General features: G+C 65.4%; 99 protein-coding genes, 1 other RNA gene and 1 pseudogene (1 of these 101 only partly in view). 62 read left to right on the top strand and 39 right to left on the bottom strand.

The annotated features are described in order from the left end of the window. Positions 1-1,031: the 5' portion of a glyoxylate carboligase gene (gcl, locus tag PTT45_RS13610; protein ID WP_273813863.1), read on the bottom strand. 745 nt of this gene lie to the left of the window's left edge; the window shows 1,031 of its 1,776 coding nt (coding positions 1-1,031); its start codon is at positions 1,029-1,031; its stop codon lies beyond the left edge, outside the window. 244 nt (positions 1,032-1,275) lie between these two features. On the opposite strand from gcl, the gene PTT45_RS13605 reads away from it, so the two are divergent. Continuing rightward, positions 1,276-1,713 carry a GlcG/HbpS family heme-binding protein gene (locus PTT45_RS13605; RefSeq protein ID WP_043310525.1) on the top strand — a complete coding sequence of 146 codons (438 nt, stop codon included), beginning with the start codon at positions 1,276-1,278 and terminating at the stop codon, positions 1,711-1,713. Between the two features lie 8 nt (positions 1,714-1,721). Here the strand turns inward: PTT45_RS13605 and PTT45_RS13600 are convergent, their stop codons facing one another. Next, complete coding sequence (locus tag PTT45_RS13600) at positions 1,722-2,339, bottom strand: TetR/AcrR family transcriptional regulator (RefSeq protein ID WP_273813860.1); 618 nt, start codon at positions 2,337-2,339, stop codon at positions 1,722-1,724. 197 nt (positions 2,340-2,536) lie between these two features. Here PTT45_RS13600 and moaA point away from each other — a divergent pair, with 197 nt between their 5' ends. The 5 genes from moaA (at position 2,537) to PTT45_RS13575 (ending at position 8,904) form a co-directional block, all read left to right on the top strand. After that, positions 2,537-3,532, top strand: coding sequence for a GTP 3',8-cyclase MoaA (gene moaA / locus PTT45_RS13595; protein WP_273813859.1), 996 nt, complete (start codon positions 2,537-2,539; stop codon positions 3,530-3,532). A gap of 157 nt (positions 3,533-3,689) precedes the next feature. Next, entirely contained in the window at positions 3,690-5,048 is a 1,359-nt protein-coding gene (locus PTT45_RS13590; protein WP_273813858.1) for an 8-oxoguanine deaminase, read from the top strand. A 78-nt stretch (positions 5,049-5,126) separates the two neighbouring features. Further along, the gene (locus tag PTT45_RS13585; RefSeq protein WP_273813857.1) at positions 5,127-5,951 is read left to right on the top strand and encodes a substrate-binding periplasmic protein; all 825 of its coding nucleotides are present in this window, start codon (positions 5,127-5,129) and stop codon (positions 5,949-5,951) included. Positions 5,952-6,451: 500 nt separating this feature from the next. Continuing rightward, positions 6,452-7,261 (top strand): outer membrane protein OmpK, encoded by an 810-nt coding sequence (locus tag PTT45_RS13580; RefSeq protein ID WP_273813855.1) that lies wholly within the window; start codon positions 6,452-6,454, stop codon positions 7,259-7,261. A gap of 131 nt (positions 7,262-7,392) precedes the next feature. After that, on the top strand, positions 7,393-8,904 hold the full coding sequence (locus PTT45_RS13575) for a nucleobase:cation symporter-2 family protein (protein WP_273813854.1): 1,512 nt from the start codon (positions 7,393-7,395) through the stop codon (positions 8,902-8,904). Between the two features lie 70 nt (positions 8,905-8,974). On the opposite strand, the gene PTT45_RS13570 is transcribed toward PTT45_RS13575, so the two are convergent. Then, positions 8,975-10,306, bottom strand: coding sequence for an aminotransferase-like domain-containing protein (locus PTT45_RS13570; protein ID WP_273813852.1), 1,332 nt, complete (start codon positions 10,304-10,306; stop codon positions 8,975-8,977). 82 nt (positions 10,307-10,388) lie between these two features. Here PTT45_RS13570 and PTT45_RS13565 point away from each other — a divergent pair, with 82 nt between their 5' ends. Next, entirely contained in the window at positions 10,389-11,285 is an 897-nt protein-coding gene (locus PTT45_RS13565) for a DMT family transporter (protein WP_273813851.1), read from the top strand. A 315-nt stretch (positions 11,286-11,600) separates the two neighbouring features. Continuing rightward, complete coding sequence (locus PTT45_RS13560; RefSeq protein ID WP_273813850.1) at positions 11,601-11,966, top strand: hypothetical protein; 366 nt, start codon at positions 11,601-11,603, stop codon at positions 11,964-11,966. 39 nt (positions 11,967-12,005) lie between these two features. Here the strand turns inward: PTT45_RS13560 and PTT45_RS13555 are convergent, their stop codons facing one another. Beyond that, positions 12,006-14,588: a PAS domain S-box protein gene (locus PTT45_RS13555; protein WP_273813849.1), complete on the bottom strand. Its 2,583-nt coding sequence runs from the start codon at positions 14,586-14,588 to the stop codon at positions 12,006-12,008. Between the two features lie 304 nt (positions 14,589-14,892). Here PTT45_RS13555 and katE point away from each other — a divergent pair, with 304 nt between their 5' ends. Continuing rightward, positions 14,893-17,019: a catalase HPII gene (gene katE, locus PTT45_RS13550; RefSeq protein ID WP_273813848.1), complete on the top strand. Its 2,127-nt coding sequence runs from the start codon at positions 14,893-14,895 to the stop codon at positions 17,017-17,019. Between the two features lie 216 nt (positions 17,020-17,235). Next, positions 17,236-18,093, top strand: a complete 858-nt coding sequence (locus tag PTT45_RS13545) for an SDR family oxidoreductase (RefSeq protein WP_273813846.1) — start codon at positions 17,236-17,238, stop codon at positions 18,091-18,093. 52 nt (positions 18,094-18,145) lie between these two features. On the opposite strand, the gene PTT45_RS13540 is transcribed toward PTT45_RS13545, so the two are convergent. Then, entirely contained in the window at positions 18,146-19,411 is a 1,266-nt protein-coding gene (locus PTT45_RS13540; protein WP_273813845.1) for a zinc-dependent alcohol dehydrogenase, read from the bottom strand. 31 nt (positions 19,412-19,442) lie between these two features. Further along, positions 19,443-19,856 carry a CBS domain-containing protein gene (locus PTT45_RS13535; RefSeq protein WP_273813844.1) on the bottom strand — a complete coding sequence of 138 codons (414 nt, stop codon included), beginning with the start codon at positions 19,854-19,856 and terminating at the stop codon, positions 19,443-19,445. 262 nt (positions 19,857-20,118) lie between these two features. Between PTT45_RS13535 and PTT45_RS13530 the strand changes: the two genes are divergently transcribed. The 4 genes from PTT45_RS13530 to PTT45_RS13515 all read left to right on the top strand — a co-directional run bounded on the left by PTT45_RS13530 (position 20,119) and on the right by PTT45_RS13515 (position 27,998). Continuing rightward, positions 20,119-20,670, top strand: a complete 552-nt coding sequence (locus tag PTT45_RS13530; protein WP_273813843.1) for a GNAT family N-acetyltransferase — start codon at positions 20,119-20,121, stop codon at positions 20,668-20,670. 150 nt (positions 20,671-20,820) lie between these two features. Beyond that, positions 20,821-21,978, top strand: a complete 1,158-nt coding sequence (locus tag PTT45_RS13525; protein ID WP_273813841.1) for an HD-GYP domain-containing protein — start codon at positions 20,821-20,823, stop codon at positions 21,976-21,978. A 43-nt stretch (positions 21,979-22,021) separates the two neighbouring features. After that, complete coding sequence (locus tag PTT45_RS13520; RefSeq protein WP_273813840.1) at positions 22,022-26,416, top strand: response regulator; 4,395 nt, start codon at positions 22,022-22,024, stop codon at positions 26,414-26,416. Between the two features lie 49 nt (positions 26,417-26,465). Next, complete coding sequence (locus tag PTT45_RS13515) at positions 26,466-27,998, top strand: hybrid sensor histidine kinase/response regulator (RefSeq protein WP_273813839.1); 1,533 nt, start codon at positions 26,466-26,468, stop codon at positions 27,996-27,998. A gap of 54 nt (positions 27,999-28,052) precedes the next feature. Here the strand turns inward: PTT45_RS13515 and PTT45_RS13510 are convergent, their stop codons facing one another. From PTT45_RS13510 to puuE, 5 genes are all read right to left on the bottom strand, one after another. Continuing rightward, the gene (locus PTT45_RS13510; protein WP_273813838.1) at positions 28,053-28,748 is read right to left on the bottom strand and encodes a tRNA (adenine(22)-N(1))-methyltransferase; all 696 of its coding nucleotides are present in this window, start codon (positions 28,746-28,748) and stop codon (positions 28,053-28,055) included. Between the two features lie 317 nt (positions 28,749-29,065). Beyond that, on the bottom strand, positions 29,066-30,421 hold the full coding sequence (locus tag PTT45_RS13505) for a urate hydroxylase PuuD (protein WP_273813836.1): 1,356 nt from the start codon (positions 30,419-30,421) through the stop codon (positions 29,066-29,068). Between the two features lie 48 nt (positions 30,422-30,469). Beyond that, positions 30,470-30,973 (bottom strand): ureidoglycolate lyase, encoded by a 504-nt coding sequence (locus tag PTT45_RS13500; RefSeq protein WP_273813835.1) that lies wholly within the window; start codon positions 30,971-30,973, stop codon positions 30,470-30,472. A gap of 47 nt (positions 30,974-31,020) precedes the next feature. Then, positions 31,021-31,536, bottom strand: a complete 516-nt coding sequence (gene uraD / locus PTT45_RS13495; RefSeq protein ID WP_273813833.1) for a 2-oxo-4-hydroxy-4-carboxy-5-ureidoimidazoline decarboxylase — start codon at positions 31,534-31,536, stop codon at positions 31,021-31,023. Then, positions 31,533-32,465, bottom strand: coding sequence for an allantoinase PuuE (puuE, locus tag PTT45_RS13490; protein ID WP_273813832.1), 933 nt, complete (start codon positions 32,463-32,465; stop codon positions 31,533-31,535). Before puuE ends, uraD begins: the two co-directional genes overlap by 4 nt. A 319-nt stretch (positions 32,466-32,784) precedes the next feature. Between puuE and uraH the strand changes: the two genes are divergently transcribed. Then, a complete protein-coding gene (gene uraH / locus PTT45_RS13485) occupies positions 32,785-33,138 on the top strand; it encodes a hydroxyisourate hydrolase (RefSeq protein ID WP_273813831.1) in 354 nt (117 codons plus the stop codon). Positions 33,139-33,401: 263 nt separating this feature from the next. On the opposite strand, the gene PTT45_RS13480 is transcribed toward uraH, so the two are convergent. Continuing rightward, positions 33,402-34,751: an NCS2 family permease gene (locus tag PTT45_RS13480; RefSeq protein WP_273813830.1), complete on the bottom strand. Its 1,350-nt coding sequence runs from the start codon at positions 34,749-34,751 to the stop codon at positions 33,402-33,404. Positions 34,752-35,155: 404 nt separating this feature from the next. Here PTT45_RS13480 and PTT45_RS13475 point away from each other — a divergent pair, with 404 nt between their 5' ends. After that, positions 35,156-35,923 carry a GntR family transcriptional regulator gene (locus PTT45_RS13475; RefSeq protein WP_273813828.1) on the top strand — a complete coding sequence of 256 codons (768 nt, stop codon included), beginning with the start codon at positions 35,156-35,158 and terminating at the stop codon, positions 35,921-35,923. Positions 35,924-35,982: 59 nt separating this feature from the next. On the opposite strand, the gene guaD is transcribed toward PTT45_RS13475, so the two are convergent. From guaD to xdhA, 4 genes are all read right to left on the bottom strand, one after another. Beyond that, the gene (gene guaD / locus PTT45_RS13470; RefSeq protein ID WP_273813826.1) at positions 35,983-37,284 is read right to left on the bottom strand and encodes a guanine deaminase; all 1,302 of its coding nucleotides are present in this window, start codon (positions 37,282-37,284) and stop codon (positions 35,983-35,985) included. A 36-nt stretch (positions 37,285-37,320) separates the two neighbouring features. Next, entirely contained in the window at positions 37,321-38,163 is an 843-nt protein-coding gene (gene xdhC, locus PTT45_RS13465; protein ID WP_273813825.1) for a xanthine dehydrogenase accessory protein XdhC, read from the bottom strand. 190 nt (positions 38,164-38,353) lie between these two features. Further along, entirely contained in the window at positions 38,354-40,750 is a 2,397-nt protein-coding gene (gene xdhB, locus PTT45_RS13460; RefSeq protein ID WP_273813823.1) for a xanthine dehydrogenase molybdopterin binding subunit, read from the bottom strand. Beyond that, the gene (gene xdhA / locus PTT45_RS13455) at positions 40,743-42,182 is read right to left on the bottom strand and encodes a xanthine dehydrogenase small subunit (RefSeq protein ID WP_273813822.1); all 1,440 of its coding nucleotides are present in this window, start codon (positions 42,180-42,182) and stop codon (positions 40,743-40,745) included. The genes xdhB and xdhA overlap by 8 nt, the downstream gene beginning before the upstream one ends. Before the next feature lie 275 nt (positions 42,183-42,457). On the opposite strand from xdhA, the gene smc reads away from it, so the two are divergent. The 3 genes from smc to ligA all read left to right on the top strand — a co-directional run bounded on the left by smc (position 42,458) and on the right by ligA (position 49,376). Further along, positions 42,458-45,946 carry a chromosome segregation protein SMC gene (smc, locus tag PTT45_RS13450; RefSeq protein ID WP_273813821.1) on the top strand — a complete coding sequence of 1,163 codons (3,489 nt, stop codon included), beginning with the start codon at positions 42,458-42,460 and terminating at the stop codon, positions 45,944-45,946. A 191-nt stretch (positions 45,947-46,137) separates the two neighbouring features. Beyond that, positions 46,138-46,950: a cell division protein ZipA gene (zipA, locus tag PTT45_RS13445; protein ID WP_273813820.1), complete on the top strand. Its 813-nt coding sequence runs from the start codon at positions 46,138-46,140 to the stop codon at positions 46,948-46,950. 68 nt (positions 46,951-47,018) lie between these two features. Further along, positions 47,019-49,376 (top strand): NAD-dependent DNA ligase LigA, encoded by a 2,358-nt coding sequence (gene ligA, locus PTT45_RS13440; RefSeq protein WP_273813818.1) that lies wholly within the window; start codon positions 47,019-47,021, stop codon positions 49,374-49,376. Positions 49,377-49,411: 35 nt separating this feature from the next. Here the strand turns inward: ligA and PTT45_RS13435 are convergent, their stop codons facing one another. Both PTT45_RS13435 and PTT45_RS13430 read right to left on the bottom strand, forming a co-directional pair. Next, entirely contained in the window at positions 49,412-49,720 is a 309-nt protein-coding gene (locus PTT45_RS13435) for a TRL-like family protein (RefSeq protein ID WP_273813817.1), read from the bottom strand. A 130-nt stretch (positions 49,721-49,850) separates the two neighbouring features. Then, the gene (locus PTT45_RS13430) at positions 49,851-50,726 is read right to left on the bottom strand and encodes a response regulator transcription factor (RefSeq protein ID WP_273813816.1); all 876 of its coding nucleotides are present in this window, start codon (positions 50,724-50,726) and stop codon (positions 49,851-49,853) included. Between the two features lie 408 nt (positions 50,727-51,134). Between PTT45_RS13430 and PTT45_RS13425 the strand changes: the two genes are divergently transcribed. Genes PTT45_RS13425 through PTT45_RS13360 form a run of 14 tightly spaced genes read left to right on the top strand, consistent with a single transcriptional unit; the run spans position 51,135 to position 63,896 of the window. Further along, a complete protein-coding gene (locus PTT45_RS13425) occupies positions 51,135-51,344 on the top strand; it encodes a Flp family type IVb pilin (protein WP_273813814.1) in 210 nt (69 codons plus the stop codon). A 21-nt stretch (positions 51,345-51,365) separates the two neighbouring features. Then, a complete protein-coding gene (locus PTT45_RS13420) occupies positions 51,366-51,911 on the top strand; it encodes an A24 family peptidase (protein ID WP_273813813.1) in 546 nt (181 codons plus the stop codon). Between the two features lie 12 nt (positions 51,912-51,923). Beyond that, a complete protein-coding gene (locus tag PTT45_RS13415; RefSeq protein WP_273813811.1) occupies positions 51,924-53,243 on the top strand; it encodes an AAA family ATPase in 1,320 nt (439 codons plus the stop codon). A gap of 12 nt (positions 53,244-53,255) precedes the next feature. After that, positions 53,256-54,053 carry a Flp pilus assembly protein CpaB gene (gene cpaB / locus PTT45_RS13410; RefSeq protein ID WP_273813809.1) on the top strand — a complete coding sequence of 266 codons (798 nt, stop codon included), beginning with the start codon at positions 53,256-53,258 and terminating at the stop codon, positions 54,051-54,053. A gap of 35 nt (positions 54,054-54,088) precedes the next feature. Then, positions 54,089-55,564, top strand: a complete 1,476-nt coding sequence (locus PTT45_RS13405; RefSeq protein ID WP_273813807.1) for a type II and III secretion system protein family protein — start codon at positions 54,089-54,091, stop codon at positions 55,562-55,564. A 13-nt stretch (positions 55,565-55,577) separates the two neighbouring features. Beyond that, positions 55,578-55,847 (top strand): hypothetical protein, encoded by a 270-nt coding sequence (locus PTT45_RS13400; protein ID WP_273813806.1) that lies wholly within the window; start codon positions 55,578-55,580, stop codon positions 55,845-55,847. 11 nt (positions 55,848-55,858) lie between these two features. Then, entirely contained in the window at positions 55,859-57,241 is a 1,383-nt protein-coding gene (locus PTT45_RS13395) for a TadE/TadG family type IV pilus assembly protein (RefSeq protein ID WP_273813804.1), read from the top strand. Positions 57,242-57,251: 10 nt separating this feature from the next. Then, a complete protein-coding gene (locus PTT45_RS13390) occupies positions 57,252-57,752 on the top strand; it encodes a TadE/TadG family type IV pilus assembly protein (RefSeq protein WP_273814253.1) in 501 nt (166 codons plus the stop codon). Then, positions 57,749-58,264, top strand: a complete 516-nt coding sequence (locus tag PTT45_RS13385) for a TadE/TadG family type IV pilus assembly protein (protein WP_273813802.1) — start codon at positions 57,749-57,751, stop codon at positions 58,262-58,264. The genes PTT45_RS13390 and PTT45_RS13385 overlap by 4 nt, the downstream gene beginning before the upstream one ends. Further along, positions 58,258-59,472 carry an AAA family ATPase gene (locus PTT45_RS13380; protein ID WP_273813800.1) on the top strand — a complete coding sequence of 405 codons (1,215 nt, stop codon included), beginning with the start codon at positions 58,258-58,260 and terminating at the stop codon, positions 59,470-59,472. The genes PTT45_RS13385 and PTT45_RS13380 overlap by 7 nt, the downstream gene beginning before the upstream one ends. A gap of 2 nt (positions 59,473-59,474) precedes the next feature. Further along, on the top strand, positions 59,475-60,899 hold the full coding sequence (locus tag PTT45_RS13375; RefSeq protein ID WP_273813799.1) for a CpaF family protein: 1,425 nt from the start codon (positions 59,475-59,477) through the stop codon (positions 60,897-60,899). Further along, positions 60,896-61,882 carry a type II secretion system F family protein gene (locus tag PTT45_RS13370; RefSeq protein WP_137972897.1) on the top strand — a complete coding sequence of 329 codons (987 nt, stop codon included), beginning with the start codon at positions 60,896-60,898 and terminating at the stop codon, positions 61,880-61,882. The genes PTT45_RS13375 and PTT45_RS13370 overlap by 4 nt, the downstream gene beginning before the upstream one ends. Positions 61,883-61,891: 9 nt before the next feature. Beyond that, on the top strand, positions 61,892-62,860 hold the full coding sequence (locus tag PTT45_RS13365) for a type II secretion system F family protein (protein ID WP_273813795.1): 969 nt from the start codon (positions 61,892-61,894) through the stop codon (positions 62,858-62,860). 1 nt (position 62,861) lies between these two features. Next, the gene (locus tag PTT45_RS13360) at positions 62,862-63,896 is read left to right on the top strand and encodes a tetratricopeptide repeat protein (RefSeq protein WP_273813794.1); all 1,035 of its coding nucleotides are present in this window, start codon (positions 62,862-62,864) and stop codon (positions 63,894-63,896) included. 18 nt (positions 63,897-63,914) lie between these two features. Here the strand turns inward: PTT45_RS13360 and PTT45_RS13355 are convergent, their stop codons facing one another. Beyond that, positions 63,915-64,199, bottom strand: coding sequence for an HU family DNA-binding protein (locus PTT45_RS13355; RefSeq protein WP_273813792.1), 285 nt, complete (start codon positions 64,197-64,199; stop codon positions 63,915-63,917). 149 nt (positions 64,200-64,348) lie between these two features. Here PTT45_RS13355 and PTT45_RS22380 point away from each other — a divergent pair. From PTT45_RS22380 to PTT45_RS13295, 13 genes and pseudogenes are all read left to right on the top strand, one after another. After that, positions 64,349-65,167: pseudogene (locus tag PTT45_RS22380) on the top strand (MCP four helix bundle domain-containing protein); the annotation flags it as partial. A 78-nt stretch (positions 65,168-65,245) separates the two neighbouring features. After that, positions 65,246-66,025: a methyl-accepting chemotaxis protein gene (locus PTT45_RS22375; protein ID WP_443218194.1), complete on the top strand. Its 780-nt coding sequence runs from the start codon at positions 65,246-65,248 to the stop codon at positions 66,023-66,025. A gap of 81 nt (positions 66,026-66,106) precedes the next feature. Next, positions 66,107-66,203: signal recognition particle sRNA small type (ffs, locus tag PTT45_RS13345), an RNA gene on the top strand. 254 nt (positions 66,204-66,457) lie between these two features. After that, positions 66,458-68,284: a phosphogluconate dehydratase gene (gene edd / locus PTT45_RS13340; protein WP_273813790.1), complete on the top strand. Its 1,827-nt coding sequence runs from the start codon at positions 66,458-66,460 to the stop codon at positions 68,282-68,284. After that, positions 68,281-69,234: a glucokinase gene (locus tag PTT45_RS13335; RefSeq protein WP_273813789.1), complete on the top strand. Its 954-nt coding sequence runs from the start codon at positions 68,281-68,283 to the stop codon at positions 69,232-69,234. The genes edd and PTT45_RS13335 overlap by 4 nt, the downstream gene beginning before the upstream one ends. Positions 69,235-69,288: 54 nt before the next feature. Further along, positions 69,289-70,026, top strand: coding sequence for a response regulator (locus PTT45_RS13330; protein ID WP_273813787.1), 738 nt, complete (start codon positions 69,289-69,291; stop codon positions 70,024-70,026). A 19-nt stretch (positions 70,027-70,045) separates the two neighbouring features. Next, a complete protein-coding gene (locus tag PTT45_RS13325; RefSeq protein WP_273814251.1) occupies positions 70,046-71,464 on the top strand; it encodes an ATP-binding protein in 1,419 nt (472 codons plus the stop codon). 262 nt (positions 71,465-71,726) lie between these two features. Next, the gene (locus PTT45_RS13320) at positions 71,727-72,980 is read left to right on the top strand and encodes an ABC transporter substrate-binding protein (RefSeq protein WP_273813785.1); all 1,254 of its coding nucleotides are present in this window, start codon (positions 71,727-71,729) and stop codon (positions 72,978-72,980) included. 224 nt (positions 72,981-73,204) lie between these two features. Further along, entirely contained in the window at positions 73,205-74,113 is a 909-nt protein-coding gene (locus tag PTT45_RS13315; RefSeq protein WP_273813783.1) for a carbohydrate ABC transporter permease, read from the top strand. Beyond that, positions 74,106-74,951 carry a carbohydrate ABC transporter permease gene (locus PTT45_RS13310; protein ID WP_273813782.1) on the top strand — a complete coding sequence of 282 codons (846 nt, stop codon included), beginning with the start codon at positions 74,106-74,108 and terminating at the stop codon, positions 74,949-74,951. Before PTT45_RS13315 ends, PTT45_RS13310 begins: the two co-directional genes overlap by 8 nt. Positions 74,952-74,962: 11 nt before the next feature. After that, positions 74,963-76,117, top strand: a complete 1,155-nt coding sequence (locus PTT45_RS13305; protein ID WP_273813780.1) for an ABC transporter ATP-binding protein — start codon at positions 74,963-74,965, stop codon at positions 76,115-76,117. A gap of 87 nt (positions 76,118-76,204) precedes the next feature. Then, the gene (locus PTT45_RS13300) at positions 76,205-77,446 is read left to right on the top strand and encodes a maltoporin (RefSeq protein WP_273813778.1); all 1,242 of its coding nucleotides are present in this window, start codon (positions 76,205-76,207) and stop codon (positions 77,444-77,446) included. 63 nt (positions 77,447-77,509) lie between these two features. Next, a complete protein-coding gene (locus tag PTT45_RS13295; protein WP_443218193.1) occupies positions 77,510-78,364 on the top strand; it encodes a D-hexose-6-phosphate mutarotase in 855 nt (284 codons plus the stop codon). 57 nt (positions 78,365-78,421) lie between these two features. Here the strand turns inward: PTT45_RS13295 and PTT45_RS13290 are convergent, their stop codons facing one another. Continuing rightward, positions 78,422-79,282, bottom strand: a complete 861-nt coding sequence (locus tag PTT45_RS13290; RefSeq protein WP_273814247.1) for a MurR/RpiR family transcriptional regulator — start codon at positions 79,280-79,282, stop codon at positions 78,422-78,424. A 204-nt stretch (positions 79,283-79,486) separates the two neighbouring features. Between PTT45_RS13290 and zwf the strand changes: the two genes are divergently transcribed. From zwf to PTT45_RS13265, 5 genes are all read left to right on the top strand, one after another. Continuing rightward, positions 79,487-80,956 (top strand): glucose-6-phosphate dehydrogenase, encoded by a 1,470-nt coding sequence (zwf, locus tag PTT45_RS13285; RefSeq protein ID WP_273813776.1) that lies wholly within the window; start codon positions 79,487-79,489, stop codon positions 80,954-80,956. Next, entirely contained in the window at positions 80,943-81,659 is a 717-nt protein-coding gene (pgl, locus tag PTT45_RS13280; protein ID WP_273813775.1) for a 6-phosphogluconolactonase, read from the top strand. Before zwf ends, pgl begins: the two co-directional genes overlap by 14 nt. 67 nt (positions 81,660-81,726) lie before the next feature. Continuing rightward, positions 81,727-82,365, top strand: coding sequence for a bifunctional 4-hydroxy-2-oxoglutarate aldolase/2-dehydro-3-deoxy-phosphogluconate aldolase (locus PTT45_RS13275; RefSeq protein ID WP_443218192.1), 639 nt, complete (start codon positions 81,727-81,729; stop codon positions 82,363-82,365). Positions 82,366-82,408: 43 nt separating this feature from the next. After that, positions 82,409-82,573, top strand: coding sequence for a hypothetical protein (locus PTT45_RS13270; RefSeq protein WP_273813772.1), 165 nt, complete (start codon positions 82,409-82,411; stop codon positions 82,571-82,573). 28 nt (positions 82,574-82,601) lie between these two features. Then, positions 82,602-84,227: an NADP-dependent glyceraldehyde-3-phosphate dehydrogenase gene (locus PTT45_RS13265; RefSeq protein ID WP_273813770.1), complete on the top strand. Its 1,626-nt coding sequence runs from the start codon at positions 82,602-82,604 to the stop codon at positions 84,225-84,227. A gap of 18 nt (positions 84,228-84,245) precedes the next feature. Here the strand turns inward: PTT45_RS13265 and PTT45_RS13260 are convergent, their stop codons facing one another. From PTT45_RS13260 to imuA, 3 genes are read right to left on the bottom strand one after another with little or no spacing between them, the layout of a single operon-like run. Beyond that, on the bottom strand, positions 84,246-87,338 hold the full coding sequence (locus PTT45_RS13260; protein ID WP_273813769.1) for an error-prone DNA polymerase: 3,093 nt from the start codon (positions 87,336-87,338) through the stop codon (positions 84,246-84,248). Next, positions 87,314-88,720: a Y-family DNA polymerase gene (locus tag PTT45_RS13255; RefSeq protein WP_273813768.1), complete on the bottom strand. Its 1,407-nt coding sequence runs from the start codon at positions 88,718-88,720 to the stop codon at positions 87,314-87,316. Before PTT45_RS13255 ends, PTT45_RS13260 begins: the two co-directional genes overlap by 25 nt. A 7-nt stretch (positions 88,721-88,727) precedes the next feature. Next, a complete protein-coding gene (gene imuA / locus PTT45_RS13250) occupies positions 88,728-89,333 on the bottom strand; it encodes a translesion DNA synthesis-associated protein ImuA (protein WP_273813767.1) in 606 nt (201 codons plus the stop codon). A gap of 187 nt (positions 89,334-89,520) precedes the next feature. Between imuA and dnaX the strand changes: the two genes are divergently transcribed. The 7 genes from dnaX to PTT45_RS13215 all read left to right on the top strand — a co-directional run bounded on the left by dnaX (position 89,521) and on the right by PTT45_RS13215 (position 98,175). Then, the gene (gene dnaX, locus PTT45_RS13245) at positions 89,521-91,638 is read left to right on the top strand and encodes a DNA polymerase III subunit gamma/tau (RefSeq protein ID WP_273813765.1); all 2,118 of its coding nucleotides are present in this window, start codon (positions 89,521-89,523) and stop codon (positions 91,636-91,638) included. A 24-nt stretch (positions 91,639-91,662) separates the two neighbouring features. After that, the gene (locus tag PTT45_RS13240; RefSeq protein ID WP_003460931.1) at positions 91,663-91,989 is read left to right on the top strand and encodes a YbaB/EbfC family nucleoid-associated protein; all 327 of its coding nucleotides are present in this window, start codon (positions 91,663-91,665) and stop codon (positions 91,987-91,989) included. A gap of 171 nt (positions 91,990-92,160) precedes the next feature. After that, positions 92,161-92,760, top strand: coding sequence for a recombination mediator RecR (gene recR / locus PTT45_RS13235; protein WP_273813752.1), 600 nt, complete (start codon positions 92,161-92,163; stop codon positions 92,758-92,760). A 98-nt stretch (positions 92,761-92,858) separates the two neighbouring features. Continuing rightward, complete coding sequence (locus PTT45_RS13230) at positions 92,859-93,374, top strand: sigma-70 family RNA polymerase sigma factor (protein ID WP_273813751.1); 516 nt, start codon at positions 92,859-92,861, stop codon at positions 93,372-93,374. Between the two features lie 3 nt (positions 93,375-93,377). Then, positions 93,378-94,322 (top strand): FecR domain-containing protein, encoded by a 945-nt coding sequence (locus PTT45_RS13225; RefSeq protein WP_273813750.1) that lies wholly within the window; start codon positions 93,378-93,380, stop codon positions 94,320-94,322. Positions 94,323-94,432: 110 nt separating this feature from the next. Then, positions 94,433-96,916, top strand: coding sequence for a TonB-dependent siderophore receptor (locus PTT45_RS13220; protein ID WP_273813749.1), 2,484 nt, complete (start codon positions 94,433-94,435; stop codon positions 96,914-96,916). 65 nt (positions 96,917-96,981) lie between these two features. Then, a complete protein-coding gene (locus tag PTT45_RS13215) occupies positions 96,982-98,175 on the top strand; it encodes a PepSY-associated TM helix domain-containing protein (protein WP_273813748.1) in 1,194 nt (397 codons plus the stop codon). On the opposite strand, the gene PTT45_RS13210 is transcribed toward PTT45_RS13215, so the two are convergent. Further along, a complete protein-coding gene (locus PTT45_RS13210) occupies positions 98,159-98,563 on the bottom strand; it encodes a hypothetical protein (protein ID WP_273813747.1) in 405 nt (134 codons plus the stop codon). The two genes, PTT45_RS13215 and PTT45_RS13210, sit on opposite strands and share 17 nt — an antisense overlap. Before the next feature lie 121 nt (positions 98,564-98,684). Here PTT45_RS13210 and PTT45_RS13205 point away from each other — a divergent pair, with 121 nt between their 5' ends. From PTT45_RS13205 to PTT45_RS13195, 3 genes are all read left to right on the top strand, one after another. After that, positions 98,685-99,266, top strand: coding sequence for an eCIS core domain-containing protein (locus tag PTT45_RS13205; protein WP_273813746.1), 582 nt, complete (start codon positions 98,685-98,687; stop codon positions 99,264-99,266). A gap of 59 nt (positions 99,267-99,325) precedes the next feature. Next, positions 99,326-100,474: an acyl-CoA dehydrogenase family protein gene (locus PTT45_RS13200; protein ID WP_273813745.1), complete on the top strand. Its 1,149-nt coding sequence runs from the start codon at positions 99,326-99,328 to the stop codon at positions 100,472-100,474. A 109-nt stretch (positions 100,475-100,583) separates the two neighbouring features. Continuing rightward, positions 100,584-100,931 carry a hypothetical protein gene (locus PTT45_RS13195; RefSeq protein WP_273813744.1) on the top strand — a complete coding sequence of 116 codons (348 nt, stop codon included), beginning with the start codon at positions 100,584-100,586 and terminating at the stop codon, positions 100,929-100,931. Positions 100,932-100,970: 39 nt separating this feature from the next. On the opposite strand, the gene PTT45_RS13190 is transcribed toward PTT45_RS13195, so the two are convergent. After that, positions 100,971-101,519, bottom strand: a complete 549-nt coding sequence (locus PTT45_RS13190; protein ID WP_273813743.1) for an adenine phosphoribosyltransferase — start codon at positions 101,517-101,519, stop codon at positions 100,971-100,973. 11 nt (positions 101,520-101,530) lie between these two features. Beyond that, the gene (gene fnr / locus PTT45_RS13185) at positions 101,531-102,265 is read right to left on the bottom strand and encodes a fumarate/nitrate reduction transcriptional regulator Fnr (RefSeq protein WP_043307547.1); all 735 of its coding nucleotides are present in this window, start codon (positions 102,263-102,265) and stop codon (positions 101,531-101,533) included. Between the two features lie 158 nt (positions 102,266-102,423). On the opposite strand from fnr, the gene PTT45_RS13180 reads away from it, so the two are divergent. After that, positions 102,424-102,873 (top strand): hypothetical protein, encoded by a 450-nt coding sequence (locus PTT45_RS13180; RefSeq protein WP_273813742.1) that lies wholly within the window; start codon positions 102,424-102,426, stop codon positions 102,871-102,873. A gap of 18 nt (positions 102,874-102,891) precedes the next feature. Here PTT45_RS13180 and hemN read toward each other — a convergent pair whose 3' ends face one another. The 13 genes from hemN to PTT45_RS13115 form a co-directional block, all read right to left on the bottom strand. Then, the gene (gene hemN, locus PTT45_RS13175) at positions 102,892-104,274 is read right to left on the bottom strand and encodes an oxygen-independent coproporphyrinogen III oxidase (protein ID WP_273813741.1); all 1,383 of its coding nucleotides are present in this window, start codon (positions 104,272-104,274) and stop codon (positions 102,892-102,894) included. A 68-nt stretch (positions 104,275-104,342) separates the two neighbouring features. After that, complete coding sequence (locus PTT45_RS13170; RefSeq protein ID WP_273813740.1) at positions 104,343-105,026, bottom strand: sulfite exporter TauE/SafE family protein; 684 nt, start codon at positions 105,024-105,026, stop codon at positions 104,343-104,345. Further along, the gene (gene ccoS, locus PTT45_RS13165) at positions 105,019-105,228 is read right to left on the bottom strand and encodes a cbb3-type cytochrome oxidase assembly protein CcoS (protein ID WP_273813739.1); all 210 of its coding nucleotides are present in this window, start codon (positions 105,226-105,228) and stop codon (positions 105,019-105,021) included. Before ccoS ends, PTT45_RS13170 begins: the two co-directional genes overlap by 8 nt. Positions 105,229-105,268: 40 nt before the next feature. Further along, the gene (locus PTT45_RS13160; protein ID WP_273813738.1) at positions 105,269-107,674 is read right to left on the bottom strand and encodes a heavy metal translocating P-type ATPase; all 2,406 of its coding nucleotides are present in this window, start codon (positions 107,672-107,674) and stop codon (positions 105,269-105,271) included. A gap of 10 nt (positions 107,675-107,684) precedes the next feature. Continuing rightward, a complete protein-coding gene (locus PTT45_RS13155; RefSeq protein WP_273813737.1) occupies positions 107,685-108,188 on the bottom strand; it encodes a FixH family protein in 504 nt (167 codons plus the stop codon). Between the two features lie 13 nt (positions 108,189-108,201). Then, positions 108,202-109,617 (bottom strand): cytochrome c oxidase accessory protein CcoG, encoded by a 1,416-nt coding sequence (gene ccoG, locus PTT45_RS13150; RefSeq protein WP_273813736.1) that lies wholly within the window; start codon positions 109,615-109,617, stop codon positions 108,202-108,204. Between the two features lie 134 nt (positions 109,618-109,751). Further along, complete coding sequence (ccoP, locus tag PTT45_RS13145; protein ID WP_273813735.1) at positions 109,752-110,729, bottom strand: cytochrome-c oxidase, cbb3-type subunit III; 978 nt, start codon at positions 110,727-110,729, stop codon at positions 109,752-109,754. Next, complete coding sequence (locus PTT45_RS13140; protein ID WP_273813734.1) at positions 110,726-110,911, bottom strand: cbb3-type cytochrome oxidase subunit 3; 186 nt, start codon at positions 110,909-110,911, stop codon at positions 110,726-110,728. The genes ccoP (PTT45_RS13145) and PTT45_RS13140 overlap by 4 nt, the downstream gene beginning before the upstream one ends. Before the next feature lie 6 nt (positions 110,912-110,917). After that, positions 110,918-111,535 (bottom strand): cytochrome-c oxidase, cbb3-type subunit II, encoded by a 618-nt coding sequence (gene ccoO / locus PTT45_RS13135; RefSeq protein ID WP_273813733.1) that lies wholly within the window; start codon positions 111,533-111,535, stop codon positions 110,918-110,920. Then, positions 111,535-112,977 (bottom strand): cytochrome-c oxidase, cbb3-type subunit I, encoded by a 1,443-nt coding sequence (ccoN, locus tag PTT45_RS13130; protein ID WP_273813732.1) that lies wholly within the window; start codon positions 112,975-112,977, stop codon positions 111,535-111,537. The genes ccoO (PTT45_RS13135) and ccoN overlap by 1 nt, the downstream gene beginning before the upstream one ends. 329 nt (positions 112,978-113,306) lie before the next feature. After that, positions 113,307-114,257: a cytochrome-c oxidase, cbb3-type subunit III gene (gene ccoP / locus PTT45_RS13125; RefSeq protein WP_273813731.1), complete on the bottom strand. Its 951-nt coding sequence runs from the start codon at positions 114,255-114,257 to the stop codon at positions 113,307-113,309. A 6-nt stretch (positions 114,258-114,263) separates the two neighbouring features. Next, positions 114,264-114,878: a cytochrome-c oxidase, cbb3-type subunit II gene (ccoO, locus tag PTT45_RS13120; RefSeq protein ID WP_273813730.1), complete on the bottom strand. Its 615-nt coding sequence runs from the start codon at positions 114,876-114,878 to the stop codon at positions 114,264-114,266. Beyond that, the coding region (locus PTT45_RS13115; RefSeq protein ID WP_273813729.1) for a cbb3-type cytochrome c oxidase subunit I at positions 114,878-115,343 on the bottom strand (466 nt) is incomplete at its 5' end. The genes ccoO (PTT45_RS13120) and PTT45_RS13115, both read right to left, overlap by 1 nt.

Genomic DNA, 115,343 nt, shown 5'->3' with positions numbered 1-115,343 from the left:
TCCTTCAGCTTGCCGGCGGCTTTCCATTCGCGGGCGACTTCGAGGAAGGCATCCAGCGCGGCGCCGGCGTCGGAGACGATGCCCAGGTCCGGGTTGAACACGCGGCCGATCTGGGTCGGTTCGATGTCCACGTGGATGAACTTGCGGCCCTCGGTGTAGACCTCGACCGAGCCGGTGTGGCGGTTGGCCCAGCGGTTGCCGATGCCGAACACCAGGTCGGACTCGAGCAGGGTGGCGTTGCCGTAGCGGTGCGAGGTCTGCAGGCCGCACATGCCGGCCATCAGGCGGTGATCATCGGGGATGGTGCCCCAGCCCATCAGGGTCGGGATCACCGGCACGCCGGTCAGCTCGGCGAACTCCACCAGCTTGTCGGAGGCATCGGCGTTGATGATGCCGCCGCCGGCGACCAGCAGCGGGCGCTCGGCCTCGTTGAGCATGCTCAGGGCTTTCTCGGCCTGAACGCGAGTGGCGCTCGGCTTGGCCAGCGGCAGCGGCTCGTAGCTGTCGATGTCGAACTCGATCTCGGCCATCTGCACGTCGAACGGCAGGTCGATCAGTACCGGGCCGGGGCGGCCACTGCGCATTTCATAGAAGGCCTTCTGGAAGGCGCGCGGCACCTGGCCTGGCTCCATCACGGTGGTGGCCCACTTGGTCACTGGGCCGACGATGCTGGTGATGTCGACGGCCTGGAAATCTTCCTTGTGCATGCGTGCACGCGGCGCCTGGCCAGTGATGCAGAGGATCGGGATGGAGTCGGCGGAGGCCGAGTACAGGCCGGTAACCATGTCGGTGCCGGCCGGGCCGGAAGTGCCGATGCACACGCCGATGTTGCCCGGGTTGGTGCGGGTGTAGCCCTCGGCCATGTGCGAGGCGCCTTCGACGTGACGAGCCAGAACGTGGTCGATACCGCCGACCTTCTTCAGCGCTGCGTAGAAGGGGTTGATCGCCGCGCCAGGGATGCCGAACGCGGTGTCTACGCCTTCACGGCGCAGTACCAGCACTGCGGCTTCGATTGCTCTCATTCTGGCCATTTATTGTTCCTCTATACCAGTAAAAGTGTATACAAAACGTTGTGCGGCAGATTCTATTCACGGCTCTCGACGAGGGTCAAGCGCTGCTGGTGAGGAAAGCATTTTGTTTTGAAACGGCCGTTTCAATTGAGGTGTGGCGTGTTTGTGATTTATCTGCTCGTATAAATGTATACAAAATACAGATTAAATGTGTGTAATCGATGGCGCCGCGTTCCGCCTCGCCGTCCTACAAGGAGCTTCGACCATGCCTCAACTGAACCTGGAAACCGCCCTGGGCATCGCCAGCCAGGCGTTCACCACCGCGCGCGAGCTGCGCACGGCGCCGCTGACCGTGGCTGTGCTGGACGCGGGCGGGCATCTGATCTGTCTGCAGCGTGAAGATGGCGCGAGCATGCTGCGCCCGCAGATCGCCATCGGTAAGGCGTGGGGCGCGATCGCCCTGGGCAAGGGCTCGCGCCTGATCGCGGCCGACGCCCAGCAGCGGCCGGCCTTCATCGGCGCGGCCAATACCCTGGCGGGCGGCAACCTGGTGCCGGCGCCGGGTGGCGTGCTGATTCGCGATCAGCTAGGCGAGGTGATTGGTGCGGTGGGAATCAGCGGCGATGCGTCGGATGTCGACGAGCGCTGCGCGGTGGTCGCGCTGGAGGCCATGCGCCTGCAGGCCGACCCCGGGGTGGCTTGAGTCTAGGTTCAGCCGGCGATGGGCTGCACTTCGCAGCCCTTGAGCACCAGGCGGGTGATGGTCTCGGCGGCGGCCTCGTAGTCGGCGGCGCTGAGGCTGGTCTTGCCGGTGACGATGGAGATCTGCCAGTCGAAGTCGGCATAGGTCTGGGTTGCGGCCCAGATGCTGAACAGCAGGTGACTGGCATCGACCTTGGCCATCAGGCCCTGGTCGATCCAGCGCTCGATGCAGCCGATGATGAACCGCGCCTGGGCGTTGAGCTGCTCGGTGCGCTCGGCGGAGAGGTGCGGTGCACCATGCATGATCTCGCTGGCGAATACCTTGGAGGCATAGGGCAGGTCGCGGGAAATGGCGATCTTGGTGCGGATGTAGTCGCGCAGGACGCGCTCGGGGTGACCGTCTTCGTCGAACGGCTGGGAAGCCTCGAGGAGTCGCTCGATCACGCTCTCGAGCACCTCGCGGTAGAGGTTTTCCTTGGACTTGAAGTAGTAGTAGACGTTGGGTTTGGGCAGGCCGGCCTTGTCGGCGATGTCGTTGGTCTTGGCGGCGGCGAAGCCCTTGTCGGCGAATTCCTGGCTCGCGGCTTGCAGGATCAGTGCCTTGTTGCGCTCGCGAATACTACTCACATGGTCTCCTTGAATGACTCGTCCATGGCCCAGGAAGGCCGCCCGGCGAGGGTTTGGCATGGTAGCACCGGCCTCGCGGGGCTCTCAAGCAAGGTGCTGGATGAATTTCCTGTATACAAAAACAATAACTTCTGTTTCCATTCTTCGGCGCCTACGACAGCGGTAATCGCCACTGCGTATTGCGACAGGCTCAAGCCATGCAAGACCCACAGCTGATCGACCCATTCGGGCGCCGGATCACCTACCTGCGATTGTCGGTCACCGACCGCTGCGACTTTCGCTGCACCTACTGCATGAGCGAGGACATGGTCTTCGCTCCTCGTGCGCAGATCCTCACCCTGGAAGAACTGCATGCCGTGGCCGATGCCTTCATCGGTCTGGGGGTGAAGCGCATCCGCATCACCGGCGGTGAGCCGCTGGTACGCAAGAACCTGCTCTCGCTGCTGACGCGCCTCGGTGCGCGCGACGAGCTGGAAGACCTGGCCATCACCACCAACGGCTCGCAGCTGGCGCATATGGCGCCGGCCCTGCGCGAGGCGGGGGTGAATCGCCTGAACATCAGCCTGGATTCCCTGCAGCGCGAGCGCTTCGCCGCCTTCACCCGGCGCGACAGCCTCGACCAGGTGCTGCAGGGCATCGAGGTCGCCCGTGCTGCCGGCTTCCGCCGCATCAAGCTCAACACGGTGGTGCAGAAGGGCCGCAACGACGACGAGGTCGAGGACCTGGTGGCCTTCGCCGTGGCCCGCGGCCTGGATATCAGCTTCATCGAGGAGATGCCGCTCGGCAGCATCTCCAGTCACGAGCGCAAGGTCACCCTGTGTACCTCCGATGAGGTGCGCGAACGTGTCGCCAGCCGCTTCCAGCTGCTGCCCAGCAGCCACCGCAGCGGCGGCCCGTCGCGCTACTGGCAGGTGCTCGGCAGTGACACCCGGGTCGGCTTCATCTCGCCGCACAGCCGCAACTTCTGCGGCGAGTGCAACCGCGTGCGGGTCACCGCCGAGGGCAAGCTGGTGCTGTGCCTCGGCCATGAGGGCGCGCTCGATCTCAAGGCGCTGCTGCGTCGCCATCCCGGCGATAGCGAGCGGCTGCGCGCGGCGCTGATCGATGCGCTGCGGCTCAAGCCCGAGCGCCATTACTTCGAGGCGGACCAGCAAGTGCAGGTAGTCCGCTTCATGAGCATGACCGGCGGCTGACCGACGCCCTCGGAGCCGCTCTGGCGGCGTTGCGTCATCTCGCCGTACTACTCGTACTGTCTTCGATGACGCGCCTTGCCATAGCAGCCCCGATGACGCCGGTCCCGCCTTCCCATCGTAGAAATTTGTTCGCCCAAAGGGGCCAAGGAACGCACACATGCCCAAGACACTACTGGTAAAGAACGCCGAACTGCTGGTGACCATGGATGGCTCGCGCCGCGAGATCAAGCGTGGTGGCCTGTACATCGAGGACAACCTGATCAAGCAGGTCGGCCCCTCGGATGAGCTGCCGCAGAGCGCCGACGTGGTGCTGGACATGACTGGCAAGGTGGTCATCCCCGGCCTGGTCAACACCCACCACCACATGTACCAGAGCCTGACCCGCGTGGTGCCGGCGGCGCAGGACGGCGAGCTGTTCAACTGGCTGACCAACCTCTACCCGATCTGGGCGCGGCTGACCCCGGAGATGATCTCGGTGTCGACCCAGACGGCCATGGCCGAGCTGATCCTCTCCGGCTGCACCACCTCCAGCGACCATCTGTACATCTACCCCAACGGTTGCAAGCTGGACGACAGCATCCACGCCGCCGGCGAGATCGGCATGCGCTTCCACGCCGCGCGCGGCAGCATGAGTGTCGGCCGCAGCCAGGGCGGCCTGCCGCCGGATTCGGTGGTGGAGAAGGAGGCCGACATCCTCAAGGAGTCGCAGCGCCTGATCGAGGACTATCACGATGCCTCACACGGCTCGATGCTGCGTGTGGTGGTGGCGCCGTGCTCGCCGTTCTCGGTGAGCCGCGACCTGATGCGCGAAGCGGCGGTGCTGGCGCGCAGCTACGGCGTGTCGCTGCACACCCACCTGGCGGAGAACGTCAACGACATCGCCTACAGCCGCGAGAAGTTCGGCATGACCCCGGCCGAGTACGCCGAGGACCTGGGCTGGGTCGGCCATGACGTGTGGCATGCCCACTGCGTGCAGCTGGACCAGCATGGCATCGAGCTGTTCGCCCGCACCGGCACCGGCGTTGCCCACTGCCCGTGCTCGAACATGCGCCTGGCCTCGGGCATCGCGCCGATCCGCAAGATGCGTGACCACGGCGTGCCGGTCGGCCTGGGTGTCGACGGCTCCGCCTCCAACGACGGTGCCAGCATGATCGGCGAGGTACGCCAGGCGCTGCTGCTGCAGCGCGTCGGCTTCGGCCCGGATGCGATGACTGCCCGCGAGGCGTTGGAGATCGCCACCCTGGGTGGCGCCAAGGTACTCAACCGCAACGATATCGGCGCCCTGGCGCCGGGCATGGCCGCGGACTTCGTGGCCTTCGACCTCGGTCACGTGGCCTACGCCGGCGCCCACCATGACCCGCTGGCGGCCCTGGTGTTCTGCACCCCGACCCATGTCGACACCAGCGTGATCAACGGCCGCGTGGTGGTCAGTGGCGGGCGGGTCACCACCGTCGACCTGCCGCGGGTGCTGGAGCGCCACAACCAGCTGGCGCGGCAACTGGTCACCGGCGAATAACCCTGTGCGCATGCGCCGTGGGCTTCTGGCTCGCGGGGCATGCGCACGCCTACCCGAAACGAAAACAAGGAGAAGGTCATGAAACCTCGGGTATTCGGCTGGCTTGCCGCCAGTCTGTTGTGCGCCGACGGCGCACTGGCGCAGACCTATGTGGTCGGCGTCGAGCAACAATCCTTTCAACCGCATTACTGGCAGGACGAGAAGGGCGAGTACCGCGGCTTCGCCCGCGAAGTACTGGACCTGTTCGCTCGCGAGGCTGGCATCGAGCTGCGCTACCAGGCGTTTCCGGTCAGCCAGCTGACGCAGCAGTTGCTCGATGGCAACGTCGACTTCAAGTACCCGGACAGCCCGCGCTGGGCGCTGGGCGCCAAGCAGGGTTCCGGCGTCGCCTACAGCCAGCCGGTGGTCGGCTATGTGGACGGCGTGCTGGTCGCGCCGCAAAAGCTGGGGCAGGGCGTGGAGCACTTGCAGCGCCTGGCGCTGGTCGAGGGCTGGACGCCAGGCGACTACCAGGAGCGCATAGCCGCGGGTAAGACCCAGCTGGTTCGCGCCGCCGATCTCAAGCAGATGCTGCGCCTGGCCATGCGCGATGAGGCGGAGGGCGCTTACTACAACGTGGTGGTGGCGACCTACTACCTGGACAACATCCGCACCCGGCCGGGCGCGTTGGTGTTCGACCCGGCGTTGCCGCACAGCCGCGGCAGCTTCCATCTTTCCAGCGTGCGGCAGCCGCAGCTGCTGAAGCGCTTCGACCAGTTCCTGGCAGCCAAGGCCAGCGAGATCGTGGCGCTCAAGGAGCGTTATGGCGTGGAAACCGGCCTGAATTCCGAGTATCTCGGCCTGGAACAATGGAAGGTCGACTTCCTCAAGCGCCAGAAAGAAAAGCAGGCGCAGAGCAAGTAAACAGCTGTTTGGATAAATGTATACATTCCTGTATCAAAATATTGTTTGAGCTGTTTACAGGGTGTATAACAGTTAAAAGCTGAATTTGAAGTCAAGCTTTACCGATGACGTAACGCATGGGTGTCCGTGAAACACCCAACTAAGCCCACGACCGAAAAAAACAATAGGCAGGCTTTACCCATGAGTTCATCCGTCTTTCACGGAGCTAGCTCCGTTTCCCGCCAGGGGCCGGCCGCCCAGCCAGGCCTCGTCCCGATCCTGTTCCCTGCCGTTGTCAGCGCCACGCTGAGCCCATTGCCAGGCTTGCTGCGCAGGCTGCCCGTGCCTGGTGCAATGCTGCGCCGCACACCTCGCCAGGTCGCACCAATGCGGTGCCAACAAGCCAGCCAGCAGGCCGGCTGAGCCGCCCCATTTCCCTATCACCTGTCTGCCAGCCGCTCGCCGTGGAGGTCGGATCGTGGACGGGACAACTGCAACCTCAAAACAATAAGGACATCACCATGCAACTGCGCTATCTGCCCCATTCCCTGGCGCTCGCCGCCACCTGTCTGGCCGCCGCCCCGGCATCGGCCGAGGACCTGCTGCACTGGCAGAGCAACAGCCTGACCTACCTCTACGGCCAGAGTTACAAGGTCAACCCGAACATCCAGCAGACCCTGACCTTCGAGCATGCCGATGGCTGGAAGTACGGCGACAACTTCTTCTTCTTCGACAAGATCTTCTACAACGGCGAAGACGACGCGCAGGCCGGCAGCAACACCTACTACGGCGAGTTCCAGCCGCGCCTGTCGATGGGCAAGATCTTCGACCAGAAGCTCCAGTTCGGCCCCGTCACCGACGTGCTGCTGGCCATGACCTACGAGTTCGGCGAGGGCGACACCGAGTCCTACCTGATCGGCCCGGGCTTCGACCTGGCCATCCCCGGCTTCGACTTCTTCCAGCTCAACTTCTACAACCGCACCACCGACGGCAGCCGCGCCGGCGACGACGTCTGGCAGATCACTCCGGCCTGGAGCTACACCATCCCGGTGGGCGACTCCGACGTGGTCATCGACGGCTTCATGGACTGGGTCGTGGACAACGACGAGAACAGCCGCGGCACCTACCACGCCAACCTGCACTTCAACCCGCAGATCAAGTACGACCTGGGCAAGGCCATGGGGTGGGGCGCGAAGCAGCTCTACGTCGGTATCGAGTACGACTACTGGAAGAACAAGTACGGCATCGACAACGACAGCTTCCTGGGTGACGAGATTCTCGGCGGCACCGACCAGAACACCTTCAGCTGGATCGCCAAGGTGTTCTTCTAAGGCTGCTGGCTGTAGCGCCACGTGCATTCGTTGGGATGCACGTGGCATGGAATGTGTATACAGAAATGATCTGATTGTGCGCCAGTACGTGTTGTGAGACGCGCCAGAACAACAAACGCGAGCAACTGAACATGACTTCTTCCGCTTCCCCTCGTCCAGAAGACGAAAACCTCGGCATCGGAGCCAACCTGGCCTACGGGCTTCAGCATGTGCTCACCATGTACGGCGGTATCGTCGCCGTCCCGCTGATCGTCGGCCAGGCCGCCGGTCTCTCTTCCGCCGACATCGGCCTGCTGATCGCGGCATCGCTGTTCGCCGGTGGCCTCGCCACCTTGCTGCAAACCCTGGGGCTGCCGTTCTTCGGCTGCCGACTGCCGCTGGTTCAGGGTGTGTCCTTCGCCGGCGTGGCAACCATGATCGCCATCATCGGCAGTAACGGCGCGGGCGGTTTCCCCGCGGTGTTCGGCGCGGTGATCGCCGCCTCGCTGATCGGCCTGCTGATCACGCCGGTGTTCTCACGCATCACTAAGTTCTTCCCGCCGCTGGTGACCGGGATCGTCATCACCACCATCGGCCTGACGCTGATGCCGGTGGCGGCGCGCTGGGCCATGGGTGGCAACAGCTCGGCGCCGGACTTCGGCAGCACGGCCAACATCGGCCTGGCCGCGTTCACCCTGGCCACCGTGCTGCTGCTCAGCAAGCTGGGCAGCGCGAGCATCTCGCGCCTGTCGATCCTGCTGGCCATGGTCATCGGCACCCTGGTCGCCGCCGGCTTCGGCATGACCGACTTCTCCCAGGTGCTCGAAGGCTCGCTGATAGCACTGCCGCAACCGCTGCACTTCGGCCCGCCCGAGTTCCAGGTCGCGGCCATCCTGTCGATGCTGATCGTGATCATCGTGACCATGGTCGAGACCTCGGCGGACATCCTCGCCGTCGGCGAGATCATCGAGACCAAGGTCGACTCCAAGCGCCTGGGCGACGGCCTGCGTGCGGACATGATCTCCAGCGCCCTGGCGCCGCTGTTCGGCTCCTTCACCCAGAGCGCCTTCGCGCAGAACGTCGGCCTGGTGGCCGTGACGGGCGTGAAGAGCCGCTACGTGGTGGCTACCGCCGGCCTGATCCTGGTCACCCTCGGCCTGCTGCCGGTGATGGGCCGCCTGATCGCGGCGGTGCCTACCTCTGTGCTCGGCGGCGCCGGCGTGGTGCTGTTCGGTACCGTCGCGGCCAGCGGCATCCGCACCCTGGCCCAGGTGGACTACCGCAACAACATGAACCTGATCATCGTCGCCACCTCGATCGGCTTCGGCATGATCCCGATTGCCGCGCCGACCTTCTACCACCACTTCCCGGCCTGGTTCGAGACCATCTTCCACTCGGGCATCAGCTCGGCTGCGATCATGGCGATCCTGCTCAACCTGCTGTTCAACCACCTGCGTGCCGGCAACTCCGACCAGCAGTCGGTGTTCGTCGCTGCCAGCGAGCGCACCCTGCGCTATCAGGACGTGGCCGCCCTCAACGAGGGTGACTACTTCCGTGACGGCAAGCTGTTCGATTGCGATGGCAAGGAAGTGCCAATCCTGGAAGGCGGCGAGGGAGAGCACGCATCCCGGACCCGCAAGCGACAGGCCGAGCACGCTCATTGATGAGCCTTGGCTAAAAAAGAGCGGCGCAGATGCGCCGCTTTTTCATGGGCGACTGCTTTTCACCACAGCGTCATGAGTGGAAGCGGACCACCGACGCCACCCGCTGCAGGGCGGGCTCCAGCGCCGGCATGTCGACCGAGCCGAGTGCCAGCCGAATCGCATGGGGCACATGCAGCGACGTAGCGAACGGCTCTGCCGTGGAGACGGATATCTGCTCCTGCATCAGCGCCATCGTGATCCGGTCGGCGCGTGCTTCTTCGGCCAAGGGCAGCCACAGGAAGTAGGAGCTCGGATGGCTCACATAGCGGATGCCTTCGAGTGCCTTCGCCGCCAGCGTCTGGCGCGCCTGCGCATCCCGACGCTTTTCCACTTCGAGCCTGGCCACCGTGCCGTCATCCAGCCACGCCGTGGTGATGGCGGTGAGGATGCCGGGTGTATTCCAGGTGGTGGCGCGAATCGCCCGCTCCAGGCTCGCGATCAGCCGGGCTGGAGCCGCGATGAAGCCAACCCGCAGCCCCGTCGCGACGCTCTTCGAGAAGCCTGAGACGTACACCGTGCGCTCCGGGGCGAGCTGAGCGACAGGCGGCGGGGCAGCCTCGACCAGATAGGCATAGGCCGCATCCTCGATGATCGTCAGGTCATGTTTTCTGGCGATGGACACCAGGCGCTCCCGCTCGCCCAGCGGCATCACCCAGCCAAGCGGGTTGTGCAGGGTCGGCATGCTGTAGATCGCGCGAACGGGCCTGCTGGTGCAGAGGCGTGCCAGTGCGTCGAGGTCGGGGCCGTTTGCCGATGAAGGCAGCGCGACCACCTCCAAGTGCAGGGTGTCGGCAAGGACCTTGAAGCCCGGATAGGTCAATGCGTCGGCGGCGATGACGTCACCCGGCCGCAGCAAGCCCATCAACGTCACCGCCAGGCCATGCTGGGCACCATTCACCAGCAGGACACGGGATGGCTCGGTGATAAGGCCGCGATCCAGCAGGTGGCGAGCCACCGCGGAACGCTCATGCAGCCGGCCGCCGTGGGGCTGATAGCGCAGCAGGGCTTCGAGGTCGCCCGACAGCGCCAGTTGCCGCAGCGCCGTGCGCAGCAGCTCGGCCTGGCCGGGCAGGGCGGGGTAGTTGAAGTTGAGGTCGATCATCCCGGCGGCGACATCCTGCTGATCGATGCCGTGGCCCTGCGGCAGGGACGTTTCGCGAACGAAGGTACCGCGCCCGGTCTCGCCACTCACCAGTCCCATCTGCTCAAGCTCCGCGTAGATACGGCTGGCGGTGACCAGCGCGATGCCTTGCGTCTTCGCCAGCTCGCGGTGGGTGGGCAGGCGAGAGCCGGGCGGAAGTTTGCCGGCGCGGATGTCGGCGGCAAGGGTGTCGACGACGGCTTTGTAGCGCGACCGTGGCATGGGAGCGTATCCAGTACAATTTTTTGATTGTATCGCTGGCCGGATCCTACGCTGCTTTCACCCCAGCAGCGAGGTACGCACCGTGAGCGGCACAAGCAACTTATCCGGTCAGGTCGGTGACAAGAGCGCCAGTGGCTGGCTCAACGGACTCATCGGCGTGCTGATCTTCAGTGGTTCGCTGCCGGCTACCCGAGTCGCGGTCATGGAGTTCGATCCGCTCTTCCTGACGGTCGCGCGCGCGACCATTGCCGGCCTGCTGGGGCTGGCTCTGCTCCTGCTGTTCAGAGAGAAACGCCCGACCCATGGCCAGATCATTCCGTTGGCCGTGGTGGCGCTGGGGGTGGTGGTCGGTTTCCCGCTGCTAACGGCGATGGCACTGCAGTACGTAACCTCCGCCCACTCCATCGTCTTCCTCGGCCTGCTGCCTCTCGCCACCGCGGCTTTTGGTGTACTGCGCGGTGGTGAGCGGCCGCGTCTGGCCTTCTGGATTTTCTCCATCCTCGGCAGCCTGCTGGTCGTCGGCTTTGCCGTCTCTCAGGGCCTGACGGCATCGCCCCAGGGCGATGTGCTGATGCTGCTGGCGATAGTGGTTTGCGGGCTGGGGTACGCCGAGGGGGCCAAGCTGTCGAAGGTGCTTGGCGGCTGGCAGGTGATTTCCTGGGCTCTGGTGCTGTCGCTGCCGGCCATGGCTGCGCTGGCGCTGTACCAGATGCCGGCAAGCTTCTCGGGCATCTCGGCCCCTGCCTGGCTCGGCCTGGCATACGTCTCCTTGTTCAGCATGCTGATCGGCTTCGTGTTCTGGTACCGCGGCCTGGTCCAGGGCGGCATTGCTGCGGTGGGGCAACTGCAGCTGCTGCAGCCGTTCTTCGGCCTCGCGCTGGCCGCGACCCTGCTGCACGAGAGCGTGAGCAGCGGGATGCTGGGCGTGACGGTCGGCGTGATCCTTTGCGTCGTCGGGGCGAAGAAGTTCTCGCAGTGACGAATGGTCGAAAGGCGCAGCGGCTGTGTGGGCGAGGCGGCATCTGTACTGATCTGGCGGCAGGCTGGGAGCCGTCTCGCTGCGCGCTGCAGACCGCAGGTTTCAGCAGATGTTCATGGACGGAGGCGCCATTGGGGCGTACAACCTGAAGGGGAAGGCTAGACTCATGCCAGTCGCTTCCACATTCCCGCCCAGTTTCTAGATTGTTCAGCTAGCACAGCAACGTCGCTCTCCAGCTGAAGACCTGACTAAGAACGTGGTTCACCCACCGGAGCAGCCCAACGAAGGGTCGCTCGCACTTAGAACGGTATTCCCATGAAATCGCTCACCCGCGAGCGGTACGAGGTTCCGCTCGTACAGCCGGAGCTTTCGCTTTTTCTGGATGTGCTGCTGCATCAGCGCAGGATTCTGCTAGTCAACGTGATCCTCAACGAGACCACTCAGGCCGTGTACTACCCATCGCCCGAAATCGACATGCTGCCCAACGAGGCGGAGCGGGCATGCCGGATGGCGCTGGGGCATTTCAGGTCGAAGTCGTACCTCTACACCCAGGACCGGCGCAGCATTCTGCGGCGCAGCGTGCTTCTGCTGAATCCCCTGGGGCCGCTGTATGAGGGAGTTCTGCTCAAACTCCTGGCGGGGGCGCCGAGCGAGGCCGCGACGGTGCTGAGCGAGCGCTAAGCTGCCCGGCCAGGCAATGCGCCGAAGGGCAAGCGCCGCTCAGCCCGCGTTGCGCAGAAGCTCCAGGAGGCGTGCGGCGATTTCGGCCCGGCGGAAGGGCTTGGCCAGCATGTCGAAGTCATGCATCTGCGCCGGTGAGAGATTCGAATAACCCGTGGTGACCAGTATCGGAAGGCCAGGCATGCGTTGGCGCAGTTCGTGGGCCAGCTGGATGCCGCTCTTCTCCGGCATGATGTGATCGGTGACCAGCACATCCGGCACCAGGCCATCGTCGAGCATCTGCAGCGCGGCGGCGGCCGAGGCCGCTTCGCTGACCAGGTAGCCGAGGTCCTGCAGCTGCAGGGCGGTGGTGCGGCGCACTATCTCTTCGTCATCGACCAGCAAGACCAGGGCAGGGCGCGGCGCCTGCGGCACGTCGTCGGGCTCGGCCCCTTCGTTCTGCGCATGCTCTTCGGTAATGGGTAGCCAGATGCTCACCTGGGTGCCGCGGCCCACCTCGGAGGTGATGCCCAGGCCACCGCCGGACTGCGCGGCCAGGCCCTGCGCCATGGACAGGCCCAAACCTGTGCCTTTGCCAACACCCTTGGTGGAGAAGAACGGCTCAGCGCAGCGCTGCAGGGTGTCCTCGTCCATGCCGTGGCCGTTGTCATCGACGATGAGGCACACATAGCGCCCGGCGCTCAGCCCCTTCACCCGCCCGGTGGGCACCACATCCACCGCTGCGCTGATCTTCAGCCGGCCGCCATCGCTCATGGCATCGCGGGCATTGAGGGCCAGGTTGAGCACGGCCAGTTCCAGCTGGTGGGCGTCGACGATCACCGCCGGCAGCCGGCCGGGAATGCTGATCACCACTTCTATCGTCGGTCCCAGCGAGCGGCTGATCAGCTCTTGCATGTCATTGACCAGCGTCTCCAGGGTCACCGCCGAGGGCTTCAGGGTTTGCCGCCGGGCGAAGGTCAGCAGCCGGCCGACCAGGATGCGGGCCCTGTCGGCGGTTTGCAGCGCGCCGTCGACCAGGTTCCTCGAGCGCTCGTCATCCAGGCGCCGGCGAATCAGATCCAGGGTGCCCATGATCGGCGTCAGCAGGTTGTTGAAGTCGTGGGCGATGCCGCCGGTGAGCTGGCCGATGGTCTCCATCTTGCGCGCCTCGTGCAGCTGCGCCACGGCGGCCTCGCGCTGGGCGACTATCGCGGTGACGCGCTCTTCCAGGCTCTCGTTCAGCTCGCGCAGCTCCGCCTCGGCGCGCATGCGGGCGCTGATGTCCATGCACACGCAGAGCGTGCTGGTGCTGTCGCCCTGGGCGTCCATCAGCGGGGTGATCTGCTCCTGCACCCAGACCGGCGAGCCATCGGGGCGGGCGTAGCGCTGGGTGATCTCCAGCGGCACCAGGTCTGCGTGGCTGCGCTCGGCGGCGGGCTGGTGGGCATGCCTGTCATCGGGATGGAGAATGTCGCGCATGCGCAGCCCGAGGAGTGCCTCGCGTGTGCGGCCGACTATCTCGCAGTAGCGGTCGTTGACCCGGGTGAAGCGTCCGCCGCTGTCGCACACGGCGATGCCGGCGCTGGTCTGGTCGAACATGGCTGACATCTGCGCGGAATTGGCGCGCAGGGCCGCCTCGGCGCGGGCGTGGCTGATGGTGCCCCAGATCAGCTTGGCGGCCTCCTGGGCCAGGCGCAGCTCGCAGTCGGTGAAGGCGTGGGCCTGCTGGTAATGGATGGCCAGCATCGCCTCGAGGGCGCCATGGCGGACCACCGGGACGTACAGCGTCGCGGCCAGGTCGAGGTCGGCGCACAGTGTGGCCTCGGCAATGCTCAATCCGGATTCATTGGCAAGATCGCTGCGGCTGATGCTCTGCCCGGCCTGCAGCGAGGCCAGCAGGCCGTCGCCGAAGTCCCGGTAGCGATGCACCCCGACGGCCGAGCGCAGGCCCGGCGAATGATCCTGATACACGCTGAAGCTGACGCCGTCGGCGTTGTCCTCGCCGAAGAAGACCCGCGAGGCGCCCAGCACGTCGGCGAGGCGGTACACCGCCGTGGCTTCGATTGCGTCCGGCTCGACGATGCTGGGCAGGGCCTGGCCGAGTTCCAGCAGGAAGGCCTGGCGGCGCTCGAACTGCACGCGCTCGGTGGTCTCGGTGACGATGCACAGTACGCCGCCGACTGCGCCGTCCACCTCGCGTACCGCCGAATAGGAAATGTCGAAATAGGCGGTCTCGCCCAGGCCGTGGCGCTCGATGTAGAAGGGCCGGTCCTTGGCCGAGAAGGTCTGGCCGCTCTCGTACACGCCGCGCAGCAGCGGCTCGAGGTCATCCCACAGCTCGCTCCAGTTCTCGATGGCCGGTCGGCCGAACGCCCTGGGGTGCTTGGTGCCAATGGTGGGTGTGTAGGCGTCGTTGTACAGGGCGACGAACTGCGGCCCCCAGAACAGCACGATCTGCGCCTGGGTGGGCAGTACCGTAGCCATCAGTGTTTTGAGGGCGACCGACCAATCGGCAGGGTGGCCAAGGGGGGAAGTAGTCCAGTCGAGGTGATGCAAGAGATCGTCGACGCTACATCTCGCCTGCCCTGAGTCGGGACGGTCGAGAGGGGCTCGGTCGGATTCGATATCGAACAGCAGGTCCATGTCTTCGCTCAGATGACGGCGCTGAAAATCCTAGGTCACCCGATAGGAAAGCGCAGGAGTGCCTTGCGTTCCATCGAAATGATGATGTGCCGCCTGGATTGAGCTATCGGCCATTGCGGCAGCAGGCTCGCCAACCAGAGGAAGTTTCACATATTCGCGAGTCGTTGAAGGCGTTCGGAGCCGCTGCGCATGGGCCTTGTAGCGCGGTTTCGCTGCAGCGCAACGCTGGCGAAAATCGCTAGAACCTCCGCCGCACACCCTCCTCAGAACTAGGTAGCCAGTTCAGCCATGAGGAGAAAAAACCATGTCAGCCAAGCAGCGCCCCAGCCAGGCAGCGGGCACCGATACCACCGATCGCGGCAACAGCAATGCCAAGCTGGAGCAGCTCGAAACCTGGCGCCAAGACGCCACCGATGAGGCCCTGACTTCCAACACCGGGGTCAGGGTCGCGGACAACCAGAACACGCTGAAGGCCGGCGAGCGGGGCCCCTCGCTGCTGGAAGACTTCCTGATGCGCGAGAAGATCACCCACTTCGACCACGAGCGTATTCCCGAGCGTGTGGTACACGCCCGCGGCGCGGCGGCCCACGGCTATTTCCAGGTCTACGAGCCCTTGAGCGAGATCACCAAGGCCGACTTCCTCAACCACCCCGAGAAACAGACGCCGGTGTTCGTGCGCTTTTCCACCGTGCAGGGCCCGCGCGGCTCAGCGGACACGGTGCGCGATGTGCGCGGCTTCGCCACCAAGTTCTATACCGACGAGGGCAACTTCGACCTGGTCGGCAACAACATGCCGGTGTTCTTCATCCAGGACGCGATCAAGTTCCCCGACTTCGTCCATGCGGTGAAGCCCGAGCCGCACAACGAGATCCCCACCGGCGGATCCGCCCACGACACCTTCTGGGACTTCGTCTCGCTGCAGCCGGAGTCTGCGCACATGGTGCAGTGGGCCATGTCCGATCGCGGCATCCCGGTGGCCTACCGGGCCATGCAGGGTTTCGGCGTACATACCTTCCGCCTGATCAACGCCGAGGGGCGCAGCGTGTTCGTCAAATTCCATTGGCGGCCGCTGTCCGGCACCTACTCGCTGGTGTGGGACGAGGCGCAGAAGCTGGCCGGCAAGGACCCGGACTTCAACCGCCGGCAGCTGTGGGAGGACATCGAGAGCGGCGACTACCCGGAGTGGGAGCTGGGCCTGCAGGTGATCCCCGAGGAGGACGAGCACAAGTTCGACTTCGACCTGCTCGACCCGACCAAGCTGGTACCCGAGGAGCTGGTGCCGGTGCAGCTTGTCGGCAAGATGGTGCTCAACCGCAACCCGGACAACTTCTTCGCCGAGACCGAGCAGGCCGCCTTCCACATCGGCCATGTAGTGCCCGGCATCGACTTCAGCAACGACCCGCTGTTGCAGGGCCGGCTGTTCTCCTACACCGACACCCAGCTGTTGCGCCTGGGCGGGCCGAACTTCAACGAGCTGCCGATCAACCGGCCGCTATGCCCGTTCCACAACAACCAGCGCGACGCACCGCACCGGCAGACCATCAACAAGGGCAGGGCGGCCTACGAGCCCAACTCCATCGATGGCGGCTGGCCCAGGGAGACGCCGGAGGCCGCCAGCGGCGGAGGCTTCGCCTCGTATCCGGAGCCGATGAGCGGGGTGAAGCTGCGCAAGCGTGCCGACTCCTTCGCCGATCACTTCTCCCAGGCGCGGCTGTTCTGGAACAGCATGGCGGCGCACGAGCAGGAACACATGATCGCCGCCTACAGCTTCGAGCTGGGCAAGGTGGAGAGTCGCGAGATCCGCGAGCGCGAGCTCAACCAGATACTCGCCAATATCGACCTGACGCTGGCCTCGCGAGTGGCGGAGAACCTCGGCTTGCCGGCACCGAGCGCCGGTACCGTTGCGCCCGCGCAGAGCTCGTTGCAGGCGTCGCCGGCGCTGAGCCAGGCCAATCTGCTGTCGGGCAACATCCGCTCGCGCAAGGTGGCGATCCTGCTGGCCGAGGGCGCTAATGCCGACGACATCAGCCACATCATCGGCGTGCTCACCGGCGAGGGCGCGACCACCAAGCTGATCGGCCCGACCTCTGCGGCGGTGAAGACCAGCGACGGCAACACCCTGCTGCCGGATGCCACCTTCGACGGCCTGCCTTCCATCGCCCTGGACGCGGTGTTCGTACCGGGCGGAGTGGCCAAGGCCCTGCAGGCAAACGGCGCCGCGCTGCATTACCTGCTGGAGGCCTACAAGCACCTCAAGGCCATCGCCCTGTGCGGTGATGCGGGCGACCTGGCCAAGCTGCTGCGGCTGGAGGCGGACGAGGGGTTGCTTACGGCGGCCAAGGCGTCCGACCTGTGCAGCAAGCTGGTCAAGGCCATGGCCCAGCACCGGGTCTGGGCGCGTGAGCCTAAGGCCAAGGCCATTCCGGCCTGATCGAGCCTGCCCGCGCCTGCGCGGCGCGGGCGGCATCTACCGGCCGGCGACCGAGTAAAACCTTCTGCGCCGGGTGGCGGTCGACTGACTGATAAGGCGCTCGACGCAGCGCATCGCTTCCTCACCAGTGAAGAGGCGCCTGGACAGGCCAGCCGGCAACGCGAAACCCGCCCGGCATGGCGCCGTACTCCCTTGAGCCATTTGGAGAAACACCAGATGAACGACAGACAGACGCTGCCACCGCAGCACCAGGACATTCCCCACGGCAGCGAGGAGCAGATGGAGCCGCCGCCGATCTACATCAACGCGCACTACCGCGCCGCCGGGAAGCTGGAAGGCAAGGTGGCGATCATCAGCGGTGCCGACAGTGGCATCGGTCGGGCGGTTGCTGTGCACTTCGCCGAGGAGGGCTGCGACATCGTCCTGCTCTACCTCGACCGCCATGAGGACGCCCGCCACACCCAGGCGGAAATCGAGAAACGCGGCCGCCAGGTTCTGCTGCTGGCCGGCGACGTGGCCGACGCGGGGTATTGCCGGCGCATCATCGACGAGACGATTGCCCGCTGGGGGCATATCGACATCCTGGTCAACAACGCCGGTGAGCAGCACCCGCAGCCGGAGCTGGAAGACATCAGCGAGGCGCAGTGGGAGCAGACCTTCCGCACCAACATCTTCGCCATGTTCCAGCTGACCAAGGTCGCGCTGCCGTACCTGAAGCAGGGGGCGTCGATCATCAACACCACCTCGATCACCGCCTACAAGGGCAACGCCATGCTGCTGGACTATTCGTCCACCAAGGGGGCGGTGACCACCTTCACCCGCTCGCTGGCGCTGAACCTGGCCAAGCGGGGCATCCGTGTGAATGCCGTGGCGCCCGGCCCCATCTGGACGCCGCTGATCGCCTCGACCTTCCCGGCGAAGAAGGTTGCCACCTTCGGCTCGGAAACTCCGATGCAGCGCCCCGGCCAGCCGGCAGAGGTAGCGCCGGCATTCGTCTACCTGGCCAGCAACGACGCCTCCTATGTCAGCGGCCAGGTGCTCCACGTGAATGGTGGCTCGGTGGTGAACGGCTGAAGGAGGGCAGCCAGCCCGCTGAAGGGCTGGCCTGCGTTTCAGGAACGGGGATTCAGGACTTGCCGAGCGCTTGGTCGAGGCGCTCTTCCTCGATGCGCTCCTCGCTGCCCACGCCAAGGTGCATCTGCGGGTGCAGCTCGACCTTGATCCAGCCCTGGTCGCGGCGATCGAAGGCCTTGAACGCCTCGATGGCGTCGTTCATCGGCTTGATCTGGGTAAGGATCTTCGCCGGGTCGATGCGCCGTTCCAGTACCAGGTCGATCAGCCGCGGGATGTACTTGCGGTGGTGGCAATTGCCCATGTTGATGGTCAGGTTCTTGCCCATGGCAGTGCCGATGGGGAAGTGCCGCGCCTGCACCGGATACACGCCGATGATCGACAGCGTGCCGGCCTTGTCCAGCGCCTCTACCGCCCACTGCAGCGCCTGACTCGGCGCCGTGCCGGGGTGCCAGTTGGCGCCGTCCGGATGAGTCTTGGGCGCGACGGCCGCCATCTCCTCGCGGAACGCGCTGACCTGCTGCGCGCTGGCGTGGCAGGAACATTCGGCGTCTACGCCGACGGCATCGATGGCGCGGTCCACGCCTATGCCATTGGTCAGGCGGCGCAGGGTCTGCACCGGGTCTTCCTGATCGAAATCGATCACTTCCGCGCCTTGCTGGCGGGCCATGCGCAGGCGGTCTTCGAGGTGGTCGATGGCGAACACCCGCGCCGCGCCCAGCAGTTTGGCGCTGGCGATGGCGAACTGGCCGACCGGGCCGCAGCCGAACACCGCCACGGTATCGCCCGGGGTTATCTCGGCCATCTCGGCGCCGAAGTAGCCGGTGGGGAAGATGTCCGACAGCAGGATCGCCTGGTCGTCGCTGATCTCGCTGGGCAGCTTCACCAGGCCGATATGGGCGAAGGGAATGCGCGCTTTCTCCGCCTGCAGCCCGTGGAACGGGCCGGTGGCCGAGGGGCCGCCATAGAAGGCCGTGCCGGCCTCCTTGCCGTTGGGATTGGCGTCGTCGCATTGGGCGTAGTAGCCGGCGCGGCAGTAGGAGCAGTTGCCGCAGGCGATGGTCGAGGGGATCACCACCCGGTCGCCGACCTGCAGGTTGCGCACGTCTTCACCCAGGGCTTCGATGATGCCGACGCCCTCGTGGCCGAGGATGGTGCCACTGGCCATGCCGCTGACGGTGCCACGCACGAAGTGCAGGTCGGTGCCGCAGATGGCCGAGGCGGTCAGGCGCACGATGGCGTCGGTAGGGGCTTGCAGGGTGGGTTCGGGCACGTCGTCGAGGCGGATGTCGCCCACGTCATGGAATACCACGGCTTTCATATCGTTCTCCGTCTCGCGGGTGCCCGCGGGCTCAATGGGCCTGGGCGACGCCACGCAGCAGGGTGCCGCTGCTCTTGTCGCTGCGGGCACTGGCGATGTTGCCGAGGGACACCACGCCGATCAGGCGCTTCTCGCGGCTGAGCACCGGCAGGCGGCGCTTCTGGATGTCGGCCATGTTCTGCGCCACGTGCTGGACGTCCTCGTCCTCGAAGCAGTAGCAGACGTTGCCGCTCATGATCTGGTGTACCGGCGTGTCGTTGCCGAGGCCCTGGGCCACGGCGCGCAGGGCGATGTCGCGGTCGGTGAGCATGCCCACCAGGCGGTCGTTTTCCTCCACCAGCAGCGCACCGCTGTCGATTCGCGCCATCAGCGCGGCAGCCTCGAGAATGCTCACGTCGGGGCGCACGGTCTGCACGTTGCGCGTCATGATTTCGTTGATCTTCATGCCGTCCTCCTGTGTCGAAAGTGCTGGCGCCGCGATTGCGGCGCCTACCCAGGATGGGACTGGAGGGGTAGGGGGCGGTTCAGGTTTTTGGGCCGTCTATCCGAGCCGCTGCGCTGGGTTTGAAGGTGCTAGCCGCCGGGATATTTGTGCCGCAATCGGTACGCTTTGTTTGCGTGGCGTCTCGCTGTCAAAAGCAGGCTATTGCTCACCGCACCTGACTGGAGGAGCCTTGCGCTGACCCTGGCAACCGGCAGCGCGCTTCATGCAGACATACTCGATAGAGTCCATCTCGCCGTCTGGCTTCAACGCGTTCATCACCTATCTGAATGACCATCTCGGCGAGAACGGGACGCCGGAGGTTGGCTATTTCCAGCCGCTCTCACGCGGCACCTCGTCTTTCCCGGAGGAGCGCAAGGCGGCATTTCTCGCCGGCTTGGCGATCCCGGTTGGCGAGCAAGGCTGGCGCCGAGCCTGGGTCGCGCGAGGGTTGGAAGGGCAGATCCTCGGGCATATCGATCTGCGTGGGCACAGCGAACGCCATGCGCAGCATCGCTGCCTGTTGGGCATGGGCGTACATCGCAGCGTGCGTCGGCAGGGGCTGGGCGCTGCGCTGATCAAGCATGCCGAGCTGTGGGCGGCCTCCACGCGCTTGCTGGAGTGGATCGATCTGCAGGTACTCGGCGCCAATCAGGCTGCCGTCGCGCTCTATGGGCAGGCGGGATTCACCCGGGTGGGCGAGGTCCCGGACATGTTCAGGATCGATGGGCACAGCTTCTCGTACCTGACGATGACACTGCCCTGTGCCTGCCGGTAGCTGCCTTCTGCTGACCCCGCCCGCTGCCGTCGTTCCCGGCTTCATTTAGTCGCCAGAAACGGCCGGCGACTGGAGATTTTCCTAGCTACGCTTGCAGCAACGGAGCGGCACAGGTGAGGCCCTCCTTGATTGGCAGGGGAGCCGGCATCCATGGATAGCGCGCACAGCATTCCGCCACCCAGCACCGTTCTGGTGGTCGACGACACCGTCGACAACCTGATGCTGATGGCCGATCTGCTCAAGGATCACTACCGGGTCAAGGCCGCCAACAGCGGCGAGAAGGCCCTGCGCATCCTCCAGGGCGATCCACTGCCGGACCTGATCCTGCTGGACATCATGATGCCGGGCCTGTCCGGCTACGAAGTGGCCGAGCAGCTCAAGCAGGACGTGCGTACCCGCGACATCCCGATCATCTTCCTCACCGCCATGGCGGCCACCGAGGACGAGATCCACGGCCTGGAGCTGGGCGCCGCCGACTACATCACCAAGCCGATCAGCCCGCCGGTGGTGCTGGCCCGGGTCGAGACCCAGCTCAAGGTCAAGGCGGCGGCGGATTTCCTGCGTGACCAGAACGACTATCTGGAGCAGGAGGTGCAGCGCCGGACCCGCGAGGTCATGGCCATCCAGGATGTCACCATCCACGCCATGGCCTCGCTGGCCGAGACCCGCGACAACGAGACCGGCAACCACATCCGCCGCACCCAGCACTACGTGCGGCTGCTGGCCGAGTTGCTGCGCGAGCATCCGCGCTTCCGCCACTTCCTCGACGAGGAAACCATCAAGCTGCTGTACAAGTCGGCGCCGCTGCACGACATCGGCAAGATCGGCATTCCCGACCGCATCCTGCTCAAGCCGGGGCGCTTTACGCCGGAAGAGTTCGAGATCATGAAGACCCACACCACCCTGGGGCGCGACGCCATCCAGCACGCCGAGGACCAGTTGGGGGTGGGCGTCGACTTCCTGCGCTTCGCCAAGGAGATCGCCTACGGCCACCAGGAAAAGTGGGACGGCAGCGGCTATCCGGAGGGGCTGGCGGCCGACGACATCCCGATCAGCGCCCGCCTGATGGCCGTGGCAGACGTCTACGACGCACTGATCAGCCGGCGGGTGTACAAGCCCGGCATGCCGCACGAGCAGGCGGTGGGCATCATCCGCGACGGCCGCGGCTCGCACTTCGACCCGGACATCTGCGACGCCTTCCTGGCCAATGCCGAGCGTTTCCGCGAGATCGCCGAGCGCTTCGCCGATACCGACAAGGACATGGCCAAGCAAGCGGCTGCCCTCGAACACATAGTCCAGGCCCCCTGAGCCACAGGCGCTGGTGCGGCGATAGCCAAGGAGTGCTGCCCCGATGAATCTGTCCGCTCTGCTCGAGCGTCTGCCGCTGCGCCGCAAGCTGGTGCTCGGCTTTGCCGTGCTACTGGCGCTGTCGCTGGTGCTCGGCATGCACAGCCTGCGCATCCAGTCGGAGTTGAAGCGCGATTTGCAGCAGCTCTACAACCGGGACCTGATCGGTGCCAACCACCTGCACGAGGTGCGGGTACAGCTGCCACAGATCATCCAGGCGCTGCAGCGCTCCGTGGCCACCAGCAGCGCGGATACGCGCATCGCCGCGCTGCGCCAGCTGGAGACGGCCAAGCAGAGGCTGCAGGAGTCCCTGGCGCTGGCCAAGCCGACGGTGTTCCGCTCCGACAACCTGGAGCGGCTGGCCGAGTTCGAACTGCTGCTCGAGCGCATCCTGCATGCCGGCAACGAGGCGATGGAGCTGGCCGGGCAGGGGCGCCAGGGTCAGGCTCTGCTGTTGCTCAACGGCGATGAATTCCAGCAGCTCGACGATCGCGCCGATGCGGTGCTTGATGACATAGCCGAGGTCAAACAAAAGGCGTTGTACGACCTGGTTACCGAGATCACCGGCAATGCCGAGCGCAGCAGCCTGCTCACCTACATCCTGCTGCTCGGCGGCCTGGCGCTCGCGATCATGCTCGCCTGGCTGGTCAGCCAATCCATCCGCAAGCCGCTGGAGCGGGTGCGCAACGCGGTGGACCAGCTCACTGCCGGCCATCTCGACCAACCCATCCCGCATACCGACCTGGCCAACGAGACCGGCGACCTGGCCCGCGCCATCGCCAAGCTGCAGATCGAGTCGCGCCAGCTGGAGCGCCAGCGCTGGATCAAGGCCCAGGTGTCGCTGGTGCAGATCGACATCCAGGCGGCGGAGACGCCGGAGCAGCTCGGCCGCTTCTTCCTGCAGCGTATGGTGCCGATGTTGGGCGCCTGTCAGGGTGTGCTCTACGTGCTGTTCGAAGGCGCCAGCCACCTGCAGCTGCTGGGTGGCTATGCGCTGGATGGTGAGTTTCCCCCGGCGCAGCGGGTGGCTCTCGGCGAGGGCCTTTTGGGCCAGTGCGCGCTTGACCGCGAACCGATCCAGCTGACCGATATGCCCGGCGCGTTCTGGCGCATCCGCTCACAGCTCGGCGAGGCGCCGGCCAGTCATCTGCTGGTGCAGCCGGTGATGCGTGGTGAGCGCCTGCTCGGTGTGCTGGAGGTGGCGGGCTTGCGAGCGCCTTCGGAGCTTGAGGTGGCGCTGCTGCAGGAGGTGCTGCCGAGGCTGGCTGGTGCCATGGCCATCATGGAACGCAGCGAAGCCGCGCAGACGTTGCTGGCGGAAACGCGCCGTCAGGCCGACGAAATGGCGGCCCAGACCCTGCTGCTGGAAGCCCAGGCGACCGAGCTGGAAGCCCAGCAGGCGGCACTGCGCGCCACCGAGGCCTGGTATCGCGGCATCATCGAGGCATCCCCGGATGGCATGCTGGTGCTGGGCGCCGATGGCAGCATTCTGATGACCAACCCGCAACTGGATGCGCTGTTCGGCTATGGCCCGGGCGAGCTGATCGGTGCGAGCGTCGAGCGCCTGGTACCTCAGGCGGCGCGTGAGCGGCATGTAGGCTTGCGCAATGGCTTCATCGCCCACGGCACCACCCGCCAGATGGGCACCAACCTCGACGACCTGCGTGGTGTGCGCAAGGACGGCAGCCTGTTCTCCGTGGAGATCGGCCTGTCCCACCTGCCCAGCCTGGAGGGGCGCGGTGTCTGCGTGTGCGCCTCGGTGCGCGACGTCAGCGAGCGGCGGGCGATGGAGAGCCGGCTGCGCACGGCCAGCGACCGTCTGAGCCTGGCGCAGGAAGCGGGCGACATCGGCCTGTTCGACGTCGACTTCGTCAGCGGCCATGACTACTGGACGCCGCAACTGGAGAAGATGTTCGGCCTCGAGCCGGGCGGCTTCGGCGGGACCATGGCGGCGTGGAAAGCCTTGCTGCATCCCGATGACGCGGATGACGCGGACAAGTCCTTCGCCGCGGCGGTAGACAGCGGCGCCGATCGCTATGACTTCGAGTTCCGCATCGTGCGGCAGAACGATGGCATGGTGCGCACCTTCCGCTCGCTGAGCCGCTTCACCCGCGCCGCCGACGGCACGCCGCTGCGCGCCACCGGGGTCAACATCGACGTCACCGAATTGGTCGAGGCCCGTGCGGCGGCCGAGGAGGCGACCCGGGCCAAGAGCGACTTCCTCGCCAACATGAGCCACGAGATCCGTACGCCGATGAACGCCATCATCGGCATGAGCCACCTGGCGCTGCGTACCGAGCTGGACAACAAGCAGCGCAACTACATCGAGAAGGTGCACCGCTCGGCGGAAAACCTGCTGGGCATCATCAACGACATCCTCGACTTCTCAAAAATCGAAGCGGGCAAGATGAGTCTGGAGCAGGTGCCCTTCCGCCTGGAGGACGTGCTCGACAGCTTCGCCAGCATGATTGGCCTGAAGGCCGAGGACAAAGGCCTGGAGCTGCTGTTCCAGACCCAGCCCGAGCTGCCCACGGCATTGATCGGCGACGCGCTGCGCCTGGGTCAGGTGCTGATCAACCTGGGCAACAACGCCGCCAAGTTCACCGAGTGCGGTGAGATCGTGGTCGGCGTGCAGGAGGTCAGCACAACCGGCGAGCAGGTGGAGCTGCACTTCTGGGTGCGTGACACTGGCATCGGCATAACGGCCGAACAATGCGCGCGCATGTTCCAGTCCTTCAGCCAGGCCGACAGCTCGACCACCCGCAAGTACGGCGGCACCGGGCTGGGCCTGTCCATCTCGAAGAAGCTGGTGGAACTGATGGGCGGGCGCATCTGGGTCGAAAGCACGCCGGGGCAAGGCTCCACCTTCCACTTCCAGGTGCGCCTGGGCGTTCAGCAGGGCGTGCAGCCGCGGCGCATGTTCAAGGCCGACGAGCTGCTGGGCATGCGCGTGCTGGTGGTGGACGACAACGCCAGTGCCCGCGAGATTCTCTCCGGCATGGCGCGCAGCTTCGGCCTGGAAGTGGACGTCGCGGAGAGCGGCGGCATGGCCCTGCGCCTGCTGGCCGACGCCGAGGTCAGGGCGCTGCCCTATGACCTGGTGCTGATGGACTGGCGCATGCCGGGGATGGACGGCATGGAGACGGTGAGCCGGATGCATTCCGGCAGCCTGAGCCATACGCCATCGGTGATCATGGTGACCGCCTTCGGCCGTGACGAGGCCCACGAGGAGGCCGCGCGCCAGGGCATCGAGCTGCCGGTGGTGCTGACCAAGCCGGTGACGCCGTCGTCGCTGCTCGAAGCCATCGGTATGGTGATGGGGCGGGTGCCCCAGGGCGAGACCCGCGCCACCGAGCGCTCCGAGCACAGCGCCAGCACCCTGGCCGGCCTGCGCGGCGCGCGGCTGCTGCTGGTGGAAGACAACGAGCTGAACCAGGAACTGGCGCGTGAGCTGCTGGAGAGCGCCGGAGTGCAGCTGCGCCTGGCCTGGCACGGCCAGGAGGCACTCGACATCCTCGCCGCCGATGATGATTTCGATGGCGTGCTGATGGACTGCCAGATGCCGGTGATGGACGGCTACACCGCCACCCGCAAGATTCGCGAGCAGCCGCGCTTCGCCGAACTGCCGGTACTCGCCATGACCGCCAATGCCATGGAGGGGGATCGCGAGCGAGCCCTGGCCTGCGGCATGAACGACCACATTTCCAAGCCGCTGAACGTCGACGGCATGTTCGCCACTCTAGCCAGATGGGTCACGCCGAAGGCCGCCCGCGCGGAGGCTGCTCCGCCGCCAGCGGAACCGGTGAGTGACGGCCTGCCGGACAGCCTGGAGGGCATCGACATGGTCGCCGGGCTGGCCACCTGCATGGGCCGGCGCGATCTCTACCTGCGCCTGCTGGGCAAGTTCTGCGATGCCCAAAGCGGCTTTGGCGAGCAGTTCCAGAATGCGCTGGCCGACCCTGATGACAGCGCCGCACAGCGTTTGGCTCACAGCCTGCGGGGCACTGCCGGCAACATCGGCGCCAAGGCCGTGGCCCAGGCCGCTGCGGCGCTGGAGCGCGCCTGCGAGACGGGTGAGACGGATACCGTCATCCAGGGCCTGGTGGCAGAGGTGCAGCGCTGCCTGACCCCGACCCTGGCAGCGCTGGCCGGGTTAGGCGCTGGTGCTGTCGTCACGACCAGCGAAGCGCCGCGCAACGACGCGGAGGTGGCGCGGCAGCTGACCCGTCTCAAGCGCCTGCTGAACGAGAGCGACACGGCGGCCATGGGCACGCTCGAGGAACTGCGCAGGCAACCGCTCGAGCCGCGCATGGCCAAGCGACTGGCGCAGGTCGCCCAGCAGATCGAGCTGTTCGATTTCGACCGTGCCTTGGAGCTGCTGCAGGGCGAACCACAATGAAACGGCTGGCCGGCGCGGCACCATCCTTCCACTCGGAGTACCAGGCGTCATGATCACTGCGGATACCGTGTTTCTCGTCGTCGACGACGCCGACACCATGCGCAAGGTCAACAGCAGCCAGCTCGAGCGCCTGGGCGCCCGGCATATCCTGACGGCCGCCAACGGTGCAGAGGCGCTCGCGGTGCTGCGGGCGCGCAAGGTCAACGTGATCCTCTCCGACTGGAGCATGCCGGTCATGGATGGCCTGACCTTGCTGCGCGAGGTGCGCGGCAATCCGCGCCTGGCGGCGTTGCCGTTCATCATGGTCACTGCGGAGAGCTCCCGGGCGCAGATCACCGAGGCCATCGCCGCCGGGGTCAGCAGCATCCTGATCAAACCCTACACCGCCAACGACCTGTCGCAGCGGATCATCCGCGCCATGCGGCATCGACCGCGGGCGCCGGTTGTTGCCGTGGCCGAGGAGCCCGCCCATGAGAGCGAGCCGCCGGCGGAGCGCAAACCGACCCTGCTGGTGGTGGATGATGTGCCGGACAACCTGGCGCTGATTGCCGGGCTGTTCCAGGACGACTACCGGGTGCTGGCGGCGCGTGATGGGCACGGCGCGTTGGCCATCTGTACCTCGGACGCGCCGCCGGACCTGATCCTGCTGGACGTGATGATGCCGAACATGGATGGCTTCGAACTGGCCCAGCACCTGCGCAGCCACCCGAGCGCCAGCCAGATTCCGGTGATCTTCATCACCGCCATGAGCGATCCGGCGGCGCAGCTGCGCGGACTGGAGCTGGGCGCGGTGGACTTCGTCAGCAAGCCGGTGGACCCGAAGTCGCTGCACCTGCGGGTGGTCAACCTGCTGCGCCTGGTCGAGCAGCGCAACGCGCTGCAGCAGGAGTACGACACCATGCTGGAGCTGGAGCGCCTGCGCGAAGAGGCGAGCAGCCTGTCGCGCCACGACCTCAAGGCGCCGCTGTGCAATATCCTCGGCCTGGCGCGTGGCCTGCTCGAAGGGGGCAACTTGCTGCCGCGCCAGCAGCAGATGCTGCATAGCCTGGAAAGCGACTGCCAGAGCCTGCTGGGCATGGTCGACCTGGCCAACGACCTGCACAAGATCGAGACCGGGCGCTTCGTGCTGCGCCCGGCTGCGGTCGATCTGCTGGCGATGGTACGGCGCCTGTGCGACTCGGCCAGGCTGACCTATCAGGCCAAGGGCCTGACCATCGAGGTGGTGACGCAGGACGCCAGCGAGTCGACTCCGCTGCAGGCCAGCGGCGACGAGCTGCTGTGCTTCTCGCTGCTCAACAACCTGCTGAAGAACGCCTGCGAGGCGGCACCCGACAAGAGCCGCGTGCGCGTGACGCTGGCGCACACGGACTGCATCGAACTGCTCATGGAGAACCACCCGGCGGTACCGCCGGCGTTCCGGCCGCGCTTCTTCGAGAAGTACGCGAGCGATGGCAAGGCCGGTGGTACCGGGCTCGGCACCTACTCGGCCAAGCTGCTGGCCGAGGCCCAGCACGGCAGCCTGGAGCTGGAAGTGGACGACGCGGAAAACCTCACGCGCTTGCGCCTGAGGCTTCCCGTTTAGCTGCAGCAGGCATCTGCAGGGGCATGGCGCTGACCAAGAGGCGCAGTCGCCGGCTCATCCCAGCAGTTCGCTGATCCACCGAACCTGCCGGGTAAGCTCCTGCACCCTGTCCTCGGGCACGGCCTGTCGCGCCTGGGCGAAGTCGGCGAGGGTCTTTTGTTTCAGGCGCAGGAGGCGTTGCCACTTGGCCAGGAACGCCGGGCTGCGCGCCTGCATCTGCAGCGGGCCGAAGTACAGTTGCTCGGCGGTGTAGGGCACCGGACCGGAACGTTCGGCAACGATGATTTCGTAGTCGAAGCGGTTCTCCCACAACACTTCCTCGCAGAGGATGCGGTAGCCGTTCTCCATCAGCCATTGGCGCAGCGGCTGCTCGCCACCGTTGGGCTGCATGATCAGGCGTTCCTGGCCGCTCAGACGTGCCTTGCCGGCTTCGAGGATGTCGCGGATCGTCTCGCCGCCCATGCCGCATAGACTGATGGCCGTTATCGCGTCCTGCGGCTCGATGGCCGCCAGGCCATTGGCCAGACGCACGCTGATCTGCTGGCTCAGGCCGCTCTCGCGCACGCTGCGCTCGGCCGCGCGATAGGGCGTCTGCGCCACCTCTCCGGCGATTGCCGAGACGATCACGCCACGGCTCACCAGCGCCACCGGCAGGTAGCCGTGGTCCGAGCCGATATCGGCCAGGCGCGCGCCAGCCGGTACATGCGTAGCCACGCGCTCCAGGCGCATGGACAGGGTCTGTTCGCTCAACGGCAACTCCTCTCGCCAGGGTGTTCAGCACCCAGGGCCGAATCGGGGCGAGATTCTGGCGAGCGCCGTCGCGCATGGCAAATTCCGCGCAGCCACTGCTCGACGAGTGGCGCGTAGAGTGGATTGCCGCAAGGCAGCGGATAAAAAGAACCCGCCAATTGGCGGGTCGGGAAATCCCCGGGCGTGTGCAGTCGGACTTCTGGGGTTAGCCAGATAAATCGAGATGCCCGGAGTCGGGGGGATAAAAAGGCCTGTCTTGCGACAGGCACGAAGCGAAGGGCCGCCAGGGAGGCAGATGGGCGGCCCGTCGTGGTAGATCAGTCGATGCGTGCGCCCTGGGCGATCCACGCGCCGATCAGGTCGCGCTCTTCCTGGGTCATCTGGGTCATGTTGCCCAGCGGCATGATCTGCGAGGCAACGCTCTGGGCCTGGATGCGCGGCGCGTTGGCCTGCATTTCCTGGGCGGTATCGAGCATCACGCCGGCGGGCGCTGCGCTGAACATCGGGCTGGTGGGCTTGGCCGAGTGGCACACGGTGCAACGCTCATGGATCACGCTGACCACCTTTTTCACGTTCGGCGCGCCAGCCGCTGCGGCAGGTGCCGCTGGTGCGGTGGCGGCTTGCGCCGGTGCCTGCGTTGCTGCGGCCGGCTTGGCCTCAGGCACTTCTTCCACCTTGTTCACCTGCACCGGCTCAGTGGCTTCGGCCTTGGGCACGGCGGCCACGCTTTCCTCGTGGGGAGTGGGGGTGACGTTGGCGATCGGCGCGCTGGCGGCCTTGTAGTTCGGCGAGGTGATGAAGGCCAGGCAGATCATGCCGAGGGCGCCGGCCGGCAGGGTCCAGGCGAACTTGTTGCTGTCGTGGCGGGTGTTGAAGTAGTGACGGATCAACACGGCGACGATGGCAATGCCGGCCAGGATCAGCCAGTTGTACTGGCTGCCGTAGGTGCTCGGGAAGTGGTTGCTGATCATTATGAACAGCACCGGCAGGGTGAAGTAGTTGTTGTGGCGCGAGCGCAGCAGGCCCTTGGCCGGCAGGCGTGGGTCGGGTGTGGTGTTGTTCTCGATGGCCTTAACCAGCGCACGCTGGGCCGGCATGATGATGCGGAACACGTTGCCGACCATGATGGTGCCGATCAGCGCACCGACGTGGATGTAGGCGCCACGGCCGCTGAACACCTGGGAGAAGCCCCAGGCCGCGCCGATGACCAGCACGAACAGCACCAGGCCGAGGAGGGCGGGGGTCTTGCCCAGCGGCGAATCGCACAGCAGGTCATAGACGAACCAGCCGACCACCAGGGAGCCGGCGCCAATGGCGATGGCCATCGCGGGGGCCAGTTCCACGCCGGGCTTGATCAGATACAGGCTGGGGTTGAGGTAGTAGACCACCATCAACAGCGCCACGCCGGACATCCAGGTGAAGTAGGCCTCCCATTTGAACCAGTGCAGGTTCTCCGGCATTTTCGGCGGGGCCAGTTTGTATTTTTCCAGGTGGTAGATACCGCCGCCGTGGATGGCCCAGAGGTCACCCGCCAGCCCTTCGCGGGGGTTGCTGCGGTTGAGGTTGTTTTCCAGCCAGACGAAATAGAAGGATGCGCCGATCCAGGCGATGCCGGTGATCATGTGAACCCAGCGGATGCCCAGGTTCAGCCATTCGGTCAGATGTGCTTCCACAATCGTTACCTCTTTCCCGCGGGCTACACGCAGCCCGTCAGGCTTCTCTTATTGGTGGGGGTCGAGGAGCAGTTGCTCGTCCTCGGTGAAGTAATGCTCATCGCAGTTGTTGCCAGAACCACTGCGATCAACCACCAGGAAGTCATCCCGCTTTTCGATCGTCAGCACCGGGTGGTGCCAAACGCCGCGATGGTAATTGACGCCCTGCCTGCCATTGGTGAGGAAGGCACGGACCAGACCCGGTACAGGTACATCGCCAAGTGGCGCGACCACGACCAGAAATTGATTGCCGAGCAGCGGAATGAAGGCCTGGCTGCCCAGCGGATGGCGTTCCAGCATGCGGATGCGCAGCGGCATCTCGAGCGACTCGGCACTGAAGATGCTGATGATCGCCCGATCTTCGGGCTGCGCGGTCTCTACCGTGGCCAGCTTGTGGTAGCGGCGGGTGGAGCCGTTGTTGATCATGAAGTGGTCGCTGCCGTCGGTTTCGATGACATCACCGAAAGGGGCGAAGGCTTCCTTGGTCAACGCTTCGATCTTCAGAGTGCGCATGCTGGTTCTACTTATTCATCAGGTTAATGTGGCGGAGCCGTCTGCAGTCAGAGTGGCTGCAGTCGGAACAGCGCGATCTTGTTGATCTCGGCCAGGGCCGTGGCGAATTCCTGCTCCGGGGAGTTGTGAATGCGCTCCTCGAAGGCCGCCAGGATCTGGTGCCGGTTGCTGCCTTTCACCGCCTTGATGAAGGGAAAGCCGAACTTGGCCTTGTAGGCATCGTTAAGTTCGGTGAAACGGGCGAATTCCTCGGCAGTGCACTCGTGGATGCCCGCACCGGCCTGCTCCGAGGTGGAGGAGGCGGTGAGCTCGCCACGGACGGCTGCCTTGCCGGCCAGATCCGGGTGAGCGTTGATCAGCGCCAGCTGCTGGTCGCGGCTGGCACTGAGCAGGATGTCGGCCATGCGCTGATGCAGGCCGTCGATATCGTCGACGCCGGCATCGAGGCCGAGGTCGTAGGCTTTTTTGGCAACCCAGGGCGAGTGCTCGTAGATGTCGGCGAAGGCGGCAACGAATGCCTCGCGGGTCAGGCTCGACGGGGTCAGGGTCTGGAAGCGGCTCATTTCACGCTCTCTTGCTTGAACGGGTGGGTGGCGTGCCAGTGGCGCGCGATGTCGACACGGCGGGCGAACCAGACCTTGTCGTGGCTCTTCACGTAGTCGATGAAGCGGGCCAGCGCGGCAATGCGCGCCGGGCGGCCGAGCAGACGGCAGTGCATGCCGATCGACAGCATCTTCGGCGCACCGGCTTCGCCTTCGGCGTAGAGGGTGTCGAAGGCGTCCTGCAGGTAGTTGTAGAAGTCGTCGCCGCAGTTGAAGCCCTGCACCTGGGTGAAGCGCATGTCGTTGGTGTCCAGGGTGTAGGGGATCACCAGGTGCGGCTTGTCGGCGCTGCTGGCCGGGTCCCAGTAGGGCAGGTCGTCATCGTAGGTGTCGCTGTCGTAGAGGAAGCCGCCTTCCTCGCGCACGATGCGGCGAGTGTTCGGGCCGGTGCGGCCGGTGTACCAGCCCAGTGGGCGCTCGCCGGTGAGCTCGGTGAGGATGCGGATGGCCTCGAGCATGTGCTCGCGCTCCTGGGCCTCGTCCATGTACTGGTAGTCGATCCAGCGGTAGCCGTGGCTGCAGATCTCGTGGCCGGCCTCGACCATGGCGCGGATCGCGTCCGGGTGGCGTTGGGCGGCCATGGCCACGGCGAAGATGGTCATCGGGATGTTGTGGCGCTGAAACAGCTTGAGCAGGCGCCAGACGCCGGCACGGCTACCGTATTCGTAGAGCGACTCCATGCTCATGTTGCGCTCGCCCTTGAGCGGTTGCGCGGCGACCATTTCGGAGAGGAAGGCCTCGGATTCGCCATCGCCATGCAGGACGCAGCGTTCGCCGCCTTCCTCGTAGTTGAGTACGAACGAGATGGCGATGCGAGCGTCACCCGGCCAGTGCGGGTGGGGGATGTTGCTGCCGTAGCCGATCAGGTCACGAGGATAGTCAGCGCTCACGTGAGGGTTCCTTCATCGAGTGGATGCCGTTCCGGAAATTACCGGATGAGTTGGCTTGAGCAATTGTATACAAAAACTATGACAGCCTGTAAATCACTATTTCTATAATTGTGCCGCGTATTTATCGCTTCCTGCTGCACCTTCTTGAAGCACTGGCGCGCTGCATAAGGGATTCGGTGTGGAGTTTTGGTGCGTAAAAATTGTGTACAAAAACATGGCTATGCTGTTCTATATGTTCAGCCCAGATCCCCGCTGAGCGGCGGATCGCTACGACAACCTTTAGCAGAGGAGCTGAGGCGCCGCTGGCGCCCTGAACGACATGGGACGATTGACCACGCATGTACTGGATGCTGCCCACGGCAGCCCTGGCCGCGACATCACCATCGAGCTGTACCGCGTCGAGGCGGGTGGCCTGGAGCTGGTAGCCAAGACGCTGACCAATGCCGACGGCCGTTGCGACGCACCGCTGCTGCAGGGCGATGACTATCGCTCGGGCGTTTACCAGCTGCATTTCCATGCCGGCGACTACTACCGTGCGCGTGGCGTACAGCTGGCCGAACCGGCCTTCCTCGACGTGGTGGTGCTGCGCTTCGGCATCAACGAGCAGCAGGAGCATTACCACGTGCCGCTGCTGATCTCGCCCTACAGCTACTCGACTTACCGCGGCAGCTAGCCGCCCGCAGGTTCCTTTGGTGTATTGCAGCCCGCCTTGTGCGGGCTTTTTTATGGCGCGCGAGAAGTGGGTGCGCGTGATCCGGCAGTGGGCACGGCAGGTTGCCAGCTGGGTGTTGAGGTTGCAGTGGGGGAGTCGGTGAGGCTGGGCAGCTCGAAGCGTGCCTCGCCTCCGGATGCCGGGCGTCTGCTCTGGCTCGGCTGAAGTGCTGTGAATGCAAAAGGCCCTGTCGCGAAACGGCAGGGCCTTTGCGGTAGAGCGGCTTAGAGGAAGATGAACTTGGCGATGAAGATCGCGCAGAGTGCATACAGGCTCACCGAGACGTCTTTGTGGCGGCCGGTGCAGGTCTTCATCGCCACATAGGTCACGAAGCCCAGAGCGATGCCGTCGGCGACCGAGAAGGTCAGCGGCATCATGATCACGGTGACGATCGCCGGGATGGTTTCGGTGTGCTCGTCCCAGTCGATGTGGGCCATACCGCCCATCATCAGCATGGCCACGTAGATCAGGGCGCCGGCGGTGGCGTAGGCGGGGATCATGCCAGCCAGAGGGGCGAAGAACATGGCGGCAATGAACAGGATGCCCACGGTCACGGCGGTCAGTCCGGTACGGCCACCTGCGGCCACGCCCGCGGCACTTTCCACGTAGCTAGTCACCGGCGGTACGCCGAGCACGCCACCGAACACGCTGGAGGCGCTGTCAGCTTTCATGGCGCGGGACAGGTTCTCGATGCGGCCGTCTTCCTTCACCAGGTGCGCACGCTGGGCGACGCCCATCAGGGTGCCGGCGGTGTCGAACATGTGCACGAAGAGGAAGGCCAGGATCACGCTGACCATGGTCACGTTGAACGCGCCGGCGATGTCCATCGCCATGAAGGTCGGCGCCAGGCTCGGTGGCATGGAGAACACGCCGCCGAACTTGACGATGCCCAGGCCAACGCCGATCAGGGTGACGGTGAGGATGCTGATCAGGATGCCGCCGAACACGCGACGATATTCCAGCACCGCGATCATCAGGAAGCAGATGGCCGCCAGCAGCGGGCCGGGGGAGGTGAGGTCACCGATGTGCACCAGGGTGGCTGGATGAGCCACGACGATGCCGGCGGTCTTCAGGCCGATCAGGCCGAGGAACAGGCCGACCCCCGCGCCCATGGCGAAGCGCAAGCTGGGTGGGATGCTGTTGAGCAGCCATTCGCGTATGCGTGAGAAGGTCAGGACCATGAACAGCACGCCGGAGAGGAAGACGGCGCCGAGGGCGATCTGCCAGCTGTAGCCCATGGTGTTGACCACGGTGTAGGTGAAGAAGGCGTTGAGGCCCATGCCCGGCGCCAGGCCCACTGGCCAGTTGGCGTAGAGGCCCATGAGCAGGCAGCCGAAGGCGGCGGCCAGGCAGGTGGCGACGAAGGCGGCGCCATGGTCGATGCCGGCGTCCGCCATGATGTTCGGGTTGACGAAGATGATGTAGGCCATGGTGATGAAGGTGGTCAGACCGGCGGCCAGCTCGGTTCTGATGGTGGTCCCGTGCTGGGTTAGCTTGAACATCCTGTCCAGCAGACCTCGGGTGGGAGGGGAGGCAACGTAGTTGTCTTGTTCTTGTTGTTTAGCGCTTTCCACAGCAGGTACCTCTCAGGTGTTGTTGTGAGTCTCTCGTCCGGCTGGTTTACCTGGGTCCCTTGCGCGGCGGATCGACTTTGAGGTGCTTTGCCTCACGGGGCGGTGCCTGTTTCTGACTTTTGGGTCAGAAAGTGTGCGATTGGATTATCTTTTTGTGTACAAAAAAGTCAATTAGTGTTTTGAAGTATGCGCACTAAAAAACCGCTAAAAAGCTTCTTAGACTGCTTTCCAGCGCAGAGAAATCGGGCGCAAGCCGCATGCCTGCTGGTGTGCATGGTTATGGCGTGAATTTTGTGTACAATGCTGTCGATCAGGCGACTTGCACGATCAGATACTGGCCAACGGCCCTCTCTTCGGCGTAGTGTCGCGTCAGCGAGATTCCCTATTCCTCTCACGTGAGCCACATGAACGAAGCAGTGCAATCTCTGAGCAAGACTCCCCGGCCCGCCAAGGCCGTGCGCGCAGGCACCCAGGATGAGGTGGTCTATGCCCACATCTTCGAGGCCATCCTCGAACAGCGCCTGGCACCGGGTACCAAGCTGAGCGAAGAAGCGCTCGGCGAGATCTTCGGCGTGAGCCGCACCATCATTCGTCGCGCCCTGTCGCGCCTGGCCCACGAAGGCGTGGTGTCGCTGCGCCCCAACCGCGGCGCCGTTGTCGCCAGCCCTGGTGCAGACGAAGCCCGGCAGATCTTCTATGCGCGCCGCATGATCGAGCGCGCCATCACCGAGCTGGCCTGCAGCCACGCCACTCCGGCGCAGATCGCCGCCCTGCGCCAGATGGTGCAGGAGGAGCGCGCCTGCTTCGCTCGTGGTGACCGCGCCAAGGGCATCCGCCTCTCCGGTGAGTTCCACATCAAGCTGGCCGAGGCCGGTGGCAACCTGACTCTGGTTGGCTTCCTGCGCAGCCTGGTGTCGCAGACTTCGCTGATCATCGCCCTGTACGAGAGCAGCAGCCGCACGCACTGCTCGGACGACGAGCACGACCAGGTCATCGATGCCATCGAGGCGCGTGACGTGGAGCGCGCGGTGGGCCTGATGATGCGCCACATGGACAGCGTCGACGCCAAGCTCAACCTGGAAGACGACAGCGCCACCGATGACCTGCACGCGGTGTTCTCGCACCTGCTGCAGGACAAGAAGAAGTCCGGGCGCGTCTCGCGTAGCGCCTGATCTCTGGCGTAATGCAAAAGGCCCCGCTAGTGCGGGGCCTTTTCGTTGGTACGGAGCGCTCAGTCGCGCTGGTGCACCGAACGGCCGGCGGCGAAGGTTTCCTTCACGGTGCGGTCGTCGCCGAGGATGGTCAGGGCGAACAGACGCTCCTCCAGGCTGCGTGCCTGCTGCATGCGGTAGCCGAGCAGCGGCGTGGCGTTGTAGTCGAGCACAATGAAGTCGGCGTCCTTGCCGGCCTGGAAGTTGCCGATGCGGTCGTCCAGATAAAGTGCGCGGGCGCCGCCCAGAGTGGCGAGGTACAGCGACTTCATCGGGCTGAGCTTCTTGCTCTGCAGCTGCATGATCTTGTACGCCTCGTTGAGCGATTGCAGCTGGCTGAAGCTGGTGCCGCCGCCAACGTCGGTACCCAGGCCGACGCGCACGCCGTGCTGCTCCATCTTCTCCAGGTCGAACAGGCCGCTGCCGAGGAACAGGTTGGAGGTCGGGCAGAAGGACAGCGCCGAGCCGGTTTCGGCCAGGCGCTTGCACTCGTCGTCGCACAGGTGCACGCCGTGGGCGAACACCGCGCGCGGGCCGGTCAGCTTGTGGTGGTCGTAGACGTCCAGGTAGCCCTTGCGCGCCGGGAACAGCTCCTTGACCCAGGCGATCTCGGCCTTGTTCTCCGACAGGTGGGTGTGCATGTACAGGTCGGGGTATTCGCCGAACAGCTTGCCGGCCAGTTCCAGTTGCGCGTCGCTGCTGGTCGGGGCGAAGCGCGGGGTCACTGCGTAATGCAGGCGGCCCTTGCCGTGCCAGCGCTCGATCAGCTCCTTGCTGTCGGCATAGCCGCTTTCCGGGGTGTCGGTGAGGAAGTCCGGCGCGTTGCGATCCATCAGCACCTTGCCGGCGATCATGCGCAGGTCGAGGGCCTGGGCGGCCTCGAAGAAGGCGTCGACCGACTGCTTGTGCACGGTGCCGAACACCAGTGCGGTGGTGGTGCCGTTGCGCAGCAGTTCCTTGAGGAAGATGCCGGCCACGTCGGCGGCATGCGCCTTGTCGGCGAAGGCGCCCTCGGCCGGGAAGGTGTAGGTGTTCAGCCAGTCCAGCAGTTGCTCGCCGTAGGAGGCGATGATGCCGGTCTGCGGGTAGTGGATATGGGTGTCGATGAAGCCGGGGGTGATCAGCGCATCGCGGTACTCGCGGACTTCGACGCCCTGCAGTCTGGGCAACAATTCGCTGGCTGCGCCGACTTCCAGCACCTGGCCGTTCTCGACCAGCAGGATGCCGTCCTCGAAGTACTGGTAGGAGGCCTCGATGCCCACCTCGGCCGGGTCGGCGAGGCTGTGCAGGATGGCGGAGCGGTAGGCGGTTTTTTGGCTCATGACGAATCTCGGTAGGGCCGCAGGCGGCCGATTGAATCAGGAATGGGTGTGGGTGCGGCGCGAGTCGGGCAGCAGGCGGCTGACGGTGGACTCGCCCTTGCGGGTGTCCTGGCCGAAGTGCGCGTTGTACTGTGCGACGATCTCGCCGGCGATGGAGATGGCAATCTCCGCCGGCAACTTGCCCTTCACTTCGGGCAGGCCCATGGGGCAGCGCATGCGCTGCATTTGCTCGGCGGAGAAGCCACGCTCGCGCAGGCGGTGTTCGAACTTGACGCGCTTGGTCTTGGAGCCGATCAGGCCGTAGTAGGCGAAATCATCGCGCGCCAGGATGGCCTGGGTCAGTTCCAGGTCGAGCTGGTGGTTGTGGGTCATGACGATGAAGTAGCTGCCGGCCGGCATCTCGTCGACTTCGTCGACCACTTCGTCGCTGAGTACCTTCTCCACGTTGGACGGGATGTAGGCCGGGAACTCGGCGTCGCGCGAGTCGACCCAGCGCACCTTGAGCGGCAGGCTGGCGAGCAGCGGGATCAGCGCTCGGCCGACATGGCCGGCGCCGAACAGGGCGATGTGCGCCTGCGGCTGGCCCATCGGTTCGAACAGCAGCACTGTAGCGCCGCCGCAGCACTGGCCGAGGCTGGCACCGAGGCTGAAACGCTCCAGGCGGGTCTGCTGGGTGCGGCTGGTCAGCATCTCGCGAGCCAGTTCCATGGCCTTGTATTCCAGGTGGCCGCCGCCGATGGTCTCGAAGATGCGCTCGGCGGTGACGACCATCTTCGAGCCGGAATTGCGCGGCGTGGAGCCTTGCTCCTCGATGATGGTAACCAGCACGCAGGGCTCACCCTGTTGCTGCAGTTCGGCGAGGGCGCTGATCCAGCTCATTTGCTCAGCCTCCAGCTTGGCGAGGTCTGCCCCGGGCGTGGCAGGCGCCAGTTGCTCAGGGACGGTTCCAGCAACGGCACTGGTAGCGGCCGTTGTGGTTGGGTTTTGCCTTCGGTGTGCTGTGTCATTGTTCTACACCTGTGGAGTTCTTGGCGTGGCCCGGACGAGCGTGCGTCCGGGCCTCAACGCCTCAGGCCGGCTCGGCCGTGCTGGCAGCTACGGCCGGGGCCTGCTGCTTGAGCTGGCGCAGTTGCTCGACGCCCCAGAGCACGCGCTCGGGGGTGGCCGGCGCATCGATCTGTGGCTGCACCTTGTAGTCGGCCAGGCTGGCCACGGCGTCCTTGATCGCACAGAAGGCCGCGATGCCGAGCATGAATGGCGGCTCGCCCACGGCCTTGGAGTGGAACACGGTCTGCTCCGGGTTCTTGCGGTTCTCCACCAGCTTCACGCGCAGGTCGATGGGCATGTCGGCAATGGCCGGGATCTTGTAGCTGGCCGGGCCGTTGGTCATCAGCTTGCCCTTGGCGTTCCACACCAGTTCCTCGGTGGTCAGCCAGCCCATGCCCTGGACGAAGGCGCCTTCGACCTGGCCGATGTCGATGGCCGGGTTCAGCGAGTCGCCGACGTCATGCAGGATGTCGCTGCGCAGCATCTTGTACTCGCCGGTCAGGGTGTCGACCAGTACTTCGCAGCAGGCCACGCCGTAGGCGAAGTAGTAGAAGGGGCGGCCGGCTGCCTTGTTGCGGTCGTAGTAGATCTTCGGTGTGCGGTAGAAACCGGTGGAGGACAGCGACACCTGGCCGAAGTAGGCCTTCTGGATCAGCTCCTCGAACGACAGGAAGTGACCGCGCACGCGCACCTGGCTGTTGCGGAACTCGACGTCTTCCGGGGTGACCTTGTACTCGTGCACCAGGAAGTCGACCAGGCGCTGCTTGATGGTCTCGGCGGCGTTCTTCGCCGCCATACCGTTGAGGTCGGCTCCAGAGGAGGCGGCAGTCGGCGAGGTGTTCGGTACCTTGTCGGTGTTGGTGGCGGTGATCTGGATGCGCTCGATCTCGACCTGGAACACCTCGGCCACCACCTGGGCGACCTTGGTGTTGAGGCCCTGGCCCATCTCGGTGCCACCGTGGTTCAGGTGGATCGAACCGTCGGTGTAGATGTGGATCAGCGCGCCGGCCTGGTTGAGGAAGGTGGCGGTGAAGCTGATGCCGAATTTCACCGGGGTCATCGCCAGGCCTTTCTTCAGCACCGGGCTCTTGGCGTTGAAGGCGCGGATTTCCTCGCGGCGCTTGGCGTAGTCGCTGCTTTCCTCCAGCTCGGCGGTCATCTCGTGGATGACGTTGTGCTCGACCGTCTGGTGGTAGTGGGTGACGTTGCGGTCTTCCTTGCCGTAGTAGTTGTGCTTGCGCACTTCCAGCGGGTCCTTGCCGAGGTGGCGGGCGACCGCATCCATCACCTCCTCGATGGCGACCATGCCCTGCGGACCGCCGAAGCCGCGGTAGGCGGTGTTGGAGGCGAGGTTGGTCTTGCAACGATGGCCGTTGATGGTGGCGTTGCCGAGGAAGTAGGCGTTGTCCGAGTGGAACATGGCGCGGTCGACGATGGAGCCGGACAGGTCCGGCGAGTAGCCGCAGTTGCCCGCCAGTTCCATCTGGATGCCGCTGAGCAGGCCGTCGTCATCGAAGCCCACTTCGTACTCGACGTAGAAGGGGTGACGCTTGCCGGTCATGGTCATGTCTTCCATGCGTGGCAGGCGCATCTTGGTCGGGCGCTTGGTCAGGTGCGCGATCACCGCGCACAGGCAGGCCGGGCTGGCGGCCTGGGTTTCCTTGCCGCCGAAGCCGCCACCCATGCGGCGCATGTCGACGACGATCTTGTGCATCGGCACACCAAGCACTTCGGCGACCAGCTTCTGCACCTCGGTGGGGTTCTGCGTCGAGGTGTAGACGATCATGCCGCCGTCTTCGGTGGGCATCACCGAGGAGATCTGTGTCTCCAGGTAGAAGTGCTCCTGGCCGCCAATGTGCAGGGTGCCGGTGATGCGGTTCTTGGCGCGGGCCAGCGCGGCGGCGGAATCACCGATGCGGTGCTGGTGGCTGTCCAGCACGAAGTGCTTCTTGCGCAGGGCGTCGACCACGTCGAGCACCGGCTCCAGGTCCTCGTACTCGACGATGGCGGCCATGGCTGCCTTGCGTGCGTTCTCCAGGCTGTCGGCGGCAACCGCCAGCACGACCTGGCCGAGGTACTCGACCTTGCCGTCGGCCAGCAGCGGGTCGCCGGCGACTACCGGGCCGATGTCGAGCTGGCCGGGCACGTCCTTGGCGGTGATGGCGATGGCCACGCCGGGGAAGTTATAGCAGGGCGTGACGTCCAGCTTGGTGATGCGCGCATGGGCGCGGTCGCTCATGCGGGCATAGACGTGCAGCTGGTTGGGGAACTCCAGGCGGTCGTCGATATACACCGCCTCGCCGCTGACGTGCTTGTCCGCGCTCTCGTGCTTGACGCCGCGGCCGACGCCGGTGGCGATGCCCGAGCGGAACAGTTCGGCCAGTTCTTCCTGGGACTTGGAGACGTGATGGTTAGACATAGGCGGTCACCCGGGTTTCGACTTCAGGGGAGTGCGTCTCGAGGAAGAAGCGGCGCAGCAGGTTCTGCGCGGTTAGAAGGCGGTATTCCTTGCTGGCGCGGAAGTCGGAGAGCGGCGTGAAGTCCTCGGTCAGGGCCTGGCAGGCGCGCTCGACGCAGCCCGGGTACCAGGAGGCACCGATCAGCGCGTTCTCGCAGGCGGTGGCGCGCTTCGGCACGCCGGCCATGCCGCCGAAGGCGATGCGCGCTTCACGCACCACGCTGTCGACGATGGTCAGGTTGATGGCGGCGCACACGGCGGAGATGTCGTCGTCCAGGCGCTTGGACACCTTGTAGGCGCGGAACGCCTGGTTGGCCTTGGCGCGCGGCACGATGATGCGCTCGATGAACTCAGCTTCCTGGCGGGCGGTGACCTTGTAGTCGATGAAGAACTCGTCCAGCGGCAGGGTGCGGGTCTCGCCGCCCTTGCGCAGCACGATGCTCGCGCCGAGGGCGATCAGCAGGGGCGGGGCATCGCCGATCGGCGAGGCGTTGCCGATGTTGCCTCCGAGGGTGCCCTGGTTGCGGATCTGCAGCGAGGCGAAGCGGTGCAGCAGCTCGCCGAAGTCCGGGTACTCGCGCGACAGCACGTTGTAGCAGTCGGACAGCGGGGTGGCGGCGCCGATCTCGATGGTGTCCGCCTTGACCTCGATGCGCTTCATTTCGGCGACATGGCCGACGTAGATCATCACCGGCAGTTCGCGGTGGAACTGGGTGACTTCCAGGGCCAGGTCGGTACCACCGGCGAGCAGGCGCGCCTGCGGGTTGGCGGCATAGATGTCGGCCAGGTCGGCCACGGTCAGCGGCAGCAGGCAGCGCTTGTCGCCGCTGTTGAGTTCGGCGGTCTCGCGCGGGGCGATAGCCTGCAGTTTGGCGATGGTCTCGGCCTCGGCGGCGTCGAACTGGTCCGGCTTGCGGTTGCAGCAGGATTGTTCGGCGGCGTCGATGATCGGGCGGTAGCCGGTGCAGCGGCACAGGTTGCCGGCCAGGGCTTCCATGGTCTGGCCCTTGTCGTAGCCATCGGTGTTCTTCTGCAGGGCGAACAGGCTCATGACGAAGCCGGGCGTGCAGAAGCCGCACTGCGAACCATGGCAGTCGACCATGGCCTGTTGCACTTCATGCAGCTTGCCCTGGTAGCGCAGGTCTTCCACGGTGATCAGCTGCTTGCCGTGCAGCGCGGAGACGAAGGTCAGGCAGGAGTTGAGGGTGCGGTAGCGAATGCGGCCGCCCTCCAGTTCGCCGACCACCACGGTGCAGGCGCCGCAGTCACCGGAGCCGCAGCCCTCTTTGGTGCCGGGCTTGGCCACGTGTTCACGCAGGTAATTGAGGACGGTGACGTTGGGATCGAGCTGGCGCTCGCTGCGCAACTCACCGTTGAGTAGGAACTGGATCAAGACGACCTCCAGGCTTTGTAGTTGTTGTCACGGGGGCTGTGATGAGGCCAATCTAAGTTTTTCTGACTTTTGGGTCAACAAAATTTGACTGTAAGGTCAGCTGCTCGACCAAAGGCCTTGGAATCGGGTGTGCGGGGTGCAGGATTGGCATGCCAAATGCCTGTGTTAAACTCGCCCGCGCCCGAATTTCCCCACTCTCGATAACAGGAACAGCATGAGCTTCCAGGCCCCGCAGTGCCTCCGTGAACGACACATGCCAGGAGTGGATGCATAAGATGCGCCTGAAATGCATCAAGCTGGCCGGCTTCAAATCCTTCGTCGATCCGACGACCGTCAGCTTCCCCAGCAACATGGCCGCGGTGGTTGGGCCAAACGGCTGCGGTAAGTCCAACATCATCGATGCCGTGCGCTGGGTGATGGGCGAGAGTTCGGCGAAGAACCTGCGCGGCGAGTCGATGACCGACGTCATCTTCAACGGCTCCAACACGCGCAAGCCGGTGACCCAGGCCTCCATCGAACTGATCTTCGATAACTCGGACGGTAGCCTGGTCGGCGAGTACGCCGCCTTCGCCGAGATATCCATCCGTCGCCGGGTGACCCGCGACGGGCAGAACACCTACTTCCTCAACGGCACCAAGTGCCGTCGCCGCGACATCACCGACATCTTCCTCGGCACCGGCCTGGGCCCGCGCAGCTACTCGATCATCGAGCAGGGCATGATCTCCAAGCTGATCGAGGCCAAGCCCGAGGATCTGCGGAATTTCATCGAGGAAGCCGCCGGCATCTCCAAGTACAAGGAGCGCCGCCGCGAGACCGAGAGCCGCATTCGTCGTACCCAGGAAAACCTGGCGCGCCTGACCGACCTGCGCGAGGAGCAGGAGCGCCAGCTCGAGCGTCTGCACCGCCAGGCCCAGGCCGCCGAGAAGTACCAGGAATACAAGGCCGAGGAGCGTCAGCTCAAGGCCCAGCTTGCCGCCCTCAAATGGCAGGCGCTGAACGAGCAGGTCGGTGCCCGCGAGAAAGTCATCGGCGACCAGGAAGTGTCCTTCGAGGCCCTGGTGGCCGAGCAGCGCAGCGCCGATGCCAGCATCGAGCGCCTGCGCGATGGGCACCATGAACTGTCCGAGCGCTTCAATCAGGTGCAGGGGCGCTTCTATTCGGTGGGTGGTGACATCGCCAGGGTCGAGCAGAGCATCCAGCACGGCCAGCAGCGCCTGCGCCAGTTGCAGGACGATCTCAACGAGGCCGAGCGCTCGCGCCTGGAGACCGAGTCCCACCTGGGCCACGACCGCACGCTGTTGGCGACCCTGGGCGAGGAGCTGGACATGCTCGCGCCCGAGCAGGAGCTGACTGCTGCCGCCGCCGAGGAGTCGGCCGCCTCTCTGGAGGAAGCCGAGAGCGCCATGCATGGCTGGCAGGAGCAGTGGGAAGGCTTCAACCAGAGCAGCGCCGAGCCGCGCCGCCAGGCCGAGGTGCAGCAGGCGCGCATTGCCCAGCTGGAACAGAGTCTGGAGCGCCTGGCCGAGCGTCAGCGCCGCCTGAGTGATGAGCTGGCGCAGCTGGCCGCCGATCCCGAAGACGCCGCCATCCTCGAGCTGGCCGAGCAACTGGCCGTCAGTGACATGCAGCTGGACGAGCTGCACGCCGCCGAAGAAGGCCAGGCCGAACGTCTGGAGCAACTGCGCGGTGAGCTGCAGCAGGCCACCCAGGCGCAGCAGCAGGCTCAGGGCGAGTTGCAGCGCCTGAACGGCCGTATTGCCTCGCTGGAGGCCTTGCAGCAAGCTGCGCTGAATCCCGGCAAGGGCGCCGCCGAATGGCTGCGTGAGCAGCAACTGAACAGCCGTCCACGCCTGGCCGAAGGCCTGCGCGTGGAGAGTGGCTGGGAGCTGGCGGTGGAGACGGTGCTGGGCGCCGATCTGCAGGCCGTGCTGCTGGACGATTTCAATGGCCTGAATCTGGGTGGCCTCGATCAGGGCGAGCTACGCCTGGTCAACCCTCAGAGCGGCGGTGCACGCATCGCCGGCAGCCTGCTGGACAAGGTCGAGGCCAGCATCGATCTGGCTCCCTGGCTGGGCAAGGTGCGTCCGGTGGAAAGCCTGGATCAGGCCCTGGCCCAGCGCCTGCAGCTGGGCGATGGCGAGAGCCTGATCAGCCGTGATGGCTACTGGGTCGGTCGGCATTTCCTCCGCGTGCGCCGCGCCAGCGAGGCCGAGAGCGGCGTGCTGGCGCGTGGCCAGGAGCTGGAGCGGCTGCAGGCCGAGCGCGATGAACGCGAGGCATCTCTGGCCGATCTGGATGAGCGCCTGCATAGCCTGCAGGCCGCGCAGCGTCAGCAGGAAGAGGCGCGTGAACAGCAACGCCGTCTGGTGCAGGACGAGTCCCGTCGCCAGGGTGAATTGAAGGCCAAGCTCTCCGCCGGCCAGGCCAAGGCCGAGCAGCTGGCGCTGCGCCGCCGGCGCCTGGAAGAAGAGCAGGGCGAGGCTGCCGAGCAGCGTGAGTTGGAGCAGGAACAGCTGGGTGAGTCGCGCTTGGTGCTACAAGACGCGCTGGACGCCATGGCCGTCGACACCGAGCAACGTGAGACCCTGCTGGCCAGTCGCGACCAGCTGCGCGAGCGCCTCGATCGCGTGCGCCAGGAGGCGCGCCAGCACAAGGATCACGCACACCAGCTGGCTGTGCGCCTGGGCTCGATCCGTGCCCAGCACGAATCCACTCGCCAGGCTCTGGAGCGCCTGGAGCTGCAGTTCGAGCGCGCCATCGAGCGCCGCGAGCAGCTCAACCTCAACCTGGAAGAGGGCGCCGCGCCGCTGGAAGAGCTGCGCATGAAGCTCGAAGAGCTGCTGGAACGGCGCATGGGCGTGGAGGATGAGCTCAAGCTCGCCCGCCTGGCCCTGGAAGATGCCGACCGCGAGTTGCGCGACGCCGAGAAGCGTCGCAGCCAGGCCGAGCAGCAGTCGCAGTTGCTGCGTGGCCAGCTGGAACAGCAGCGCATGGACTGGCAAGGGCTCAACGTGCGACGTAAGGCGCTGCAGGAGCAGCTGCTGGAGGAGGGCTACGACCTGCATGGCGTGCTCGCCACTCTGCCAGCCGACGCCAGCGAGACGGCCTGGGAGCAGCAGCTGGAGCAGCTGGCGGCGCGTATCGGTCGCCTGGGTGCGATCAACCTGGCAGCCATCGACGAGTATCAGCAGCAGTCCGAGCGCAAGCGCTACCTGGACGCACAGAACGCCGACCTGGTGGAGGCGCTGGATACCCTGGAGAACGTCATCCGCAAGATCGACAAGGAAACCCGCAATCGCTTCAAGGAGACCTTCGATCAGATCAACGCCGGCCTGCAGGCGCTGTTCCCCAAGGTCTTCGGTGGCGGCCACGCCTACCTGGAGCTGACCGGCGAGGACCTGCTGGATACCGGCGTGGCGATCATGGCGCGCCCGCCAGGCAAGAAGAACAGCACCATTCATCTGCTGTCCGGTGGCGAAAAGGCGCTGACCGCCCTGGCACTGGTGTTCGCGATATTCAAGTTGAACCCCGCGCCGTTCTGCATGCTCGATGAGGTGGACGCGCCGCTCGACGATGCCAACGTCGGCCGCTATGCGCGGCTGGTCAAGGAGATGTCGGAGACGGTGCAGTTCATCTACATCACCCACAACAAGATCGCCATGGAGATGGCCGACCAGTTGATGGGGGTGACCATGCACGAGCCGGGATGCTCGCGTCTGGTGGCGGTGGATGTGGAAGAGGCGATGACCCTGGTAGAGAGTTGAGCCAGGCATTAAACGCGGCTAAATGCCTTGCAACGGTGCACATTTACCGTTCGTCGTGCTAGCTTAGGCCTCACTTTTGTTACACGCCCGGAACGACTGTTGATACATACAGTTTCGAGCGTTTCAAAGGGGCAGGAAGCCCTTATTTTCATTACATATTCATCTTCATCGTTCAGGGGTTTGGGAGTTTCATGGAGCTGCGCTATTGGCTGATCGTCATCGGTGTCATCGTTATCGTCGGCATTCTGTTTGACGGTTGGCGAAGGATGCGGGGCGGCAGTGGCAAGCTGAAATTCAAGCTGGACCACAGCTTCAGCAATCTGCCCGACGATGACACCGATCCCGACCTGCTCGGCCCGTCGCGGATCATCGATCGCAAGCGCGAACCCGAATTCAACGAAGAAGATATCCCCACCATGAGCGCCAGCGAACTCAATCGCCGGCGCAGCATCGAACCGAAGCAGGGCGACCTGGCGCTGGACGCCGACGAGCCGGTGCCAACCCTGCTGACCCCGGTCGAAGAAGACGACATTCCCTCCAGCACCAAGTCTGGCCAGGACCTGCCTCCGGTCGAGGAAGTGCTGGTGATCAACGTGATCGCTCGCGATGCCGATGGTTTCAAGGGCCCGGCGCTGCTGCAGAACATTCTGGAAAGCGGCCTGCGCTTCGGCGAGATGGACATCTTCCACCGTCACGAGAGCATGGCCGGCAACGGCGAGGTGCTGTTCTCCATGGCCAACGGCGTCAAGCCGGGCACCTTCGATCTGGATGACTTCGAGCTGTTCTACACCCCGGCTGTGAGCTTCTTCCTCGGCCTGCCGGGCCCGCGTCATCCGAAGCAGGCCTTCGATGTGATGATCGCCGCCGCCCGCAAGCTGGCCCACGAGCTGAACGGCGAGCTGAAGGACGACCAGCGCAGCGTGATGACCGCGCAGACCATCGAGCACTACCGTCAGCGCATTGTCGAGTTCGAGCGCAAGAGGCAGCTCGCCGGCAAACGCTGATCGCTCCACCGCATGCAATCCCAAGAGCAGCCTAGGCTGCTCTTGTCGTTTTCAAGGACACACGCACCATGACCGACGCCGCCCAACGCGTTACCGAGCTCCGTGCTGAGCTGGATGAGCACAATTACCGCTACTACGTGCTGGACGAGCCGAGTGTGCCGGACGCCGAGTACGACCGTCTGTTCCGCGAACTGCAGGCGTTGGAGGCGGAGCATCCCGAACTGGTGACGCCGGAATCGCCGACCCAGCGCGTGGGCGGCGAGGCGCTGAGCGCCTTCGGTGAGGTGCGCCACGAAGTACCCATGCTCAGTCTGGGCAATGCCTTCGAGGAGGAGGACCTGCGTGCCTTCGACCGCAGCGTGCAGAGCGGCCTCGGTATTTCTGGCGGAGACCTGTTCGGCGGCGGCGCCGAGGTGGAATACAGTTGCGAGCCCAAGCTCGACGGCCTGGCCGTCAGCCTGCTGTACCGCGACGGCCAGTTGGTGCGCGGCGCCACCCGTGGCGACGGCAGCACGGGCGAAGATATCAGCGCCAACGTGCGCACCATCCGCAACGTGCCGCTCAAACTGCAGGGCTCGGGTTGGCCGGCGGTACTGGAAGTGCGTGGTGAGGTGTACATGCCCAAGGCTGGCTTCGACGAGCTCAATGCGCGTCAGGCCGAGAGCGGTGGCAAGACCTTCGCCAACCCGCGCAACGCCGCCGCCGGCAGCCTGCGCCAGCTCGATCCGCGTATCACCGCCAGCCGCCCACTGGAGTTCTGCTGCTACGGCGTTGGCCAGGTCAGCGGCGAGCTGCCGGCCACCCAGGTCGGCATGCTGCAGCAGCTCAAGGCCTGGGGCGTGCCCATCAGTCGCGAGCTGAAGCTGGCCAAGGGCGTGGAAGCTTGCCTGGACTATTACCGCGACATCGGCGAGCGGCGCATGGACCTGGCCTATGACATCGACGGCGTGGTGTTCAAGGTCAACAACATCGAGGACCAGCAGCAGCTGGGCTTCCGTGCGCGTACTCCGCACTGGGCACTGGCCCACAAGTTCCCGGCCCAGGAAGAGCTCACCGAGCTGCTGGACGTGGAGTTTCAGGTTGGTCGCACCGGTGCCGTCACTCCGGTGGCGCGCCTCAGGCCGGTCAAGGTGGCCGGGGTCACCGTGGCCAATGCCACGTTGCACAATATGGACGAGGTGGCGCGTCTGGGCCTGATGATTGGTGACACGGTGATCATTCGCCGCGCCGGCGACGTGATTCCCCAGGTGATGCAGGTAGTGGCCGAGCGTCGACCTGCCGATGCGCGGCCGGTTCATGTGCCGGAGCAATGCCCGGTATGTGGCTCTGCCGTCGAGCGCACCCAACTGGTCAAGCGCGGCAAGGGCAAGGAAACCACCAGCGAAGGCTCGGTCTACCGCTGCGTCGGTCGTCTGGCCTGCGGCGCCCAGCTCAAGCAGGCGATCATCCACTTCGCCTCGCGTCGTGCGCTGGACATCGAGGGGCTGGGCGACAAGATCGTCGAACAGCTGGTGGACACCGGCCTGGTGGCCTCGCCGGCCGACCTGTTTACCCTGACCTACGAGCAGGTGGTGGTGCTGGAGGGCTTCGCCGACCTGTCGACCCGCAACCTGCTGGCGGCGATCAAGGCTAGCGCCAAGCCGACCCTGGCGCGCTTCATCTACGCCCTGGGTATTCCGGATGTGGGCGAGGAGACCGCTAAGCTGCTGGCCCGTGCCCTCGGTTCCCTGGCACGTATCCGTGTGGCGCTGCCGGAGGTGCTGACCTACCTGCCGGACGTGGGCTTGGAGGTGGCGTTCGAGATCCACAACTTCTTCGGCGACTCGCACAACCTCAAGGTCATCGACGACCTGCTGGCGCGAGGTGTCGAGCTGCAGGAGGAGGGCGATCTCAGCCCCGAGTTCTCTGCCTGCGCCACGCTGCCGGGCTTTATCGACAAGCTCAACATCCCCTTCATCGCCGCCACCGGCGCGGAGAAGCTGGCGGCGAAATTCGGCTCTCTGGAAGGCGTGATCAAGGCCGACTGGCTGGACCTGCGCCAGGTCGAGCGTCTCAACGAGAAGGCTGCCAAGTCCCTGCGCGACTTCTTCGACGTGCCCGCCAACGCCGCGCGTGCAGCGCTTATCGAGGCGCAGCTGCGTGACTTCGGCATGCACTGGGCGAGCGAGAAGAAGGTCGTCGAGGGTTTGCCGCTGGCAGGACAGACCTGGGTGCTGACCGGCACGCTGGAGGCGATGAGCCGTGATGCCGGTAAGGAGAAGCTGGAAGGGCTGGGCGCCAAAGTGGCCGGCTCGGTGTCGGCCAAGACTGCCTGCGTGGTGGCGGGGCCGGGGGCCGGCTCCAAGCTGACCAAGGCCAACGAGCTGGGTGTGAAGGTGATGGACGAGGCGGAGTTTCTGCAGCTGCTGGCCGGTTACGGCCTCTGAGCGGGAAGCCCCGGCGAGTGCCGGGGCTCGGACCATTACTGGCCGGTCACGTTGACGCAGGTCTTGCCGTAGAAGGGATAGAAGCCCTTGGTGTGATAGTCGGCGCTGGCAACGGTGGAGATGTTGCCGTTGGCCTTGGCGGCTTCGATGGAGGCGTCGCCTTTGTTGACCAAACCGATGATGGTGGTGGCGCAGGAGGTGCCCTGCTTGCCGCCTTGGGCGGTGGTGGCGGTGATCGGGCCCTTCACGTCGGTGATCAGGCCAACGCCTACCGGCGACAGACCGTTGGCGCAGCCACTCAGCAGGGTGGCGAATGCGGTGGCAGTCAGAATGCGTTTCAGCATGATGTAGCGTCCTTGTCTTTTTAGTACAACCCGGCCCAATACCGGGCTCGCGGCGACCTTAACCAAGGAGGCGCTGCGGAGCAAACATGCTTGTCCGCAGCGCTGACTGGTTCAAATTCCTCGCATCGTTCTAGGGGTGGGCGCGCAGCACCTGATGGTCTTCGTGCAGCGAGGCGCTCGCCAGTTGTGGTAGCGAGGGGCGCCCGGCGTCGCGGTATTCGCTCGGCGTGCAACCCAGGCACTGCTTGAAGGCACGTGCGAAGTAGGAGGGGTCCTTGAAGCCGGCCTCGTAACCGATGCTGGTGACCGGCATCTGGCTGTTGTTCAGCAGCTCTTTGGCCAGGTCCATGCGCTTGCGCAGCACATACTCCATGAAGCCCAGGCCGTAGGCCTCCTTGAACAGGCGGGAGAAGCGGAAAGGCGTCATGCCGCAACGCTGGGCCAGGTCCTTCTGGTCGATGCCTTCGCGGTAATGCTGGTCGATGTAGCTCATGGCCTTGTGCAGCGCCTGGTGCTTCTGGTGTTCCTTGGTCAGACGGATGCTGTCAGGGAGGTTGCCGCAGCGCTCGACCTGTGGCTTGCGTGCATGGATGTCCTCCTGCCAGCGCAACTGGCAAAGATGCTGCAGCGACTGCAGGTAGCGGCTCTGCTCCCGGCTGCCCAGCGGCAGTACCAGATACTCCCAGACGCCAGAGCGCATGGCCCACACGGCCAGTTCCTCGGAATGCTGCACGGTGAACATTGTGATAGGGATTGACGGCGCGGTGCGCTTGACCTCCAGCAGCAGGTTGAGACCCAGGGCGTCGGGGCGATCGAAGTGCATGCAGAGCATGTCCGGCTGCGGCCCGGCATCGCGTGCCGGCAGTCCGGACTCCTTGGCCAGGCGGCAATCGCAGGTCAGGCGGAACTGTTCCATGAGCTCCTCGGCGGAGCGGTCATGGGTAAGGTCCAGCCAGAGCAGCACGGGCTTGCGCTGGTTGTTGTTAGTGGCCGAGTTAGACTTCATTCACTTAGCTCTGCACATTATTTTTTGGCCCCCAATGTGAGGAGTATTGTCAATGTGCCATCAGTACAAATACTGAATCGGAATATCGTTCAGAGGCTTAGTTCAGTTGTGTTTTAAGCTTTGCAAGTAATTGAATATTAATGGCTTGCAATTAAAAACCTGACCGTTTCCTACGGTGCTTTCGCGCTCCGCTTGTCGCTTGCGAATCGTTTACAGAACCGTCTAAGAGAGGTTCTTCTTATTCGCCTGACTCGCCTTTTTCCACAGCGTAGCCGGGATGCAAAAAAGTCCTAGCGATGCGCAAAAAACTCCTAACGGCAAAATTTCACCTCCACTAGCGTCAACCTCAGGCCGGCAATTCGCTGCTCGGCTGCCGGGTTGGCGCAACCATTGAGTGAGGTGGCAAAAATGAAACTGGAAAGCATCAAGTCCGCGATCGGTAAGTTCCTGCAGGACGAAGAAGGTCTGACCATCGTCGAGTATGCGGTGGCCGGCGGCCTGGTGACCCTGGGAGTCGTCACTGTGTTCATCGCTTTGGGCAACAACGTCTGTGGCGTCATTACCAGCCTGAAAGACGCCGTACTCGGTACTAACACCCCCGTCGCCGCCTGCAGCTGATCTACGCGGGTATCGGCAGCCATGGCCAGGGAGCAGATGCTCACCGCAGCGTTGCTGCTGGGGTTGCTGGCGATTGCGGTGGTGAGCGATGTACGCCGCCACCGCATTCCCAACCAACTGATCCTGGCGGGGCTGGCGGTGGCGCTGGCGCTGCAGCTGCTGGCCGGTGGCGTGGCAGGGCTCGGCAACCTGGTGCTCGGCATGCTGGTCGGCTTCGGCCTGTTTATCCCTCTCTATGCGCTGGGCGGCATGGCCGCCGGCGACGTAAAGCTGATGGCCATGGCCGGCGCCTTCCTGACGCCAACCCATGCGGTGTGGATGGCCTTCTTCAGTCTTATCGCCGGCTCGCTCTGCGGTCTGCTGATCATCCTCGTTCGCGGCCAGTTGGGTATGACCCTATCGCGCTACTGGCTGATTCTGTTGTCGCGCACTCACGTCGCGCCTGCTGCGGATGAGGTGGCTGGCAAACCCTTTCCCTATTCGGTCGCCATTCTCTTCGGCGTGCTGCTTGCCTTGGTCTGGCGGCCCTTCGATCCCTGGTTGATCCTCGGATACGCCTTTGGCTGAGGAGGGCACGTCATGTATGCGATCAGCGACAGCGGCTCCTACCCCAGCGAACGCGAGGCCGTGCAGCGCCTGGCGCCACAGCCGAAAAACATCGGCGAAACTGGCCTCAACGAGAACTTCCTCGGTGATCTGCTGTGCAAGCATCTGCACGACGCCGGTGTGCTCGATCTGCCGCGCCTGGTCGAGCGTCTTGCGCTGACCGGAGCGGTGGTCGAGGAGATCCTGCAGTTCCTGCGCAAGCAGGGGCGGGTCGAGGTGCTCGGCCAGGCCGGAGGCCTGGCCCTGCGCTATGGCCTGACCGAGCGTGGCCGCGTGGCCGCCCGCGATGCCTTCGAACGCAGCGGCTACCTGGGCGCCGCGCCGTTCCCGGTGAGCGCCTACCGCTCCCTGCTCAAGGTGCAGACCATCCACCACGGCCGCATCACCGCACGCGACATGCGTAATGCCTTCAGTGGCGTGGTGCTTACCGACGGCATGCTCGACCAGCTCGGCGTGGCCATGAATTCCGGCCGCGCCATCATGATCTATGGCCCGGCGGGCACCGGTAAGACCTATATCAGCACCCGCCTGATCCGACTGTTTGCCGAGGCCATCTGGGTGCCCTATGCCATTGCCATCAACGAGTCGGTGGTGGAGGTCTATGACCCCCAGGTGCACCAGAGCCTGGAGGACACCCAGCAGAACCCGCTGATGCTCGACGAGGGTATCGATCGCCGCCTGCTGTGCTGCAAGCGGCCGATCGTGATCACCGGCGGCGAGCTGAGTATGGAGCAGCTGGACATCCGCTATGACCCCTACAGCCGCCAGTACCAGGCACCGCTGCAGCTGAAGGCCAGCAACGGCCTGTTCATCATCGACGACATGGGCCGCCAGCGCGTGGCGCCGGCCGAGTTGCTCAACCGCTGGATAGTGCCGATGGAGGAGAAGCGCGACTTCCTCAACCTCGGCGGCGGGCGCCACTGCGAGCTGCCGTTCGACCTGGTGCTGGTGTTCTCCACCAACCTCAATCCGCTGGAGCTGGCCGACGAGGCCTTCCTCCGGCGCATTGGCTACAAGCTGCACTTCAACTACCTCAAGCCCGAGGACTACGAGCGTATCTGGCACCAGGAGTGCGATCGCCTCGGCGTGGTGTTTGACCCCCTGTTGCTGCGCTATGTGCTGCAGGGCCTTTATGAGGCGGAGGGCATGCCGCTGGTGCCCTGTCATCCGCGCGACCTGCTGAGTATGGCGCTGGATCGCCAGCGTTACCTGGACGGCTCCGGCCCGCTCTCGCCACGGGAGCTGGAGTGGGCCTGGCACAACTATTTCGTGCAGCTGGATTTTCTCGGCTGAGGAGATGCAGAGATGAGTACTCGTACTCTCACGCTGGTGGTCCTGTCCCTGCTCATGGGGCTGGGTGCTGCCTGGATGGCCAACAACTGGTTGAGCAACCGGCTCAGCGCCGGCCCTGACGACGACATGCAGAGCGTCATGGTGGCGGCGGTGGAAATTCCCTTCGGCACCATGCTCGAGGCCCAGCACGTGTCGCAGGTGCGCATGCCCAAGGGCACCGCCCCGGACGATTCCTTCGACAGCCCGGAGAAGGCCATTGGCAAGATCGCTACCTTCTCCATGCTGCGTGGCGACATCCTGCGCAGCGCGAGGCTGGCCGAGCACCTAGGCGGCAGCACCCTGGCCTCGCTGATCGAGTCCGACAAGCGCGCGATCTCGGTGCGGGTGGACGACGTGGTCGGCGTGGCCGGCTTCCTCCTGCCGGGCAACCGGGTCGATGTGCTCGCCACCAAGAAGTCCAGCAACGCCAATGCCCAGTCCGAAACCATCCTCGAGGACCTGCGGGTGCTGGCCGTCGACCAGACCTCCAGCACCGACAAGACCCAGCCAGTGGTGGTGCGTGCGGTAACCCTGGAAATGACTCCCGAAGAAGCCGAGGTGCTGGTCAAGGCCATGGCCGAGGGGCGCCTGCAGCTGGCCCTGCGCAACCCGCTGGACAACCAGAAGCGGCCGGAGCCGCCGCCGGTGGCAGAGAAAACCGCACCGACTCCTGTTCCGGTGCCGGTCAAGCCGGTGGTCAAGCGCAGCAACGGCGGGGCCGGGGTGACCATCATCCGCGGCACTGCGGTAAACGTGGCCAAGGTGCACTAGCCCGCATGGCGGGCGACCTCTAGAAGGAGAGGGACATGCAAAGCATTCGATTGATGAGCGCGCTGCTGATCTGCCTGGCGGCAGGCCTGCTGACGCCGCCCGCGGCGGCCGCCGAGCCGCAGCCGGAGGTCAGCGTGATGCCGGCCGCCAATACCGGCAGCATCCAGGTGCCGATCTACAAGTCGCGGGTGTTGAGCACCCGGGCCGCGGTGAAGCGCATCTCGGTGGGCAACCCGGAGATCGCCGACATCCTCATCACCAGCCCGCGCCAGCTGTATCTGCTGGGCCGCTCGCTGGGCAGCACCAACGTGCTGCTGTGGGACGGCAACAACAAGCTGATCGACAGCCTGGACCTAGACGTGGTGCATGACCTGGGCGGCCTCAAGAGCAAGCTGCACCAGCTGCTGCCCAGCGAAAATATCGAGGTGTTCAGCGCCCAGGGCGCCCTGGTCCTGCGTGGCCAGGTGAGCAGTGCTGCTGCGATGGACTCGGCGATGAAGATCGCCAAGAGCTACGCCGCCCAGAGCACCAGCATCGCCCAGGGCGAAGGCGAGAAGGCCGAGGCCGGTCCCAGCGATTCGCTGGAGGTGGTCAACCTGATGACGGTCGGCGGTGGCCAGCAGGTGATGCTCGAGGTCAAGGTGGCCGAGATGCAGCGCAATCTGGTCAAGCGCCTGGGCGTGAACTTCCTGGCCCTCGGCTCGGCCGGCAACTGGGATATCGGCTCCTTCAACGGTGGCTCCTCCATTGCCGACAACGGCCTGCTGCGAGACAGCAAGGGCTTCCTGGCGCAGTTCGCCTCCGGTAGCTTTCTCTTTGACGTGGTGCTGGAGGCGGCCAAGGACAATGGTTCGGCCAAGGTGTTGGCCGAACCCACCCTGGTGACCCTCACCGGGCAGCAGGCCGAGTTTATCTCCGGCGGCGAGTTCCCGGTGCCGATCACCGAGGACGACGGCATCACCATCGAATACAAGGAGTTCGGCGTCGGCGTGCGCTTCCTGCCGGTGGTGCTGGATGCCGGGCGCATCAACCTGAACCTCAACGTCGAGGTCAGCGAGATCTCCAACGCCAATGCGCTGGTGCTGGACACCGGCCTGGAGACCCCGCTGGGTGACGGCGTGGGCCAGGTCATTCCGTCGCTGACCAAGCGCAGCGCGCAATCGACCGTGGAACTGGGCGACGGCCAGACCATCGCCATCGCCGGCCTGATCAACGAGAGCACCCGCGACCTGGTTAGCCGCTTCCCCGGACTGGGCGACATCGCGGTGATCGGTCACCTGTTCCGCAGCCAGGAGTTCATCAAGGGCGAGACCGAACTGGTGATCCTGGTCACCCCGCACATCGCCAAGCCGGTGGACGCCAAGCTGGTGCGCCTGCCCACCGAACGCTTCGTCGAGCCGGGCGACATGGACTTCTACCTGCTGGGCAAGACCAAGGGCGACCAGCCCGCTCGCGCGGTGCCGGTCAGCCTGGGCGTGACTGGTAGCAGCTTCGGCCATGACCTCAAGTAATGGAGGCGAGACGATGAAGACGCTGATGATGCTGATACCGCTGGCGCTGCTGCCGGCCGGCTGTATGACCTATGACGAGGGCCGGGTCGGTGAGCTGGGCGATACGGTGTACGCCACCCACTACGAGCAGATCGCCGACAAGCAGCGGGCCGCCAATCCCGGCACCGAACCCGCTGCCACCGGCACCGACGGACCGCTGACCGAGAAGGTGCTGGAGGGCTATCGCGGCAAGACCAGCGATGCCCGCCAGGTCGACCAGCCAATCCAGATCAACATCGAGTAGAGGCGCCGACCATGATCCCCCGCACGCCGCGCCATCACGCGCTGCCGCAACGCCAGCGGGGCGCGGTACTGGTACTGATCGTCATCGCCCTGGTGTCGATTTTGATGATGGCTGCCCTGGCCCTGGATGGCAGCCACATGCTGGTCAACAAGACCCGCCTGCAGAACGCCGTCGATGCCGCCGCGCTGAGCGGTGCCCGGACCCTCAGCGAAATGTCCGGTGGCAACATGAACGTGGCGGCCGATGCGGCGCGCACCGAGGCCTTGCGGGTGCTCGACCTGAACGCCGCAGCGCCCGGCAACGGCGAGCTGGACGGCGTCAGCGGCCTGGCCCTGGTGCAGTTCGCCGACAGCGTGTACGGCCCCTTCGACTCGCTGGCCTCGGCCGATGCCCGTTACGTGCGGGTAACGGTGGCAGACATGCCACTGGCAGGCTTCTTCTGGGGTGTGCTGCAGGCCTTCGGCAACGATATCGAGAAGGCCGTCGCGGCCATCGCCACCGCTGGTCCAAGCCCGACCAATCCTTGCGACCTGGCGCCAGTGATGGTCTGTGGCCAGTCTGTACCCGGAACCTTCTTCGGCTTCACCTTCGGCCAGCTGCAGGTGCTCAAGTCGGCCTCCCACCAGAACGCCGGCATTGGCCCGGGCAACTTCCAGCTGCTGGACTTCGGCTCTGGTGGCAAGACGGTACGTCAGCTAATGGCCGGCGGCGGTGCCATCTGCCCGGAGGTGGGTGACAACGTGCAGACCAAACCGGGCAGCACCGTCGGGCCCGCCCTGCAGGGCCTGGACATGCGCTTCGGCGAGCAGTCGGGCGGCAACCTGGATGCCAGCCAGTATCCGCCGGACCTGGTGACGACCTACAACAAGACGGCCAACAAGGGCTCCCTCAGCCTCAATTCCGGCGGCAGCATCGTCTATGGCGCTACCGGTAATGGCAACGGTAATGGCGGTGGGGGCAAGGGCAACGGCGGAGGTAATACCGGCAGCGGTGGCGAAGCGGTTTTTGCCGATGCTGACGGCTACATCACCACGGCCAGCGGCATCGACGTGTTCGATTACAACGACTGGCGGCAGGACACCGCAGACTGTCTGTCCGGTGGTGGCGGCTGCCAGGATAACGGCGTGGCCGAGCGGCGCATCCTGCGGGTAGTGATCGGCCAGTGCTCGGGCACCGACAGCGGCACCAGCCAGATCCCGGTGCTGGGCTTCGGCTGCTACTTCGTGCTGCAGCCCACCGGCAACGGCAACAACGCCAACATCTTCGGCCAGTTCGTCCGCGAGTGCGCCAGCGACGGCGTACCCGGTCCCGATCCAGCCGGTTCCTACGGCCCGCAAATCATCCAGTTGTACAAGACCTATCTCGACAGCGGCGATCCGAGCACGGACTCCTGAGGGCATGGCCATGATCCAGGCGATGGTGAACAGCAGCAGGCAGGGCGGTGTGGCAATGGTCGAGTTCGCCGTGGCCCTGCCGTTGCTGGTTCTTCTGCTGCTCGGCATCGGCGAGTTCGGGCGCATGCTGTTCCAGTACAACAGCCTGCTGCAAGCCAGTCGCGATGCCGGGCGTTACGCCGCGAGCCAGGCCTACGACGCCACGCTGGGCAGGTTGGAGCTGGGGAGCACGCTGCAGAGCGAGATCAAGAACGTCGCCGTGTACGGCGTGCCCTCGTCCACGGCTGGCTTCGGCGTGCTGGTGCCGTGCCTCACCGTCGACGACGTGGCCGTCACTGCGCCGGACAGCGAGCACGTACAGGTCAGCATCACCTTCGCCTTCCGCTCGATCCTCGGCAACCTCGGTGGTAGTGGCTGCACCGCCGCCGCGGCGAGCCTGCCGAACCTGTTCGGCGATCCGATTCCACTGGCGCTGACGTTGACCAGCTCCGTCGTGATGAGGGCCCTGTGATGAAACGCCAGATGCGCGGGGTCTACGTGGTCGAGTTCGCCATCATCGGCGTGCTGTTGTTCGTGATGCTGTTCGGCGTGCTGGAGATGGGACGCCTGTACTTCACCGTCAACACCCTCAACGAGACGGTGCGTCGTGGCGCGCGCCTGGCCGCGGTGTGCGACCCGACCCAGCCCGCCGAGGTGGAGAAGATCCTGCGTCGGGCGATCTTCAACGACATCACCGACAGCGGCGCCAGCAACCTGGTCGCGGGCCTGGAAACCGCCGACCTGACCCTGACCTATCTGGATGCCGCTGGTGCGCAGGTGCTCTCGCCCAGCGACACCACCGGCAGCAACGGTTTCCGCGCCATTCGCTACGTGCAGCTGCGGGTGGACAACTTTCCCTTCGACCTGTTGATCCCCGTGTTCGGCCAGTCGCTGACCCTGCCTGGCTTTCGCGCGATCCTGCCGCGCGAGAGTCTGGGGCGCCACGCCGAGGATGGGGTTTCGCCGGAGATCACGCCATGTTGAAGCACAGTGATAGCCGCCCCACGCTCGGTACCGGTCACGGCCCGCGACTGCTGATCAGCAGCCGTGATGCCCGTGCGCTGGCCCGCATGCAGGAGATCAGCCAGCGCCTGCCGGGCTTGCAGGTGGTCACCCGGCTGGTCAGCAACGGCCATACCGACCCGCTCTACGGGCTGGAGGAGATGCCGGACTTCCTCCTGCTCTGGGTCAGCCACCTGTGGCGCGAGGAGCTGGATGCGTTGCTGCAACGGCCGGTACATGAGCGGCCGCCGCTGGTGATCTGCGGTGCGCTGGAGGAGCGCGAGGGCATGCGCATGGCGATGCAGGCCGGCGCGCGTGACTACCTGGCCGATGCCGTGGTCGAGACCGAGTTGCTCGGCGCCCTGCAGCGCATGCTGCGCGAGAGCCATGTCAGCTCGGGCTCCGGCGGCAAGCTGATTGCGGTGATGAATGCCAAGGGCGGCTCGGGCGCCACCATGCTGGCCTGCAACCTGGCCCACCAGCTGAGCGCCAGCGGTGCCAGCACGTTGCTGCTCGATCTCGACCTGCAGTTCGGTAGCGTGGCGCACAGCCTGGACATCGCCCCGACCCACAGCCACGTGGAAGTGATGCAGCAGGTCGACGGCCTCGACAGCGTGGCCCTGCGCGGCTTCTGCGGCCACTTCAGCCCGACTCTGCACGTGCTCGGGGGGCGTTCCAGCGACCTGTGCCTGACTCAGGACGTCCATCTGGAACACCTGGAAGCGCTGCTGCAGCTGGCGCGCAGCAGCTACGACTGGGTGGTGGTGGACCTGCCGCGGCAGATCGACCACCTCACCGGTGTCACCCTGGAGCAGGCCGACCACTGCTACATCCTGCTGCAGCAGAGCCTCAGCCATCTGAAGGACGCCAGCCGGCTGATGCAGATCCTGCGCAACGACCTGGGCGTGCAGGGCAACCGCCTGCACGTGGTGGTCAACCGCTACAACAAGACCGCGCCCATCACCCTGCAGGACATCGGCGAGGCATTGCGCTGCCCGGACCTGCAGAAGCTGCCGAACGACTTCGCCGCCGTCAGCGAGAGCCAGAACAGCGGCATTCCGCTCGAACTGCATGCCCCGCGTGCGCCGATCACCCTGGCCCTGCGCAGCCTCAAGCAGGAACTGGCGGGTAACGAGGTCGACGAGCAGGGCCTGTTCAAACGCACCTTCAGCCGTCTGTTCCGGGGGTAGCCATGCTCAGCGAATTCCGCAATCGCCTGCGCCAGCAGGCCAAGCCCAAGGATGCCGGAAACGCAGAGGGCGAGGGCGCTCCGGTGGTCATGGGCTGGGAAGTGGCGGCGCCGGCCGAGTTGTACGAGACCCGCACCCAGCTCAACCCGGTGGAGACCGAGTGGCGCGAGAAGATCTACCAGCAGCTGCTCAAGGTCATGGACCTGTCGCTGCTCGACTCGCTGGAGCCGGCCGAGGCGGCCCGGCAGATCCGCGAGATCTGCCAGCGCCTGCTCGACGAGCACTCGGCGCCGGTTTCCACCACCAGCCGCCAGCTGATCATCAAGCAGATCGGTGACGAGGTTCTCGGCCTCGGGCCGCTGGAGCCGCTGCTGGCCGATCACAGCGTGTCGGACATCCTGGTCAACGGTCATGCCTCGGTCTATGTCGAGCGCTTCGGCAAGCTGCAGCGCACCGACGTGCGCTTCCGCGACGATCACCACCTGCTCAACATCATCGACCGTATCGTCTCCAGCCTGGGTCGGCGCATCGACGAGTCCTCGCCGCTGGTGGACGCACGCCTGAAGGACGGTTCGCGGGTTAACGCGATCATCCCGCCGCTGGCCATCGATGGTCCCAGTCTGTCGATCCGCCGCTTCGCCGTGGACCTGTTGAATGCCGAGAGTCTGGTGCAGATGGGCACCATCACCCCGGCCATCGCCCTGATGCTCAAGGCCATCGTCCGCGGCCGCCTCAACGTGCTGGTGTCCGGCGGTACCGGCACCGGCAAGACCACCATGCTCAACGTGCTGTCCAGCTTCATCCCGGACAACGAGCGCATCGTCACCATCGAGGACTCCGCCGAGCTGCAGCTGCAGCAGCCGCACGTGGTGCGCCTGGAGACCCGGCCGTCGAACATCGAGGGCCGCGGCGAGGTGAACCAGCGCGAGCTGGTGCGCAACAGCCTGCGCATGCGCCCGGACCGCATCGTCATCGGCGAGGTGCGCGGTGCCGAGGCGATGGACATGCTGACGGCGATGAATACCGGCCACGACGGCTCGCTGACCACCATCCACGCCAACACTCCGCGCGATGCCCTGGGGCGCATCGAGAACATGGTCTCCATGACCGGCGCGACCTTCCCGATGAAGGCGCTGCGCCAGCAGATCGCCTCGGCCATCGACGTGGTCGTGCAGCTGGAACGCCAGGAGGACGGCAAGCGCCGCCTGGTCAGCGTGCAGGAGATCAACGGCATGGAGGGCGAGGTGGTGACCATGACCGAGATCTTCGCCTTCGAGCGCCGCGGCATGGGTGAGCACGGCGAGGTACTCGGTGAGTTTCGCCCCAGCGGCATGGTGCCGGCCTTCCGCGATGCGCTGGCCAAGCGCGGCATCGAGTTGCCGCTGGGCCTGTTCCGTCCCGACTGGATGGAGACACTGCAGTCATGAACCAGATCCCCACCGAGTACGTCTTCGCCTTCCTCGGCATGGTGTTCACCGCTGCCTTCCTGCTCAGCCAGGGTGTGGTGGTGCCGGTGTTCGGCGAGGCCGGGCGCATGCGCAAACGCATCCGCTCGCGCCTGCACCTGCTGGAAAGCGCCAACCATCTGCCGAACATGCAGACCGTGCTGCGGCAGAAGTACCTCAAGCGCCTGTCGCCGCTGGAAGCCGGGCTGGAGCAGCTGCCCTGGTTCGAGAAGCTGGCGCAGATGATCGAGCAGGCCGGGCACGACTACCGCGCCTATCGCGTCGTGCTGCTGGCGCTGCTGCTCGGGCTGCTGGTCGCCGGCGGCACCTGGCTGGCGCTGAAGCTGTGGTGGGCCGCGCTGATCCTGGGTTGCATGGCCGCTTGCGTGCCATTCCTGAAGATTGCCAGCGACCGTGCCCAGCGCTTCTCCGCCTTCGAGGAGGGGCTACCGGATGCTCTGGACGCCATGTGCCGTGCGCTGCGCGCAGGCCACCCGTTCAACGAGACCCTGCGTCTGGTGGCCGAGGAGCACAAGGGGCCGGTGGCGCAGGAGTTCGGCCTGACCTTCGCCGACATCAACTACGGCAATGATGTGCGCCGCGCCATGCTAGGCCTGCTCGAACGCATGCCGAGCATGACCGTGATGATGCTGGTCACCACCATCCTCATTCACCGCGAGAGCGGCGGCAATCTGACCGAGGTTCTGGAGCGCATCAGCGCGCTGATCCGCGGTCGCTTCCGCTTCCAGCGCAAGGTCAAGACGCTGTCAGCCGAGGGGCGCATGTCGGCCTGGGTGCTGGTGGCCATTCCCTTCGTGCTGGCCGGCGCCATCGCCGCTACCACGCCGCAATACATGCCGTTGCTGGTCAAGGACGAGTTCGGCCAGAAACTGGTGATCGCGGCGTTCATCGCCATGCTGCTGGGCATCCTGTGGATTCGCAGGATCATCCGTATCGACGTGTAGGAGACCGCCATGGACTACCTGCTGGGGTTGATCAATCAGCTGGTCGGTGATCAGGCCCTGGCCCGACTGCTATTCATCGGCGGCATCGGGCTCAGCGCGGTGCTGCTGGCGATCACCCTGGCGCTGCTGCTGCTCGGCCTGCAGGACCCGGTGCAGCGGCGTCTCGGCATGATCAAGCGTGGCCACGGCGGGCGCACGGCCGAGATGGCCGCGCCGGGCAACCTGCAGCTACTGCTGGAGAGCGTCGGCCAGCGCTTCGTGGCCGACGACCGCCACCGCGATTCGCCGACCCGCCAGTTGCTGACCCACGCCGGCTACCGTTCGGGCTCCGCCGTGCAGGTCTACTGGGCCATCCGCCTGCTGTTGCCGTCGATGATGCTGATCGCCGTGCTGTTGGCGCTGCCGATGCTCTCCAAGCTGTCGCTCAGCGTCGGCTTCATGCTAGCTGGCGGGGCGGTGGCTGCTGGGTGGCTGGCGCCGGCCATCTATGTGGACAAGCGAAAGACCGGGCGCATGCACCGCCTGCGCGTGGCCTTTCCGGACGCCCTGGACCTGATGGTGGTGTGCGTGGAGTCCGGCCTGGCCTTGCCTCAGGCCATGGAGCGGGTGGCCGAGGAAATGCTGGTCAGCCAGCCGGAGCTGGCCGAGGAACTGGCCCTGGTCAATGCCGAGATCCGTGCTGGTGTGCCCAATACCCAGGCGCTCAAGCACCTGGCCGAGCGCACCGGGCTGGAGGATGTACAAGGGCTGGTCAGCCTGCTGGCGCAGAGCATCCGCTTCGGTACCAGCGTGGCGGACACCCTGCGCGTTTATGCGGAGGAGTTCCGCGATCGCCGTACCCAGGCGGCGGAGGAGCAGGCGGCGAAGATCGGCACCAAGCTGGTCTTCCCGTTGATTCTCTGCCTCTGGCCGAGCTTTTTCCTCGTTGCAATAGGCCCCGTGATCATCGGGATTCTGAGAACTTTCGGGAAGCTATGAGATGAACAGGAACATTCTGCTGTTGGCCATCATGGCCGCGCTGACCGGTTGCCAGAGCACGGGGCCGATCCTGAGCAACGACAACTCCATCTACAGCGGCAGCAACTCGGTGCTCTACCAGGTGCAGGACCAGGCCAGCTCGCCGGAGCAGGCCATGCACATGGGGGCCATGGCCTACCGTGCCGGCGCCTTCGACCAGGCGCTGTACCAGTACCTGCGCGCCATCGAGCTGGATCCGAACAGCTACGACGCGCTGGTCTGGGTCGGGAGAATCCATCGCGAGCGTGGCAATGAGCACCTGGCCGAGCTGGCCTTCTCCGATGTGCTGCGCAGCGATCCCGACAACGCGATGGCGCTGGCCGAGATGGGGCTGCTGCAGCTGGCCATGCGCCGCCCGGGCGATGCCCGCGAGATGCTCGACAAGGCGCTGGCCGCCGACCAGAAACGCCTGGGCGGCTCCGCTGCGCAGGCGCCGAGCGGGCTCAAGGTGGACGGCTCGTCGCCGCTGCGGGTGTATAACGGTCTGGGTGTACTGGCCGATCTGGACAACGACTTCGCCCGTGCGGCGCAGTACTACGGCCTGGCCCGGCAGATCGAGCCGCGTTCGCCGCTGGTGGCCAACAGCCAGGCGTACTCGGCGTATCTCGCCGGCAACTGGGCCGAGGCGGAAACCCTGTACCGGCAAGGCATCAGCTTCGATGGGCGCTACGAGCCGCTGTGGCGCAACTATGGCCTGCTGCTGGCGCGCATGGGCCGTTACGAGCAGGCGCTGTCGACCTTCGAGCAGGTCGAAGGGCGTGCCGAGGCGAGCAATGACGTGGGTTTTATCTGCTTGATTGAAGGCAAACTGGATGTCGCCGAGCAATTCTTCCGCAGCGCCATCGACCAGTCGCCGGCGCACTTCGAGATGGCCTGGGAGAACCTGCGGCGCGTGGAGCAGATCCGCCGCCTGCGCCAGGACGGGGTAGGGCAGGATGGTGCTGCGGTCGAGACCTTCGCCGTGGTGCCGAGCGGGAAGCTGCAGGCTACTCCCTGAGCAGCCTGCAGGATCGGGTCAGGCCTGGTTGAGGCTGTCGACCAGGGCCTTGGCCGGGACCAGCTTGATAGCTTTCTTTGCGGCGATCTGGATTGCCTTGCCAGTGGACGGGTTGCGGCCGGTGCGCGCCGGACGCTCGTTGACCTTGAGCTTGCCGATGCCCGGCAGGCTGATCTCGCCGTCGTTCTCCAGTGCGTCCGCCACGATCTCGCCGAGCTGGTCGATCAGTGCGCGCACGTCGCTCTTCTGCAGGTCGGTGGCTTCGGCGAGGTCGGAAATCAGCTGGTCTTTGGTGATGGCCATGAGGCACTCCGGTAGGTGGATTCGGCGGGCAAGCTAGCACAAACCATGGTCCGGCGGATGGTTCGCGACAGATGTGCGGTCATTCGGCCTGTAGTGTCGGGCAGTGCCGGGTCTAGACGCGCCGGGCGCCAGTATTGCGACCAGTGACTATGCTAGATGGCACAACAATAGCGTTTCGTCTGGAGTACACCATGCTGCGCCTATTCGCCGATCTCGGATTTCGCTGGAAGATCGCTCTGCCGATTCTGCTGCTCGCCATCCTGCTCATGACCATGGGCGTGCTCGGGGTAAAGGGCATTGGCCAGGTGGCTGACTCCAGCACGCGCCTGACCAACCGTTACCTGCCGGCCATCAGCCTGCTGCTGAATGCCGACCGTGACCTCTACCAGGCCTTCATCGCCGAGCGCAGCCTGCTCGACGAGGGGGCGGGAGACCACATAGATGCTTTGCGCACGGCTCATGCGGAGAACGTCCAGCAGGCTTACGACCGGGTGCACAAATTCGCCGAAATGCAGCCGGGCGCCGAGGCCATGGCTCTGGTGGCCAAGTTCGACAGTGGCTTTGCCCAGTGGAAAGCCACTTCCAACAAAGTGCTGGAGCTGACGGTCAGCGATCCGGACGCCGCCTCGGTGCTGAGCTTTGGCACCAGCGAGGCTCAGTTCGAGGCCATGCGCGATGCCATCGATAAGCTGGGCGAACTGGAGGACGCCGAGGCCAATGCCGAGGGCCAGGCGGCCATCGCCCTGGGTGAGGAGCTCAGCTGGCAGCAGGGCGGCATCATCGCCTTCGGCCTGCTGGTGTGCGCCGTGCTGGTGTTTGGCTTCCCCATGCTGGTCACTCGGCCGCTGCATAACCTGCTGCATCGCATCGAGCAGATCGCCGATGGCGACGGCGACCTGCGTGTGCGCCTGGATGTGCTCTCGCGCGATGAACTGGGCAAGCTCAGTGATGCCTTCAACCGCTTCCTCGACAAGCTGCAGCCGCTGATCCGCGAGGTGGGGCGCGTCACTGGCGAGGTGGCCGACTCGGCCCAGTCTCTGGCCGGCATGGCGGCGGCCAATGATCGCCTGATCAGCAGCGAGCACGCGGCCGTCGACCAGGTCAGCACCGCCGCTACCGAGATGAGCGCCGCCGTGCACGAGGTGGCGCGCAACGCGCAGAACGCCGCCGACGCCGCGCGCAGTGCCGAGGTGCAGTCGCGCGAAGGCGCACAAGTGGTCGGCGCAACCATCCACGCGATTCGCCAGTTGGCCCATGAGGTGGAGAGCGCGTCCGACACCATCCAGACCCTGGAGCAGGAAACCGCCAACATCGGCGCCGTACTGGCGGTGATCAAGGGCATCGCCGAGCAGACCAACCTCCTTGCGCTCAATGCTGCCATCGAGGCGGCTCGTGCGGGTGAGCAAGGCCGTGGCTTCGCCGTGGTGGCCGACGAGGTGCGGGCCCTGGCGGCACGCACTCAGGACTCCACCAAGGACATCCAGGAAATGATCGAGCGGCTGCAGATCGGCGTGCAGAACGCGGTCAAGGCCATGCATTCCGGCAGCGCCAAGGCGCGCGACAGCGTGGAGCGTGCGGCAGGCGTGGACGGCGCGTTGTCGGCCACGGGTGACTCGGTGGCGCGGATCAACGACATGGCTGCACAGATCGCCACCGCCTGCGAGGAGCAGAGCAGCGTCACCGAGGAGATCGCCCGCAACATCAGCGATATCCGCGACCTCTCCAACGAGGCTGCACAGACCTCCGAGCAGAGCACACAGGCCAGCGCCCGGTTGTCCGAACTGTCCTCCGGCCTGGCCCAGCTGGTCGGTCGCTTCCGTGTGTAAGTGATTGAAGCGGTTGTAACTTCTCGGTTTGTCAGTACAATGGCGCGGCCCGTCGTTCGACGGGCTTCGTTATGGTGGTCCCATCGGTCCCCCCGCAACGATTACCCGTTAACCTGGTCAGGTCCGGAAGGAAGCAGCCACAGCGGGAACATCGTGTGCCGGGGTGTGGCTGGTGGGGCCGCCTCCATAATCCGCTCGGATTGTGTACATCTTCCTGCTCCCCTTCCTTCCATATGTGCCTGCCTGCATGGCGGTGATGACGTGCGCGCCTGGTGTGGTTACACCATCTGGGTCGTTTAAGCAGGTCCAACAAGGCTTGAAATCGAATTATGTTGTTTTAATAACAAAATAAATCTGTTTTTACTGGCTTTGTCTTTGTTGTAGTCTGCTTCGGTTTTTATAAAAACAAGAAATTCAACCGGAGTCGATTCCATGCATCCGCGTGTTCTTGAGGTCACCGAACGTCTGATCGAGCGCAGCCGCGCCACCCGCGAGCGTTACCTGGCGATGATCCATGCGGCCGCCAGCGAAGGACCTGTGCGTGGCAAGCTGCAGTGCGCCAACTTCGCCCATGGTGTTGCCGGTTGCGGCAGCGGCGACAAGCAGCGCCTGCGCCTGATGGACTCTGCCAACGTTGCCATCGTCACCGCTTACAACGACATGCTCTCGGCCCATCAGCCTTATGAGGTGTACCCCGAGCAGATCCGTCAGGCGCTGCGTGATATCGGTTCGGTCGGCCAGGTCGCCGGTGGCGTGCCGGCCATGTGCGATGGCGTGACCCAGGGCGAGCCGGGCATGGAGATCGGTATCGCCAGCCGCGAAGTGATCGCCATGTCTACGGCGGTGGCGCTGTCGCACAACATGTTCGACGCCGCTGTGTTTCTCGGCGTCTGCGACAAGATCGTTCCCGGCCTGCTGATGGGCGCTCTGCGTTTCGGCCATCTGCCGTCGCTGTTCATTCCTGCCGGGCCGATGCCTTCGGGGCTGTCGAACAAGGAGAAGGCCGATGTGCGCGAGCGCTACGCCGAGGGCAAGGCGACCCGCGATGAGTTGCTCGAGTCGGAGATGAAGGCCTATCACGCACCGGGCACCTGCACCTTCTACGGCACGGCCAACACCAACCAGATGCTGATGGAGATGATGGGCCTGCACCTGCCGGGTTCGTCCTTCGTCAACCCGGACACACCGCTGCGCGACGCCCTGACCGTCGAGGCAGCGCGCCAGGTTACCCGCCTGACCAAGCAGGGCAGGGCTTTCCTGCCGCTGGGCGAGCTCATCGACGAGCGCGTGCTGGTCAACTCCATCGTCGCCCTGCACGCCACCGGCGGTTCGACCAACCATACCCTGCACATGCCGGCGATTGCCCAGGCGGCCGGTATCCAGCTGACCTGGCAGGACATGGCCGATCTCTCCGAAGTGGTGCCGACCCTGGCCCACGTCTATCCCAACGGCAAGGCCGACATCAATCATTTCCATGCCGCCGGCGGTGTGGCGTTCATGGTTCGCCAGCTGCTGGATGCCGGGCTGCTGCATGAAGACGTCAACACCGTGATGGGGCGCGGCCTGCGCCGCTACACCCAGGAGCCGTTCCTCGAGGACGGCCAGTTGGTGTGGCGGGAAGGGCGCAGCGAGAGCCTGGACGAGAGCATCCTGCGTCCGCTGGAGCGGCCGTTCTCGGCCGAGGGCGGCCTGCGCGTGATGGTCGGCAACCTCGGGCGCGGAGTGATGAAGGTCTCCGCCTTGGCGCGCGAGCACCAGGTGGTCGAGGCGCCGGCGCGGGTGTTCCAGGACCAGCAGGAACTGGCCGACGCCTTCAAGGCCGGCGAGCTCGAGCAGGATCTGGTTGCGGTCATGCGCTTCCAAGGGCCGCGCTTCAATGGCATGCCCGAGCTGCACAAGATGACGCCGTTCCTGGCAGTGCTGCAGGATCGCGGCTTCAAGGTGGCGCTGGTCACCGATGGGCGCATGTCCGGCGCCTCGGGCAAGGTGCCGGCGGCGATCCATGTCTGCCCCGAGGCCTATGATGGCGGCCCGTTGGCGCGCGTGCGCGACGGTGACATGATTCGCGTCGATGGCGAGGCGGGCACCCTGCAGGTGCTGGTCGATCCCGTCGAGCTGGCCGCGCGCGAGTTAGCTACTCCGCCCAGCGGGCAGGGCGTGGGCTGCGGCCGCGAGCTGTTCGCCTTCATGCGCGCCTCGTTCAGTTCAGCCGAACAGGGCGCCAGTGCATTCACTTCGAATCTGGAGACGCTGCGTTGAAACTGGCTTTGGTGGGGGATATCGGCGGGACCAATGCGCGCTTCGCCTTGTGGCGTGACGAGCAGCTGGCCTCGGTGCGGGTGCTGGCGACTGCCGACTTCGCCACGCCGGAACAGGCGATCAGCCGCTACCTCGATGACCTCGGTCTGGCGCCGGGCAGCATCGGCGCGGTGTGCCTGGCGGTGGCTGGGCCGGTGGGCGGCGAGCATTTCCGCTTCACCAACAATCACTGGCGCCTGAGCCGCAGTGCATTCTGCGAAGCGCTGCAGGTAGATGAGCTGCTGCTGGTCAACGACTTCACCGCCATGGCTCTGGGCATGACCCGCGTGGCCGAGCACGAGCGCATACAGATCTGCCCCGGCGTGGCCGAGCCGGGCAGCCCGGCCGTAGTGATCGGTCCGGGCACCGGCCTGGGCGTCGGCACGCTGTTGCCGCAGGGCGAAGGCCGCTGGCAGGCGTTGCCGGGCGAGGGCGGGCATGTTGATCTGCCTATCGGTAGTCCCCGCGAGGCGCAGCTGTGGCAGCAGTTGTTCAATCAGCTGGGTCATGTGCGCGCCGAGGATGTGCTCAGCGGCAACGGCCTGCTGCAACTCTATCTGGCCATGTGCACGGTGGACGGCCATACGCCGTTGCTGAGTTCTCCGGCGCAGGTCACTGGCGCGGCCCTGGCCGGCGAGCCCCTGGCGGTGCAGGTGCTGGACCAGTTCTGTGCCTGGCTGGGCCGGGTGGCCGGCAACAATGTGCTGACCCTCGGCGCCCGTGGCGGCGTGTACATTGTCGGTGGTGTGGTGCCGCGTTTCGCTGCGTTCTTCCAGGGCAGTGGTTTCCAGCGAGCGCTGTCCAGCAAGGGTTGCATGAGCGGATACTTCGAGGGTGTTCCGGTATGGCTGGTAACGGCCGAGTATCCTGGCCTGGAAGGTGCTGGCGTAGCATTGCAGCAACACAGGTAAGATCGGCACTGCCCGGGCTGCCTGGGCGACCCAACAAGAACAAGGACGGCCGACGTGAGCCAAGCCGGAAAATCCATCCTCCTGGTCGATGACGACGAGGAAATCCGTGACCTGCTACAGGTCTATCTCAGTCGTGCCGGTTTCCAGGTGCGTGCCGTGGCCGATGGCGCGGCGTTCCGCCAGGCCCTGGGCGAAGCCATGGCCGACCTGGTGATCCTCGACGTGATGCTGCCCGACGAGGATGGTTTCAGCCTGTGCCGCTGGATGCGCCAGCACCAGCGCTTCGCTCAGGTGCCGATCATCATGCTCACCGCCAGCTCTGACGAGGCCGACCGGGTCATCGGCCTGGAGCTGGGCGCCGACGACTACCTGGGCAAACCCTTCAGTCCGCGCGAGCTGCAGGCGCGGATCAAGGCGCTGCTGCGCCGTGCCGGTTTCGGCCAGGAGCGCGGCGCGGTCGAGGTGCTGGCCTTCGACGAGTGGCGCCTGGACATGGTCAGCCATCGCCTGTTCCATTTCGATGGCGAGGAAGTGATTCTCTCCGGCGCCGACTTCGCTCTGCTCAAGTTGTTTCTCGATCACCCGCAACAGATCCTCGACCGCGACACCATCGCCAACGCCACCCGTGGCCGTGAGGTGATGCCGCTGGAGCGCATTGTCGATATGGCGGTCAGTCGCCTGCGCCAGCGCCTGCGCGATACCGGCAAGGCGCCACGGCTGATCCGCACCGTGCGGGGTTCCGGCTACCTGCTCGCGGCCAGTGTCACTGCGCATGCCGGCGTTGCTCTCTAGGTTGCGCCGGCTGTTGCCGGTGCCGCGCTCGTTGCTCGGGCGCATGCTGCTGCTGACCCTGCTGGTGGTGCTGGTGGCGCAGGCGCTGTCGAGCCTTATCTGGGTCTCGCAATTGCGCGCCAGCCAGATGGAGGGACTGCTGACCAGTACACGTAGCCTGGCCCACTCCATGTCTGCCAGCGTCAGCTACTTCCGCTCGTTGCCGCTGGGTTTTCGGCCGATGGTGCTGGACCAGTTGCGCAGCATGGGCGGTACGCGCTTCTTTGTGTCGCTCAACGACAAGCCGCTGGACATGCAGGTGCTGCCGGAAACCCCGCGCAAGCACGCGGTACTCGCCGAGGTCGACAGCGTGTTGCGGCAGAACCTGGGGCGCAATGTCGACCTGCTGGTGCAGTTCGTCAGCCCCGAGGACCTGCGCATCTTCAATGGCGAACTGAAGCTCGACGAGGTGCCGCGTTCTTGGGCGCACTACGCGTTGAGCCTGGAGCCGCTGAATCCGCCGGTGCTGGTGACGCAGATCCAGATCGCACCGAACGAATGGCTGTACCTGGCCTCGCTGATGCCGGCGCCCTACGTCAGCCTGGAAGATGAAGGCCTGCCGATGCAGCAGGTGTGGTTCATCTTCCTCACCAGCAGTTTTCTGCTGCTGTTCATCGGCATTCTCGTGCACTGGCAGAGCCGGCCGCTAAAGCGCCTGGCCTCGGCGGCGCGGGAGATGTCGCTGGGCGCCAGCGTCGAGCCGGTGGAGGAGGCGGGTGGCAGCGAGGTGATCGAGGTCAGTCGTGCCTTCAACACCATGCGCGAGCGCATCAGTCGCTACCTGAGCGAGCGCAGCCAGCTGTTCAGTGCGATTTCCCATGACCTGCGCACGCCGATCACGCGCCTGCGCCTGCGCGTGGAGCTGCTCGAGGACGAGGCCCTGCAAGCCAAGTTCAGTCGTGATCTGGACGACCTGGAGCTGCTGGTCAAGGGCGCACTGCAGTGCGTGAAGGACACCGATATCCACGAGAACATCGAGCAGGTCGATCTCAATTACCTGCTGCACGGCCTGATCGAACCCTACCTGGGTAACGGCCGGGTGACCTTGCAGGGGGAGGCGCAGGGTGGTTACCCGGGCAAGCCGCTGGCCCTGCGGCGCTGCATCGGCAACCTGGTGGACAACGCGCTGAAGTACGGCCAGCGCGCGCACTTGCATATCGAGGACGACCGCACGGCCTTCGTCCTGCATGTCGATGACGAGGGGCCGGGTGTGCCCGAGCAGCGCCTGGAGCAGGTGTTCGAGCCGCACTTCCGTCTCTCCGGCCAGCAGCAGGGCTACGGCCTGGGCCTGGGCATCGCGCGCAGCCTGGCGCACAGCCATGGCGGCGAGGTGACCCTGCAGAACCTGCGCGAGGGTGGCCTGCGGGTGACGCTGCGCCTGCCGCGCCTGGTGGCCTGATTTGCTTTGTTCTCTTGCGCGGCTGCGGCCGCCAGTTCTCTCTTCGATCCTGTCGCGTGGCCGCTCTGCTGAGCGTTCCGTGCTGCGCATGGCCATGTCATCTGCACGTGCCACCATCCGGATACAAACGCCGCGCTTATGTAACCGTCCGGTGACCTTCGCGCATCCCTTTGTTACCCGCCGCGAGAGGTGGCGTGGTTAGACTCGATGCAAGCGCAAGCATCATGACTTGCACTGGCATAACAACAATAAAGGTACTTCCATGAACGCGATCTCCCGCCTGGCCGTTGTCGTTTCCCTCGCCTCGTTGTTCCCTCTTTCCGCCCTTGCCGGTGAAGTCGAAGTCCTGCACTGGTGGACTTCGGGTGGCGAAAAGCGCGCAGCCGATACGCTGAAAAAACTGGTCGAAGACAAGGGCCACACCTGGAAAGACTTCGCCGTTGCCGGTGGTGGTGGTGAAGCCGCCATGACTGTGCTGAAGACCCGCGCCGTATCCGGCAACCCGCCATCCGCTGCGCAGATCAAAGGGCCGGACATCCAGGAGTGGGGCGAACTGGGCCTGCTCACCGAGCTGGACGAAGTCGCCGGCGAAGGCAAGTGGGACAGCCTGCTGCCCAAGCAGGTTGCCAGCGTCATGAAGTACGACGATCACTACGTGGCCGTGCCGGTCAACGTGCACCGGGTCAACTGGCTGTGGATCAACCCCGAGGTGTTCAAGAAGGCCGGGGCTACGCCGCCGACCACTCTCGACGAATTCTTCGCTGCTGCCGACAAGCTCAAGGCCGCCGGCTTCATCCCTCTGGCCCATGGCGGTCAGCCCTGGCAGGACGGCACCGTGTTCGAAGACCTGGTGCTCGCCATCCTCGGCCCGCAGGGTTACCACAAGGCCTTCGTCGAGCAGGACAAGGCGACGCTGACCGGCGACAAGATGGTCGAAGTCTTCGCCACCCTGAAGAAGCTGCGCGGCTATGTCGACGCCGATGCTGCCGGTCGCGACTGGAACACTGCTGCGGGCCTGGTGATCAACGGCAAGGCCGGCATGCAGATCATGGGCGACTGGGCCAAGAGCGAATGGACCGCCGCCGGCAAGGTCGCCGGCCAGGACTACCAGTGCCTGCCGTTCCCCGGTACCCAGGGCAGCTTCGCCTACAACATCGACTCCCTGGCGATGTTCAAGCTCAGTGACGAAGACAACCGCAAGGCGCAGAACGACCTGGCGCGTACCGTCATGTCGCCGGAGTTCCAGCAGTTCTTCAACCAGAACAAGGGCTCCATCCCGGTCCGCCTGGACCAGGACATGAGCAGCTTCGATAGCTGTGCCCAGCAGTCGATGAAGGACTTCAAGCAGGCCGCCGCTGGCGAAGGCCTGCAGCCGAGCCTGGCCCACGGCATGGCCGCTTCCAGCTACGTGCAGGGTGCGGTGTTCGACGTGGTCACCAACTTCTTCAACGACCCGGCGGCCGACCCGAAAAAGGCTGCCCAGCAACTGGCTGCCGCCATCCAGGCGGTGCAGTAAGGCGCTTGCGGCCGTCGCCTAGACGGCCGCTGTCGTAAGGCGGGCCTGGCCCGCCGTTTCCCTGGTTCTCGATTACGGGTGCATGCCTCGCGGCATGCGCTGTGGGAACGGTCGCGCCGATTTTCTGCCGGTGCGCACCGTGTAGGGCGGGTGCACCCCGCGTTTTGCAATGCCGATGGAGATGCGGGCTGCACCCGCCCTGCATCCGTGCCACGGAGTTACCCATGAGTTCTATCGCAGTTTTCGCCAAGGCGTCGCCATTCGACGCGCTGCAGCGCTGGCTACCCAAGCTGGTGCTGGCGCCGAGCGTGCTGATCGTGCTGGTCGGCTTCTACGGCTACATCCTGTGGACCTTCCTGCTGTCCTTCACCAACTCGCGCTTCATGCCCAGCTACAAGTGGGTGGGGCTGCAGCAGTACGAGCGCCTGCTGGATAACGATCGCTGGTGGGTAGCCAGCCACAACCTGCTGTTGTTCGGTGGCCTGTTCATCACCATCAGCCTGGTGCTCGGCGTGTTCCTGGCGGTGCTGCTGGATCAGCGCATCCGCCGCGAAGGCTTCATTCGCACCGTCTACCTGTACCCCATGGCGCTGTCGATGATCGTCACCGGTACGGCCTGGAAATGGCTGCTCAACCCCGGTCTGGGTCTGGACAAGCTGATGCGTGACTGGGGCTGGGAAGGCTTCCGCCTGGACTGGCTGGTGGACCCGGACAGGGTCGTCTACTGCCTGGTGATCGCCGCCGTGTGGCAGTCCTCTGGCTTCGTCATGGCGCTGTTCCTCGCCGGCCTGCGCGGTGTCGATCAGTCGATCATCCGCGCCGCCCAGGTCGATGGCGCCAGCCTGCCGACCATCTACCTGCGCATCGTCCTGCCGAGCCTGCGCCCGGTGTTCTTCAGCGCCCTGATGATCCTCGCCCACATCGCCATCAAGAGCTTCGACCTGGTCGCGGCGATGACGGCCGGTGGCCCCGGCTACTCCTCCGACCTGCCGGCGATGTTCATGTACGCCCACACCTTCACCCGCGGCCAGATGGGTCTCGGTGCGGCGAGCGCGATGCTGATGCTCGGTGCCGTGCTGGCGATCATCGTGCCGTACCTGTACTCCGAACTGAGGAACAAGCGCCATGACTAGCCTGGCCGGGAAACCTGCATTCAGCCTCAGCCGGGCAGCGGTCTACGCCACCCTGATCGTCGCCTGCGCGGTCTACCTGATTCCGCTGCTGGTGATGCTGCTGACCAGCTTCAAGACGCCCGACGACATCCGCACCGGCAACCTGCTGTCGCTACCGGACGCGTTCACCCTGATCGGCTGGGTCAAGGCCTGGGACAGTGTCGGTGGCTACTTCTGGAACTCGGTGAAGATCGCCGTGCCGGCGGTGCTGATCTCCACGCTGCTCGGTGCGCTCAACGGCTACGTGCTGTCGATGTGGCGCTTCAAGGGTTCGCAGCTGTTCTTCGGCCTGCTGCTGTTCGGCTGCTTCCTGCCGTTCCAGGTGGTGCTGCTGCCGGCATCCTTCACCCTCGGCAAGTTCGGCCTGGCCAACACCACTGCGGGCCTGGTGCTGGTGCACGTGGTGTATGGCCTGGCCTTCACCACGCTGTTCTTCCGCAACTTCTACGTCAGCATCCCGGACGCCCTGGTGCGTGCGGCACGCCTGGATGGCGCGGGGTTCTTCACCATCTTCGGGCGGATCCTGCTGCCCATGTCGGTGCCCACGATCATGGTCTGCCTGATCTGGCAGTTCACCCAGATCTGGAACGACTTCCTGTTCGGCGTTGTGTTCGCCAGCGGCGACACCCAGCCCATCACCGTGGCGCTCAACAACCTGGTTAACACCAGCACCGGGGTCAAGGAATACAACGTCGACATGGCCGCCGCGATGATCGCTGGCCTGCCCACCCTGCTGGTCTACGTGCTGGCCGGCAAATATTTCCTGCGCGGGCTCACGGCCGGCGCCGTCAAAGGCTGAGGTAACGATCCATGGCAACCCTCGAACTGCGCAACGTCAACAAGTGCTATGGCAGCGGCCTGGCGGACACCCTCAAGGACATCGAGCTGTCGATCGATTCCGGCGAGTTCCTGATCCTGGTCGGCCCATCCGGCTGCGGCAAATCCACTCTGATGAACTGCATCGCCGGCCTGGAGGACATCAGCGGCGGGGCGATCCTGGTCGACGGCGCCGACATCAGCGGGCAGAGCCCCAAGGATCGCGACATCGCCATGGTGTTCCAGTCCTATGCCCTGTACCCGACCATGACCGTGCGCGACAACATCGCCTTCGGCCTGAAGATCCGCAAGATGGCTCCGGCCGACATCGAGGCTGAAGTGGCGCGGGTAGCCAAGCTGCTGCAGATTGAGCACCTGCTGATGCGCAAGCCCGGCCAGCTGTCCGGTGGCCAGCAGCAGCGCGTGGCCATGGGCCGGGCGCTGGCGCGGCGGCCGAAGATCTACCTGTTCGACGAGCCGCTGTCGAACCTCGACGCCAAGCTGCGCGTGGAGATGCGCACCGAAATCAAGCTGATGCACCAGCGCCTGAAGACCACCACGGTCTACGTCACCCACGACCAGATCGAGGCCATGACCCTGGGCGACAAGGTGGCGGTGATGAAGGATGGGGTGATCCAGCAGTTCGGCACCCCGCAGCAGATCTACAACGACCCCGCCAACCTCTTTGTCGCCAGCTTCATCGGCTCGCCGCCGATGAACTTCATCCCGCTGCGTCTGCAGCGTCGCGACGGCCAGGTCTGGGGTCTGCTGGATTCCGGTCAGGCGCGCTGCGAACTGCCGCTGGGCGCGCTGGAGGAGGGCATGGAGAGCCGCGAGGTGATTCTCGGCGTGCGCCCCGAGCAGATCCTGCTGGCCGGCGGCAACGAGCTGCCCTCGATCCGTGCCGAGGTGGAGGTCACCGAGCCGACCGGGCCGGACACCCTGGTGTTCGTCAGCCTCAACCAGACCAAGGTCTGCTGCCGCCTGGCGCCCGATGCGGCGCCGCAGGTGGGCGACAGCCTGGTCCTGCAATTCGATCCCGACAAGACCTTGCTGTTCGACGCGCAAAGCGGGGAGCGGCTGGGTCTGCCGGGAAAGACTCGCGCCAGTGAGCGAGCGACCAATGTCGCGCGATTCATAGGGCGCTGAAAACGCGGCCCGGGCGCGGGCTGCCGTCTCTCTGCGCGCCGGGTTGGCTATCCAGGCAGTACAACAATAAAAACCTGTGGAGTGGATATGAACGCGATGAATAGAGGTTTGTGGCTGGTCCCCTGCGCGCTGCTGGCGCTGCCGGGGGCGTCCTGGGGGGTGGAGCTGGCGCCTGGCACGGAGTTCACCGGCTATGTGCGCAGTGGTGCCGGCGGCTCCGTGGAGGGTGGCTCGCAAGCCTGCTTCCAGCTGCCCGGTGCCAAGTCCAAGTACCGTCTCGGTAACGAGTGCGAGCAGTACGCGGAGCTGGATCTGCGCCAGGATTTGCTGAGCCTCGAAGACGGCTCGCAGATCAGCGTCGAGGGCATGGCCCAGCTGTACAACGAGTACGGCCACACACCCAAGTTCACCGGTGACTATGGCTTCGCACGGATGAACCAGATGTACGCCGAATGGAGCAACATGTCGGCGCTCAACGGCGGATCGCTGTGGGCCGGTCGGCGCTTCTACAAACGTAACGACATCCACATCTCCGACTTCTACTACTGGAACCAGAGCGCCACCGGTTTCGGCCTGGACAGTGTGAAGATCGGCGATCTCAAGTACAGCTACGTGTTCTCGCGCAAGGACGACTACTTCCAGGAGTCCTACATCAATCGCCACGACTTCAACGTCGCCGGTTTCCAGACCAACCCCAATGGCGAGATGGAGGTCGGCGTCAGTTACATCGACAAGCCCGACAGCACCGACGCCCACAGCGGCTGGTCGGTAACCGCGCAGCACAAGCAGAAAGAGTTCCTTGGCGGGGTCAACACCTTCGCCCTGCAATATGGCGAGGGCCCGGGTACCGGCCTCGGTTACACCGGTGATCCGACCCTGGACAGCAGTGCTACCAGCTGGCGCGCGGTGGAGTTCTTCGACTTCCAGCTGACCCCACGCCTGGGTGGCCAGGTCGAGCTGGTGTACCAGAAGGACAAGCGTGATGACGGCGCCGACCAGAACTGGCTGTCCGTGGGTGGCCGTGCCAGCTATGCCATCACCGAAGAGTTCAAGCTGGTCGGTGAGATCGGTCGCGACCAGGTGGAGGCTCCTGACGGTACTCGCAAGCTGACCAAGTTCACCATCGCCCCGACCTGGGCGCCGGCCGGTCCTGGCTTCTGGACCCGCCCGGAAGTGCGCCTGTATTACACCTATGCCAACTGGAACGAGGCCGCGCAGCGCTCGGCAAGCATGCTCGCGGCGGGCTCGGCGCTGTCCGACACCGGTGTGTTCGGCGACGACCTGCACGGTTCCAACTTCGGTGTGCAGGTGGAGTACTGGTGGAAATGACCGGGCAGGAGTGGCGTCGTAGTGGCTGTTGAGCCACATCACGCGCCTGTCGGGCGCAGCGCGCTGGCGGAACATCCGCTGGCGGCGCTGTTCCGTTTTTCGACGCGCCAGGTGTTCCGCTGGGACAGGCATCAGGGGCGCGACCTGCTGCTGATCGATCATCCGCTGTGTCAGGCGGTGTTCAGTCGGCAGGGTGGCCAGTTGCTGCACTTCCAGCCGCGCGGCCAGCGCCCGTGGCTATGGTGTGCGGCGCACTGGCATCGCATCGGCGCCATTCGCGGCGGGGTTCCGGTGTGCTGGCCGTGGTTTGGTCGGCATCCCAGCGAGAGCGGCTGGCCACACCACGGCTGGGCGCGACTGAACGACTGGCGGCTGGTCAGCAATGAGGCTGATCGGAATGGTGTGCGCCTGTTGTGGCGTCTGGAGCTGTGCGACTGGCGAGTGGAGCTGACGGTTCGCCTCGGCACGGAGCTGGACCTGCAGCTGGTGACACAGCACAGCGACAGTGAGGCCTGTCAGCTCAGTCATGCCCTGCATGCCTACTGGGCGGTCAGCGACGTGTCGCGGGTCAGTCTGAGCGGGCTGGAGGGTGCGCGTGGGCGTGATCTGCTGCTGCGCGAGCCTTGCCGGCAGGACGGCGAGCTACGGGTCGTCGATGCCTGTCATCGGATTTTTCGTCACGCCGGAGTTCTGCAGTTGCAGGACCTGGCATGGCAACGACGCCTGCGCATCGATACCGACGCAGGCCCCAATTGCGTGGTCTGGCACCCCGGTGGCCGGCCGCTGAGTGAGGTGTCCTGGCGCGAGGCGCTGGGCTTTCTCAGTGTGCAGGTGGCCGGCTGTGGCGAAGACAGCCGGACCCTGGAGCCCGGCGAGGAGGCTGTTCTCAGCCTGCGGGCCAGGCTGGAGCGGGGCTGAACCCTGAGTGCCTGGAGGCGGTCTCCAGGCTATCGGTCATGCGGCGTCAGCCAGGGCTCAGTCGGCTTCGCCGTCGGTGGGGAAGCGGCTGGCGTTGAGGCTTTCCTTGATCTTGCGCAGGTGCGGATGGAAGTCCACGCCGCGGCGTAGGGTCATGCCGGTGGCCAGTACGTCGAGCACGGTGAGCTGGATGATGCGCGAGGTCATCGGCATGTAGATGTCGGTGTCTTCGGGCAGCGGGATGTTCAGGCTCAGGGTGCTGGCCTTGGCCAGTGGCGAATCGGCAGCGGTCAGGCCGAGCACCGAGGCGCCGTTTTGCCGCGCCAGGCGCGCTACCTCCACCAGCTCGCGGGTACGGCCGGTGTAGGAAATGATCACGAACAGGTCACCCGTGTGCGCCACCGACGCCAGCATGCGCTGCATCAGCACATCGGAGTGGGCGGACACGGCGAGGTTGAAGCGGAAGAACTTGTGCTGGGCATCCAGGGCCACCGAGGCGGAGGCGCCGAGGCCGAAGAAATGGATCTGCCGGGCCTGGATCAGCAGATCCACGGCATGGCTGATCAGTTGTGGGTCGAGCTGTTTGCAGGCGCTGTCCAGCGAGGTGATGGCGCTGCCGAAAATCTTGCTGGTGTAGGCCTCGGGGCCGTCGTCAGCCTCGACCGCACGGCTGACATAGGCCGCGCCGCTGGCCAGGCTCTGCGCCAGTTGCATCTTCAGCTCGGGGTAGCCGTTGACGCCGAACGAGCGGCAGAAACGGTTGACCGTCGGTTCGCTGACCTGAGCCTCCTGGGCCAGGGTGGCGATGCTGTAGCGCGTGGCTTGCTGCGGGGCGGCGAGGATGACTTCGGCGACCTTGCGCTCGGCCTTGTTGAGTTCGCCAAGGCGGTTCTGGATCTGCTCCAGCAGGTTGTTCACGCGGTCCATGTCGGTTCCTGGGAGGGGACTGCAATCGGACGCTTATCGTACTGAGCGCCCCGGTGTCCGGCCACCGGTATCTGGCAAGCAGTCGGAGATGGATAGGGATTTTTAGTAAATGTAGTTTTATTACTACATTTTGTCTTGATGAATCACTTTTGCAGGTGTATTCATATGCCAATGTTTGACGAAAGAATAAATAAAATGACCGTTGACGCGATTGAGCCCTGCACCTTTGCCTTGTTTGGCGCCTATGGCGACCTGGCCCTGCGCAAGCTGTTTCCTGCCCTGTACCAGCTCGACCGCGCCGGCCTGCTGCATGCCGATACCCGTGTCCTGGCTCTTGGCCGGGAAGGCGATGAAAGCTCGCAGCAGCTGCTGATGATCGAAGGGCACCTGCAACGTTACGTGCCTGCGGAAGAGATCGACGAAGTGGCCCTGCAGCGCTTCCTCTCCCGTCTCGGCCACCTGACCATGGATTTCCTCAGCGCCGAGGCCTATCCGCTGCTGCTCGAACGGGTCGGCAAGGCGGAGCGGCTGATTGCCTACTTCGCCACGCCGGCCAAGGTCTACGGCGCTATCTGCGCGGGGCTGGCCGAGGTCGGCCTGGCCGAGCGCACTCGTGTGGTACTGGAGAAACCCATCGGCCACGACCTGGAGTCTTCCCGCGCGGTGAACGAGGCGGTGGCCCTGCATTTCCCCGAGGGCCGCATCTATCGCATCGACCATTATCTGGGCAAGGAGACGGTGCAGAACCTGATCGCACTGCGCTTTGCCAACAGCCTGTTCGAGACCCAGTGGAACCAGAACCACATCAGCCACGTGGAAATCACCGTGGCCGAACAGGTGGGCATCGAGGGCCGCTGGGGGTATTTCGACCAGGCCGGGCAGCTGCGCGACATGATCCAGAACCACCTGTTGCAGCTGCTCTGCCTGATCGCCATGGACCCGCCTTCGGATCTCTCGGCCGACAGCATTCGCGACGAGAAGGTCAAGGTGCTCAAGGCGCTTGCGCCGATCACCAGCGAGCAGCTCGCTCACCAGGTGGTGCGCGGCCAGTACGTGGCCGGCAGCATCAAGGGCAAGGCGGTGCCGGGCTACCTGGAGGAAGAGAACTCCAACGCGCAGAGCGACACAGAGACCTTTGTCGCCCTGCGTGCCGAAGTGCGCAACTGGCGCTGGTCCGGCGTGCCGTTCTACCTGCGTACTGGCAAGCGCATGCCGCAGAAGCTGTCGCAGATCGTCATCCACTTCAAGGAACCGCCGCACTACATCTTTTCCCCCGAGCAGCGGCCGATGATCAGCAATCGCCTGATCATCCGCCTGCAGCCGGACGAGGGCATTTCCCTGCAGGTGATGACCAAGGAGCAGGGCCTGGACAAGGGCATGCAGCTGCGCAGCGGCCCCCTGCAGCTGAGTTTTTCCGACACCTACCGCAGTGCGCGCATTCCCGATGCCTACGAGCGCCTGCTGCTAGAGGTGATGAAGGGCAACCAGAACCTGTTCGTGCGCAAGGACGAAATCGAATACGCCTGGCAGTGGTGCGACCAGCTGATCGATGGCTGGCAACGCCAGGGCAGCGCGCCCAAGCCCTATGCGGCAGGAACCTGGGGGCCGACGGCTTCCATTGCATTGATCACTCGTGATGGCAAGGACTGGTATGGCGATCTCTAATCTGCAACTGCCGGCGCAGGTGCTCGGCTTCGGCCTGGGCAATGCCGAGCAGCTGGCTGGCGAACTGGCGCTGACCGTGGCTAACGCGTTGCGCCTGGCCATCAGCGCGCGTGGTGCCGCCAGCCTGGTGGTGTCGGGCGGGCGTAGCCCGATTGCCTTCTTCGAGCGCCTGGCGCGCCAGGAACTGGACTGGTCGCGGGTAGCGGTAAGCCTGGCGGATGAGCGCTGGGTGCCGGTCGGCCATGCCGACAGCAATGAAGGCCTGGTGCGCCGCCACCTGGTGCAGGGCGCGGCAGCCAAGGCGCGCTTCATCGGCCTGTACCAGCCGGCCGCCACGCTGGAGGAGGCGGCCATGCTGGCGCACCAGGTGCTGGCCGAGCTGCCGCAGCCGATCGATGTGCTGGTGCTGGGCATGGGCGAGGACGGCCATACCGCGTCGCTGTTTCCCGCCAGCAGCAATCTCGACCTGGCACTGAGTGCCGATTGCGCCCAGCGCTGCCTGCCGATGCATGCGCCCAGCGTGCCGCGTCAGCGCCTGAGTATGCCGCTGGCGCTGCTGGCCGGCGCGCGCCTGACCCTGCTCGCCGTGCAGGGCCGCGGCAAGCTCGACACCCTGCGGCAGGCCCTGGCCGCCGAAGGTGATGCACAGATGCCGATCCGCGCCTTCCTGCGCCGACCTCTCGAAATCTACTGGTGCCCCTGAGCCCGAGGACCCTGCCATGAGCAGCATTTCGCAACGCAGCGCGAGCCGGCGCGACGCCGTTCCAGACATGGCCGACAAGATCGAGCTGATCGACAACCTGTGCGCCCGTGCGCGCATCCTGCCGGTGATCACCATCGAGCGGGAGGAGGACGTGCTGCCGCTGGCCGATGCCCTGGCCGCTGGCGGGCTGGATACATTGGAGATCACCCTGCGCTCCGAGCACGGCCTGGGCGCCATCCGCACCCTGCGCGAGCAACGCCCCAACCTGTGCGTCGGCGCTGGCACGGTGCTCGACGAGCTGATGCTGGCCGAGGCCGAAGCGGCCGGAGCGCAGTTCATCGTCACCCCCGGCTGCACCGCCGAGCTGCTGCGCGCCGGCGTCTACAGCCCGCTGCCGTTGTTGCCGGGTATCAGCAGCGCCTCGGAAATCATGCTCGGCTACGCCCTCGGCTACCGCCGCTTCAAGCTGTTCCCGGCGGAGATTTCCGGCGGCGTGGCGGCGCTCAAGGCCCTCGGCGGCCCGTTCGGCAACGTGCGTTTCTGCCCCACCGGCGGCGTTACCCCGGACAACGTGCGCAACTACATGGCCCAGCCCAACGTGATGTGCGTGGGCGGCACCTGGATGATGGATCGCGACTGGATTCGCCAGGGTGACTGGGCGCGCATCCAGGCCGCCAGCGCCGAAGCCCTGCAGTTGCTGGCCTGAGGCCGGCGCTGCAGCTACCGCTAGGAAACTTGAGGAATTGCCCATGAACGAGAGCAAACGAGACGCCGTCCCACGTGACCCGCAGGCCGAGCCGGAGTTGCCGCGCGACTTCGATATCCGTGCGCGCTACGCCGAGCAGCAGGAGCTGCTCAACCCGCGCAGCGAGCCGGTGCAGGGCAGTGCGCCTGCCAGCCGTTCCGCACACTGATCCCACTTCTTTTTTCCAGGCCCCCGTCATGACCACAGCCAGCCAGCTCGAGCACCTGTTTCCCACTCTCGCCGAGATTCCCGAGCGCTACCGTCCAGGCGCGCCCATCGAACAGCGCGAGTACCTGGTCGACGGCGAGCTGCGCCGCTGGGACGGCCCGCTGGCGACCGTACGCAGCCCGATCTTCCTGGCCAGCGAGCAGGGCGATGAGCAGGTAGTGTTGGGCAGCACGCCGCTGCTGGATGCCGATGCCGCGTTGATCGCCCTGGATGCCGCCGTGCAGGCCTACGACCATGGCCAGGGTCTGTGGCCGAACCTGCGCGTGGCCGAGCGCATCCAGCACGTCGAGGGTTTCCTGGCGCGCATGCGTGAACAGCGCGAGGCGGTGGTGCGCCTGCTGATGTGGGAGATCGGCAAAAACCTCAAGGATTCCGAGAAGGAGTTCGACCGCACCTGTGACTACATCGTCGACACCATCGAGTCGCTCAAGGAGCTGGATCGCCATTCCAGCCGCTTCGAGCTGGAGCAGGGCACCCTCGGCCAGATCCGCCGCGTGCCGCTGGGCGTGGCGCTGTGCATGGGGCCGTACAACTACCCGCTGAACGAGACCTTCACCACGCTGATCCCGGCGCTGATCATGGGCAATACCGTGGTGTTCAAGCCGGCCAAGTTCGGCGTGCTGCTGATCCGCCCGCTGCTCGAGGCGTTCCGCGACAGCTTCCCGCCGGGGGTGATCAACATCATCTACGGCCGCGGCCGCGAGACGGTCAGCGCGCTGATGGCCAGCGGCAAGATCGATGTGTTCGCCTTCATCGGCACGCACAAGGGCGCCGCCGACCTGAAGAAGCTGCACCCGCGCCCGCACCGCCTGCGCGCCGCGCTTGGCCTGGATGCGAAGAACCCGGGCATCGTCCTGCCGCAGGTCGACCTGGACAACGCGGTGGACGAGGCGATCACCGGCGCGCTGTCGTTCAACGGCCAGCGCTGCACGGCGCTGAAGATCCTCTTCGTCCATGAGGATGTGCTCGATGCCTTCCTGGAAAAATTCACCGCCAGGCTCGCCGCACTGAAGCCTGGCATGCCCTGGGAGGAGGGTGTGGCGCTGACCCCGCTGCCCGAGCCGGGCAAGGTCGACTACCTCAATGGCCTGCTCGATGACGCTATCGCCAAGGGAGCGCAGGTGATCAACCCCGGTGGCGGCGCGCACCGGCAGAGCTTCTTCTACCCGGCGCTGCTCAGCCCGGTGACACCGGCCATGCGCCTGTACCAGGAGGAGCAGTTCGGCCCGCTGGTGCCGGTGGTGCCGTACCGCGAGGTGGAGGAGGTGATCGACTACGTGCTGCATTCTGACTACGGTCAGCAGCTGAGCATCTTCGGCAACGACTCGGCGCAGGTCGGGCGGCTGGTTGATGCCTTCGTCAACCAGGTCGGTCGTATCAATATCAACGCCCAGTGCCAGCGTGGCCCGGACAGCTTCCCGTTCAACGGCCGCAAGAACTCCGCCGAGGGCACCCTGTCGGTACAGGACGCCTTGCGCGTGTTCTCCATCCGCACCCTGGTGGCAACCCGTTTCAACCCGCAGAACAAGGAGCTGGTCAGCGAGATCATCCGCAACCGCGAGTCGGGCTTCATCACCACCGACTACATCTTCTGACCGGGTTTGCAGCCGCGGCTAGCGGAAATCCCGGCTGCGCACGTCCAGCCCTTCGAGCAGGGGGGTGAGGTCGTGCAGGCGCCCGGCGATCACGTGGCGCACGCCGCTCTTTTCTTCCAGATGGCCGTCCACCAGCATCAGCTTGGCGCTGACCAGTATCCGGTGCTGACGCTCGGCCAGTTCATGGCGAACCACGACGTTGACCATGCCGTGTTCGTCTTCGAGGGTGACGAAGGTGATACCGCTGGCGGTCTGCGGGCGCTGGCGGCCGGTGACCAGGCCGGCGATCTTCACCAGTCGGCCATTGGCGACCTGCAGCAGCTCCTCGGCGCTGCGACAACGTCGCGTGCGTAGGGCTTCGCGCAACAGGCTCAGTGGGTGTGGGCCGAGGGTGGTGCCGCTGGTGGCGTAGTCGCAAAGCACGTCCTCGCCCACGCTCGGCATCGGCAGTTGCACCTTGGTTTCTGCCGTTGCGGGTAATGCGGCGAATAGAGGCGCCTGCTGCTCGACACCGGCTGTCGCCCAGCGCGCCTGATAGCGGTTGCCCGCCAGCCCATGCAGGGCTCCGGCATCGGCGAGCAGGGCGCGGCAGCGGCCGTCCAGGCGGGCGCGCAGGCAGAGGTCGGCGGCATCGGCGAAGGGGCGCTCCCGGCGTGCTTGCTCCAGGCGCTGCACGTCTGTTTCGCGCAGCCCACGGATTAGGCGCAAGCCCAGGCGGATGGCCGGCTGATCGCCTGCGGCTGCTTCCAGGCTGCAGTCCCAGGCGCTGTGCCGCACATCCAGTGGGCGTACCTCGACAGCATGGCGGCGGGCGTCCTGCAGCAGCTGATCGGGGCTGTAGAAACCCATCGGCCAGCTGTTGATCAGGGCGCAGACGAAGGCTGCCGGCTCGTGGCACTTGAGCCAGCTGCTGGCATAGGTGAGCAGGGCGAAGCTGGCGGCATGCGACTCGGGAAAGCCGTAGTCGCCGAAACCCTTGATCTGCTCGAAGATGCGCGCGGCGAATTCGGCGGTATAGCCGCGATCCAGCATGCCCTGGGTGAGCTTCTGCCGGTGTGGTTCCAGGCCGCCACGACGTTTCCAGGCGGCCATGCAGCGGCGCAGGTCGTCCGCCTCGCCGGGGGTGTAGCCGGCGGCGACCACTGCCAGCTCCATCACCTGCTCCTGGAACAGCGGGATGCCCAGGGTACGTTCGAACACGGGCTTGAGAGCCTCGCTGGGATAGCTGACTTCCTCTTCCTCATTACGACGGCGCAGGTAGGGATGGACCATGTCGCCCTGGATCGGCCCTGGGCGAACGATGGCCACCTCGATCACCAGATCGTAGTAGTTGCGCGGTTTCAGGCGCGGCAGCATGGCCATCTGCGCTCGCGACTCGATCTGGAACACGCCGATGGTGTCGGCGCGGCCGATCATGTCGTAGGTAGGGCCGTCGTCTGCCGGCAGGCTGGCCAGGGACCAGGGTTGCGTGCCGCGGTAACGCGAGATCAGGTCGAAGCAGCGGCGCAGGGCGCTGAGCATGCCCAGCGCCAGCACATCGACCTTGAGCAGGCCGACTTCGTCGAGGTCGTCCTTGTCCCACTGGATCACCGTGCGTTCGGCCATGGCGGCGTTTTCCACCGGCACCAGTTCGCTTAGCGGGCGCTCGGAAATGACGAAGCCGCCGGGATGCTGCGACAGGTGGCGGGGAAAGCCGACCAGTTGCCCGGTCAGCGCCAGGATGCGGCGCAGTTGTGGGCTCTGCGGGTCGAAGCCGGCCTCGGCCAGGCGCTCGTCCGATGGCAGGCGGTCGGTCCAGCGCCCGCAGCAATCGGCCAGAACGCCCTGTTGCTCGGCCGGCAGCCCCAGGGTCTTGGCCACTTCGCGAATGGCGCCGGCGGCGTGGTAGCTGTTGACCACTGCGGTGAGTGCGGCGCGGTCACGGCCATAGCGGCGGAATACGTACTGGATCACCTCTTCGCGGCGCTCGTGCTCGAAATCGACGTCGATGTCCGGCGGCTCGTTGCGCTCGCGGGAGAGGAAGCGTTCGAACAGCAGGTTGGTATGTGTCGGGTCGAGCTCGGTGATGCCGAGGGTGAAGCACACCGCCGAGTTGGCCGCCGAGCCGCGCCCCTGGCAGAGGATGTTCTGGCTGCGGGCGAAGGCGACGATGTCGTGCACGGTGAGGAAGTAGCTCTCGTACTTCAGGTCGGCGATCAGCTGCAGCTCCTTCTCCAGCTGGTCGCGGACCTTCTGTGTAACCCCCTTTGGCCAGCGTCCCTGTGCTCCTTGTTCCACCAGATGGCGCAGCCAGGTGGTAGCCGTCTGGCCGGGCGGAACGACCTCGTGGGGATACTCGTACTTCAGCTGGGCGAGATCGAAGTGGCAGTGCTCGGCGATGCGCCGGCTCTCCTCCAGCAGATCCGATGGATACAGCGCCTGTAGCTCGTCCAGGCGGCGCAGGTGGCGTTCGCCATTGGCGAACAGATACTGCCCGGCTTCCGCCACTGGCAGGTGGTGGCGGATGGCGGTCATGCAGTCCTGCAGGGCACGGCGGCCGCGGGCGTGCATGTGCACATCGCCGCAGGCCACCGCAGGAATGCCGGTTCGCTCGGCCAGTGCCAGCAGATCGGCCAGCCGCGCAGCATCGTCCGGGCCGCGGTGCAGTTCCACCCCTAGCCAGAGATGTTGGCTGAAGCGCTCCTTGAGCCAGTTGCCGTCGTCGTGCTGGCCATCGGGCAGCCAGATGGCCAGCAGGCCGTCGAGCGGACCCTGCAGGTCCTCGCGCAGTAGGCGGTAGCGGCCCTTGTCCGCGCGGCGGCGGGCGTGGGTGATCAGCCGGCTGAGCCGCTGGTAACCGGCGAGGTCGCTGGCCAGCAGGACCAGCTTGGGGCCGTCTTCGAGGCGCACCTCGCTGCCGACTATCAGCGCCAGGCCAGTGGCCTTGGCCGCCTGCCAGGCACGGACAATGCCGGCCAGGCTGCACTCGTCGGTGATCGCCAGGGCGTGGTAACCCAATCGGCTGGCGCGCTCGAACAGCTCCCGCGCGCTGGAGGCGCCGCGTTGGAAGCTGAAGTTGGACAGGCAGTGCAGCTCGGTATAGCTCGTCATGCGAACCATCCGTGCAGCCACCAGGTGCCATCCGCGCCTGGTTCTTGGAAGACCCAGGCCTGCTGGCCGTTGCGCAGTTCGGCGCGGTAATAGTCACGACGCAGGTCGCCACCATCCCACCATCCGGACTCGATGCGCTCGGGGCCGGCGAGCAGGATGCGTGGCGGCTCACGCAGTGCCTGTGGTTCGGCCAGCAGCCAACCGGGGCGTGGCCGCACCTCGAGCGGCGCCTTGCCGGCTTGCGGGCGCCAGGCGTGTTCGGGGCGTGGGTCGGCGTGGGCGCCGAGGCCGTGCAGGGCGTCGTCGCCCAGACGGGCACGCAGACGCTCGCGCAGCTGCTCCCAGCCAAGGTTCTGCTGCGGGCGCGGGTCGAACAGCTCGCGCCGCTCCGGCACGAAGGCCGGCAGATCGCGAGCTACCAGGCGCAGCGCCAGTACCGGCGCGGGCAGCTGCAGCCGCTCCAGGCGTGTGCGGGTCAGTTCGAAGAGCATGTTGGGGTCGCGCTCGGCGCCGAGCAGGCCGACCTGCAGTTCGGTCGGTGCGCCGCTGCGATGTTCCAGCGTCAGGGTGAAGCGCTGGACGCCACTGTCGCGGCCGGCCAGGTAGGCCGCGAGGTCGCCGAGGGCGCGGCGCAGCGGGAAGAGCAGGGCCTGGTGCGATTCCACCTCGAAGTTCAGTTCGATGCGCAGGCTGAACTCGTCGGGCGGCAGGTAGAAGTCCAGGCCCAGCGGGCGACGGCCGAGCAGGCGGTCGAGCTGTTCCAGCAGGCTGGCGGGGAAACGCCGGGCCAGGGTCTCACGCGGTAGCTGCAGCACTTTGTGCACCTGGCGCAGGCCCATGCGGGTCAGGGCTTCGGCTTCGTCGCGGCTCAGCCCGGCGCGTTGTACCGGCAGCTGGCCTATGGCGCGTGCGAGGGCGGTCTCGTTGTTCACCGCCAGGCCGTCGTAGGCATTGGCCAGGGCGCGGGCGGCGGCCGGATTGGGCGCCAGGACGATGCGCCGTTGGTAGCCGAGCTCGTCCAACTCGCTGCGCAGGCGAGACTCCAGCCGTGGCCAGGGGCCGAACAGGCCGAGGCTGGACTCCACCTCCAGCAGCAGGGTGCGCGGGTAATGCAGGCTGACCTGGGAGCTGAATCGGTAGGCCCAGGCGGCGAGAAACTGTTGGCAGCGCTCGACGGCCGCTGGGTCGTAGTCGGCGGTGGCGAAGTCGCGGCTCAGCAGTTGGGCGGCGCTCAGCGTCATGCCGGGGCGCAGGCCGAGTTCTCGCGCTGCCGGGTTGAGCGTCTGCAGCACGCGGCGGTTGGCCGGCCCGCTGAGCAGTGCCAGCGGCGCCTGCGGGTCGTCGTGCTGGCGCAATGCTTGGTCCAGCGCCAGTTGTGGCAGGAGAATGCAGGCCCAGCGCATCAGGACCTCAGAGCACGATGGCGCGCGCCGGTGCCAGGCCGCCGCGGCACTTGAGCACGCGTACTTGTGCCGGTCCCTCCAGTAGCAGGCGCAGGGCTGCGGGTGAGGGGTTATGGGCGGCATTGGCCGGGCGATAGGCGAAGCCCAGGGTCTGTCCGGTTTCGGCTGCTACCTGCAGGCGGCGCAGGGCGCGGTCGCTGGCCTGGCCAGGCCAGCACAATACGGCGCCGCAACTGCCAGAGCGCAGGCACTGCTCGGCGGCCCACAGCGCATCCTCCCCTCGGGCGCGGATGATTTCCAGGTGTTGCAGAACGATGCCGGCGGCTTGCCAGGCCGGTGCGTAGGGCAGGAATGGCGGTGCGACGAGAGCCAGGCGTTCGCCGGCCTGGCTAAGGCGCGCCAGGGTTGGCCAGAGCAGGCGCAATTCGCCCAGTCCCGGGGCTGATAGAAGTATCTCGCTGAGCGCGCCCTCCGGCCAGCCGCCGCCCGGCAGCACGGCATCCAGGGTCACGTGTTCAGTGGGTTGGGCGCCGCTGGGTGCTGTGAGTGCCTGACCCTTCCAGACGCGACGTTCATCCAGCAGGCGATCAAGGGCGATGACCTGCGCATTCATGGCATGTATCCGATAAGGGTGAGGGTAGGCATGGTGGGCTGCAAAATACTGTATATAAAAACAGTATTCGATGTGTGGGCCGCCAGCAAGGACGCTCCGATGAAGGGCGCTGGCCATGGCGGATGCAATTTGCCCGGTGCTCCGCTAGGATTAGCCACTTCCGCTTTCCCTGCCGCGACGGTTTTTCATGAGTTATCAGGTTCTTGCACGCAAATGGCGCCCGCGCAGCTTCCGCGAGATGGTCGGGCAGACCCATGTGCTCAAGGCTCTGATCAATGCCCTGGATAGCCAGCGCCTGCACCATGCCTACCTGTTCACCGGTACCCGTGGCGTGGGCAAGACCACCATCGCGCGGATCATCGCCAAGTGCCTGAACTGCGAGACCGGCATCAGCGCCAGCCCCTGTGGCCAGTGCTCGGTGTGCCGGGAGATCGACGAGGGGCGCTTCGTCGACCTGATCGAGGTGGACGCCGCGAGTCGTACCAAGGTCGAGGACACCCGTGAGCTGCTGGAGAACGTGCAGTATGCGCCGAGCCGCGGGCGCTACAAGGTCTACCTGATCGACGAAGTGCACATGCTTTCCACGCACTCGTTCAACGCGCTGCTCAAGACCCTTGAAGAGCCGCCACCCCACGTCAAGTTCCTGCTCGCCACCACCGATCCGCAGAAGCTGCCGGTGACCATCCTCTCGCGCTGCCTGCAGTTCTCTCTGAAGAACATGCCGCCGGAGCGGGTGGTCGAGCACCTGACCCATGTACTGACCGCCGAGAGCATTCCGTTCGAGGAAGACGCCCTGTGGCTGCTCGGCCGTGCCGCCGATGGCTCGATGCGCGACGCCATGAGCCTCACCGACCAGGCCATCGCCTTCGGTGAGGGCAAGGTACTGGCGACCGACGTGCGCTCGATGCTCGGCACCCTCGATCACGGCCAGGTCTACGGCGTGCTGCATGCGTTGCTGGAAGGCGATGCCCGTGCGCTGCTCGAAGCGGTGCGCCACCTGGCCGAACAGGGCCCGGACTGGAGTGGCGTACTCTCGGAAATGCTCAATGTGCTGCACCGCGTGGCCATCGCCCAGGCGCTGCCGGAGGCCGTGGACAACGGCCAGGGCGACCGCGACAAGGTGCTGGCGTTGGCCCAGGCGTTGCCGGCCGAAGACGTGCAGTTCTACTACCAGATGGGCCTGATCGGCCGCCGCGATTTGCCGCTGGCGCCGGACCCGCGTGGTGGTTTCGAGATGGTGCTGCTGCGCATGCTGGCGTTCCGCCCGGCGGATGCCGACGGCGCGCCCAGGTCGCCACTAAAGAATCTGGGGATCAGCAAGGCCACAGCTGATTCCGACAAGACCCCAGTGGCCGGCGCAGCCCCCGTTGCCGCGCCGGCCGCTATCGTTGCTCCGGTTGCTCCGGTTGCTCCGGTTGCTCCGGTTGTTCCGCAGCCTGTGCCTGCCCCCGAGCCTGTCGCGGCTCCGGCTCCGGCTCCAGTGGCTGCTGTCCCAGCTCCCGTACCTGCACCTGCTCCTGTGATCGCACCGCCGCCGGCCGAGTCGGCGGCAATGGTCGAGGCGCTTGCCGAGCCTGTCGCGGCCGTCGATGTGCCTTGGGCAACTGCCGCGCCAGCTCCGCTCGAGGAGAGTCTGCCGGTTGCTCCGGTACAGGCGCCGGTCGAGCCTCAGGCCGCTATCGTCGCAGGCCCAGCCGATACACCGGTGGCAGTGCCGCTGGGCGAGTCGGCGGCGCAGGTGGTCGATGCAGCTGCGAGTGCGCCGGTCGCCAGTGCCGAGGCGGACGATGACGACGAGCCGCCACCTGGCGACTACGACTACTACGAGCCCGATGCCGACAGCCTCGATTACGACTTCGACGCGCCTGCCGCTGCTCCAGCCGAGCCCGAGCCGCTGCCGGCTTCGCAGCCCGCCACCGGCCTGGCTGCCGAGTGGCTGGAGCTGTTCCCACGCCTGGGCCTGTCCGGCATGACCGGCAGCATCGGCGCCAACTGCACCCTGATCGAGTCCAACGGCGACGACTGGCTGCTGCACCTGGACCCGGCGCACAGCGCGCTGTTCAATGCCACCCAGCAGCGCCGCCTGAACGAGGCGCTGAACCAGCACCTGGGGCGCGACCTGAAGCTGCGTATCGAACTGATCCGCCCCGAGCAGGAAACCCCGGCCCAGGCCGCCTCGCGCAAGCGTGCGGAGCGCCAGCGCCAGGCAGAGCAGTCGATCCATGACGATCCGATCGTGCAGCAGATGATTCAACAGTTTGGTGCGGCGATCCGCGCCGACTCCATCGAACCCCTGACTCCCTGAGTCGCATAGCAGAGGAACATCACCATGATGAAAGGCGGCATGGCAGGCCTGATGAAGCAGGCGCAGCAGATGCAGGAAAAGATGCAGAAGATGCAGGAAGAGCTGGCCAACGCCGAAGTCACCGGCCAGTCCGGCGCCGGCCTGGTGAGCGTGGTGATGACCGGTCGCCACGACGTCAAGCGCATCACCCTGGATGACAGCCTGATGCAGGAAGACAAGGAAGTGCTGGAAGACTTGATCGCCGCAGCGGTGAACGATGCCGTGCGCAAGGTCGAGCAGAACAGCCAGGAGAAAATGTCCGGCATGACCGCCGGCATGCAGCTCCCGCCCGGCTTCAAAATGCCTTTCTGATAAACGTGCCGCCCAGCCACTGCACATAGCTGTGTTGCAAGCCGGCCCGGGCATCCTCATTTACGGCCAGTAAACTCCGGTGCCCGTGCCGTCTTGCGCCTTGCTCTGCACAGCGTCTGAACGGCACTTACACCGCAGTGGCTCCAGAAAAGCTAGCACCCGGTAGCCCCCATGAGCTTCAGCCCTCTAATCCGCCAACTGATCGATTCGCTGCGCCTTCTCCCCGGCGTCGGGCAGAAGACCGCGCAGCGCATGGCGCTGCAGTTGCTGGAACGTGATCGCAGCGGCGGCATGCGTTTGTCGCAGGCGCTGGCGGCGGCGATGGAGGGGGTAGGGCACTGCAGGCGTTGCCGTACCCTGAGCGAGGACGAGCTGTGCCCGCAGTGCAGCGACCCGCGCCGCGACGACGCGTTGCTGTGCGTGGTGGAGGGGCCGCTGGACGTGTTCGCGGTAGAGCAGACTGGTTATCGCGGGCGTTACTTCGTGCTCAAGGGTCATCTCTCCCCATTGGATGGCCTGGGCCCGGAGGCCATCGGCATTCCCGAGCTGCTGGCACATATCGGCGCCAGCCAGTACGGCGAAGTTATCCTCGCCACCAACCCGACGGTGGAAGGCGAGGCCACCGCCCACTACATCGCGCAGATGCTCAACGGCAAGGGTATCGTCCTGTCGCGTATCGCCCATGGCGTTCCGCTGGGTGGCGAGCTGGAACTGGTGGACGGTGGCACCCTGGCTCATGCACTGGCTGGACGGCGGCCGATCAACGGCTGATTCGTGCCCGCTGGCGTGGCGAAGAGAATTCTCTGGTAACTCAAACTTGAGAAGCATTACCATTCGCGCTCTTTCGGCGTGGATGGCGGATGTTTCCCATGGCGGTCAGTACGACCCCTCCTCAGCAGCAGGCGTTCCAGCAGCTCTATCAGGATCACCACGGTTGGTTGCACGGCTGGCTGCGGCAACGCATGGGCTGCGCGCAGAACGCCGCCGATCTGGCCCAGGACACCTTCCTGCGTCTGCTGAGCAAGGAGCGCGACCTCAGCCCGTTGCGTGATCCGCGCGCCTACCTGTCGACCATCGCCCACTCCCTGCTGGTCAACCACTGGCGTCGCCTGGCCATCGAGCGCGCCTACCTGGAATCCCTGGCCCTGCAGCCGGAGCAGTACGCGCCGTCGCCGGAGGAACGCGAGCTGATCATGGCCACCTTGCTGCAGATCGATGCCATGTTGCGGCGCCTGCCGGGCAAGGTGCGTGACGCCTTCCTCATGGCCCAGCTCGATGGTCTGACCTATGTGCAGATTGCCGCCAGGCTCGGCGTGTCCGAGCGCATGGTGAAGAAGTACATGGCCCAGGCCATGCTGCATTGCCTGACCCTGGCGCAGGACTGACGCATGAGCCAGAGCATCGATTTCACCGTGCTGGAGCAAGCTGCCGAATGGTTTTCCCGCCTGCGTGACGAGCATGTCAGCGAGCAGGACCGTCTCGCCTGGCAGCTTTGGCTGGAGGCACAGCCGCAGCATCGCCAGGCCTGGCAGCGGGTGGAGATGATCAGCAGCCAGTTCGAGCGTCTGCCGCAACGCCAGGCAGCGCGTTCGGCACTGCAGGCGCGGGGCATGGATCGGCGCCAGGCGCTGAAGGTGCTGTCCGTGATCAGCGGCGGCGCCCTGCTGGCGCTCACCGGCCGCGGCCTGCCCTGGCAGCAATGGCAAGCCAACCAGCGCACGGCGGTGGGCGAGGTGCGGGGCAGCGAGCTGGCCGATGGTAGCCGGCTGTGGCTGAACACCGACAGCGCGCTGGACGTGGATTTCAGCGCCAGCCTGCGGCGCCTGGCGCTGTATCGCGGCGAGGTGCTGGTGGACGTGGCTGCCGATGACCGGCCGCTGTGGCTGGAGACCGAACATGCTCGCCTGCGCGTGCAGCAGGGGCGTTTTGCAGTGCGCCAGCGCGAGGATGGCTATCTGGTCTCGGCCGAGCGCGGCGAGCTGGAGATCCTCGGCGCGCGTCGCCAGGCCTTGGTGGCCGGGCAGCAGATCTACTTCGACGCTCTGCGGGTGGACCAGCCGGCGCCATTGCGACCGGGTCAGCAGGCCTGGACCCACGGCATTCTGCAGGCCGACGACATCCCGTTGGGCGAGTTCATCGCCGAACTGTCGCGCTATCAGCACGGCCATCTGGGCTGCGATCCACAGGTCGCCAACCTGCGCCTGGTTGGCGCCTTCCCGCTGGCCGAGCCGGAACGCATCTACTCCGCGCTAGAGGCCAGCCTGCCGGTGCGCGTGGTGCGCCGTCTGCCCTGGTGGATCAGCATCGAGCCGCGCGAGACTGCTGCGGTTTGAGTGCAGGCGAAAATATTTTTCATTTGCGGTTCCCCTTTTCGCGTCTCGTCTGGCTCTAGGGGCAGAAGGGCAATTTAGCCCAGCCATTTCAGCAGACCCAGGGGATCTCCATGCGTACCACCCATATCCACCGTCCGGCTCCGCAGATCCTGCGCTGCGCCATTCGCGCCGCCGTGCTGGCCATGCCGCTGGCCGCCCTGCAACCGCTCCTGATCAGCCAGGTGCATGCCGCCGAGACCGAGCAGAGCCTGCGCAGCTACGCCATCGCGGCCGGCCCGCTGTCCAGCGCCCTGAGCCAGTTCGCCAGCGAGTCGCAGATTCTGCTCGCCGTGGACGGCCAGCTCACCGCCGGCAAGCAGAGCGCCGGCCTGCAGGGCCAGTATTCGGTGGACGAGGGCCTGGCCCGGCTGCTGCAGGGCAGCGGCCTGCAGGTGGTGCGCGACGCCAGCGGCGGCTACTCGCTGAGCGTGGCAGGCGAAGGCGCCAACCTGTCGCTGGAGACCGCCCACGTGGAAGGCTTTGCCCTGGGCAATGCACTGGGCAGCATGGATGGCTACAACGCCACCCACAGCAGCGTGGCAACCAAGACCAGCAAGGAGCTGGTGAAGACCTCGCAGAGCGTGTCCGTGGTCACCGCCGCGCAGATCGAGGAGCAGGGCTCGCGCACTGTCGCCGAGGCCACGCGCTACACCGCCGGCGTGCTCACCAATCCCTACGGCAGCACTCATCGCTACGACTACCTGGCCATGCGAGGGATCAACGACGGCTCGGTGGACAACATCATCATCGACGGCCTGAAGTCCATGGGCGACCCGGGCTCGTTCACCAGCCTGCAGATCGACCCGTACTTCATCGAGCGCATCGACGTGCTCAAGGGCCCGTCCTCGGTGCTCTACGGACGCAGCAACCCGGGTGGCCTGGCGGCACTGACCACCAAACGTCCGGAGTTCGAACAGGCCGCGCGCATCGATGTGTCCTACGGCAGCCACGACTACAAGCAGACCGCCTTCGACGTCACTGGCCCACTCAGCGACAACGTCGCCTACCGCCTGGTCGGCCTGGCCAAGGACGCTGACGTGCAGGTCGACCATGTCGAGGAGACCCGCTACGCGCTGATGCCCAGCCTGGCGCTGAACCTCAGCGACGACACTCTGCTCAATCTCTACGCCTACCTGCAGCACGACCCGAACGGCGGCTACCACGGCAGCCTGCCGGCCTCCGGCACCCTGCACAAACGCAATGGCGAGCGCATTTCCGGCAGCTTCTTCGAGGGCGACCCGAGCATCGAGGAGTTCACCCGTACCCAGCAGATGCTCGGCTACGAGCTGGAACACCGCTTCAACGATACCTGGAGCGCGCGGCAGAACTTCCGCTACCTGGACGCCACCAGCGAGAACAGCCAGGTCTGGGGCAACGGCTACGTGAGCGCCACCAGCAACGAGCTGAGCCGTGGCTTCAGCGGCGGCGAGGAGAACCTGCACGCCTGGATCGTCGACAACATGCTGCAGGCCGAATTCGCCACCGGCGCGGCGCAGCACACGGTCGTCACCGGACTCGACTATCAGTATTCGAAGAACAAGGTGCGCTACGACCGCGACTACACCTCGGTGACCCCGCTGGATGTATTCAACCCGCAGTACCCGGCCAACGACCTGGCCGACCTGGCCACCGTCAGCAATGCCCTGCGTCGGCAGAAGCAGGCCGGTCTGTACGTGCAGGACCTGGTCGAGCTGGGCGGCTGGAACTTCACCGCCGGCCTGCGCCAGGACTGGTACGACGTGTCCATCGACGACTATCAGCAGGGCACCAAGGACGCCAACACCGGCGACAAGCTCAGCGGCCACCTCGGTGTGCTCTATGCCTTCGACAACGGCCTGTCGCCGTACCTGAGCTACTCCACCTCGTTCAACCCGACGTCCAACTACTCCGACGGCGCGCAGATCCTCAAGCCGACCACCGGCGAGCAGTGGGAAGCCGGCCTGAAATTCCAGCCGCCGGGCACCGACGACCTGTACACCATCTCCTTCTTCACCATCGAGATGGAGAACCTGTTCGCCAAGGAAAACAGCTTCACCGACAGCTACGAGTACAAGGGCGTCGGCGGCATCGACTCCAAGGGCGTGGAGCTGGAAGCCCGCGTGCAGGTCACCGACAACCTGCAGCTGATGGGCAGCTACACCTACAACGACGTGGAGTACAGCAAGCCCTATTACATCTTCGCTGACGCCAGTTACACCAACGTGGTGAACGCCAAGGGCAACACTCCGTACCAGACCCCCGAGCAGATGGCCAGCCTGTGGGCCGACTATGGCTTCAAGGACGGCTTGCTGGCTGGCCTGACCATTGGCGCCGGTGCGCGCTATGTGGGCGAGAGCTACGGCAGCGACCTGAACGATTTCAAGGTGCCGTCCTACACCCTGTTCGATGCGGCGATCAGCTATGACCTGAGCAACGTCGGCCTGCAGGGCACCTCGGTGCGAGTCAACGCCAACAACCTCACCGACGAGTACTACGTGGCGTCCTGCTATTCGGCAACCGCCTGCTACCTGGGCGAGGAACGCACCGTGGTGGCTACCGTCACCCAGAAATTCTGATGCTGTGAGTTGGCCGCCGCCTCGCAAGGGGCGGCGGCTTTCTGCTGTCTGCGAGACGAACAATCATGACGCGCAACATCCTGGTCCTGCTGCACCGCTACCTGGGCCTGGCGACGGCGGTATTCCTCGCCCTGGCCGGCCTTACCGGCAGCGTGCTGGCCTTCCACCATGAACTGGACGAGTGGCTCAACCCGCAGTTCTACCAGACCGACCATGCCGCCACGGCGCAGATGGACGGCCCGAGCCTGATCGAGCACCTGGAGGCTGAGTATCCGCAGCGCCTGGTGTGGTACCTGGAACAGCCGGAAGAACCCGGCCATTCGGCGCTGCTGGCGACCATGCCGCGTACCGACCCGGCCAGCGGCCAGCCGTATCCGCTGGCGCCGCGGGTGTTCTACCTCGACCCGGCGAATGGCAAGGTGCTGGGCGAGCGGGAGTGGGGCGCCTGCTGCTTCTCACGGGAGAACTTCGTTCCCTTTATCCTCGAGTTTCACTACAACCTCAGCCTGCCGGGCAACTGGGGCCTTTGGCTGATGGGCATCGTCGCCATCCTCTGGACCATCGATTGTCTGGTATCGCTGTGGCTGACCCTGCCACGCGGCCGGCCGTTCTGGCGCAAGTGGGGCAAGGCCTGGAAGATCAAGCGCCAGCGCCTCAACCACGACATGCACCGCGCTGGCGGTCTGTGGCTGTGGTTGCTGCTGACGCCTGTGGCAGTGAGCAGCGTGGCGATGAATCTGCCGGCCGAAGTATTCAAGCCAGTGGTGTCGCTGTTCTCCGAGGTCCCCCTGAGCACCTACGAGGCACGTGGCCGGCTACCCAAGGAGGAACTGGGCGAGTTGAAGCTGGACTATCGCCAGGCCTACCGCTTGGCGCGCGAGGAGGGTGATCGTCTCGGTCTGCACGCGCCAATCACCGAGCTGTACTACAGCTTCGAGTACAACTTCTTCGGCGCCGGTTTCGGTGATCACGCCAGTGATGAGGGCAACGCCTGGATCTTCGTGCATGGCCAGGATGGCAGCGTGATTGGCCGCGAGATCCCTGGCGTGGGCACGCTCGGCGAGCGCTTCTACCAGCTGCAGCTGCCGATCCACGGCGGGCGCATCCTCGGCTTCCCCGGGCGGGTGCTGATAGCCGTGTTGGGGCTGGCCATCGCCGTGCTCAGCGTCACCGGCATCGTCATCTGGTGGCGCAAGCAGCGTGCGCGGCGCTTCGCCGGGCGTCGTGCCGAGATGGCAACGATCACTTCAGCCCGGTGAAGGCCGGGGCGTTGGCGCGGTAGTAGGCGAGGGCGTCGACGAAACGCTCGGCCTGCTGGCGGTCGGCGAGGTGGAACTCACGCAGGGTTTCGCCGCTCGGGCCGCTCAGCCGCACCAGGTAGCCGCTGCCACTGCGGCGCAACTGGATGCCATCGAGCGAGCTGAAGTAGATGCGCTCGCGGATGTCCTGGGGCGTACCCGTGGCGTCGTCCGCGCTGTCGCGAAAGCCCAGGTAGCGGCTGTCCAGGTAGGCGGCGGCGGGTTGCTGTGTCGCCACCTCGGTGATCACTGCGTAGGCCTCGCGTTCGCCGATGGCCTGGGGCTGGTAGTTCAGCGTGGTGCAACCCACCAGCAGCAGGGTGCTCAGGGCAATGCAGATGGCGCGCATTTTCTATCTCCCAGGCAGCGAATTCGGGATATTCCGGCCCCCGCGCCGGTCATAGCGTCGTCCGCCATCCGCTGCCATGATGGCGGCCCAGCGCACCCCCGAACTACTTCCTGGAAAATCCGTGACTCCCGCTTATCTTCGCCGCGCCGCGTTGCTCGCCATCCTTGGCTGGCCGCTCGGCGCTTCTGCCGCCTGCCCGGTGGGGCAGATGGAAATCTGCTTCACCAGTTGTATCTGCGTGCCCGATGTCGAGCAGGTCCGCACCCAGGTGCTCGGCTCTGCGTCGGTGACGCTCGAGCGCTGGATCCTGCAATCCCGCGATACGGCGCTGATGGCAGGTACCCAGCCGATGCCGCTGCAGATGCGTGCACAACTGGCGCCCTATTACGACAGCGCCTTGCTCGATACGGTTCGCTTCCGTGTCGGTGCGCTCGACGAAATGGACGTGGCCAGCGCCATGCTGCAGAACCCGGACATCCAGGCGGTGACCCTGGTCGACGTGGTGGTGTTCCGCAGCCAGGAGGCCGCCGAGCAGGATATTGCCCTGTGGGCCCACGAGCTGTGGCACGCCAAGCAATACCGTGAATGGGGCTCGACCGGTTTCGCTCAGCGCTACACCCGTGATTTCGAGGCGGTGGAGAAGCCGGCCTATGACATGCAGATACAGGTGATGCGGGCATTGCGTGCGGCAAAAACGCCATGACTTGAAAACCAAGCAAGCGCTCGGTTAGGGTGGCGAAAACAAAAACGGGAGCCACCCGCATGTCCGCTTTCCAGGAATACTTCGACCAATCCCATCAACTGGTGCGCGACTCGGTGCGCCGCTTCATCGAGCGCGAGGTCTTGCCGCACGTGGCGGACTGGGAGGAGGCCGAGGAGTTTCCTCGCGAGCTGTACCGCAAGGCCGGCGCCGCCGGCATCCTCGGCATCGGCTATCCGGAACAGTATGGCGGCAGCCACGAGGGCGATCTGTTCGCCAAGGTGGCGGCCAGCGAGGAACTGATGCGCTCCGGCTCCGGCGGCCTGGTGGCCGGTCTCGGTTCGCTGGATATCGGCCTGCCGCCGGTGCTCAAGTGGGCCAAGCCGGCGCTGCGCGACCGCGTGGTGCCCGAAGTGCTGGCCGGCGAGAAGATCATGGCCCTGGCCGTGACCGAACCCTCCGGCGGCTCCGACGTGGCCAACCTCAAGACCCGCGCCGTGCGTGACGGCGATTTCTATCGCGTGACCGGCAGCAAGACCTTCATCACCAGCGGTGTGCGTGCCGATTACTACACGGTGGCCGTGCGCACCGGTGGCGAGGGCTTCGGCGGCGTCAGCCTACTGCTGATCGAGAAGGGCACGCCCGGCTTCACTGTCGGCCGCTCGCTGAAGAAGATGGGCTGGCGCGCCTCGGATACCGCCGAGCTGTTCTTCGACGACTGCAAGGTGCCGGTGGAGAACCTGATCGGCGCCGAGAACATGGGCTTCGCCTGCATCATGGCCAACTTCCAGAGCGAGCGCCTGAGCCTGGCGCTGATGGCCAACATGACCTCGCAGATGGCGCTGGAGGAGGCCATGGCCTGGGCCCGCGAGCGCGAAGCCTTCGGCAAGCCGATCGGCAAGTTCCAGGTGCTCAAGCACCGCCTGGCGGAGATGGCCACCCAGCTGGAGGTTTCCCGCGAGTTCACTTATCGCCAGGCCGCCAAGATGGCCGTGGGCAAGAGCGTGATCAAGGAAATCTCCATGGCCAAGAACTTCGCCACCGACGCGGCTGACCGCATCACCTACGACGCCGTGCAGATCCTCGGCGGCATGGGCTACATGCGCGAGAGCCTGGTGGAGCGCCTGTACCGCGACAACCGCATCCTCTCCATCGGTGGCGGATCGCGAGAGATCATGAACGAGATCATCAGCAAGCAGATGGGACTGTGAAGGCCACCCTCGACAGGCTGCGTGCTGGTCAGTAGTTTCACCTCTGCCGCGCCAGCGCAGCGGCGAGGAGCGTCTTGGCGATCCTCTGTCTTGTACAAGGACCGTCCCGATGAAGCAGCTTCGCCGCGTTTTCCTGACACTCATGCTCCTGCCAGCAGCTGCCGCTTTTGCTGCTGGCGGCTCGGGTGAGTACGAGCTGGACTGGCCCGTAGCCGGCGAGACCCTGGCTTACCGCTCCTGCGGCTGTGGCGATGCCTGTTGGGTGGCGCAGGTGCGCGACACAGCGAACGGTGAGGCGAAGGCCACCTTGAGCTGCGATTGCGAGGCGCTGTTCTATGCATTGGGTGGTGCGGAGAAGCAGCCGCTGAGCGAGTCCTGCGAGGCGATCAACCAGAGCGAGCACAAGGCTGGCCAGATCAGTGACAGGTTGCAGCAGCTGCTTGGCCAGGGGCGCTGAAGAGCGCCCTGGCGATTGCCTGACGGGGTTTCGTGACGCCTAGCGCTCGTCGAGGGCGAAAGCGGTCAGGCAGAAGGTGGGGATGCCCATGTCCTGGAGCTTTTGCGAGCCACCCAGTTCTGGCAGGTCGATGATGGCGGCGGCCTCGTGCACCTGGGCGCCGAGGCGCTTGACCAGGCGAGCGGCGGCCAGCAGGGTGCCGCCGGTGGCGATCAGGTCATCGAAGACCAGCACGCGGTCGCCTTCACACAGGCTGTCCGCATGCACTTCCAGCAGGGCTTCGCCGTACTCGGTCTGGTAGCTCTCGGCGATCACGTCGGCCGGCAGCTTGCCCTGCTTGCGGAACAGGATCAGCGGCTTGTTCAGCTCATAGGCGATCACCGAGCCGATCAGGAAGCCGCGCGCGTCCATCGCCGCCACGTGGCTGAAATCGGCCTCGACATAGCGCTGGATAAAGCTGTCGGCTACCAGGCGCTGCGCGCGCGGCGACTGGAACAGCGGGGTGATGTCGCGGAACACCACGCCGGGCTTGGGGAAGTCCGGCACAGGGCGGATCAGCGACTTAATGTCGAATTCGTCGAAAATCATGGAGTACTGCCTCAGTCCGCCAGGTTGCCACCGGCCAGCGAGCATAGCTCGATGGGGTCAAGAATCTGTACTTCCTTGCCTTCGGCATTGATCAGGCCGTTCTGCTGGAAGCGGGTGAACACTCGCGACACGGTCTCCACGGCCAGGCCGAGGTAGTTGCCCAGCTCGTTGCGCGACATGGACAGGCGGAACTGTTGTGCCGAGAAGCCGCGGGCACGGAAGCGCGCGGACAGGTTGACCAGGAAGGTGGCGATACGCTCGTCGGCGGTCTTCTTCGACAGCAGCAGCATCATCTGCTGGTCGTCGCGGATCTCGCGGCTCATCACCCGCATCAGCTGGCGGCGCAGCTGCGGCAGCTGTACGGACAGCTCGTCCAGACGCTCGAAGGGGATCTCGCACACCGAGGTGGTTTCCAGTGCCTGGGCCGAGACGGGGTAAACTTCGGTGTCGACGCCAGACAGGCCGACCAGCTCGCTGGGCAGGTGGAAGCCGGTGATCTGCTCTTCGCCCGCGTCGCTGAGGGTGAAGGTCTTCAGGGCGCCGGCACGCACGGCGAATACCGAGTCGAAGGCATCGCCCTGGCGGAACAGGAACTCACCCTTCTTCAGCGGGCGGCCGCGCTTGACGATGCGGTCCAGCGCGTCCATGTCCTCCAGGTTCAAGGACAGCGGCAGGCAGAGTGGCGCCAGGCTGCAATCCTTGCAATGGGCTTGGTGGGGGCTGTGCACCTTGATGGTTTCTGACATCGGATTTCCCTGACTGCAGATCACACACAAAGACAAAGGGTAACTCATGGCCTGGCCAGTGGGCCAGGGTGACCATGGTGGTATAGGCCTGACTGATTGCTCAAGTTTTTCCGATAGGGCCCGATAAGACGGCGAGAGAAAGCGTCGAGGGGAACTCCATGCTGAAAATAGACGTGAGTGCCATGACCGAGCGGCTGTCGCTGGGTGTACAGCGCCAGGTGGCCCGTGCCGAGGGCGAGGAGCCCAGCGAGCAGGAGGTGCGCGATGGCCTGCGGGTGAGCTTGTCCGAGCTGGGGCGGGTGCGCTCTGCCGCCAAGAACGACGACATCGACGAGGCCGACCTGCCGGACAACATCAAGGAAATCCTCAAGCTGATCCGCGCCCTGCGCCAGCAGATCGCCGAGAAACAGGCCGAGTTGCAGGCGCTGATGACGGAGCCGGGGGCGGACCCGCAGCTGCAGCAGGCGAGAGCCGAGGCGCTGCGCAGCGAGCTGGCCTCGCTGCAGGGCGCGCTGAGCACAGCCCAGGCTGGCCTGGTGCAGGCGCTCAAGGATAAACGCCTGAGCGATGACCAGCGGATGCAGGCGGCCAGCCTGGCCATGGCTTGAGTCTGAACTGAGCGGCCCTCAGATCACCCGCGAGAAGCGCTGCTGGTTCTGCTGCTCCAGGTAGTGGTCGAACAGCATGCACAGCGAACGTACCAGTAGGCGCCCTGCGGGGCGCACGTCGATGCCGCGCTCGTGCAGGTCGATCAGCCCATCGCGCGCCAGTTGCTGCAGCTGCGGCCAGATAGCCGAGAAGTAACTGCGAAACTCTATGGCGAAGCGTTTTTCGATATCGCCGAAGTCCAGCTGGAACTGACAGATCAGCGCCTGAATCACGGCGCGACGGATGCGGTCGTCGTCGTTGCAGTGCAGGCCGCGCTGGGTGGCCAGCTGGTCATTGTCCAGGCTCTGCTGGTAGTTGGTCAGGTCGCTGCTGTTCTGGCTGTAGAGGTCGCCGACCTGGCTGATGGCCGACACGCCCAGGCCGATCAGGTCGCAGTGGCCGTGGGTGGTGTAGCCCTGGAAGTCGCGCTGCAGGGTGCCGTCCTCCTGGGCCATGGCCAGCTCGTCGTCGGGCAGGGCGAAGTGATCCATGCCGATGTAGCGATAGCCTGCGGCGGTGAGCTGTTCGATGCTGCGCTGCAGCATCTCCAGCTTCTGCGCCGGGCTGGGTAGCTCGTTCTCGTTGATGCGGCGCTGCGGCATGAAGCGTTCTGGCAGGTGGGCGTAGTTGAACACCGACAGGCGATCCGGCTGCAGGGCGATGACTTCATCGACCGTGCGGGCGAAACGCTCCGGGGTTTGCCGCGGCAGGCCATAGATCAGGTCGATGTTCACCGAGCGGAACTGCAGGGCATGCGCCGCATCGACGATGGCGCGGGTCTGCTCCAGGGTCTGCAGGCGGTTGATGGCGTGTTGTACCTCCGGGTCGAGGTCCTGCACGCCGAGGCTGACACGGTTGAAGCCCAGCTCGCGGAGCAGACCCATGGTCGACCAGTCGGCTTCGCGGGGGTCGATCTCGATGCCGTAGTCGCCGCTATCGTCGTCCAGCAGGTTGAAGTGCTGGCGCAGGTGCTCCATCAGCCGGCGCAGCTCGTCGTGGCTGAGGAAGGTCGGGGTGCCGCCGCCGAAGTGCAGCTGCTCGACCACCTGGCCCTTGTCGAGGTGGCAGGCGATCAGTTCGATCTCCCGTTCCAGGCGCTCCAGATACGGCAGGGCGCGGCCGCGATCCTTGGTGATCACCTTGTTGCAGGCGCAGTAGTAGCAAATGTTGGCGCAGAACGGCACGTGCACGTAAAGCGACAATGGGCGCATGGCCTTGCGGCTGTCGCGCAGGGAATGCAGCAGGTCGAAGGAGCCGACTTCGCCATGAAACTGCACGGCGGTGGGGTAGGAGGTGTAGCGCGGGCCTGGCCGATCGTGACGGCGGATCAGGTCGGCGTCCCAGTGGATGGCGTCGAGCATTGGAGAATCCCTGGAATGGACAGTGCAGCCAGTCTAGGGAGTCGCGCCGCTACGCCTTTTGATTTGTATCAATGGCCCATCAGCCAGTGCTGATGCGGCCCGGGCAGGGTCCAGAGGCCGAACAGGATCACCAGCAGGCCACCGGCGATGCGTACGCCGCGTTTGCGCAGCAGGGAGGTGAGGCGCTCGGCAGCCATGCCGGTGGCCAGCAGCACCGGCCAGGTGCCGAGGCCGAAGGCCAGCATCAGCAGGCCGCTGTCGGCCGGTGAGCCCTGGCTGGAGGCCCACAGCAATGTGCTGTATACCAGGCCGCAAGGCAGCCAACCCCAGACGGCGCCCAGCAGCAGCGCGCGCGGCAGGCTGCTGACTGGCATCAGGCGGCTGGCGACGGGTTGCAGGTGACGCCACAGATGGCGGCCAATGGCTTCGATGCGAGTCAGGCCGCTCCACCAGCCGGCCAGGTACAGGCCCATGGCGATCAGCAGCAGGCCAGCGACTACCCGCAGGATCATCGCCGCCGGGCTACTGGCCACTGCCCAGCCGGCCAGGCCGATGAGCAGGCCGGCGGCGGCGTAGCTGAGGATGCGCCCGAGGTTGTAGGCCAGCAGCAGGCGGAAGCGACGGGCACGCTGCTCCGGCGGAATGGCCAGGGTCAGGGCGCCCATCAGCCCGCCGCACATGCCCAGGCAGTGGCCGCCGCCGAGCAGGCCGAGGATCAGCGCGGAGAGAAGTTGCGGTGCCAGCTCAGGCACGCGGCTCGTCCTTCGGCGTGTCGCTGCTGTCGGCTTCGGCGATGCCGGCCTTGTGCTGCGGGTCTTCGTCGTCGAACAGGATGCTGTGGGCCGGGCCATCCAGGTCATCGTACTGACCGCTGTCCACCGCCCAGAAGAAGACCCAGATGGCGACTCCGACCAGGGCGACGGCGATGGGGATGAGAATGTAGATGGCGGACATGAAGGCTCCGGGATTTACGCGGCGCAGGTGAGTGGCCGCATCAGGGCTGCACGCGGGCCAGGCGCAGGGCGTTCAGCACTACCAGCAACGAGCTGACCGACATACCGACCGCAGCCCACATCGGGGTGATCCAGCCGATGGCGGCAAACGGCAGCACCAGGCCATTGTACAGAGTCGCCCAGGCCAGGTTCTCGACAATCACCCGGCGGGTGCGGCGGGCCAGGGCAAAGGCCTGCACCAGGCTGCCCAGGCGGTTGGACAGCAGCACGGCGTCGGCGCTGGTCTTGGCCAGGTCGGTAGCGCTGCCCATGGCCACGCTGATATCGGCGCCGGCCAGCACCGGCACGTCGTTGACGCCATCGCCAAGCATCAGCACGCGATGGCCGCGCTCGTGCAGGTCCTTGAGCACGGCCAGTTTTGCGTCTGGGGTGAGGCCGCCTCTCGCGTCCTCGATGCCGAGCTGGCGGGCGACCTGGCCAACCATGGGCGAGCTGTCGCCGGACAGCAGCAGGATGTCCCAGCCCTGGGCGCGGCAGGCGGCGATCAGGTCAGGGGCGTCTTCGCGCAGGCGATCGTCGAGGACGAACCAGGCCAGCGGGCCGCGTTCGTCGCCAAGCAGCAGCCACTGGCCGTGCTCGCCGGGAATCGCCGGTGCCTCGCGGTTGGCCAGGGCGGCAACGTAGCCTGGCTGGCCGATGCGCAGGCGGCGCCCCTCGACCACGCCCTCCAGGCCCTGGCCCGGCGCGCTGAGCAGCTGCTCGACGCCACGGCTGCTGTGGCCGAAGGCGCGGGCGATGGGGTGTTCGGAGCCGTGTTCCAGCGCAGCGGCTAGGGCCAGGCAGGCGTCGGCGTCCAGCTCGCGCAGGGTCTCGATGCGGCTCAGGGTCAGGCGGCCCTCGCTGAGGGTGCCGGTCTTGTCGAAGATCACCGTGTCGATCTGCTTGAGCCCTTCCAGCACATGGCCGCGGGTCAGCAGCAGGCCGAGCTTGTGCAGGCTGCCGGTGGCGGTGGTCAGGGCGGTCGGCGTGGCCAGGGACAGGGCGCAGGGGCAGGTGGCGACCAGCAGGGCGAGGACGATCCAGAAGGCGCGCTCGCTGTCGATCTGCCACCAGACCAAGCCGACCACGGCGGCAAAGGCCAGCACGATCAGCAGGAACCATTGCGCCACGCGGTCGGCCAGTTCGGCCATGCGCGGCTTGTCGGCCTGGGCGCGCTCGAGCAGGCGGACGATGGCGGACAGCCGGGTGTTCTCGCCCAGGGCCTGGACCTCGACGGTCAGCGGACCCTCGACGTTGAGGGTGCCGGCGGTGACGCTGTCGCCTTCGGCGCGGGGTAGTGGCAGGTACTCGCCGGTGAGCAGCGACTCGTCGATGCTCGACTGGCCGGCGATGATGCGGCCGTCTGCCGGCAGCTGCGCGCCCGGTGGCACCAGTACCTGGTCACCGACCGCCAGCTCGCGCAGCAGCACGCGCTGGCTCTGGCCGTTGGCATCCAGGCGCAGGCACGAAGGTGGCAGCAGGCTGACCAATTGGGCGGTGGCCGCCGCCGTGCGTTCGCGGGCGCGCCGTTCCAGGTAGCGCCCGGCGAGGAGGAACAGGGCGAACATGCCGACGGCGTCGAAATACAGCTCGCCGTCGCCGGTGATGGTCGACCAGATGCCGGCCAGGTAGGCGCCGCCGATGGCCAGCGATACCGAGACATCCATGGTCAGGTGGCGGGTGCGTAGGTCACGCAGCGCACCGCGGAAGAACTGACCGCAGCAGTAGAAGACGATGGGCGTGGTGAGGAACAGGCTGGTCCAGCGCAGGATCATGTCCAGCTCCGGCGAGAGGTCGACATTGACCTCAGGCCAGGTGGCCATGGTCGCCATCATCACCTGCAGCCACAGCAGCCCGGCGACGCCGATCTGGCGCATCGAGCGGCGGTTTTCCTCGGCCAGGCGCGCGCTGGCCTCGTCGTCCTGCCAGGGGTGGCCGGCGTAGCCAATGCGGCGCAGCTCGGCGAGCAGCTGGCTGAGCGGCAGCTGGCTGTCGGACCAGCGCACCTGCAGGCGCTGGTTGGACAGGTTGAGGTTGGCCTCGGCCACGCCCGGCAGGCCGCGCAGGTGCTTCTCGATCAACCAGCCGCAGGCGGCGCAGCTGATGCCCTCGATCAGCAGGCGGGTCTCGCTCAGCTCGCCCTCGTGCTGCACGAAGTCCTGCTGCACCTCGTCGCGGTCGTACAGCGCGAGCTCATCCGGCAGGGCCTTGGGCAGGGCCTGCGGGTTGATCGCGTTGTCGCTGCGGTGGCGGTAGTAGTTGTCCAGGCCGCCGGCGACGATGGCCTCGGCCACTGCCTGGCAGCCCGGGCAGCAGAAGGCCCGCGTCTCGTCGAGTACGCGGGCCTCGAAACGGCTGCCGGAAGGTACCGGCAGGCCGCAGTGATAGCAGGGAAGGGGGCTGCTCATGCGTGCGGGCTTACTCGCCGAGCTGAATGCGCTGGCCGCTGACCAGTTGTTCTTCCTCGAACAGGCGCCAGTCCTTGCCGCCTTCCTGGCCGATCAGCTCGACGAAACGGCGACCCTCGACGGCGTCCAGCAGGTTGCCGGCGTAGCTGCCGTCGGGCTGGGTCTGCAGCACGACACGACGGTCGCGCTCCGGCTGGGTCGGCGAGATCAGGTTGAGCACCAGTTGCGGCGGATTGCTGTAGCCCTGCAGGCGCAGCTCGACTGTGCCGCGCTCGTTGTCCAGGGTGAGCTCTGCCTTGAGCTTGAGGCGCTGGGCCAGCTCTTCGCGCTCCAGCGAGGTGTTGATGCCCTTGCCGACGTCGTAGTAGTTGTCCGAGAGCAGGCCCGGCGGGTTCTTGGTGGCGATCACCAGCATGCTGGTGCCCAGCACCACGGACAGGCCGAGGATGCCGAGGATGAACCAGACCCAGACTTCTTTGTACCAGGGGTTGACCGGAGGTTGTTGCAACGACATTGGATAGCCTTGTTCAGCGCACGCTTGGGCCGATGAATCGGCTGTCGGCGTCGTTCTCGATGGACGGGTCTTCCAGGGATTTGACCCTGAAGCGGATTTCGTTGGCGCTGGAGGGTAGCTTCTCCGGCTCGATGGACAGTTCCACCGGGATCGACAGCACCTCGCCGGCGACTGCCTTGACCTCGCGCTTGCCTTCGTACTCGAGGCCGTCGATGCCCTCGACGGAAATCAGGTAGGTCAGGTCGCGCTGGGCCTTGTTCATCAGTTTCACGGTGTAGACGTTTTCGACGTGACCCTGCTCGTTCTCGCGGAACAGCACGCGGTCCTTGAGCACGTCGATCTCCACCAGCGAGCGGCTGGCCACCGCCCAGGCGAACATGCTCATCATCGCTACCAGCGCGACGGCGTAGCCTATCAGGCGTGGACGTAGCAGATGGGTCTTCTGCCCGGAAAGATTGTGTTCGGTTGTGTAGCTGATCAGGCCCTTGGGGTAGCCCATCTTGTCCATGATGCTGTCGCAGGCGTCGATGCAGGCGGCGCAGCCGATGCACTCGATCTGCAGGCCGTCGCGGATGTCGATGCCGGTCGGACAGACCTGGACGCACATGGTGCAGTCGATGCAGTCGCCGAGGCCCTGGGCCTTGTAGTCGATGTTCTTCTTGCGCGGGCCGCGATGCTCGCCGCGACGTGGGTCGTAGGAGACGATCAGGGTGTCCGGGTCGAACATCACGCTCTGGAAGCGCGCGTAGGGGCACATGTAGATGCACACCTGCTCGCGCAGCCAGCCGGCGTTGCCGTAGGTAGCGAGGGTGAAGAAGCCGACCCAGAAATAGGCCCAGCCGTCGGCGTCGCCGTTCAGCAGCTCCGGGATCAATTCGCGGATCGGCGAGAAGTAGCCGACGAAGGTCAGGCCGGTGACCAGGCCGATGAGGATCCACAGGCTGTGCTTGGCGGCCTTGCGCCCGAACTTGTTGGCGCTCATCGGCGCCTTGTCCAGCTTCATGCGCTGGTTGCGGTCACCCTCGGTGACTTTCTCGCACCACATGAAGATCCAGGTCCACACGCTCTGCGGGCAGGTGTAGCCACACCAGACGCGGCCGGCGAACACGGTGATGAAGAACAGGCCGAAGGCGGCGATGATCAGCAGCGCCGACAGCAGGATGAAGTCCTGCGGCCAGAAGGTGGCGCCGAAGATGAAGAATTTGCGCTCCGGCAGGTTCCACCAGACGGCCTGACGGTCGTTCCAGCTCAGCCATACGGTGCCGAAGTAGAGAATGAAGAGGAAGGCTCCGCCGCTCAGGCGAAGATTGCGGAACAGGCCAGTGAAGGCGCGGGTGTAGATTTTTTCGCGGCTGGCGTAGAGGTCGACGGTTTCGCCGCTCTTGGCCGGGGGAGGGGTGATGTTTCGGACTGGAATCTGTTCGCTCATCAGGTGCGTACCACGGCTTGGGTGAGTGCTCCTTCGATACTTGCCGAGGGAGTCAGGATTTCACGTCACTATGGTACGCCTGATCGAGCGTTGCCCGGGTGCGACCGGCGGTCGCGTCCGGGCGGGGTGGAGCCTTACTTCTCGACAGCTGCGTCGGTGTTGCCGTGCGACAGGCTATACACGTAGGCGGCCAGCAGGTGCACCTTGTCTTCGCTACCCACGTACGGCAGCTGAGCAGGCATGTTGCCGCTGCGGCCGTAACGGATGGTCTGCTGCAGCTGGGCGTAGCTGCTGCCGTAGATGAAGGCGCTCGGGTTGGTCAGGTTCGGCGCGCCCATGCTCGGGGTGCCGGTGCCTTCCTTGGTGTGGCAGGCGAAGCAGACGCTCTCGAACACTTGCTTGCCCGCGGCCACGTCGGCGGTGACGCCTTCCGGCAGCTTGCGGCCGCCCAGTTCGGTCAGCACGTAGGCAGCGACGTTACGTACGCCATCTTCACCAATGGTCGGGCCCTGAGCCGGCATCATGCCGTGGCGACCACCGATGATGGTCTCCTTGATGGTGGCCGGAGCACCGCCCCAGCGCCATTCGTTGTCGGTCAGGTTCGGGAAGCCGTAGGCGCCCTTGGCGTCGGAGCCGTGGCAAACCGAGCAGTTGGAGGCGAACAGGCGGCCACCCATTTTCAGGGCTTGCTCGTCCTTGGCCACTTCCTCGATCGGCATCTTGGCGTACTTGGCGTAGATCGGCGCGTACTGCTTGTCAGCGCGGAGCATTTCCTTCTCCCACTGGTGTACGCCGGTCCAGCCGGATTCGCCGTTGGCGAACGGCTTGCCGTCGCCGGCTTCGTTGTAGCCCGGCAGCAGACCTTTCCAGGTGCCCAGGCCCGGGTACAGGACCAGGTAGCCGAGGGCGAAGACGACGGTGGCCACGAACAGCATGAACCACCACTTCGGCAGCGGATTGTCGAACTCCTCGATGCCGTCGAAGGCATGGCCGACGGTGTCATCGGTCGGGTCCGGGCGCTGGCCCTTACGAATACCGAAGAGCAGCGCGGTGAGAGCGACGATGGTGCCGAGGCTCAATACGCTGATGTAGATACTCCAGAACAGAGTCATTCTTTATTGCTCCCAGAATCTTGCTCGTCACGCTTGGTGGCTGGGACGTCGTCGGCGAAGGGCAGGTTGGCCGCCTCGTCGAAGCTGCTCTTGCGCTTGCTGTTGTAGGCCCAGAGCACCACGCCGATGAAGGCGACGAAAACTATGACTGTGCCTATGCCGCGAATCATCCCGATATCCATGAGGCGTTACCGTTTGTTCTTGATGGCAGTGCCAAGACCTTGCAGGTACGCGACCAGTGCGTCCATTTCGGTCTTGCCCTTGACGGCTTCACGTGCGCCGGCGACGTCTTCGTCGGTGTACGGAACGCCGAGGGTGCGCAGGGCTTCCATCTTGGCGCCGGTGTGCTTGCCGTCGAGCTTGTTCTCAACCAGCCACGGGTAAGCCGGCATCTTCGATTCCGGTACTACGTTGCGCGGGTTGTACAGGTGGGCACGGTGCCAGTCATCCGAGTAACGGCCGCCGACGCGGGCCAGGTCCGGACCGGTACGCTTGGAACCCCACAGGAACGGGTGGTCCCAGACGCTTTCGCCGGCTACGGAGTAGTGGCCATAGCGCTCGGTCTCGGCACGGAACGGACGAATCATCTGCGAGTGGCAGCCTACGCAGCCTTCGCGGATGTAGATGTCACGGCCTTCCAGCTCCAGCGCGGTGCGCGGCTTCATGCCCTCCACCGGGGTGTTGGTGACGTCCTGGAAGAACAGCGGAACGATCTGGGTCAGACCGCCGATGCTCACCGCCAGGACCATGCCGATGGCCAGCAGGCCGATGTTCTTCTCGAAAATCTCGTGTTTGCTACCGGCCATCAGTGCGCGACCTCTGCAGGAATCTGAGCGGCGACGTCGTACTTGCTCTTGTCAGCGGCACGCACGGTACGCCAGGTGTTGTAGGCCATCAGCAGCATGCCGGTAACGAAGAACGCACCGCCGAGGGCGCGAACCATGTAACCCAGGTGGCTGGCTTCGAGGGCTTCAACGAACGAGTAGGTGAGGGTGCCGTCTTCGTTGACCGCACGCCACATCAGGCCCTGAGTGATGCCGTTGACCCACATGGAGGCGATGTACAGCACGGTACCGATGGTGGCGAGCCAGAAGTGCGCGTTGATCAGGCCGATGCTGTGCATCTGCTCGCGACCAAACACTTTCGGGATCAGGTGGTACAGCGAGCCGATGGAGATCATCGCTACCCAGCCGAGGGCGCCAGCGTGCACGTGGCCGATGGTCCAGTCGGTGTAGTGGGACAGGGCGTTGACGGTCTTGATGGCCATCATCGGACCTTCGAAGGTCGACATGCCGTAGAACGCCAGGGACACCACCAGGAAGCGCAGGATCGGGTCGGTGCGCAGCTTATGCCAGGCGCCGGACAGGCTCATCATGCCGTTGATCATGCCGCCCCAGCTCGGAGCCAGGAGGATGACGGACATGGCCATGCCGAGGGACTGGGTCCAGTCCGGCAGGGCGGTGTAGTGCAGGTGGTGCGGACCGGCCCAGATGTACAGGGTGATCAGCGCCCAGAAGTGCACGATGGACAGGCGATAGGAGTAGATCGGACGCTCGGCCTGTTTCGGCACGAAGTAGTACATCATCCCCAGGAAGCCGGTGGTCAGGAAGAAGCCCACGGCGTTGTGGCCGTACCACCACTGGATCATCGCGTCAGTGGCACCGGCATACACCGAGTACGACTTGAACAGGGTGACCGGCATTTCCATGCTGTTGACGATGTGCAGCATGGCGGTCACGACGATGAAGGCGCCGAAGAACCAGTTGCCCACATAGATGTGCTTGGTCTTGCGCTTGACGATGGTGCCGAAGAAGACCACCAGGTAGGTGATCCAGACGATCCCGAGAAGGATGTCGATCGGCCATTCCAGCTCGGCGTATTCCTTGGAGGAGGTGTAGCCCAGCGGGAGAGTGATCACGGCCAGCACGATCACGGCTTGCCAACCCCAGAAGGTGAAGGCGGCCAGACTGTCGGAGATCAGACGGGCTTGGCAGGTGCGCTGTACCACGTAGTAAGACGTGGCGAACAGGGCGCAGCCGCCGAAGGCGAAGATCACCGCGTTGGTGTGCAGCGGGCGCAGACGGCCGAAGCTGGTCCACGGCAGGTTCAGATTGAGCTCAGGCCACACAAGTTGCGCGGCGATGAACACTCCGAGACCCATCCCGATGACCCCCCAGATTACCGTCATAACGGCGAACTGGCGGACCACCTTGTAGTTATAAGCAGTCTGACTGATTGCTGTGCTCATGCTAGGGGTACCACGGTTAATGGAGTTTTTTTGGGGTAAAAAATCGGCGGCAAGTATGGAGAAATGAGGTACCCATTGCAACGCCGGATGCCTGTGCGATCAAGGTTTTAGCGGCCTTTTGCGGCGATCGAAGGGCTCTTCGCCGAAGTCCGCTACGCACCGAGTAACCCTGCTCCAAGGGGGGAAATCCGTGGGGTTGTTACGGAGTGCGACTGATGGGCAGCTTAGACCAAGTCCTCAAACGCGGCGTGCAAGCGGTCAGGAGGGTGCGACATCGGGTCGCATTAGCGGAAGGTCGCGGGTGCCAGGGCGGCACCCGCGGAGGGAGGTTACTCGCTGGCCAGGGTCTCCTCGGCCGCTGGCTGCTTCTGCGACAGGCTGTAGACGTAGGCTGCGAGCAGGTGGACCTTGTCCTCGCTGCCAACGTACTGCAGCTGCGCCGGCATGTGGCCGCTGCGGCCGTAGCGGATGGTCTGCTGCAGTTGAGCGAAGCTGCTGCCGTAGATGAACGCGCTCGGCTGGGTCAGGTTCGGTGCGCCCATGCTCGGGGTGCCCTTGCCTTCAACGCCGTGGCAGGCGAAGCAGGTGCCGGCGAAGATCTTCTGGCCGGCGGCGATGTCGGCAGTCTCGCCTTCCGGCAGCTTGCGGCCGGCCAGTTCGGTCAGCACGTAGGCGGCGACGTTGTGCACGCCTTCCTCGCCAATCATCGCGGCTTGCGGCGGCATCATGCCGCTGCGGCCACCAGCGATGGTCTGCTTGATCGAGTCCGGGTTGCCGCCCCAGCGCCACTCGTTGTCGGTCAGGTTGGGGAAGCCGTAGGCGCCCTTGGCGTCGGAGCCGTGGCAGACCGAGCAGTTGGAGGCGAACAGGCGACCGCCCATCTTCAGCGCGCGCTCGTCCTTGGCGACTTCCTCGACCGGCATGCTGGCGTACTTGGCATAGATCGGGCCGAATTGCTGGTCGGCCTTGTCCATCTCGCGTTGCCATTGCTTGGTCTGGGTCCAGCCGCCTTCATAGCCCGGCAGCTTGCCGGCGAAGTTGCCGAGGCCGGGATACAGCAGCAGGTAGGCACCGGCGAAGATCAGGGTGCCGAGGAACAGCATGAACCACCACTTGGGCAGCGGGTTGTCATATTCCTCGATGCCGTCGAAGGCGTGGCCCATGGTCTGATCGGATTGGCCGGGGCGCTCGCCGCTGCGGGTGGCGAAGAGCAGCCACAGCAGTGCGATCAGGCTGCCCAGGGTGAGCACGGTGATGTACCAGCTCCAGAAAGTGGTCATGTCCGATTACCTCTTGTTCTTCAGGCTGGTGCCGAGGACCTGCAGGTAGGCGACCAGCGCCTCCATTTCGCTCTTGCCCTTGACCGATTCCTGAGCGCTGGCGATGTCTTCGTCGGTGTAGGGAACGCCGAGGGTGCGCAGGGCGCCCATCTTGGCGGCGGTGTCCTTGCCGTCGAGGGCGTGCTCGACCAGCCACGGGTAGGCCGGCATCTTCGATTCCGGTACCACGTTGCGCGGGTTGTACAGGTGAGCGCGGTGCCAATCGTCCGAGTAGCGACCGCCGACGCGGGCCAGATCCGGACCGGTACGTTTGGAGCCCCACAGGAACGGGTGGTCCCAGACGCTCTCGCCGGCCACGGAGTAGTGGCCGTAGCGCTCGGTCTCGGCACGGAACGGACGAATCATCTGCGAGTGGCAGCCTACGCAGCCCTCGCGGATGTAGATGTCACGACCTTCCAGTTGCAGCGCGGTGTAGGGCTTCATGCCCTTCACCGGCTCGTTGACCACGTCCTGGAAGAACAGCGGAACGATCTGGGTCAGGCCGCCGATGCTCACCGCGAAGACCATGAGCAGGGCCAGCAGGCCGACGTTCTTCTCGAGTATTTCGTGCTTGCTGCTCATCAGTGGGCGACCTCTGCGGGGATCAGGGCTTCGGCGTCGTATTCGGCCGGCTTGGCGGCGCGCACGGTCAGCCAGGTGTTCCAGGCCATCAGGAACATGCCGAGCAGGAAGATGGCGCCACCGGCGACACGGATGACGAAGCCCGGGTGGCTGGCCTCGAGCGCCTCGACGAAGGAGTAGGTGAGGGTGCCGTCGTCGTTCACTGCACGCCACATCAGGCCTTGGGTGATGCCGTTGACCCACATGGAGGCGATGTACAGCACGGTGCCGATGGTGGCGAGCCAGAAGTGCGAGTTGATCAGGCTCACGCTGGCCATCTGCTCACGGCCGAACACTTTCGGGATCAGGTGGTACAGCGAGCCGATGGAGATCATCGCTACCCAGCCCAGTGCACCGGCATGTACGTGGCCGATGGTCCAGTCGGTGTAGTGGGACAGGGCGTTGACGGTCTTGATGGCCATCATC

It is taken from the genome of Pseudomonas sp. Gutcm_11s, from assembly GCF_028649395.1.
GTDB lineage: Bacteria > Pseudomonadota > Gammaproteobacteria > Pseudomonadales > Pseudomonadaceae > Aquipseudomonas.
The sequence above is the reverse complement of the archived record's forward strand: the minus strand, read 5'-3'. Positions and strand labels throughout refer to the sequence as shown.

Bases quoted from the DNA above. Each gene is read 5' to 3' on its own strand.
- PTT45_RS13435 (WP_273813817.1), bottom strand. From the start codon at position 49,720: ATGCTGAAACGCATTCTGACTGCCACCGCATTCGCCACCCTGCTGAGT.
- PTT45_RS13395 (WP_273813804.1), top strand. From the start codon at position 55,859: ATGATCCCCCGCACGCCGCGCCATCACGCGCTGCCGCAACGCCAGCGG.
- PTT45_RS13380 (WP_273813800.1), top strand. From the start codon at position 58,258: ATGTTGAAGCACAGTGATAGCCGCCCCACGCTCGGTACCGGTCACGGC.
- uraD (WP_273813833.1), bottom strand. From the start codon at position 31,536: ATGAGCCGCTTCCAGACCCTGACCCCGTCGAGCCTGACCCGCGAGGCA.
- PTT45_RS13305 (WP_273813780.1), top strand. From the start codon at position 74,963: ATGGCAACCCTCGAACTGCGCAACGTCAACAAGTGCTATGGCAGCGGC.
- PTT45_RS13605 (WP_043310525.1), top strand. From the start codon at position 1,276: ATGCCTCAACTGAACCTGGAAACCGCCCTGGGCATCGCCAGCCAGGCG.
- moaA (WP_273813859.1), top strand. From the start codon at position 2,537: ATGCAAGACCCACAGCTGATCGACCCATTCGGGCGCCGGATCACCTAC.
- ccoN (WP_273813732.1), bottom strand. From the start codon at position 112,977: ATGAGCACAGCAATCAGTCAGACTGCTTATAACTACAAGGTGGTCCGC.
- uraH (WP_273813831.1), top strand. From the start codon at position 32,785: ATGGGACGATTGACCACGCATGTACTGGATGCTGCCCACGGCAGCCCT.
- PTT45_RS22375 (WP_443218194.1), top strand. From the start codon at position 65,246: ATGGCGGCGGCCAATGATCGCCTGATCAGCAGCGAGCACGCGGCCGTC.
- PTT45_RS13530 (WP_273813843.1), top strand. From the start codon at position 20,119: ATGCAGACATACTCGATAGAGTCCATCTCGCCGTCTGGCTTCAACGCG.
- smc (WP_273813821.1), top strand. From the start codon at position 42,458: ATGCGCCTGAAATGCATCAAGCTGGCCGGCTTCAAATCCTTCGTCGAT.
- PTT45_RS13415 (WP_273813811.1), top strand. From the start codon at position 51,924: ATGTATGCGATCAGCGACAGCGGCTCCTACCCCAGCGAACGCGAGGCC.
- PTT45_RS13315 (WP_273813783.1), top strand. From the start codon at position 73,205: ATGAGTTCTATCGCAGTTTTCGCCAAGGCGTCGCCATTCGACGCGCTG.
- xdhC (WP_273813825.1), bottom strand. From the start codon at position 38,163: ATGAGCTGGATCAGCGCCCTCGCCGAACTGCAGCAACAGGGTGAGCCC.
- PTT45_RS13585 (WP_273813857.1), top strand. From the start codon at position 5,127: ATGAAACCTCGGGTATTCGGCTGGCTTGCCGCCAGTCTGTTGTGCGCC.
- PTT45_RS13255 (WP_273813768.1), bottom strand. From the start codon at position 88,720: ATGCGCTGGGCCTGCATTCTCCTGCCACAACTGGCGCTGGACCAAGCA.
- PTT45_RS13535 (WP_273813844.1), bottom strand. From the start codon at position 19,856: ATGAAGATCAACGAAATCATGACGCGCAACGTGCAGACCGTGCGCCCC.
- PTT45_RS13275 (WP_443218192.1), top strand. From the start codon at position 81,727: ATGGCCGACAAGATCGAGCTGATCGACAACCTGTGCGCCCGTGCGCGC.
- ccoS (WP_273813739.1), bottom strand. From the start codon at position 105,228: ATGTCCGCCATCTACATTCTCATCCCCATCGCCGTCGCCCTGGTCGGA.
- PTT45_RS13370 (WP_137972897.1), top strand. From the start codon at position 60,896: ATGAACCAGATCCCCACCGAGTACGTCTTCGCCTTCCTCGGCATGGTG.
- PTT45_RS13570 (WP_273813852.1), bottom strand. From the start codon at position 10,306: ATGCCACGGTCGCGCTACAAAGCCGTCGTCGACACCCTTGCCGCCGAC.
- PTT45_RS13545 (WP_273813846.1), top strand. From the start codon at position 17,236: ATGAACGACAGACAGACGCTGCCACCGCAGCACCAGGACATTCCCCAC.
- imuA (WP_273813767.1), bottom strand. From the start codon at position 89,333: ATGAATGCGCAGGTCATCGCCCTTGATCGCCTGCTGGATGAACGTCGC.
- PTT45_RS13155 (WP_273813737.1), bottom strand. From the start codon at position 108,188: ATGTCGTTGCAACAACCTCCGGTCAACCCCTGGTACAAAGAAGTCTGG.
- PTT45_RS13425 (WP_273813814.1), top strand. From the start codon at position 51,135: ATGAAACTGGAAAGCATCAAGTCCGCGATCGGTAAGTTCCTGCAGGAC.
- dnaX (WP_273813765.1), top strand. From the start codon at position 89,521: ATGAGTTATCAGGTTCTTGCACGCAAATGGCGCCCGCGCAGCTTCCGC.
- PTT45_RS13230 (WP_273813751.1), top strand. From the start codon at position 92,859: ATGGCGGTCAGTACGACCCCTCCTCAGCAGCAGGCGTTCCAGCAGCTC.
- katE (WP_273813848.1), top strand. From the start codon at position 14,893: ATGTCAGCCAAGCAGCGCCCCAGCCAGGCAGCGGGCACCGATACCACC.
- PTT45_RS13210 (WP_273813747.1), bottom strand. From the start codon at position 98,563: ATGCGCGCCATCTGCATTGCCCTGAGCACCCTGCTGCTGGTGGGTTGC.
- zwf (WP_273813776.1), top strand. From the start codon at position 79,487: ATGACCGTTGACGCGATTGAGCCCTGCACCTTTGCCTTGTTTGGCGCC.
- PTT45_RS13400 (WP_273813806.1), top strand. From the start codon at position 55,578: ATGAAGACGCTGATGATGCTGATACCGCTGGCGCTGCTGCCGGCCGGC.
- fnr (WP_043307547.1), bottom strand. From the start codon at position 102,265: ATGTCAGAAACCATCAAGGTGCACAGCCCCCACCAAGCCCATTGCAAG.
- PTT45_RS13580 (WP_273813855.1), top strand. From the start codon at position 6,452: ATGCAACTGCGCTATCTGCCCCATTCCCTGGCGCTCGCCGCCACCTGT.
- cpaB (WP_273813809.1), top strand. From the start codon at position 53,256: ATGAGTACTCGTACTCTCACGCTGGTGGTCCTGTCCCTGCTCATGGGG.
- PTT45_RS13430 (WP_273813816.1), bottom strand. From the start codon at position 50,726: ATGAAGTCTAACTCGGCCACTAACAACAACCAGCGCAAGCCCGTGCTG.
- edd (WP_273813790.1), top strand. From the start codon at position 66,458: ATGCATCCGCGTGTTCTTGAGGTCACCGAACGTCTGATCGAGCGCAGC.
- PTT45_RS13310 (WP_273813782.1), top strand. From the start codon at position 74,106: ATGACTAGCCTGGCCGGGAAACCTGCATTCAGCCTCAGCCGGGCAGCG.
- xdhB (WP_273813823.1), bottom strand. From the start codon at position 40,750: ATGTCTAACCATCACGTCTCCAAGTCCCAGGAAGAACTGGCCGAACTG.
- PTT45_RS13225 (WP_273813750.1), top strand. From the start codon at position 93,378: ATGAGCCAGAGCATCGATTTCACCGTGCTGGAGCAAGCTGCCGAATGG.
- PTT45_RS13525 (WP_273813841.1), top strand. From the start codon at position 20,821: ATGGATAGCGCGCACAGCATTCCGCCACCCAGCACCGTTCTGGTGGTC.
- PTT45_RS13220 (WP_273813749.1), top strand. From the start codon at position 94,433: ATGCGTACCACCCATATCCACCGTCCGGCTCCGCAGATCCTGCGCTGC.
- PTT45_RS13540 (WP_273813845.1), bottom strand. From the start codon at position 19,411: ATGAAAGCCGTGGTATTCCATGACGTGGGCGACATCCGCCTCGACGAC.
- PTT45_RS13360 (WP_273813794.1), top strand. From the start codon at position 62,862: ATGAACAGGAACATTCTGCTGTTGGCCATCATGGCCGCGCTGACCGGT.
- ccoO (WP_273813730.1), bottom strand. From the start codon at position 114,878: ATGAGCAGCAAGCACGAAATACTCGAGAAGAACGTCGGCCTGCTGGCC.
- PTT45_RS13375 (WP_273813799.1), top strand. From the start codon at position 59,475: ATGCTCAGCGAATTCCGCAATCGCCTGCGCCAGCAGGCCAAGCCCAAG.
- PTT45_RS13265 (WP_273813770.1), top strand. From the start codon at position 82,602: ATGACCACAGCCAGCCAGCTCGAGCACCTGTTTCCCACTCTCGCCGAG.
- PTT45_RS13320 (WP_273813785.1), top strand. From the start codon at position 71,727: ATGAACGCGATCTCCCGCCTGGCCGTTGTCGTTTCCCTCGCCTCGTTG.
- PTT45_RS13500 (WP_273813835.1), bottom strand. From the start codon at position 30,973: ATGCGCACTCTGAAGATCGAAGCGTTGACCAAGGAAGCCTTCGCCCCT.
- PTT45_RS13555 (WP_273813849.1), bottom strand. From the start codon at position 14,588: ATGGACCTGCTGTTCGATATCGAATCCGACCGAGCCCCTCTCGACCGT.
- PTT45_RS13420 (WP_273813813.1), top strand. From the start codon at position 51,366: ATGGCCAGGGAGCAGATGCTCACCGCAGCGTTGCTGCTGGGGTTGCTG.
- pgl (WP_273813775.1), top strand. From the start codon at position 80,943: ATGGCGATCTCTAATCTGCAACTGCCGGCGCAGGTGCTCGGCTTCGGC.
- PTT45_RS13575 (WP_273813854.1), top strand. From the start codon at position 7,393: ATGACTTCTTCCGCTTCCCCTCGTCCAGAAGACGAAAACCTCGGCATC.
- PTT45_RS13140 (WP_273813734.1), bottom strand. From the start codon at position 110,911: ATGGATATCGGGATGATTCGCGGCATAGGCACAGTCATAGTTTTCGTC.
- ccoP (WP_273813735.1), bottom strand. From the start codon at position 110,729: ATGACTCTGTTCTGGAGTATCTACATCAGCGTATTGAGCCTCGGCACC.
- ligA (WP_273813818.1), top strand. From the start codon at position 47,019: ATGACCGACGCCGCCCAACGCGTTACCGAGCTCCGTGCTGAGCTGGAT.
- PTT45_RS13590 (WP_273813858.1), top strand. From the start codon at position 3,690: ATGCCCAAGACACTACTGGTAAAGAACGCCGAACTGCTGGTGACCATG.
- PTT45_RS13300 (WP_273813778.1), top strand. From the start codon at position 76,205: ATGAACGCGATGAATAGAGGTTTGTGGCTGGTCCCCTGCGCGCTGCTG.
- PTT45_RS13215 (WP_273813748.1), top strand. From the start codon at position 96,982: ATGACGCGCAACATCCTGGTCCTGCTGCACCGCTACCTGGGCCTGGCG.
- PTT45_RS13560 (WP_273813850.1), top strand. From the start codon at position 11,601: ATGAAATCGCTCACCCGCGAGCGGTACGAGGTTCCGCTCGTACAGCCG.
- PTT45_RS13365 (WP_273813795.1), top strand. From the start codon at position 61,892: ATGGACTACCTGCTGGGGTTGATCAATCAGCTGGTCGGTGATCAGGCC.
- PTT45_RS13195 (WP_273813744.1), top strand. From the start codon at position 100,584: ATGAAGCAGCTTCGCCGCGTTTTCCTGACACTCATGCTCCTGCCAGCA.
- ccoP (WP_273813731.1), bottom strand. From the start codon at position 114,257: ATGACCACTTTCTGGAGCTGGTACATCACCGTGCTCACCCTGGGCAGC.
- PTT45_RS13190 (WP_273813743.1), bottom strand. From the start codon at position 101,519: ATGATTTTCGACGAATTCGACATTAAGTCGCTGATCCGCCCTGTGCCG.
- PTT45_RS13180 (WP_273813742.1), top strand. From the start codon at position 102,424: ATGCTGAAAATAGACGTGAGTGCCATGACCGAGCGGCTGTCGCTGGGT.
- PTT45_RS13390 (WP_273814253.1), top strand. From the start codon at position 57,252: ATGATCCAGGCGATGGTGAACAGCAGCAGGCAGGGCGGTGTGGCAATG.
- recR (WP_273813752.1), top strand. From the start codon at position 92,161: ATGAGCTTCAGCCCTCTAATCCGCCAACTGATCGATTCGCTGCGCCTT.
- ccoO (WP_273813733.1), bottom strand. From the start codon at position 111,535: ATGGCCGGTAGCAAACACGAGATTTTCGAGAAGAACATCGGCCTGCTG.
- PTT45_RS13355 (WP_273813792.1), bottom strand. From the start codon at position 64,199: ATGGCCATCACCAAAGACCAGCTGATTTCCGACCTCGCCGAAGCCACC.
- zipA (WP_273813820.1), top strand. From the start codon at position 46,138: ATGGAGCTGCGCTATTGGCTGATCGTCATCGGTGTCATCGTTATCGTC.
- PTT45_RS13520 (WP_273813840.1), top strand. From the start codon at position 22,022: ATGAATCTGTCCGCTCTGCTCGAGCGTCTGCCGCTGCGCCGCAAGCTG.
- ccoG (WP_273813736.1), bottom strand. From the start codon at position 109,617: ATGAGCGAACAGATTCCAGTCCGAAACATCACCCCTCCCCCGGCCAAG.
- hemN (WP_273813741.1), bottom strand. From the start codon at position 104,274: ATGCTCGACGCCATCCACTGGGACGCCGACCTGATCCGCCGTCACGAT.
- PTT45_RS13270 (WP_273813772.1), top strand. From the start codon at position 82,409: ATGAACGAGAGCAAACGAGACGCCGTCCCACGTGACCCGCAGGCCGAG.
- PTT45_RS13200 (WP_273813745.1), top strand. From the start codon at position 99,326: ATGTCCGCTTTCCAGGAATACTTCGACCAATCCCATCAACTGGTGCGC.
- PTT45_RS13160 (WP_273813738.1), bottom strand. From the start codon at position 107,674: ATGAGCAGCCCCCTTCCCTGCTATCACTGCGGCCTGCCGGTACCTTCC.
- PTT45_RS13475 (WP_273813828.1), top strand. From the start codon at position 35,156: ATGAACGAAGCAGTGCAATCTCTGAGCAAGACTCCCCGGCCCGCCAAG.
- PTT45_RS13515 (WP_273813839.1), top strand. From the start codon at position 26,466: ATGATCACTGCGGATACCGTGTTTCTCGTCGTCGACGACGCCGACACC.
- guaD (WP_273813826.1), bottom strand. From the start codon at position 37,284: ATGAGCCAAAAAACCGCCTACCGCTCCGCCATCCTGCACAGCCTCGCC.
- PTT45_RS13240 (WP_003460931.1), top strand. From the start codon at position 91,663: ATGATGAAAGGCGGCATGGCAGGCCTGATGAAGCAGGCGCAGCAGATG.
- PTT45_RS13405 (WP_273813807.1), top strand. From the start codon at position 54,089: ATGCAAAGCATTCGATTGATGAGCGCGCTGCTGATCTGCCTGGCGGCA.